This window comes from Thiomicrospira aerophila AL3, from assembly GCF_000227665.2.
GTDB lineage: Bacteria > Pseudomonadota > Gammaproteobacteria > Thiomicrospirales > Thiomicrospiraceae > Thiomicrospira > Thiomicrospira aerophila.
Map to the genome: position 1 here is coordinate 515,592 of NZ_CP007030.1, position 115,343 is coordinate 630,934.

Genomic DNA, 115,343 nt, shown 5'->3' on the forward strand with positions numbered 1-115,343 from the left:
AGTCTTTTAAGGTGGCATTCGCTACACTATGATCCCCGTGATTACACAACGAATCATGGATTAAGTGTAAGTCAGCCAAAAACTCATCTTCTGAGCTATAAGCAAAGCGTGACGAAGACTGGGGTTGTTCATTGTTTAGTCGCGCTTCGATATAGGCCAAATTTTCTCTGATCCGACCACGCATCAAGTATAAGAAACGGCGATAGGGTTCATCTTTAAAGCGTTCTGCGCGTTTGTGAAAGACCTTTTCAAGCAAATCGGCATCGACAATCGTCGCACGATTGATCACGTCCTGGTGAATGTCACATATGTGGCGTGAATGCGTCAGCATTGCGCTTAGTTCAAGCAAGCGTTTTTCATACTCATAAAGTACGGAGCGAGATTGAAGGTAAATCGCTTCACGAGTGGTTTGATGGGTAACAAACGGGTTGCCATCTCGATCGCCGCCAATCCATGAACCAAAAGATAGAAAAGGTGGAACTTGGTGGGCAATATCGGGATAGTGACGGCTAAGGGCTCGCTCAAGATAGCGGTAAACCTGAGGCACTGATTGGAATAAGGACTGACGGAAGTAGTAGATACCGTTGCGAATTTCATCACTTACCGTTGGTTTTGACTGGCGAACCTCGTCAGTTTTCCAGAGTACCTGAATTTGGTAACGCAGCTTATCAATAACGTCTTGTTTGGTATAGCTGTTATTGTGTGTTTCTGCTTCATTGAGACCGTCTAGCGTCACGAAAATACGACGCAGGTTTTCCATAACTGCGCGGCGCTTGGATTCGGTCGGGTGGGCAGTAAATACCGGAATGTATTTAATACGGCTTAATAGCTTTGATACGTCATCACTTGATAAACCGGCTTCTTTAAATTCACCGATCGTTTGCAGCATGGACCCCATCCAAAGTGGGCCATCAGATTTGAGCTGGCTTTGACGATCATGATATTGATGCTCTTCTTCGGCTAGGTTAGCCAAGCTAAAATAAATGTTGAAGGCTCGAATAATTAGAATTAAGTTTTCGGGGGTTTGTTGTTCAATAAAATTAATCAGCGATTGGCGTAATTCGGGATCGTCTTGTTTGCGAAGTTGGATATAGCCACGACGGAGTTTTTCTACTGCATCGAGGGTAGCTCTACCTACTTGGCTTTCAATAACTTCACCAAGTAGTTGACCCAGCAGTTTAACGCGCGCGCGTAACTGTTTGTCATGAGATTCAGTTTGGGCAGATACATTCATGTCAGTGCTTTTCCAAAAAAATTTGCACAATTATAGCAGAATTAGTCTAGTGGCAGGGGGTTTAGTGAAGAGATTAGCGAGCGAAACGGCTCGCTAATCGGTGGCTATTGCTGTCTAGATGGAAGACTTAGCCTTGGTAACGCGCGGCACCGGCTAGGATTTCAGCAAAAGCGCCTTCTGCATCTGTCCAGCCTTCAATTTTGACCCATTTACCGGGTTCTAGATCTTTGTAATGCTTAAAGAAATGTTCAATCTGCTCTTTTAGCAAGGGAATTTGTTCGACGGCAGTGATGTTTTTATAGATCGCGCTGAGCTTATCAACGGGAACAGCGATAACTTTGGCGTCTTCACCGCCATCATCGGTCATTTTTAACATCCCAATTGGGCGACAACGAATCACGGAGCCCACTAATAGTGGGTGAGGGGTGACGACTAAAACATCGACTGGATCGCCATCATTGGCAAGGGTTTGGTTAATGTAACCATAGTTAGCAGGGTAGGCCATCGTGGCGCCTTGCAGACGGTCAACCCAAACAAGATCCGTGTCCTTGTCAACCTCGTATTTAATCGGTGGTGCGAAAGCAGGAATTTCAATAATTACATTAATATCATTTGGCAAGCTTTTGCCTGCTGGAACGGCTGCATAACCCATGTCATGTCCTTTAAATTGTGTAGGTTTGTAAAACAACACCACCCGCTGGGCGGGTGGTAAGAATCTTGATGCTTGATATAGCTAGACAAAAAAGCTTAGTCTTTTAAATAACCCATGGCTTTTTCAACTTCATTTTTTGAACCAAGCATAACGGGGCAGCGCTGATGAATGCCCTCTGGTGTCACGTCCATAATATGCTCACGACCCGTTGTTGATAAGCCACCTGCTTGCTCAACGATCATGCTCATTGGGTTGCCTTCATACATTAGGCGTAATTTACCCGGTTTGTTTGGCTCGCGGTTATCCCATGGATACATGAAAATACCGCCACGCACTAGAATACGGTGTACCTCAGCAACCATTGAGGCTACCCAGCGCATGTTATAGCGTTTGGCTAGTGGGCCGGTTTCGCCAGCTAAGCAATCATTGATGTAGCTTTTCATGCCGTCTTCCCAGAAGCGCTGGTTAGACATGTTGATCGCAAATTCTTTGGTATCTGCTGGGATTTTAACCTGCTCGCGCGTCAATACAAATTCACCAATATGGCGGTCAAGCGTAAAGAAGTTCACGCCTTTACCTGTAGTAAGGACTAGGATTGCTGAAGGGCCATAAAGCACATAGCCTGCAGCTACTTGCTTGCGTCCATTTTGTAAGTAAATGGTCTGATCATCGCCTTGACGGCTATCATCTGGTGCTTCAAGAATAGAGAAGATGGTGCCCACTGATAGGTTAACATCAATATTTGACGAGCCATCTAATGGGTCAAACAAGACTAAGTATTTACCTGACTCTGTACCCGCTACAGTATAGTCTTCTTCTTCTGAGGCGATCCCTTTAACGCAGTTGTCTTCAACTAGGATTTTTTTGAGCAGGTCATTAGAAACGACATCCAAAAGTTTTTGCGTTTCACCTTGAACGTTTTCTGTGACGCTCGAACCTAAAATACCGGCTAGATCGCCTTGGCCCAGTTTATGGGAAATCTCTTTACAGGCAATCATAATATGGCTAATAACTTGTTTCAGTTCGCTATTGACGCCATCACGTTTCAAAATTTCATGCAATCTAATCATGGATTAACTCTCAGTTGGTTTAAAAAAATTCAGTAAATTCTAACCTTTTCGGTTAAAAAAACAAGTTTTTTGCAAGATTAGCTAGGGTTGTTCAGTGGCTTGGGTTGAAGGATCAGGTCGAGGCGTGCGAGTGATTCTTCGCTCTTCTATTAAACTGAGGGTGGTGCTGAAGGTGGTTTGATGGCGTTGCACACTGAGCACGTAGTTAACTGTTTCATGGCCTATTCGTCGGCGTGCAATTTGTTCAACGTTATAAAACCATACGTAAGGGTTTAGACCTTCGCGCTCAGCTTCTCGTTGCAGTTGTCTAATCCTAGTTTGCCCAGCGTTGTAGGCCGCAAGAGCAAAGTTTAAGCTTTCTTCTGGCGTGTAATCCGGTCCGGTAAAAACTTGATGTTTAAGATAAGCTAAATATTTCGTGCCGGCGTGAATGTTTTGCTCGAGTTCATCGATAGCTGGAATATCAATTTGTGGTGCGGCTGCGGTGCTGGGTAGAATTTGCATGATCCCTACCGCACCCCGTCCGCTAATTAAGTTGTTGCGAAAACGCGACTCTTGAAAGGCAACGGCTGCAACAAGTAACCAATCTAAATTATAAAAATCGCCATAAAGCTCAAAGTAAGGGCGTAATTGATTAAGTTGATCGAAGCTTTCTGCTGTGAGTCCGGCTTCTTGTAGCCAGCGATTTTCGTTAAAGTATTTATTAAAAAGTAAGTTGCTTAAATAGCGCCCAGGCTTGGCTTGATGTTCAATAAAGTTATTTAGGGAGGCCAGTAACTCTGGGTTGTTGTTTCTTACCGCCCAAGCCAGTTGGCCTTCGTGATGAAATCGAAAATCAGGGTAGAGTAAAAGGTTGTCGAGTACTGGCCACCAAGCTCTAGCAATATGGTCGTCGGTGATCGTAAAGTCAATAATGCCCGCATTAACTAGCTCCAATACATCTTCAGCATCGAGTGTGCTAGGTGCTTGAATAATTTCGATGGGTTGAAGGCCTAACTGGCCTAAAAATTGATTAGCTAGCATCAGGTTAACTAAATAGCTGCTGTGTGCAACTACCATAATTTTTTGCCCGGCTAAGTCCTCTAATTTTGATACGGGAGTAGCTTGTTGGTGGCTGACCAAGATTTCGTTGACGCCTGTAATGTAAGGCTGGGTAAATAGGGCAAGATTTTTGCGCGTCTCGGTAACCGTCAGCCCTGCCGCAATAATATCGCCGCGGCCGGCATTGAGTGCGTCAAATAATTGGTCAAAAGGGGTCGGGATAAACACTAGGTGGGTTTGATAGCGTTGCTGCAGTGGGCCACGATTTAAACTTTGTTCATAAGCGCGCAGGAATTCATATTCTAAGCCGAGGCTACCATGTTCAGCCATAAAGTAATGCGTGCGGTTATAGCTTATTAATACTCTAATAAGGCGTCGTTCTCGCATTTCCTCCAAGTCGCCAAAAAAAGGTTGCATCAGTCTATCGTGGTAGGATTGAAAGAGCGTTTGCTGGGGAGGTGTTGCCGCATTTAATGGTGGGCCAATTGTGACATAAAGACCGAGTATGATTATGATAAGGCTAATACGGGCGCGTGTTATGAACGCCTGGCATGCGCGATAAGTTTCTGTAAGCCCATCTCTCATAGTGGTAAAGTTACCCTTTAACATAATTTTGATTTTAGAGCCTTGATAGACCATTAGCTAGTAATTTTTTTGTGAGGCAGTGCGGATGAAAACAACTCAACAGGTAAAACGGGTCAAATTTGCAATTATTGGCGCCGGCTCGGCCGGTTTAACCGCTTGGTCTGAGATCAAAAAACAAACGGATGATTATGTGCTGATTGATTCGGGGCCACTGGGCACGACCTGTGCGCGCGTAGGCTGTATGCCTTCAAAGGCGTTGATTCATATTGCTGAGCATTACCAGGCCTGGCAAGGTGCTGCAGCGTTGGGGATAGAATTGCCTGCACAGCCTATTCTGCATGATGACCAGGTGCTCAAACGCGTGCGGCGTTTTCGCGATAGATTTACGTCTGGCTTGATAGCGAACACCACAGATAAATTATCAGAGCAGCATTTTATCAGCGGACGAGCCGTGGTCTATCCAAATGGTGAGATCCATGTTGATGATCATGTTATTGTTGCCGAGCGGATTATTGTGGCGGTGGGCTCGAAGCCGATAGTGCCAGATGGATGGTCAGCGAATTTGGGTGACCTGGCGCTGACTAGTGATACTATTTTTGAACTCGAAACCTTGCCAAAACGCTTGGCTGTGATTGGTTTAGGGGTAATTGGCTTAGAGTTGGGCCAGGCGCTAGCCTATTTAGGTGTCGAGGTAATGGGTTTTGATGCTCAAGGTCAAGTCGGCGGTTTACAAGATCCATTTTGTAATGAATTTATGCTCGAACACGTTGCAAAAACCTTTCCGGTTCAAATAAATCAACAGGTTGTGCCGCTGCGCGTGCAAAATCAGGTTAAAATAACTTACCAAGGTGGTGAATGGTTAGGTGACAAGGTGTTATTAACCCTTGGCAGACGACCTAATTCAGACTGGCGCTCTGAGGCTTTGCAAAATTTAACTGTTGATCCAGTCACCTTGCAATTGGGTGATTTGCCCATTTTTGTTGCCGGCGATGCCAGTGGTTTTCATGGAATTTTGCATGAAGCTAATAGAGAAGGCAAAACCGCCGCGCAAAATGCTATACACTACCCGGTGTTAACGGGCAGTAAGCCGTTAACCCCAACGGCCATTGTGTTTAGTGATCCTCAGCTCTGTCGAGTGGGGGTTTCGTTTAATGAGCTTGACCCGCGTGAAATAATAATTGGGTCGTTCGATTTAAATTGTAACAATGGCCGTGCTATAGTGATGGACCAAGATTATGGCCGAATTCGCTTGTATGCAGATCGAACCAGCGGGCGTTTACTGGGCGGGGAATTAGCGATGCCTAGTGCCGAACATCTTGGTCATTTATTAGCTTGGTCTGTGCAAACGGGCCTAACGCTAAATGAAATGTCAGCCATGCCTTTTTATCATCCAGTTTTGGAAGAAGCTGTGCAGAATGTCATAGACACGATGCTGGATGAATTTAATGCTGAGCAAGGTTTGACGAAAAATTAATTGGGTTTGGGATGGCAGATAAGATTAAGTCATCCCAACCCACCTACTAAGTAAGATGGAATCGAGTGACTGAACAAACTACTACACCTGTTATAGACCCCTTTGCTGATCGTGAAGCGGAAAAATACGACAACCCTATCCCGAGTCGGGAATTTATTTTAGAACACCTAGCCGAACTACAACAGCCCATGCGTTTGGGGCCGCTTGCTCAAAGCTTGGGCATAGATGAGGAAGATGAAGAACGTTTTGAAGCTTTGTCGCGCCGTCTAAAAGCGATGTTGCGGGATGGTCAATTAATTAAAAACCGTCGTGGTGCCTTTGGCTTAATCCAGAAAATGGATTTGATTAAGGGGATTGTTACAGGCCACCCGGATGGGTTTGGCTTTGTCGCCAGCGAGCAAGTTGAGCGGGATTTATTACTCTCTGCACATGAAATGCACAAGGTTTTACATGGCGATGAGGTTATCGTATCGATTGTGGGCGAAGATCGTCGCGGACGACAAGAAGCTGCTATTGTTGAAGTAACGCGTCGTGCTAACGAAGAGCTGGTTGGGCGTATTCACATTGAGCAAAACCTAGCATGGGTTCACCCCAACAATAATCGTATTACCCAAGATGTGTTTATCCCCGCCGACGGTTTATTAAATGCGCAGGAAGGGCAAATCGTGCGCGTAGCGATTGTTATGCATCCGTCACAGCGTCATGGCCCAGTGGGCAAGGTGGTGGAAGTGCTCGGTGACTACATGGCACCTGGCATGGAAATCGATACGGCGATTCAAACTTTTAATATTCCTAATAAATGGTCAGAAGAATTATTGGCGGAGTTAGCCGCCATTCCGTCAGTGTTGACCGAGCAGGATTATGCCGATCGTAAGGATTTGCGTAGTCTGCCATTGGTGACTATTGATGGTGAAGACTCCAAAGATTTTGACGATGCGGTCTTTGCCAAGCGCCGTAAAAATGGCTGGCGCCTAGTCGTAGCGATTGCCGATGTCTCTCACTATGTTAAGCCAGGTTCTGAACTGGATAAAGAAGCCTATGAGCGTGGCAATTCGGTATATTTCCCCCAACGGGTTATTCCGATGTTGCCAGAAAAGTTATCCAATGATCTTTGTTCACTTAATCCGAATGTGGACCGCGTTTGTATGGTGTGCGATATGTCCATCACTGAAGACGGTCAGTTAGAACGCAGCCAGTTCTATCAAGCGGTGATGAACTCCAAAGCGCGTTTAACCTATAACCAAGTCCATCAAATGGTCACGGATTCAAGTTCAGCTTTTAGAGCCGAATTTGCTGAGGTCGTTGATGCAGTTGATCAACTCTATGAGCTTTATCATATTTTGCATGCGGCACGAGCTGAGCGTGGTGCGCTAGAATTTGATACGGTGGAAACGCGAATAGTGTTTGATGGTGAGCGTAAAATCGATAAGATCATTCCTGTCGTTCGTAACGATGCGCATCGTTTGATTGAAGAATGTATGCTGATGGCCAACGTGGCTGCAGCACGCTATTTAAAGTGGCACAAGCTGCCGATTGTCTATCGTGTTCATGAGCCACCTAAAGAAGAAAAATTGACCAAGCTGCGTGGTTTCTTAAAGGACTTTGGTTTAAGTTTAGAAGGGGGTGATGAGCCAAGTGCACAGGACTTTGATCAGGTCTTACAAGCGGCACAAGGCATGCCATCTGAGCATTTAATTAAAACAATCATGTTGCGTAGTATGAATCAAGCAGTGTATCAGCCGGATAACAAAGGCCATTTCGGCTTGAACTTTGAACACTATGCGCATTTCACATCGCCGATCCGTCGTTATCCAGATTTGTTGATTCATCGTGCCATTCGCCAGGCCTGGTTAAAGCAAGGGGCACAAGGCTTTGCCTATAATGAAGAAGATATGACTCGAATGGGGCGTCATTGCTCTGATACCGAACGTCGTGCCGATGAAGCAACGCGTGATGCCGTGACATTCCTGAAGTGTGAGTTCTTGTCGCATCGTTTAGGTGAAGAATATGATGCCGTGATCAGTTCAGTAACTAACTTCGGCATGTTTGTTGAGCTAGACCCGCTTTATATTGAAGGTTTAGTCCATGTCACTGAATTAGGTGAGGATTACTTCCATTTTGATGCAGTACGTCATTGTCTAAAAGGCGAGCGTACGGGTAAGGTTTATCGTATTGGTGACCGTGTCAAAGTACAGGTAGCTCAGGTTGTCCTAGATACCCGTAAGATTGATTTGCGACTAATTAACAAACCTGCTGATGAAGTGCTCGTTGTTGAAAACGACAGTGATGATTTTGACAACCCAGTTTCAGAGCAAGAAGGCGAGGGCGAGGCGAAGAAAAAGCGCCGTTCACGTTCGCGCTCTCGCCCAAATAATCGCAAACGTCGTACTCGATCCAAGGCTAAGAATGACTGATCAAGTCTATGGCTTGCATGCCTTAGAGCCACTGCTGGCAAAGCATCCCGAGCAGATTTTTCAGGTAGTCTTCTGCGAAGGGCGTTTAAATGCCCGTCAACAGGCCTTACTGGATCTCGCAATGCAATTGGGCGTCAGAGTGCAGCGCGCACCTAAAAAAGTGTTTGATCAGCTGGCGGGTGTGCATCAGGGCGTCTATGCTGATGTTGCCGCGCAAGCGGCTTACACCGAAGCGGATTTACTCGACTGGGTTGCCAAAACAACCGACCCACTGCTGGTCTTTTTGGATGAAGTCCAGGATCCACACAATCTAGGCGCCATCCTCCGTACGGCTGATGCAACGGGTGTGACCGCTGTTGTGGTGCCAAAGAATAATGCAGTAGGCCTAAATGCTACGGTGCGTAAGGTGGCCTCTGGTGGCGCCGAATCAGTGCCGCTAGTAGTCGTCACTAACTTAGTGCGTACGATGGAGCAGTTACAGCAGCAGGGTGTTTGGTTTACTGGCTTGGCGGGAGAGACAGAGCAAACGCTCTATCAGGCTGATTTAACCGGTCCGGTGGCGATAGTCTTAGGCGCCGAAGGCAAGGGGTTGCGCCCTCTAACGCGTAAGGCCTGTGACTATTTGGTGGCCATTCCTATGCAAGGGCAGGTGTCCAGCTTAAACGTATCGGTTGCAGCAGGGGTTACCCTTTATGAAGCCGTAAGACAGCGCCAGCTTAAATAAGCTAGCGCGCCGATTAACACTTTTTATTGTTCCGCTACGTAGATAGCACCGGTTTCTGGATCAATCTCCAAATCAACTGGTGTTAACTCTTCTCGCCAGCAAGGTCCTTCAACACAGACCCCGTCCTCAATTCTAAAAAAAGCATCATGGACTGAACATTTCATGGTCATTTCAAAGGGATTAATATCAATTTTATAGGCTTCATCCAATGGCACATCTTGGTGCGGACAGTTATTTAAATAAGCCTTAATTTCATTGTCATGCTTAATCAATACAACCTTGTGACGCAGTCCCGGTGCAGGCACAACGGTCGCACGTGAATTGGTGATATGTTTAATATTGGCAATGGGTTTGCGGGTGACCAGAGGGGCTAATAGATTATCTAAGCCGAGTTGTTGGCATTTGCGGCGTGCAAGCTGATTGCCAGCTGCGACGGCGTCTGCTAGCGGTTTTTGAGCGATTAACGCATCAATCGTGGCGGCGATAAAGGTATCGCCGGCGCCTAGGGTATCGACAGGCTTGGCTAAGGCTTGAGTGGGTTGGTGACTGGGTTGACTTCCTGGTGCCGCATACCAGGCCCCATCACTTCCCCAGCTACAGATAATAGTCGCCTGCGGTGCTAAGGCTTGTAGGTGGGTGATCAGTTCATCAGCCTGCACCAATCCCAAGGATTTAGCATAGGCTTCACCCGTAAAGATGATATTGACCTGTTCTAATAGGGCTTCAAGCCCGTCCCGGGGTTTTTCCAGCTCAATAGAAATAGGCTGGTGGCTTAAAAAGGTTTTAGCAATATTGAGCATGCCACCCAGTGCGTCAAGGTTGCGTCCTTCAAAATGCAACCAGTCAAAGGTTTCAATTTCAATTTTGGCAAAATGCTCAAAGCTTATTTCAGGTAGATCACGATAATGAACAATGGTACGCGAGCCATTTTGTTGATTAATCTGCACATAGGATGTCGGGGTCGAGCCTTGAATAAAGCGTTGAATTAGGCTTGTATCTATGTGTCGTTCTTCTAAGGCCTTTTTAAGGCGTTTAGCGGCATCATCGGTTGCCAAGGTGGCACAAATGGCACAATCATGTCCCAGTTGCTGCAGTACGTTTAAATTATTGGCGACATTACCGCCCAGCGCAAACACTCGAGTCTGTGCACGTTGTTCGGAATTTTCTGACGGATAGTGGGGTAAAAAAAGTTGCGTATCAAGAACTAAATTGCCTATACCTAAAATGCGCGCCATGTCGTTTAAACTCGAAAGATAAAAATAAGTTTAAATTTTAACGCTTCAGGCCTTTTAGGTCACGTCTAAAACCTAATTAGCAGGTTTTTATTAAGCTTTATGCAAAAAACTGCTTGATTTTTGTTGAGATAGTTTGCTTGTGCACGAAATAGTTTAAAAATTTAATTTTAATCATGTTTTTAGGGGGTTGACATGAGTTGTATTTTATTAAATTGTTGTATTTAAAGGATTTATTGATTAAGCGACTGTTGAGGTCTGGCTGGGAATTATTCACAAAATCTGTGGATAACTCTGTTAATGAATTTTTAAAAACTGCGCCAAGTTGTTAGTATCGCAACTAAAGTTTTAGATTGCTTAAAAATTAGACAGCTTTCGAAGCTGAGAACATCTGGTGACTTTTTTAATAAAAAAAACCTGCCAATTGGCAGGTTTTTAACGATGCTTTTGGGTGATGGGGCCTAAGCCATCATCAAATTAATAGAGTAAAAAATGCCTGCCGCAAGTAAGGCTGTAGCTGGAACGGTAATGACCCAAGCCGCAACCACTTTCAAAATGATTGAGCGCTTAACCAATTCTTGGTTGTAGGCTTTTCTGAGACCTTTACGCTCTTTTTTGGTCAAGTGGGCATCATTTTCCAGGCTCTTGGTTTTTAAGTCTTGCAGCATGCGGCCTTTCTCAGCCAAGCTGGCTTTGTCAAAACGGCGAATAAAGGCTTCAACAATTTCACGTTCTTGTCCTTCGTGATGTTCTTCGATTTGTCGAATCATCCGTTGGTAATTCGCCTTTAAATATTCACGTAAAAAACCGACCCCAAAAATAGCACCGATGGTAACGTGAGTGGTACTGACTGGAAGCCCTAATTGTGAAGCTAAAATAACCGTTAGGGCTGCGGCCATCGCAATACAGTAGGCACGCATCTGGTCAATATCAGTAATTTCTGAGCCAACGGTCTTAATGAGTTTGGGGCCATAGAGCGCCAAACCTAGCGCAATCCCTATTGCACCGACCACCAGAATCCACATTGGGATGGCGGCTTTAGTGCCACCTACGTCACCAGAAGTGAGTGCTTCATGAATCGCGGCTAAAGGCCCCACCGCATTAGCGACATCGTTTGAGCCGTGTGCAAAACTTAATAGCGCGGCAGCAAAAATTAATGGGATAACAAACATTTGGTTAACGCCTTTTTTGCAGTTAGAGGCAACAACTGACGCGCGATTAACCAGTGGACGAGTAATAAAATAGACCATAGTGGCAACGGCCAAACCGACTAAGGCCGAAGTTAAGAAGCTGACCTTCATGATTTGGCTAAAGCCTTTCATCATCAAATAGGTGCCAAAAGCCCAGCCCATCAAGGCTAACAACCAAGGCACCATGCGGCGTGAGGCATCCATCATATCTTCTTGATAGGTAATCGTGCGTTTAATGGTGTAAAGCAGCAGGGCCGCAATTAACCCGCCCAGCATGGGCGAAATTACCCAACTCGCCGCGATTTGTCCTACGGTGCCCCAGTTAACAATCGCCCAGCCAGCTGCGGCAATACCCGCGCCCATAACGCCGCCTATAATAGAGTGGGTAGTCGAAACCGGTGCGCCGAGAGCAGTCGCAATATTTAACCATACTGCAGCGGCCAGCAACGCGGCCATCATTAGCCAAATAAAGGCTTCGGTATCATCTACATCAGCCGGGTTGATAATGCCACCTTTAATAGTGGTAATGACGCTACCACCCGCAATGATAGCGCCTGCCGCCTCAAATACCGCTGCAATAATGATGGCCGTGGTGAGGGTCATTGCTTTAGAGCCAACCGCAGGGCCGACGTTGTTAGCAACGTCATTAGCGCCGATATTCATCGCCATATAACCCCCAATCATCGCGGCAACGACTAGGGTAAAGCTGATATGACCGTAATTGATAAAGGTGTATAGTATGACACCAATAATGAACAATAACGCTAACCCAAAGCGCAAGAGTTCTTTGCGGCTACGTTGGCCAGCCTCTTCAAGGTGTTGAATATTTTTCAGTTCCATAAGCGGTCCATGTAAAGATATAAAAGCGAGTTGTAATAAAAATGTCAACGGATTGTAACACTTAAGAAATAAAAGTGAAGCAATTGTTTATCTTGTTGAAATACATATTGATTTTGTTGGAATTTAAAGAAGATAGGGTAGAAAAATGTTAAGTTATCAGCATGGTTTTCATGCCGGCAATGCCGCCGATTTGCTCAAACATCTTGTGCTGGTGAATGTGCTGGCTTATATGGTCAAAAAAGATAAACCTTTGGTTTATGTTGATACCCATGCTGGATCGGGAGGCTATAGTTTGGCCGATGCGCAAGCACAAAAAACCCTCGAGTTTAAACAGGGCATTGGACAGCTTTGGGCGTTGCCCGAGCAGGCCTGGTCACCGAGCATAAAGGCTTATCTTGAAGTGGTAAGTGCCTTTGAACAGCAGGCTCGTCAACTTACGCAACAGCAGGTGTCTGGACGTTTTTATCCAGGTTCTCCGGCCATTGCGCAACATTGTCTGCGTGATATTGATCGTTTGGTAGCTTACGAGTTACATCCGCAAGCCTTTTCACAACTCCAAGCGCACACGGCAACAGACCGGCGGGTTAAGATTTACCAACAAAATGGCTTTCAAGGACTGATTGCGCAAGTCCCCCCCAAAGAGCGTCGCGGGGTCATCTTAATCGATCCGCCCTATGAGCTTAAGCAAGATTATGACGAAGTCGTAACACGTTTGTTGGCCGCCTATAAACGTTTTGCGACCGGAACCTATTTAGTTTGGTATCCAGTGGTTGAACGACGTCGGATAGATAAAATATGGCGTGATTTAAAAGCCAGTGGCATCCGCAATGTTGCGGTATTTGAGCTGGGTTGGCAAGCTGATAACCCTGGTCGTGGCATGACGGCCAGTGGTATGATAGTAATCAATCCGCCATGGACATTAATGGCGACTATGCAACAAGATTTAGCGCTGCTGAAGTCGCTTGTTGCAACTGAGCAGGGTTTTTGGCAAGCGGATATGCTGGCGGCAGAATAAACTTTAATTTAGCTAAGCGCTTGTTTAACTACACTAAGGGGCTTCGAATGTGGATTGTTTTGCGTCGCATTGTTGTGTTTTGGCTATTATCTCTAATGATATGGTGGAGCTTGGCTGATGGACAACTCAGCTCGTTCGCATTGATTTGGACGCTTGCGGCTGCATTATTAATGCACAAGCTTTGGCCACCCTTAAACTACGCACTTCACTGGCGATATGTGCCCTCTCTGATCCTGCTTTTTGTTCGTGCCTCTGTATTGGGTGGTTGGGACGTCAGTCGTCGCGCCATTCAAGCCAAGCCATCACTTCACAGCTGTTATCTAGATTACTATCTGCAATTACCTGAAGGCTGGGCCCGTAGTGTTTGGGTCAGCTTAATTGGGTTATTTCCGGGGACCTTAACTGTAGCTGTATCGCAAAAATGGGTGCGTATTCATTTATTGGATGATTCATTAAACGTCCATCAAGATTTACAAGCATTAGAAGGCTTGCTCGCCAAATTTATTGGGGTAGAAATACATCCGTCGCAGCAGGTTCCTAAGGTTATTGCCCCTGCTCAAGGACCTATGGGGGTGAGCAAATGATCACATTCCTCTGGCTGGTTGCGGCTGTGTTGGCGTTGTTGCTATTACTTGGGTTATGGCGAGTGATTCAAGGTCCGAATTTGACTGATCGGATGCTTGCTGCACAGCTTGCAGGATCAACTGGTGTGGCCTTGGTTGTGGTGTTGGCTTGGGTGATGCGCAATCAAAATTTGCTAGATGTAGCCCTGTTACTAGCGCTCTTAGCTGCGATAAGCGGCATTGCATTTGCAAAGTTATTGCGGCCAGAACAACTCGATAGCCATCAAAAGGGAGCAGATGACCATGTGGATCATTCATAGTCTCGCGAGTATCAGTATCTTAATTGGTTTGCTGTTTTTTATTGCCGGAACTTTAGGTTTGTTGCGCTTTTCAGATGATCTAAGCCGTCTGCATGCGCTGACTAAAGCGGATAATTTAGGTCTCGGGTTAGTCTTGTTGGGTATGGCCATGTTGTTTTTAAGCCTTAACATCACGCTGAAATTATTTTTGATTTGGGCGTTGGTGATTATCAGTGCCGCCGCCGTTAGTCATGTTATTGGACAAAGAGCCTATCAACAGCAACGTAAAAAACAACTCAATAAGCAACCCAATAAGCAAGTTGGAGAGACAAGATGATTCTGGTCGATTTAATCCTTGCTTTGGCTATTATTATTGTAGCGGTGCGTTGTTTAGCAACACCTAATCTTGCTGAGTCGGTTGTTTTGTTTATTGTATTTGGTTTGTTGCTAGCACTGGTCTGGGTGAGATTGCAGGCACCAGATGCTGCTTTAGCCGAAGTCGCCATTGGAGCGGGTTTAGCCGGCGCGCTTTTGCTGGCAACGCTGAGTCAAATGCACCACACCCAGGATATAAAGCTGACTAAAACGAATTTACTTAGTTTGGTCCTACCGATTGGTGTGGGCGGGCTATTGGCATTTAGTTTAATGAGTTTAGTGCAGCCTGCGCCAGGATTGTCAGATTTGGTCATGGCTAATATTACGCTATCCGGTGTGGAGCATCCCGTCACTGCGGTACTGCTCAACTATCGCGCCTGGGATACGGCCTTAGAATTGGCCGTACTCATGTGGGCTTGGGCAGCACAACGGGCTTTGGGCCCAAGCTTGGCGTGGCATGGCGTTAAGTTACAAGGACGGGTGCTCATATACTTTAGCCGTTTAGTACTGCCATTATTAGTGTTGATTGCTGGGTATATATTATGGCAGGGCGCCTATTTATTAGGTGGCGCATTTCAAGCCGGTGCGCTCTTGGCTACGGCATTTATTTTGGCCTTCTTGGTTCAGCAAGCCCAATTGGGTCAAGCAAGTCCGGTATTCGTATCTTGGTTGATTCATCACTGGGCGGTTAAGCTACTCTGGCTGGGTGGTTTATTGGCTTTTTTTGGTATTGGATTAGCAGGTCTGCTTTTGGGGTATGGGTTTATGGGTTATGACCCAGCTTATGCAGGGGCTTTGATTTTGGCAATTGAAATAGCCGCAACCTTTTCTATAGCGCTTATTCTGGCCGCGCTGTTTACCGGTGAGGGACGTCGTTATGAATGAAATCGCCATCTATTTAGTCACCGGCTCAGTACTGTTTTGTATAGGTCTATGGGGCGTGGTGATGCGCCAGCATTTGTTACATAAAATACTCGGGGTCAACATTATGGGGTCTGCGGTGTTTATGCTGTTTTTAGCTTTTGCAGCACGGGCACAACCGGCCGATGCGGTACCCCACGCGCTGGTATTAACCGGCATTGTGGTTGCCATTAGTGCGATGGCCTTGGGGCTGGCGTTAATGAAACGTGTCGCCAAGGAATCTAAACAGCATCATGCTACGCTGGAGGATTCGCAATGACGGCCTTGCTACCCGGTTTAGTGTTATTGCCACTTATTGCAGGTGGGTTAGCGGCCTTGTTTCGCTCGCATGGACGTTGGATAACGCTCACCGCTGGGCTAGGAATGCTAGTGATGTTGGTGTTACTGAGTATCGATGCATGGGGCGTCGGCCAGTATCAAGGATTATGGGCGTTAGGTGGCTGGGAGCGGCCATTAGCGATAGCCTGGTATTTAGATGATTTAGCCCATTTGATGCTGTTGCTGGTAGGGCTGGTGAGCTTAGCCATTATGGCTTATGCGTGGTTTGATACTGAGACCTCAGCGCATTTTTGGGGGCTGTGGTTAGGTGGCTGGGGCGCAATGAATGCGCTGATTCTTTCAAGTGATTTATTTAATATTTACGTCACAATTGAACTCTTGGGTTTAGTGGCGGTGGCGCTGGTGGCGCTATCGACCAAAGCGGGTGCCGCTGCAGCCGCAATGCGTTATTTAATAATTAGCTTAACCGGTTCGATGTTTTTTCTACTGGGCGTCGCGTTGATCTATGGCCAATATGGGCGTTTAGATCTAATTGGTTTGGCTGAAGTGGTTGAGCATAACTGGGTGACGCATTTGGCCTGGAGCATGATGTTATTAGGCCTGCTCGCCAAAACAGCGGCTTGGCCGTTACATGGCTGGTTGCCGCTAGCACATGGTCGTGCACCGACGGCAGCGAGTGCCTTGCTGTCAGCGTTGGTCATTAAGGCGTCGTTTTATTTAATGTGGCGATTTGGCGTGGGACCTTTTGCCGCGCTCGGTAATGAACTGATCGCTCTGCTGTTGGCGCTATTGGGTACGATGGCTATTTTTTGGGGTTCTTGGCGTGCCTGGAAAACGCCGTTGCTTAAAGAGTTAATCGCTTGGTCAACGGTGGCACAAATTGGTTATCTGCTCATTGGCTTGGCCATCCTGTTGCATCCGCAATCAATATTGACTGTCACCGATCAATTTAACCCGAGTTTACTGTTATTTTGGTTAATCGCAGCGCATGCCTTAACCAAGGCGGGTTTATTTTTAGTAGCGGGCAATTTAATTTTGCTGACTCACAGTTATCAACTAAAAGATCAACTAGCCGTGTTATGTAATTCCCCTTTAACCTTGTGGACACTGGGCTTGGGTTCGGTAGCCTTAGCAGGCCTGCCTTTAACATTGGGTTTTATCGGTAAGTGGTGGTTAATTGAGTCGAGCGTGGCCTTAGGTCAGTTTTGGTTGCTCGCGCCTTTGATATTAGGTGGGGTATTTACGCTGGCCTATATGGGTCGTTTATTGCAACCAGCGCTTGAGCAGCGCTTGCTGTGTCAGTTTGCACCCAAGCAGGCCGATGGCCGTCCGGCAGAGTGTATCAGTGACCGTCAATTAGCTTGGCCATTGCTTGCTGTGCCTTTCATCCTCGTGTTAAGCGTATGGGTATTAGCCTTGTTTCCGCTTTATCCATGGGGGGCGACCTTATGATCGAACAGTTAATTAGCTGGACGACGGCTTATTCATTTTGGCCGTTGGTCATTATGGGCTTGTCATTTGGTGTGGCGTTGTTGGTGTTTTTAATTGCCGAAGAGCGTGTTTGGTTGCGCTCAAGTGTTAACATCGCGGCTGCATTGATTAAGCTAGTGTTAGTGTTGGCGTTAATGCCGAGTTTGCTACAAGGGCACACCTATGAGTTTGGCTGGACGCTCGTGCCCGGCTTGACGATTCTGCTCAAAATAGATGGCTTAGCCATGCTATTTTTGGTGTTGTCAGTGTTTTTATGGTTGCTTACCACCCTTTATGCCATAGGTTATTTAGAGGGGGGGGTAAATCGCGCGCGCTTTTTTGGGTTTTTTAACCTCTGTGTCAGTGCCACCACCGGTGTGGCCATGGCGGGTAACCTATTCACCTTCATTATTTTCTATGAATTGCTGACCTTGGCAACCTGGCCGCTGGTGGTACATCGTGGCACTGAAAAAGCCTTGCAGGCTGGTCGGGTATATTTGCTCTACACTTTGAGCGGGGGCTTGGTGTTGCTTACCGCCGCGATTGGCCTGCACCTTTTAGTGGGTACGCAGGCGTTTGTGGTGGGCGGCTATTTAAATGACTATTGGGCGGCTAATCCAGATATGGCGCCAATATTGTTTGGCTTAGGATTAGTGTTTATCGCCGGTTTAGGCGTGAAGGCCGCGTTATTTCCATTTCATGGTTGGTTACCCACAGCGATGGTGGCTCCTGCGCCAGTGAGTTCCTTGTTGCACGCTGTCGCCGTGGTTAAAGCCGGTGCCTTTGGCCTAGCCCGCTTTGTCTATGAAATCTACGGCATTTATGTGTTTAGTGACTTGTATTTGCATTGGGTGTTGTTGGGCATGGCCAGCTTTACAATTGTCTATGGGTCGGTGCGCGCATTATTTCAGCAGGATATTAAAAAGCGCTTGGCTTTCTCAACGGTTAGCCAAGTGTCCTATGTGGCGCTAGGTTTGGCGCTGGCAGGGCCAATTGGCGCTATTGGCGGGTTAATTCATATAGTGCATCAAGGGTTTATGAAAATCACCCTGTTTATGGCCGCCGGTAATTATGCTGAAACCCTAGGGGTGCACAAGATTAAGGAGCTCAATGGGGTTGGCCGAGTCATGCCACTGACCACGCTGGCCTTTACGATAGGAGCACTGGGCATGATTGGCTTGCCGCCTTTGGCCGGATTTATTACCAAATGGTATTTGGGCTTGGGCGCGTGGGAAAGTGGTTTTTACTGGGTGATTGGCGTATTAATTATTTCCAGCTTACTGAATGCCGCTTACTTTTTACCGACGATCTATCGAGCTTGGTTTTTACCACCACCTTCGCAATGGCCGCATCGTCAGGTGCTGAGTCAGCGTTTTGAAACCCACTTACTCTTGTTAGTGCCGCCATTGGTGACTACAGTAATGATTATTGTGTTGGGTGTCTGGGCCGGTCATGTAGCCACCCCATTGGGTTGGGTATCGACCCTGGTCGCGAGCGAGTTTGAGTGAGGGAAGCAATGATTAATTAATGAACCTTGCTGATATAACCAGGCTTGGTTAAACTACTTAATCGTATATTAGATTATTGAGTAACTCATGCAATCAGAAGCCGATACCCGCGCTAATTATATTGATCCCGCTTTAAAAGCAGCAAACTGGCAACCCAGCCAAATTATCCGTGAACACTATTTCACCGACGGTCGAAAAATGGCCGGTAATGTACGTGGACGGCGTTGTTTCGTTGACTATTTGCTACATAAAGACAATCGCTATTTAGCTATTATCGAAGCTAAAAAAGAATCAGAACATCCCACCAAAGGTCTTCAGCAAGCTATTGATTACGCCAATAAGCTCAAAGTACGTTTTGTCTATTCAAGCAATGGCAAGCAAACCTATGAGTTTGATTTAGAAACAGGTAAGGGTGAGTTTGTAGAATTTTACCCAGACCCGCAAACCCTTGAGCAACGCTATCAAGGCGTTAATAGTGATGTAGGGCAGCAGTTAAGAAATGTACCTTTCCATTTAGAAGGTGCCATGCAACCACGTTATTATCAAGAGCTGGCGGTGCATGCGGCAACCGATGCAATTGGGCAGGGCGCACAGCGTATTTTATTAACGCTGGCTACTGGAACGGGCAAAACCTTTATTTCATTTCAAATCGTCCACAAACTGTTTCAAGCACGTTGGAATCGTGATCAATTTGGCTCACGCCGCCCAAGAGTACTATTTCTTGCTGACCGCAATATTCTCGCTGACCAAGCGATCAACACATTTAACCCCTATGAAAAAGATGTGATAAAAATCAATGGTGATGAGGTGCGTAAACGTAATGGCGTGGTGCCCACCAATGCGCATATCTTCTTTGCGATTTACCAGGCGATAGCCGAAAAAGAAAATATTGATGGCTACTACAAAGCCTACCCGCAAGATTTTTTCGATTTAGTCATGATTGATGAATGTCACCGTGGTGCAGCTAATGAAGCTGGATCATGGCGTGCGATTTTAGATCACTTCAGCAGTGCAGTGCATCTAGGGTTAACCGCGACCCCCAAACGCACAGATAACGTCGATACCTATGAATACTTTGGAAAGCCAGTATTTGAATATTCACTCAAAGAGGGTATTAACGATGGGTTTTTAACCCCCTATCGCGTTAAACGTATTCGTACTAATTTAGATGAATTGGTACTCACCAAAGACGATCAAATCATTGTAGGCGAGTCTGAACAAGACATTTATCAAGTCGAAGACTATGACCGCAAAATTGTGGTTGATGATCGAACTGAGCTGGTAGCTAAATCAATTCTTGAAAACATCAATACAATGGATAAGACCATCGTGTTTTGTGAAAACCAATATCACGCACTCACCATGCGCGATATGATCAACAAACACAAACAGATTAAAGACCCGCACTATTGTGTACGCGTGACCAGTGACGAAGGTAAAATAGGGCGCGAATTGCTGGAGAAGTTTCAAGACAATGACAAAGACATCCCCACCATCTTAACCTCATCGCAAATGCTTACTACCGGTGTTGATGCCCGCAATGTGCGTAATGTGGTGTTAGATCGCACTGTTGGCTCAATGGTCGAATTCAAACAAATTGTCGGGCGGGGTACGCGAGTATTTGACGGTAAAGACTACTTCACCATTATTGATTTTCGTGGCGCAACCAACAAGTTTTACGATGATGATTGGGATGGTGAACCCGAACCGCCAGCCGGTGGTGTAAAAGACCCTAATCCTATTTATGGACAGCCGCCTGAAAAGCCGGAGCCGCTAACCGGTGGCCCAACCGAACCGCCGAAAACACGTTTAAAAATCAAGCTGGGTCAATACCGCGAAATCAAAGTGATTGATGTTGAAACCCGCTATATTGACGAACACGGCAAACCCCTAACCATTCAAGAGTTTGTTGAGCGTTTGATTCAACAACTACCAGGCCTGTTTAAAAGCGTTGATGAATTACGTCAAATATGGTCAGACCCGGATAAACGTGATCAATTACTGCAAAAGCTAATACACGCGGGATTTGATAAGGAACAACTCGTAACATTACGCCGCATTTTTGAGGCAGAAGACTGCGATATGTTTGATCTACTCGCATTTTTAGCGTTTGAACAACCTATGGCAACGCGTAAAGCGCGTGCTGACAAGGTGCGGAGCAACTCGGATTTCTTTGCCCAATACCAACATGAAAAAGCGCAAGACTTCCTGCGTTTTGTCCTCGACCGTTACGAGCAAACAGGGGTAACGGAACTATCGCGTGATCGCATCCCAACGCTAATCGAACTCTCGGGACTCGGCACCACCAAAGACGCCTCAATCGCGTTCGGTGGTAAAGCCACCCACCTGCTTGATGCCTTTAAACAACTCCAGCACCAGTTGTACTATTAATAGAGCACGCCATGTTGACCATCAACCCCTTAATCCATCAGCTAAAAACCCTGATTCAACACGCCAGAAATCAAGCCTATCGTGCGGTGGATACGATTCAAGTGCAAACCTATTGGCAAATAGGGCAGCATATTGTCGAGTTTGAACAGCAAGGTGAAAATCGTGCTCAATATGGCAGCAAGCTAATAGAGCAGTTGGCGGAACAACTCACCGCTGAGTTTGGTAAAGGTTTTGATGTTACAAACTTACGTAAAATGCGCCTGTTTTATCAGGCCTTTCCAATTCGAGACGCACTGCGTCCCGAATTAAGCTGGACGCATTATCGCCGACTTTTGCGAGTGGAAGATGAACGCGCTCGTCAGTGGTACATGAACGAAGCCGCTGAACAAAACTGGAGTACGCGTGCGCTGGAGCGACAAATTGGCACGCTGTATTATGAGCGTTTATTAATCAGCCAAAACAAACAAGCCGTCACCGATGAAGCCAGTCAACAACTGGCGCAGCAGGTTAAAAAACCTCAACCAAAAGGCTTTGTGCGCGACCCGATGATGCTGGAGTTTTTAGGTATCGAAGGCATTGAAAAGCTGCTCGAATCCGACCTAGAACAAGCACTCATGGACAAATTGCAGGGCTTTTTACTTGAGTTGGGTAAAGGCTTTGCATTTGTGGCGCGCCAGCAGCGTGTGAGCACCGAAAGCAAAGACTTTTATATCGACCTGGTGTTCTACAACTACCTGCTCAAATGCTTCGTATTGTTCGAGCTTAAAACCGGCGAACTCGGTCATCAAGACATAGGCCAAATGGATATGTACGTAAGAATGTACGATGACCTAAAACGCGGCCAAGACGACAACCCAACGGTTGGCATTATCCTCTGCACGAATAAGGACGAATCCATCGTGCGCTATTCCGTGCTTAAAGATAGTGAACAACTCTTCGCCAGCCGCTACCGCCTGATCCTGCCAAGTGAAGAAGAACTACGCCAAGAGCTGGAGCGTGAAAAACAGCAAATTGTACAGCTAAAACAAGAACAAACAAAAGGCGAAAAATAAATGGAATTAACACTACCGCCTAACCCGCTACACAATCAGCCTCAAGTCTTGCATATCAATAAGGTGGCAGCCTTAATTGGTGAAAATGGCAGTGGCAAATCAAGCATTTTGCAGTCAGTATTTGAGCAGCGATTGAGTAAGGCAGACCACACTGATTTAAATGTAGTCGGTTTTTCTTCAGGGCAAAATGAAAATTATTCGGCAAAGTTCAGTGAGTACCTTAGAAAAGAGCGTAAAGCAGGTAGAGGCCTAACTCTAGAATGTCTTTATTTCGATAAACCTTGGTCAAAACTATTGATATTTTTGGCTACAGCGATCAAACGAAAAGGAAAAGTTAGAACTTTTCTTGTTGAACGTAATTATGTATCACAATCTGCTGATCTGGATGATGAAAGTACTGTTCTAAAGTGCGCCTTTAAAGTTGAAAAAAATTATGTAGACCGTGTGAAAGAAGCACTTAAATGCCAAGAACAAGGTGAAACAGATACTTTACGAGATACGCCATATTTTAGAGCACTTGAAAGCTTTATTAGCAATTTGGTTTCAGGCAATTTTGAATTCGAAGAAACTTTGAAAAAACAGCAAGTCGAAATTCCAGCAAACCGTTTAATCGATGTATCGTTTGATTACAATCGCCGCGTTCACCTAAGTGATAGCCTTGTACTTTCTGGTGGAGAAGAGGATAGTGGCGATCAAAATAATATATCCCCCTTTTCACCTGAAATAAGTTTCTTTACCCAGGCGGCTAATAATGATTACTTTATTGATAAGTCGAGCTGTAAGTTAATTTTTAAAAATGGTTTAGAGCTTGATCAGTTAAGTGATGGCGAGTATCAACTGCTTTTTTTATACTCTTTAATTGATTTGTTTGATGCAGAAAATACGCTCTTTTTGTTCGACGAAGCGGATTCCCACCTCCATTATAAAAACGTCGAAAAATTATGGTCGCTGCTCCATAGCATTAAAGGTTATGCAATCACTACCACCCATTTGCTTGATTCAATTTCAGCCAAAGAAAATCGCATTGAACACCTAAAGGTTGTAGAAAATGGCCGAATCAATGAAGACAACAAAATCAAACAATTGATCAATCGTTTAAGCGTACTGTCTCGGGCTAAATCCGTAGAGTTTGAAGTGTGTGGAAAGTTACCAAATATTGCCTTGTTAGATGATTACAATGACTGGTTGATTTTCACTTTGTTGGCTAACAAAAAAGGTCACGATATTACAGTTTTGAAAACCGTTCATGCTATGAAAAAATTGTCTAGTTACACAACGGTAAATGAAACTTTTGGCAAAGGCAAAATTGACTGGATTTCACGATTAAGTAATGTTGAATCTGAAATTGAAACGTCCAATATTTTCATGATTTGTGACCGTGATGAAGCTGCTTTAGATTGGAATGACAATGGTGTTTCAGTTAATGGTCAAATTTATCGTGAGTTATTGACCTCTATTCGATGGCCAAGAGGTGTTAGGGTTAACTCATATCTTCTTGCTTGGAAACGACGCGAGATAAAAAATTATCTTCTTTCATACACAGCACTATCGCAACATAACGTGCTCAATCAAATTAACAATCGCAATATTGCAGCGAGTAACCACTTACAACCGAATACCAGTGACGATAACGATGATATACGTCGTCTGAATGCCAAGAGTGTTATTGACCCATTAATCAACACAGATGGGATTGGACTAGACATTGAGAAGCTTCAAGCTTATATCGACTTAATACCCGCTGACGAAATCAGTGAAGACATCACTAATATGTACAATTTTATTATCGGAAAACTATAAACCATGTCACTACAACAAAAAATAGACCGAATTACTGATATTTTGCGCCGCGATGACGGTATTAGCGGGGCGATGCACTATACCGAACAAACTTCATGGGTGTTGTTTCTCAAGTTTTTAGACGACTACGAAGCCGAAAAAGAAGACGAAGCCATTTTATCCGGCAAACCTTACCAACCCGTATTGGATGAAGAACACCGCTGGTCAAACTGGGCCTGTCCGAAAACGCCCGATGGCAAGCTGGATATTAACCGCGTTCGCACCGGCGACGACCTCACCGATTACGTGAATAAAGAACTGTTTCCTTACCTAAAAAACTTCGCCAATGCCACCAGCGCTGATCCCAAATCCTTCACCTATAAAATCGGCGGGATTTTTCAATATCTTGATAACAAAGTGGCATCTGGCCACACCCTGCGCGAAGTGCTGGATATTATCGACACGTTAAATTTTCAATCAAGTGATGAAATGTTTGAGCTGTCGCTGGTGTACGAAGGCCTGCTACAAAACATGGGCGATGCCGGCGGTTATGCCGGTGAATTTTATACGCCTCGCGCGGTGGTGCGGGCGATGGTTAAAGTGCTCGACCCCAGGCCTGGTCAAACCATTTACGATGCTGCCGCTGGTTCTTGTGGGTTTTTAGTCGAAGTTTTCGACCATCTCAAAGCCAATAAATCGCAACTCACTACCGAGCAATGGGATTTTATTCAACACGACACTTTTTTCGGCTTTGAAAAAACCTCGCTGGCCTATGTGATGGGTATGATGAATATGATTCTGCATGGTATCGAATCGCCGAATTTATTTCGCGGCAATACGCTGACGCAGAATATCCGCGATATTCAAGAAAAAGACCGCTACGACATCATTCTCGCCAACCCGCCATTTGGTGGCAAAGAAAAATCACAAATCCAACAGAACTTCCCGATTCAAAGCAACGCCACCGAACTGCTGTTTATGCAGCACTTTATGAAAACCCTTAAAACCGGTGGCAAAGCGGCGATTGTTATACCCGAAGGCGTGCTATTTCAAACCAATAGCGCGTTTAAACAAGTCAAACAAGAACTGCTCGAAAACTTTAACCTGCACACGATTTTAAGCCTGCCCGCCGGTGTGTTTTTGCCTTATTCTGGCGTAAAAACCAATGTACTGTTTTTTGAACGCAGCGGCGGCACCAGCGATGTGTGGTATTACGAATGCGAACCCGAACAAAAACTCACCAAAAACAAACCGATCACAGACGCGCATTTAGCCGAGTTTGTTGAGCTTTACAACAGTCGAACCACCACAGACCGCTCGTGGACGGTATCCGCTAGTAAACTCGGGGAAGACTACGATCTCTCCGCTAAAAACCCGGCCAAACAAAAAGACACGGTACACCTCGCGCCCAATGACATCCTCAAACAAATCCGCATCAAAGAACAACAAGTAGCAGGCCTGCTTGATGAGATTGAACAGCTACTGGCGGAGACGTGAGTATGGAACAGGTTTTATACGAACTGCCGGAGGGGTGGGACTGGCAGCCTTTAACTGCGGTTTGTACACCAAGCAGGAAAACTGTAACCCCTGATAATACAAGGCTTTATAACTACATCGGGTTGGAAAATATAGAGAGTAATACTGGAAAACTAACTAACTTTTTACCATCGAAAGGTTCTGAAATAAACAGTACAAAAGTTGAGTTTAAAAAAGGGATGGTGCTTTATGGAAAGCTACGGCCTTATTTAAATAAGGTTTTTGTTGCTGAATTTGATGGTGTGGCGACGACTGAAATAATACCTTTTGATTGCTATGAAAATGTTGACGCACAGTATTTAGCCTATTTCCTTAGAACGCAATACTTTGTTGAACTTGCGATGAATAATTGCTCTGGCGCGAGAATGCCAAGAGCAACAACAAATCTATTTCAAAAAATTGCACAAGTACCAATAACTAGTATTGATAATCAAAAACGCATCGTCGAAAAACTCGATGCACTGCTCACCCGCATCGACACCGCCATCGAACACTTGCAGGAAAGCATCACACTGGCTGATGCGTTGTATGCGAGTTCTCTCGATCAAGTTTTTGAAGAAGTTTACAAGAGTTATCAAACTAAGTGCTTGTCTTCGTTAACAACGAAAATTGGTAGCGGTGCGACGCCAAAAGGTGGTCAAAAAGCATATAAAGATTCAGGTATATCATTGATTCGTAGCCTTAATGTTTATGATTCAGTGTTTAAACCGGAGGGGTTAGCTTTTATTGATGATAACCAAGCGAGCAAACTTAGTAATGTAGAGGTTGAAACGGGCGATGTACTTTTAAACATTACGGGTGCATCCATCGCTAGATGTTGCATTGCACCAGATGATTTACTGCCAGCGCGAGTAAATCAACACGTTTGTATCATCCGACCGAATGAGTTACTTGATTCTCAATATCTAAATTATTTATTGGTAAGCCCAAAATTTAAGTCCGCATTATTATTTCAAGGGGCTGGTGGAGCAACACGCCAAGCCTTAACAAAAGCGATGATTTCTAATTTGGAAATACCATTACCTCCATTAAATGTTCAACTTGAATTAGTTGGAAAGGTGCAAACCCTTGGTGAAAAGCATCGCCTGTTGAAAGCGCAATTCAGCTTCAAGGTTTCAGACTTAATTGATCTAAAAGCATCAATTCTCGATTCTGCCTTTAAAGGCGAACTCTAAGGAGGCAGTATGGCTAGGTTATTGCCCGATGATTTCACTCCAGAAGAGTTAAATATTGAGATTGAAGAGGTCTTTCCTAACTGCACGGAAGTTTTTTATCTTCCTAGATCGGATGAACTAGAGGAAGCTGGATTGGATTCAGAAGATACTGGCAAATATAAACGAAAAATCGCATTCTTTAGCGGCCAGGATAGATTCATTACGATCTACCCCATATTTACATTGCCAACCCATCCAGATTATTTAAAACAAAAATACGACAAAATTAATGAGATTAATGTTGAGCTAGAATTTGGTTCCGCACCCTATTCAAAAGAAGAGGTTGTTGAAAGCTTGCAACAATTGCCAGCAGGTTTTATCAAAGATATTCGCTATGGTTTAGGTTTGACAAAAGAGTTTCAAGCGATCATTTCAGCTGTTGAGGAACATACTGAGCATCAATGCCTTGTAATTGGCGATGAGCCAACTGACGATACGGGTTATGAATGCTTTCATTTAAACTTAGATGATTATGATGAAATGCGCCGTGCTTGTAACCGTATTACGGATAGAGCAAGAAAAGTCGCCCGTATCACGAAGGCTGCTACTACCTATAACCATATTGCCTACAGGTTAGGTGTCGAGCAAAAGCCCTTGCCTACCGATAACGATGCCATTAGCAAAATGCTTAGAATCAAAATAAGTGATACTGATAAGCAGGCGGCTATGAGCATGATCACGGAAGATAAAACGGCGGTAAAACAAACTGATTCTATTACCTTAACCAAGTTAAAAAATGATATTGAGCTGGTTTCACTTGAGCGTCTGATTTCCGCCTATGAAGAGTTGCTTGGCAAAAAGACTAAAGAAGATACTTGGCAGGTACTTTTCAACCAAAATCCATTTATCTTGAGTCTTGCGTTTGGTTATCCAGCAATAAAAATTTCGGATCAAGCAAGTGTAGGCGGAAAAAAGTTATCAGGTGGTGGCGATAAAATAACCGATTACTTGATTAAGAATGGTGTCACAAACAATTTGGCACTGATAGAAATAAAAAAGCCATCTTCTGCCTTGCTTAACAAAACGCCTTATCGCGGTGAAGTTTATTGCGCATCTACCGGATTAACAGGCTCGGTGACGCAGGTGTTGGATCAAAGTTATCAACTACAACAAAACATAGCCGCAATAAAAAATAATAATCGAATTTATGATATTGAAACTTATGCAGTTCATTGCATTTTAGTGATTGGAACGATGCCAACCGATGATGACAAAAAAAATCGTTTGAAATTTACCGGCGTAACTCAAAGAATGTACAGATCATTACTTTTGATGAGCTGTTACTCAAATTACAGCAGCTACATGATTTCTTGAGCAAGAATAATAATGAGTAAAGAGGAGGCAGATTTGTGAGCTTGCAAACAAACTTAAAGGGTCGTTTACGGAATACCTCTCTTCCCAAGAGTCATGGCTTGATGCCAGTATTTGAAGCGGTGGTAAATTCTATTCATTCAATTGAAGAAAAAACTAACAGCAATAACGGGATGATTGTTTTACAAATAAACCGCAGTACGCAAAATGATCTTGAGCTAGGTGATAAATCTGTGCCTCCGATTGTTGGTTTCACTATAACTGATAATGGCTTAGGGTTTGATGAAGCTAATTTTAAATCATTTGAAACCTTAGATTCCGAACACAAAATAGATAAGGGTTGTCGTGGTGTTGGACGCCTGATGTGGCTTAAAGCCTTTGAGTTAGCCGAGATCGAGAGCCATTTTCTTGATGACAATAATGTATTGAAAAAGAGAGTATTTCGGTTTAATGACAAAAAGGGTGTACATTCTGAAAAGATTATAGAAGCAACCGATAAACAATCGGGTACACTCATCAAACTAATCAGTTTTGATGAAACCTTTCGAAAGCATGTTCCCGCAAAGGGCTCATCAATCGCTAATCAATTGCTGGAGCATGTGCTCTGGTATTTTGTTCGTCAAGGCAGCGCACCCAAGATAATGGTAAAAGATGCAGGTGAGGTGTTCGATCTTGAACATTTGTTTGAAGAACATATGCACGCTAGTGCGTTTCCCGAAACTATAAATATCCGTGATTATTCCTTTGATCTAATTCACATTAAGTTTCGTGCATCGGTAAATAAAAAGCATCAGTTAGCTCTATGTGCGGCTAACCGGCTGGTTAAAGAGGAGTCTATTCAAGGTAAGCTCCTTGGCCTGTATGGCAAAATCTCAGACGCTTCAGGCGAATTCACCTACACCTGCTATGTATCTTCTGATTACCTCAACAAACACGTGCGAAGCGAACGCACCTCTTTTGATATTACTGAAAACGTAGAGGACATGCTCAACGAAGTGAGCTTTAAAGATATTCGCAATGCTGTGTTAGAGCGCACAAAAGCGTATTTGCATGATGTCCTCGCAGAAAATGTCTCAGCAGGTCGCAAAAGAGTAGATGATTTTATTAACAATCACGCACCGCGCTACCGGCCAATTGCCAATTATGTTGCAGAAGAGTTGCTAATCGTTGATCCTGAAAAATCAGATAAAGAGCTTGAGATGCATTTGCATGCTCAGTGGTATGAAGTGGAAAGGCAATTAGTCAGTGAAGGCCACGATATTATGCAACCTCAGAATGAGGAACATATTGAAGAGTACAATAAACGGCTGAGTGAATATCTACGCAAAGCAGAAGACATTAAAAAATCAGACCTTGCTAATTATGTTTCACATCGCAAAGTTATTATTGACCTGCTACAAAAGTCTATCGAGAAACTTGATGATGGCAAGTATGCCCGTGAAGATATGATTCATGAACTAATCATGCCTATGCGTAAAGACTCAAATGAAGTCTTACAGGATTCCTGTAATCTATGGTTAATCGACGAGCGCTTGGCATTTCATAATTATTTGGCTTCTGATAAAACGCTAAACTCCATGCCTATCACTGGAAATGATTCAAATAAGGAGCCCGACCTGCTTAGTCTGAGAGTGTTTGATAATCCTTTGCTAGTTAATGACGATACTAGCTTTCCACTAGCATCTATAACTGTGGTCGAAATCAAACGCCCAATGCGCAACGATATGCGTGAAGGTGAAGATAAAGACCCAATAGATCAGGCTCTTGGTTATGTTGAGAGAATTCGCGATGGACAAGCGAAAACAAAATCAGGTCTACTCATTCCAAGAAATCATGATATCCCTGCATATTGTTATATTGTTTGTGACCTAACTCCGACAATGATAAAGCGCTGCAAAAATTTTAGTTTGACAATGACAGCTGATGGAATGGGTTACTTCGGTTACAACCCTAATTACAAAGCTTATATCGAGGTGATTAGTTTTAATCAGTTAGTAAAAGCTGCTAAAGAACGTAACCGTGCATTCTTCGATAAACTTGGATTGCCTTCTGCATAGGAAAGTTTATGACTATCTACAACGTTTATTGCGATGAAAGTCGCCATACCTCAGACCCCTCTCAACCTTATATTGTTATCGGTGCGCTACAATGCCCGCGAGAAGAAAAGCACCGCATTGTTGGCCGTTTACACGGCCTCATGACCAAACATTGTATTAAATCTGAATTTGGTTGGAAAAAACTATCGCCAAACAAGGCTGAATTCTACCGGAGTCTTATACAAATATTTTCTGAAGAAAACTCGCTTTCATTTAGGTGCATTGTGATCGATCGTAGGCAGCTAAATCATGAACAGTGGAATGATGGTGATAAAGAATTAGGGTTTTATAAGCTGTATTATCAATTGTTGGTTCACTGGCTACAACCGGGTGAAACTTATTATATTTACCTTGATTGGCAGCAGAATGCGTCTAGCACACGATTCGAAGAGTTACGCCAGATTTTGGTTCATAAATTATCTGGTCGTGCCAAGCTAGCTTGTTTGGAGCCTGTAGAGTCACATAATCAGCCATTAATTCAACTCTCAGATTTGTTGATGGGTGCGGTGGGTTATAGTTGGAATGAGATGCAAAAACGGCCTAAAGCGAGTGTATTTAAATCCGCATTTGTCGAAGAATTAGCTAGTTCGCTCGGCAAGGGAAGTTTGCGTTTCACTACAACCAGAGGTGAGCGAAACTTTAACATCTTCAATTGGCGAGGAAAATAAACCAGTGTGTGAAAGTTTGTGGCCACAGCTGCGTTTAAAAGCTGATACGGAAGAGGAGTTAATTGAAAAGTACCGTCAGGTTTACTTGGAAACTTATGTTCAAGATGAGTTGGGGCGCAAAAGAACTTTTACCGATTGGTGTGGTGTCACGTATCAATTTGGTGCGCATGCTTTTGACCATGCCTTTACAGAGTCAACCGATTATCGAACTTCTGCTGGAATCCATGATGGAGGCTTTTCTAAGAAAAGAGCAAGAAGAATTCTATGGATTAAAGAGGTGTTGGCATTAACTGCGGGAACGATTCAACGATACAGTCAAAGCCGACAAACAGATAGAGGCCGTACTGCTAAAAGACGAACATTGGTTGTTGTTGAGGAACGATATGTAGTGGTATTCAATGATCCACAAAAAAGAGATGGGCATCATCAGTTTGTAACAGCTTTTCCTGCGGACGGAAGCTATCTTACAAAAATTAAACGTGAAAGCTTTTTGGTTGAAACAAAGAAAGGATAAAAATATGCCCCAGTCTTATGGCGACTGAGGCGCGGCCACGAACCAAAACACTAGGTAAAGGTTCAATCAGCTATAAAAGCTTAGATATAGGTTATCACTAATTTTCAGTTCGCGTCAATATTTTATTTACTGGTCGGTGGGGCGGGGTGTTGATAAGATGCAGGGGAAACAATGTGTTACAGGGGAAACAAAAAAATGAAAGACGAATATGATTTTTCAACCATGAAAGCCAAGCCTAATCCTTATGCGTCGAAACTCAAAAAACCGGTCACCATTCGGCTGGGCGAAGATGTAATCGATTACTTTAAAACATTATCTGAAGAGGTAGGGATTCCTTACCAAAGCTTGATTAATTTGTATCTAAAAGATTGTGCGAATTCTCACCGAAAGCTTGATATACAGTGGCGTAGTTAAAATAAACTATTTGGAGGGTATCCATGACATTACGCCATTCGCGAGAAAACTGGTTAGCGCAATTATAAAAACGAAAAATTTATGTCCTTGTGGACAATTTGATGCCTCAAGAAAACATACCGCGCCATAAGGAACGCGGCGAGATTTGTTTGAAGTGATGAAACAGGTTGCCTTAACCGGTGTTGGGCCGTTAGAGCAGATTCCTTCGATGGGCTGTTCGATTAAATGTAAGTATACTGTTTAGCTAGGAGGCGCGATGTTAGTTTGTGGGGTTGATTTAAGTGGTAACGATGCGATTGTTAGCTTGCTAAAGTTTGAACAAGGCGTGTTTCACCTGCCGGCGTGTCGCACCACGCGGGTTTCTTGCACGAACCCAGATAGCCGTGAGGCCTTGGTTTACTTTCAAAAAACCTTTGCGAAGTTGGTTGAGGATTATAAGGTGGATCAGGTGGTGATTCGTGCGCGAATGAAAAAAGGTAAATTTGCCGGTGGCGCGAACGGTTTTATTCTTGAGGGCGTATTGCAAGTAATTCCCGATATTAAAGTGAGCCTTTTAACCGCCACCGAACAGAAAGCCGCGATTAAGCAATATGGTATGCCAATGTCGTTTGCTGAAACCGGGTTGAAGAAGTTTCAGGAGCCCGCTTTTATGACAGCTTTGGGTTATGTTGTCGGTCAGCTGGCCTGAGAGGACTTATAGGATGTCATGGACTAGAAAACTAACGTTTGGTTTATTGGCGCTAATGATGTCGTTATCTTATGCCTATGCGCAAAGCAACTTTACCCTAGAACGTTTGGCGTCTGGCTTGGGTGTGGTATGGGGGATGGACTTTGTTAGCGAACATCAGTTGGTGTTTACCCAGCGCTCGGGTGAGGCGGGGGTGTTGGATATTCAAACCGGTCAAGTGACTTGGTTAGCAGGCCTGCCTGCTGTCGCGGCCACCGGGCAGGGCGGGTTATTGGATGTCAAATTTCTGCACAATGACGGCCATAACCAGGCCTGGTTGTATTTTACCTATAGTTATCCCGATGAATTTGGTGCGCGAACCGCTTTAGCACGGGCGCAATTGCCGGATTTAGCGCGCTCGAATCAATTGCAAAATTGGCAAGATTTGTTGATTAGCGAATCCTCAACCGGTAGCGGCCAGCATTTTGGCAGTCGGATTGCGTTTGATGATCAAGGCTATGTGTTTTTTGGCGTCGGTGATCGTGGTGAACGTCAGCAAAGTCAAAACACGGCTAATCATATTGGTACGATTATGCGCTTGCATTTAGATGGTCGCGTGCCGAAGGATAATCCGTTTGTCGGTAACCCAGCGGTGTTGGATGAGATTTGGAGCTTTGGTCATCGTAATCCGCAGGGCATGGCGTTTGATTCGGCAACCGGTCGGTTGTGGTCAAACGAACATGGTCCGCGCGGGGGAGATGAGATTAATTTAATTCAGCCGGGTGAAAACTATGGCTGGCCTTTAGTGTCGCAAGGCAAAGAATATTGGGGAGATCGCGCGATTGGCGTGACGAGTAAACCCGGTATGGTGGATGCGGTGAAGGTGTTTACGCCCTCGATTGCACCGGGTAGTTTGTTGGTTTATCGGGGAAAAGCTTTTCCGCAGTGGCAAGGTTCGTTATTTTCCGGTGCCTTGGCTTTACGCCATTTAAATCGGGTGACGCTGAATGAGCAGGGTAAAGCAATCAGTGAAGAGCGATTGTTAACGGATTTAAATGAGCGCATACGTTCTTTGGCGGTTGACCAAGCAGGCCTGGTTTATTTCAGTACCGATAGTGGCTTAATTGCGCGTCTTCGTCCTGCAGACTAAAAGTTTAACCCTGCAATTAAATCTGTGAAAGCAATCGATCAATCAGCTGTTCGGCTTGGTGTTGATAGTGGCCGCCGAATAGGTTGAAGTGATTGAGAATATGGTACAGGTTATAAATCGGTTTACGATGTTGATAGCCGGCATCTAATGGCCAGGCCTGGTTGTAACCTTGATAAAAAGCCTGGCTAAAGCCACCAAATAATTCAGTCATGGCCATATCGGTTTCGCGGTCGCCATAATAGCTGGCGGGGTCGTAAATAACCGGCTCGCCTTGGGCTGAAAAGGCGCTATTTCCTGCCCATAAATCGCCATGTAATAAAGACGGTACTGGCTGGTAGTGTTCAAAAAACACCGCTAGGTTTTCGGCCAGTTGTTGTCCTTTTTCGATTAGCCGCTGGCTAGCCCCCTGTTGTTTGGCAAGGGCTAGTTGCGGTTCAAGACGTTGCTGGCGATAAAAATCCAGCCATTCTTGCGTCCAAGTATTGCGTTGTGGGGTGTGACCTATAAAGTTATCCTGCTCCCAACCAAATTGGTGATGCTGCGTTTGATGCATCGCCGCTAAGGCTTGACCTCGTTTAAAATCATCGCCCCGCCCAGACAAGGCTATATATTCCATTAACAACCAGGCCTGCTGGTCGGTTTGGCCCAGGGCGATAACCTGAGGACAACGAATAGTTTGGCTTTGCTGAATTTGCTGTAATGCCCAGGCTTCTGCGGCAAACACCGGGGCGGATTGTGCGCGATTAAGTTTTAAAAACAGTTTTGCTTGGCTTGTTTCGAGTAACCAGGCCTGGTGAATATCGCCGCCGGCGATCGGTGTGATGTTTTGGAGTTCGAGCGTTTGATTTAAGCTGTTATTCAGCGAGTGGATTAGGCTGTCAGAGAGCATGGCTGTAAGCTTGCCATTCGGGATAGCCTTCGGCCAGGCGTTTGGCTTGGATGCCGTGCTGTTGCAATTGGTCGAGCGCTTGTTGCGACCACATGCAATAGGGGCCGCGACAATAGACAATTAAGGTGCGATCGGTATCGAGTTCCGGCAGTTTTTGTGCCAGTTGTTCAATCGGGATATTAATCGCCTGCGGAATGTGACCGGCGGCATATTCGTCTTCAGGGCGCACATCCAGCAGCGTATAGGGTTGTTTGATGTCTTTTAAGGCTTTAAGCGAAATCGGTTCAAATGGCGTGTTGGGTTGCAAGTGGGTTAATAACAGGGTTTGCATCGAATCCAGTTGCGATTCGGTCACTTCACGTAAACTGACAATCAAACGAAATACACTGGGGTCACTCAGCGCATAGACAATACGTTGACCCTGGCGTTGGCTGATCACCAGGCCTGCTTGTTTTAGGGTTTGCAGGTGTTTGGAGACATTGGCAATACTCAAGCCGAGTTTTTGATGCAAGGTATCCACGTCGCACTCGGTTTGCACCAGCACATCCAAAATCATCAGCCGATTCGCATGCCCCAGCGCCTTACTGACCTGCGCCAACTGATCAAACAAATTGTATTTAAGAGAGTGTGTTGTCATAGCACTTATTATAACTCAGCTTTTAACCCACTAATCGGGGTTGGCATTAAATGCGATGATTTTGTCCATACCTTCTGGCTGGGGAAGAATGGTGCCTTTGACGTGAGTGACAAACGCATCACGACTAAGGCTTAGGGTGGGGTTGTGGCGTTTTTCAAAACCGATGGTGGAAACCGGTTTACCGCTAATCCCTGCGCCGCAGACACTGCCAGCTTGTGCGCCGGGTAGGATTTCTAGGTAATCGGCTAAAGGTAGAATTTTTTGATGTAAAGAGTCAAATAATGCGTCCGCTAAGATCTCTTCTTTGCCATGTAAATCCGGGCGGCCGACACTGCCAACAAATAAGGTATGACCACTGACTAAAAACCAAGGTTCGTCACAGCGGGATTTGTCGGTCACCAGTAAACAAATGCTGTCTTCGGTATGGCCGGGCGTATGCAAAACCTGCGCGTGAACATTACCGGCTTTAATCACTTGACCATCCGCTAACGGGGTAAAATCGCACTGCGCCGGTGAGTCCTTAAACAAACAGTATTCGCCCCCGGCACGTTGGGCGAGTTCAAGGCCGCCGGTAAAGTGATCGGCATGCACATGGGTATCGACCACATAGGCAATTATGACGCCTTTTTGTGCCGCCTTTTCTAAATAAAGATCAACTTCGTCTTGATGGACATCGACCGCAACCGCCAAACCTTGACCAACGCAGCCAAGCATATAAGACAAGGAACCGGGTTCAGAATCAGGGGTGTGTTGGAATAGAAACATAGCGCAACCTCGCGTTAATTTTACATTTGGAATTGACACTATACGATCTTGTCAGCTAATATTCAACCACTTAGTTGAATATTAAAGGCAGATTGATGCACACACCCATTGAACACGGTATAAAAGCCAATCTATCACAAATTAGTCAGCAACTGATTCAAGTCTTTTTGGTCGGTTTGGCGTTGGGGATGACGCGCACGGTGGTACCAGGCCTGGCAGAAACCGAGTTTGGTTTGGCCGCGCAAGCCTTTATGAGCTTGGTGATGTTTGTGTTGGTGTTTGGCTTGGTAAAAGCGACCATGAACCTGGTTGCCGGCCATTTAAGTGAGCAGTATGGCCGCCGCCGATTATTGGTGATGGGCTGGCTGTTGGCCTTGCCGGTGCCGTTTTTGATTTTTTACGCCCAGAGCTGGTGGTGGATTGTGTGGGCAATGGTGTTTCTCGGCTTAAACCAAGGTTTGTGTTGGTCGATGGCACTGAATAGCAAGCTTGATCTCGCTAAAACCAATCAAAAAGGTTTAATCAACGGTTTGAATGAGTTTTCCGGTTATGCCGCTGTGGGTATAGCCGGTTGGTTAACCGCGTATTTAGCGGAAGTTTATGGTGCGCGTGATGCGTTACTCGGGTTCGGTTTAGTGGTGATTTTAGTCGGCTTGTTGTTAGCGCTATGGAAAGTGTTAGATACCCGACCCTGGTCGAATTTGCATCAACAGCACCATAACGACCAGCATGGCGATGACGGTGAAAAACAAACACTTGTACAAGCATTTAAAATCGGCACCTTTCAGCACAAACAATTGATTGCGCTGAATCAAGCAGGCCTGGTGGAAAAGTTTATTGATGCGCTGGTGTGGATTTTTATGCCGGTGTATTTATTGTCGCAAACCCAAACGCTAGTGCAAGCCAGTGGCATTATTGCTGTTTATGGCGTGGTGTGGGGCGCGTCGCAACTGATTACCGGCACGGCGTCAGATAGGTTTGGTCGTCGTGCTTTGATTGTCGGCGGTTTTTGGCTGTGTGCGCTGACTAGCATAACCTTTGTGTGGGTGGATTCGGTTGCTGCCTGGTCAGTGTTAGCCGCCTTTATGGGCTTCGGTATGGCGATGCTTTACCCAACGCTCGGTGCCGCGGTGGCGGATTACAGCCAGCCGAAACAACGCGCCGGTCTGCTCGGGGTCTATCGTTTTTGGCGTGACTTTGGTTATGCGGTCGGTGCGTTGTTAATGGGCTTGCTGGCCTTCTATACCAGCTCAGTCGTTTGGCCGTTTTACTTTGTCGGCGGCATGATGTTTTTATCCGGATTATGGGTATACTTAGCCTTGCAGTCGCGTAAAACGGTTTAAATCAGTTTAACTATTAAAACAAAATAAAGCTTAACCCCATCTCTGTAGGAGGAGACTATGAAACATCGGATGAAACAGAGTTTAAAACAAACCCTTATGTCTGGCTTATTAGCGAGCAGTTTGGCATTTGCAGGCCTGGTCAATGCTGAAGAAATCAAACAAACCTGGCAGGGTAAAACCCTGAATGCCAATTTAGAAATGGCTGATGGCAAAAGCTACAGCGATGAATTTGTGCTGCTGCTACATGGCACTTTGACGCATAAAGGGCGCTCGACCTATATGGCGCTGCAGCAAAATTTGGCTGAACAAGGTATTAGCTCGCTATCGATTAATTTATCCTTGGGTTTGAATGACCGTGATGGCGAGTACGATTGCGCCGTACCGCATACCCACAAACACACTGATGCGCTCGATGAAGTAGGCGTGTGGCTGGATTGGTTAGAGCAGCAGGGCGCGCAGCAGGTTACCTTGATGGGGCATTCTCGCGGCGGCAATCAAATCGCTTGGTTTGCGACCGAGCGTGATCGTGATTCGATTGCGAATGTGGTGTTATGGGCACCGGCCACTGGCGCACAACAATCGCATGAAAGCTACGAAGCAAGTTTTGGCAAACCCATTGCACCGATTTTAAGCCAAGCGCAACAGCAGATTCGTGCCGGTAAAGGTGATGAACTCATGCAAGGTATTGATTTTATTTACTGCCAAGATGCACAGGTGACCGCGGCGGCGTTTGTCGATTATTATGACATTAAGCCGCAATTTGATACCCCAACCTTACTAAAATCGGCTAAAAAACCGATCTTGGTGATTATTGGCTCAGACGATGATGTGGTCGCTGATTTACCCAGCGCAATTGCAGCATTGGGCGATCTGGCCAAGGTGCAAACGGTGACCATTGACGGTGCCGATCATTTCTTCCTAGATTTTTACAACGAAGACTCGGCTACCGCTGTGCGTGAGTTCTTGAACAACTAATCGTTTTCAGATTTGCCTTTCTCGGTCAGATCGAAAAAGCCGCATGAGTCATAATCATGCGGCTTTTTTTCAGCCTTCTATTTTTCAGCCTTCTAATAGATTTTGCTTTCAATAAGGAGGTTGGGCTTGTCATCTAGTCACCTGAGATTATCAAGTTATAATTTTAAAAATATAGATTAGCTAAAGTTTGATTAATCAACGCCCAAAAACATTTAGGGCGCTGGTCACGAAGTAACATTGCATTATGAAACTAAATCCAGTAGATTATTCAACCATTTAGTTGAATAATTAAATCAAGCCCGAAAGGAAGCCTATGTCTGTCACGCCATCATCGAGTCAACAAGCGTTTATTGATCTTAATCGCCATTTGCAAAAAACGATTGTCGGCCAACACGCCTTGTTAGAACGCATGATGATTGCGATGCTGACCGGTGGCCATGTGTTATTAGAAGGTCCACCAGGCCTGGCGAAAACCACGGCGGTTAAAACCTTGGCAAAAGGCGTGCATGCCAGTTTTCAGCGCATTCAATTTACCCCGGATTTAATGCCGGCCGATGTCATGGGGTCGGAAATTCTTGATACCCAACAGGGTGGCTTAAGTTTTGTGCCAGGGCCAATTTTTAATGAAATCGTGTTGGCGGATGAAATCAACCGTGCGCCGCCGAAAGTCCAGTCGGCATTATTAGAAGCCATGGCCGAAAAGCAGGTGACGGCGGGGGGCAAAACCCGCGCCTTGCCGGAATTGTTTATTGTAATGGCGACCCAAAACCCATTGGAACAAAGCGGCACCTATCCGTTACCGGAAGCCCAAATGGACCGGTTTATGTTGCATGTGGTGTTGGATTATCCGACTGAAACGGAAGAGCTTGAAATTTTGCGCCGTGACCGAGCCAAACATTTTGGGGTGGACGCCGAACCCGATACCACCAGTTTAACGCCGCAGGATGTGATGCAAGCACGTCGAGATGTTGCTGATATTCATGTTGCGCCGGCCATCGAAGCCTATATTGTTGCGTTGATTGCCGCGACGCGTAACCTAAGCCGATTTGATCCGGCCTTAGCCGGGGTCCTTGATGTGGCCGCTTCACCGCGTGCGTCGATTGCATTATTGCATGCCGCCACCGCTTATGCTTGGTTGCAAGGGCGTAACTATGTCATTCCTGAAGACGTGCTGCTACTGTTACCCGATGTGCTACGCCATCGACTTGGTTTGAGTTTTGCCGGGCGCGCGCAGGGTTGGACGGTCGATAGTTTACTGGCTAAATTAGTGGGCTGGGTTGAGGTGCCCGTTGTGGCATGAATATCAGCGGCATGAGCAAACTCGGGCTGACTAAAACTGCTATCACCGCGGCACCGATTATGAGTGTCGCTGAGATCGCCGCTTGGGCGCAAGCGATTGCAGCCGATTTGGTTGATTTTAAGCCTAATCAGCGAGCCAGTAGCCAAGCCTTGTTTGGTGATCAATGGGCTAAATCGACCGGGCAGGGTATGGATTATGCCGATAGTCGGCCCTATTACGCCGGGGATGAATTACGTCATTTAAACTGGCGGGCTTGGGCGCGTTCAGGTCAAGCGATGACCAAGGTATTTCAGCAGGAGCGTCAGCAGGCCTGGTGCGTCTGTGTTGATCAAGGGCCCAGTATGCGATTTGGTTCGCACAAGCGTTTAAAAGTTACCCAAGCTATGCGTTTTACCGGTTGGTTGGCCTGGTGGGCGCAACAGCAAGGCGTGCAATGGCAACTTATTCAAGCTCATGATCAGCTGTATAGCTGGCCGACGCCCGCCGCACGTGATATTTTTATGAGTAGCATGAACCACTTGGCTAAGCCCTGTCCGCCACAAGCTGCGGTGAATCAACAGCCTTTTGCGCAACGCATTAAGCCGGCACAGCAGGCCTGGTTGCCCGGTGCCAAACTCTGGTTAATCACCGATTTTGCCGATTGGGCTGAGCAGGACTGGCAATGGCTCTATGCCCTTAATGCGCACTATGATGTCCAAGCGGTGAGTATCACTGATCCGGTTGAACAGCAGTTGCCCAAACGTGCCTTGTTAGCGTTACAGCAGGGCGCGCGTCGTTGGCTGCTTAATCGCGATAGCCTCGAAGCCTATAATGTCTGGGCGCAACAACAGCGTGAACACTTAGCCACTAGACTGAGCGGCTATGGTATTGCGCACTGGGCGCTGAGCACGCAAGATGAATTGGTCGATTTTAGACGTTTAGCGGTGGAGCGAGCCGGATGAGTATTACCCAGCGTGCTGATGGTTGGTATGATCTAGCGCAAACGCTGGATGACCCCGTGTTGCTGGTCGCTGCAGAGCAGGGGCTGACGCTATGGCCGAGTTGGCAATTATTGCTGGTTGGAGTGAGCGGGCTAGTGGTCTTAGCAGGCCTGCTGAAATGGGGCTGGCGAGCTTACCAGGCCTGGTATACCAAGCGTAGCTTGCAACGCCTTATCAAACGGGTGCAGCTGTTAGGCTCGGCCAATTTAACGGCTAGTGAGCGAAGCATTGAATTGCGCCGTGTCGCTTTGGCGATTTATCAACAGCAGGTGCCGCTTGTCTTAGCCGATTATCCTTGGCTCTATGACGCGTGTTTCAGTAATCAGCCGATTGACCCCCAAGAATTTTATCACCAACTGCAAAAGGCTGAATTTAGCCTAAAGCGAATCGCTGATGACTGAATTTTTTTCACTATGGCAAGATGTGCACTGGCAGGCCGCTTGGGTCCTGTTGTTGGTCGTGCTTTGGCCCATGGTGCGATGGCTGCGTCAGCAGGGTCAAGCGCGTTGGCCGTGGTTAGCAGAACCCGCCACCCAAGCCCAGCCGGTTTTTTATCATTCAAAAATAGCCGCATTTATGGCAACGCGCGGTGATCAACCCGTTCAGTCACCCGGGCTGATACGCTGGTTAATGCCTTTACAAACGCTATTGCGCACTTTGTTAGTAATACTGGTATTGCTTGCCTTGGCTGGCCCCTTTTATTGGCAGGCGCTGCCGCAACAGGTTCGTCAGGCTGAACCTATCCGTGATGTCACCTTGGTGGTGGAAAGTTCGGTGTCTTTGGTGCTAGAGGACTATGCAGAAAACGACCAACCTTTAAGTCGCGTGGCGGTGTTGCAGCAGGTATTAGATGAGTTTGTAGCCGCCATGCCGCAACATCGTTTTAGTATTATTTTATATGCTGACCAGGCCTTTACGCTGATGCCAATGACCGCTGATCGAAATACGGTGCGCGCTGAATTGCCGCGCTTGCTGCCCTATCTAGCGGGGCGTACCGATCAAGCTATGGGCGAGGCGATGGCCTTGGCGATACGCACTATGTTAGCTGATACTCAGCGTCCCAAGGATTATGATCCGCTGTTAGTGGTGGTCAGTGATGGCTTACAAGCACGCAGTCGATTGAGTTTGGCCGATGTCATTGAGTATGCAAGGCTGAATGATATCGCGATTCACACCATTGGATTAGGCGGGCAGCAAGACTTGTCCACCCGCTCGTCTGGGTTAATTTATCAGCCGTTAGAAACGGCGAGTTTACAAACCCTGGCGGCAGAAACCGGCGGTCAATTTGTGGCGGTGTATGATCCGAATGCGTTACGGCAAGCTTTTGCGCAATTGCAGCTGCGCGCACGCGAAGGGGTGGTCGAGCAGGGTGAACAATGGCGTGCGGTGAGTTTAGCCCATTGGCCGTTGCTGCTGGCACTCGGCGTGGCCGGGTTGTTGTTGTTAATTCATGTATTAACCCATTATCCGTTGCGGGGGTGGCGTCGTGGTCACGAATGAGGCGGATTTAATCGTAGCGGGCTTGTTTTTTCGGCAGGCAGGTTGGTTAGTTTTACTGCTGCCCTGGCTTGCAGGCCTGCTGCTGTGGTTAGTCTATCGGCATAAACAACTTAATGATTATAGTGATGCATCATTGAGTCCTTGGTCGCTCGCTGCTGGTGCGTCAGCCAGATTATGGCCCTGGCGCTGGCCGCTCGGGTTTTGGTTGGGTGTGTTGCTTATTGTGGCCGTAGCAGGGCCACGTTGGGCGTTGGATGCGCCTGCCACACCCCAACAAACCGGCGGAATCACCCATTTGGTATTGTTGGATGCCAGTCGCTCGATGACTGCACTTGACCGCCAACCGGATCGTTTTGGCCATGCGCAAAACTTGATGGCGGCTTGGGCGCAACGCTTACCCGCCGAGGATCGCGTGGGTTTAATGCTGTTTGGTACCGAGGCCTATTGGGCCTTGCCGATAACCGAAGATAAGGCGTTGTTGCAAAGCCGGTTGGGCTTATTGCAAGCACAACGCCTGCCGTTTGCGGGCACTCAGTTGGCGGTCGCGATGCAGCAGGCTTTAGGGGTCGCGCAAGCGCAAGGGGTGCAGCAGGTGGTGCTGGTAACCGATGGCGTGTTGGCAGAGCAACAGACTGGTTTACTGGCGGTGGCTGAGGCCTATGCGCAGGCGAAGATTGGTTTGCTAGTGGTCGGGGTAGGGTCGACGGATGCGGTGGGCTTGCCAGATTCAGCTTCACCAACCGGATGGCTGGTCCATGATGGCGTGAGGGTGACGGTGCCAATGGCGCGACAAAGCTTGCAACGCCTAGCGCAAGCGGCACAAGGGCGCTATGTTGATGACCGTAATCAATCTGCCGCACTACAAAGCTGGTTTGACTATGAGGCGCGTTTGTTAGTCAATGCTGGGTTGGGCTTAGATGATGAGAAGAGTGCAGACGATGCGAGCGCTATGCAACGCGCATTTTACGACCTAACGCCTTGGGTGGTGGGATTGTTATTGCTAGGATTATTGTGGCGCTATTCGACGCCCAGTCAGCAGTCGGCTCAGCGGCAAGCTATATCCTCATCACCGCTTGCTTTGTGGCTAGTAGCAGGCCTGCTAGTTAGCCTATTAAGTATGAACAATGTACAAGCTCAGCAAGCGGATTATGTGCGCTGGATGCAAGCGGGAGAAGAGTTGCACCGCGAACAGCAACATCAACAAGCTCAGGGTTATTTTCGTCAAGCGCTATTAACTGCACGAAACCATGACGAGCGGGCGCGTAGTTTATATAACCTAGGTTTAAGTTATGCCGATCAGCAGGCCTGGTCTTTAGCCGTAGAAGCCTTTGAAGGCGCGTTAATTCATCAAGCGGACTTTCCCGAAGCGGCGCATAATTTAGCTTTGGCACAACGTCAGCAAGCGCTTGAATTGGCGGCGCAAGCCCGTCAGGCTGAGCAGGGTGAGCAAGCTCGCGAACAGGGAGAAAATGGCGAGGGCGTCGGGCGTGACGGCAATGAGGATCCAACCCTAGCTGGCGCCACCGATGGCGAAAACTGGGGGCGCGATGACGATGAAGACTATTGGGGCGAGGAGTTGCCAGAGCGCGATGCTCAGCAAGCCGAGTTACCGCCCGAGCAACAATCGACGTTTGCGAGTCGTGGGGCCTGGCAAGGCCAAGCGGTCATTGAACAGCAACGTCTAGATTTAGCCCGCGAGCAGCGTCAGGCTGATTTAGCCCGTTACTTAGACACGATTGCTGATGACCAAGTGGGCATTTTGTTTCATTTGTTTGAGCGTGAGGCCGGTTTTCAAGCGCGTCAGGCCCAGCCACGTGAGCTGCCAGGGGTTAAACCATGGTAAGCAAAACGATGGTAAAACTTTACCTAAGGCGTAACCTTATGATAGCGATCATATGCTGGTGGTTTGCCATTGTCTTGCAGGGGCTGTCTGCGCACGCCATTGCAGACGCTTCAGCCACGGGTCTTACGCCAAGTTTAATCCTCGGTGAAAGTATTCAACTGACCTTACGCAGTGACAATACGCACGCCGAATTTGGCCGCATGGATTTAACCCCGCTGCAGGCCTATTTTCATATCCAAGTGCGCTATCCTGCTGTTGATCGGGTGCGACTGACTTTGACGCCTTACCAACCTGGCTTAATTACCACGCCGGCTTTGCGAAGTGGTACTTTGCGTTTACCCGCGCAACGCTTAGAGGTGTTACCTAATCCTTTAATCAAATTACATTGGTCGGACGCGCCAGCAAAAGGCTGGCTAGGTGACTGGTGGAGCCAGCACTTGGATATTGAATTAGTCGATGAAGGTTTGAGCTTAAATGTACAGATGCCGGAGCAAGCGGGTTTGGAGAGTGCGCCCCTAGAGCGCCTATCTAATCGGCAGGCGCGCTTAATTTGGGCGCAACGTTTAGATGAAGAAGGTGAGTTTGTGCGCAGTGCACCGAGTATTCGTATTGCGACGCGACAAGGCGGGGGAGTATGGCAGTTTTTTGCGCCGCCACAAAGTGTGAATGTGCGTGTGCGCCCAAGTTATGTTCCGCCCAGCTTGCCTTCTGGCCCCCTTGAGTGGCATTGGCAACGCCCCAGTATTATGGTCAGTGGTCGGGTGTATGAAATTCACACCCACTGGAGCGTGGTAGATGTGGATTATTTACCGCCTTTAGGTAACCTGTTGCAACAGCAATTAACCTCTGAGCATCAAACAGAATGGTTATTTCAGCGACGTGAATCGCGTGTGCTGTGGCAAGAGGCGGGGCGCGGCTTATCGCAAACCTGGGTACAACCTTTCCGATTGGATGGGGTGCGTTGGGGCTATTATGCTCCGGTGAGTTGGCTGTATTTTGATCGCCACACCCAGCAGTTAACTGAAAAAACCTTGCCAGCGCAGTTTTTTATCGCCTTGCCAATCTGGTTATGGTTGTTACTGGCCTTGTTGGTCTTAATAGCAGGCCTGCTCATCCTTGCTGTGTTAGTTTGGCTGATTGTGCGAGGCTATAGTCATGGGCGTTTGTGGTCTATTATGCGTCAACCGATTCATTCACCGCAACAGGCACAAGACTGCTGGCAGGCCTTATTGCAGTGGTCGCAAGCTCAAAAATTTGGCAGACCGGCGACTCAGCAGGCCTGGTTAACGGCCTATCAACAACGTTTTGGTAAACCTTGTCGTTACCAACAAGCGATTGTAGCTTTGCGCCCTTGGTTATATGCGCCACCGGCTGACGAATAAGCCCAAATCAGCTAGAATACAAAATCCATTTAATGTGTGAGTCGTGGCTAATGAATCTGATGATGGCATTGTGGCTATGGCCGCTATTATTAACGCTCACCTTGTTAATTCCAGCCGCTAAAAAATACACGGGCACGCTCATCACCCTGGCTTTAATCCCAGCTATGTTGCTATGGCTGGCGCAATTAAGTTGGCTGGCACCAAGGATAATGCCTGTCGATGCTTTATACCTGCCAAGTTTTTTACTTGGCTTTCACTTGGTGTGGCACGAACTGTCATTTATTTGGCTCAGTTTTAATATCCTTGTGTGGGCCTTAGCGGCCTGGCATAGTCACTGGGTCAAAGTTGACAACATCCGTTATCCCTTGTTTATGACACTCAGTTTAAGCGGCAGCTTAGGCTTAGTGGTAGCGGGTGATGCACTAAGCTTCTATTTGTTTTTTAGTTTAATGAGCCTGGCAGCCTGGGGTTTAGTAGTTCATGAGCGCACGCCAGTAGCGGAGCGCGCGGCTAGCTGGTATATCATGCTGGCTATTTTGGGTGAAACTCTGCTATTAAGTGGCCTGTTGCTACGCGCAGCAGAATTGGGTAGCACTGATTTAATGCTGTGGTTGAATACGCCATCAGGTGCATGGGGTATGATGCTGATTGCCCTTGGTATGGGGTTCAAGTTGGGTGCGCCATTGTTACATGTTTGGTTGCCCTTGGCTCATAGCGCCGCCCCCACGCCAGCCAGTGCTATTTTATCGGGGGTGATGATTAAAGCGGGTATTCTTGGATTATGGCTATTATTACCTAGCTTGGCGATGCCTTTAACTGACAACCTATTTATGGCTGTTGCTTGGTTAGGCGGACTTGCTATGCTTTACGGCGTGGTGATGGGCTTAACCCAAACTTATCCTAAAACCATCTTAGCCTATTCGAGTATTAGTCAAATGGGCTGGCTAGTTTGGGGGCTAAGTTGGGTATGGCAAACGCCTGATCCGCGTGTTTGGGTGTTCTGGGTAGCCTTGTTTGCTTGGCATCACGCATTGGTTAAAAGTGCTTTGTTTATTGGGTTTGGTTGGCACAAGTTTGCCACTAGCATGACGCAAGCCTATATCGTACTTGCAGGTCTTGTGGTGCTAGCTTTAGTTTTAGCGGGCGCCCCCTTAACCGCTGGCGCTTGGTTGAAATACGGCATGAAGTTATCTAGTGAAATGGAAGCCGTGGTCGCAACCTTACCACTTTGGTGGTTAAGTATTGCTTCAGGTGCGACCTTGCTATTGATGATTCATTTTATTCGGTGTTTAGTTAGCCAAAATGGGTTTAAAGCTAAGCCTGTATCAGGGGAGCTAAAATCAAATGTCTGGCATGATGACAGTGCCTTCAGTGCCTGGCTAGCTTTATTGCTCTTAATTATGCTTTGGCCCTTATTACTCTTGACTGGTTGGTTTACCCAAGCTGTTAATTTAGGTAATCCAGCCTGGCAGGCATTTGTACCGGTGAGTTTGGTTGATGGGTCGATGATCCAACAGGCCTGGTTGCCGTTGTTTATGGCGCTGTTGCTTGCGTTGGCCTGGCGCTTTTTAATTAATCGTCAATTTGAGTTACCTGCAGGGGATGTACTGGTCTTTTATGCCTGGTCAGCTAAAAAGCTGGCGCATTATTTAGTGTCAGCGAGAGGCCATATACTCAATGTTAAGTATTTGTTATTGACTAAAAAATCAGCTTATTTAAAAGCTGCGCGTTTACCGGCGATAATGCAAACGCACAAAACGATGAGTTGGTTTGGTTATTTACTTGCTTGGCTAGGCCTACTCGTTATGGTGTTGTTGATTTTGACCTTGGCAGCAAGCTGACGAGCAAGTTCAAATCAGCTACAATAAATTTACTTTTCATAGCAGACGTGGTGACAGATGAACCTGATGATGGCATTGTGGTTGTGGCCGCTGTTATTGACAATCAGCTTGTTAATCCCGGCTACCAAAAAATATACCGGCACCCTTATCACCCTTGGCCTTATCCCAGCGGTATTGTTATGGTTTGCGCAACTGGGGTTGCTGGCCCCTGTCATCTCACCGCTTGATGCGCTTTATCTTCCTAGCTTTTTGCTTGGCTTTCACTTGGTATGGCATGAGCTGTCATTTATTTGGCTGAGTTTTAGCATTATTATCTGGGCCTTAGTGGCCTGGCATAGTCATTGGGTCACCACCGATGATATTAGCTATCCGTTGTTTATGAAACTGAGTTTAGCGGGTAGCTTAGGGCTGGTCGTGGCCGGTGATGCCCTAAGTTTTTATCTGTTTTTTAGCTTAATGAGCCTAGCAGCGTGGGGGTTGGTGGTCCATGAACGCACTGTCCACGCAGAGCGGGCAGCAAACTGGTATATCATGCTGGCTATTTTGGGCGAAATTCTGTTATTCAGTGGCCTGTTGCTACGCGCGGCAGAATTGGGTACCACCGATTTAATGGTATGGATAGATACACCGTCCGGTGCCTGGGGCATGGTACTGATTGCCATGGGTATGGCGGTGAAATTAGGTGTGCCTTTGCTACATGTTTGGTTACCCTTAGCCTATACCGCCGCCCCCATTCCAGCCAGTGCCATTTTATCGGGCGTGATGATTAAGGCCGGCATTCTTGGATTGTGGATTTTATTACCCAGTTTGGCCATGCCGCTCAGTGAAACCGTGTTTATGGCACTCGCTTGGTTAGGTGGAATTGCTATGCTCTATGGGGTGGTGATGGGCTTAACTCAAACTGACCCTAAAACCGTGTTGTCTTATTCAAGCATTAGCCAAATGGGTTGGTTGATTTGGGGGCTAAGTTGGGTATGGCAAACGCCCGACCCGCGCATTTGGGTACTGTGGGTGGCTTTGTTTGTTTGGCATCATGCACTGGTGAAAAGCGCTTTATTTATTGGTTTAGGTTGGTATAAATTTGCCACGACCATGGCACTACGTTATGTCGCCTCAGCAGGCCTGGTGCTGTTAGCTTTGGTGTTAGCGGGTGCACCCTTAACCGCTGGTGCTTGGTTGAAATACGGCATGAAATTATCCAGTGAAATGGATGCGGTGGTCGCAACCTTGCCACTCTGGTGGTTAAGTATTGCCTCTGGGGCCACTTTGTTGTTAATGACTCATTTTATTAGGCGTTTGCTTAAACAGCCTTGGCCCTTAGTTATCCCCAAAGCGGCGCCTTCATGGTCGCGTATTTGGAACGATGCCGGTGCGTTTAGTGCTTGGGCGCTGGTATTGGGATTAATTTTATTTTGGCCGCTGTTGCTGTTGGCCGGCTGGTTTACCCAAGCGGTGAGTGGCGGTGCGAACGCTTGGCAAATCTTGGCACCGGTCAGCTTAGCCTATGGGCAGATGTTGCAGCAGGCCTTGCCCCCCTTAGTATTAGCTTTGATGATCGCATTGGCCTGGCGAATTCGAATCAATCGGCAATTTGAGTTGCCCGCAGGTGATGTATTAGTCGTCTATGAATGGTTGGGTGAGCAATGGCGAACCGGTCACGTAGGATTAGGTCAATTATGGCGTGCGACCAGTCAGCGTTTGAGCCGGCTGACACCTCCGCAAGCCGCACTAAATTGGTTTAAGCATCCTAATGTGCATGGGCTGATTCATGCCAGTAAAACCATTCATTGGTTAGGTTATTTGTTAACCTGGATTGGGTTGTTAGTGATTGTGTTGTTGATTATGGTTTGGCCGATAGGTTAGATGGGTTAATCGAGCGTGAGCTCTAATTCGATCACATCGACCTCGTCCGCACGGTCAGCTTGGTTGCTGGTATTATTACGATGCAGCGTCACCATAACTCGTTGATCTGGCAGGGTTTCATAAAGCGCTAACATTAAATCACTGAAGTGACGAATCGGTTGATGATTAAACGCAACAATACAGTCACCCACTTGTAAACCGGCCCAATCGGCGGCACTGTTGGCAATAATTTCACGCAAGCAAGCCTGGCCCTGTGGGGTAATATGGCTGCCAATGCGACCATGTGCCGGTAAAACTAGCTCGTCAGTGAGCAAAAAACCATCAAATCGGTCCGATTGCCATTCTTCAAATGAACCATTGGCAAGACTTAAGGTTTGTCTGGCTAAATTGGGCAGTTGGCGCAGCATATCGCCGATAATCGCCTGTTGATAATCTAAATGAAATTGTCCGGCTATAACTAACATGCGCGCGTTTGGGTTGGCTCTAAGCCAAGCGGCGGCATTCGTGGCCATGGTTTCGTCCCAAGTCCGTTGTGCATGGATAAAGTTATCGGTGTTGGCGTGTTCAGCCAAATTTTGACCAAAAAAAGCCTTAAGCCTCTGTTCATGTTCAGGATGGGGTGGATGAATCTTGGGCAATTGTATACGTTGTTCATGGCTTAAACTTTCCAGCCCCTCACGCGCAATCTGTCGGGTGAGTTCAGCGGGTGCATTCAACGCTAAGATACGAATTTGATGATCGCGCGCATAATGCATTAGTGGTTGCAGCAAGCGCCAATCATAACGCCAACGAGTAAAGTATTCGGTGCGTTGTAATAATTCGCCTTCATCTAAATGTCCAGCAATATAGCCATCTACCCAGGCTTGAAAGGGCGCTTGAAACCATTCCACACCCACCGCGAGCTCTGATGTTTGTTGATGCATCAGGTGTAATAATTCAGCTTGGATTAAATGGTCACTGAGTCGGTTGTGAATTTCGCCATGAAAAATAACCTTATAATCAGTCAAGTGAGTGATTAAACCTTGCCAGTCATCTGCCTGGCTAAAATCCACAACTTCTGGGTTAAAGGGCAGGGTGACTAGGTTTTGTTGTGCCGCTTGTTCAAGTGGACTGCTTAGTGGTGTGTCAGCCATACTGCCCCCAGAGATAGTCAATAGCAGGCCTGCTAGTATTGAGGTGACAAGTGGTTTAAGTCTGGTGGTCATTCAGGCTCAATCCAGGCCTGGTTGAGTTCAATTTTAGTGACGCGAACCCTTTGACCTTCTTGCCATTCGGCCGGTGGATTGGCAACTTGCCAATGGGTGCCGTGGTAGAACACCATCCAGGTATCATTGTGTAAGGAGAGTTTGCCTATGCCACCGGTTTGGTAGGTGACCGAAATTTCTTCTTTGGCGTTGCGCTTGGCAATCACTTTATTACGCAGGGCGAACAGCAGCACCGAGCCGATGGCAAAGGCAAAAATGAGTTGAATTTCGCCATACTCAAAATCGACCACAAAACTGAGCAAGCCAACCGCAATTAAGCCAATGCCAAACCACATCAACATAAATAAACCGAGCAGCATTTCGATGCCGATGAGCGCAAAGCCCAATGCAATTAGCGCCCAGCTTGGAATCAGGTCGAGCAGGCCTGGTGTAATCATTTAGTCGCTCCCGATGACGTGCCGCTGGCAATACCGGCTTGGGTGAGCACGCCTTGCAGTACCGATAGAGCACCGACCAGTTCAGTGGCTTCATAAGGAATCACTACCTTGTTGGCCGAATCACTGGCGGCAATGCCTTCCCAGGCTTTAATACGGTCTTTAGCCAGTAAGAATTCTGCGGCATTGGGGTTAGATTGCATCGCTTGCGCTAGCATCACAATCGCTTCTTGCTGACCTTGCGCCAATTGAATTTGTTCATAACGTTTCGCATCGGCTGTACGTTCAATAGCCTCAGCTTCTTTAAAAGCTTTTTGACGGTCACCTTCGGCTTTGGCGATGGTGGCATTTTTTAACCCCTCCGCCTCAGTCTCAGTGGCTCGGCGTTCACGTTCAGCCCGTAACTGCAGTTCCATTGCGTGTTGTACGGCTTCGGGTACGGAGATGTCAGAAATTTCTACGCGCGTGACTTTTGCGCCCCAGCCGCCAGACGCATTATCTAACGCAATCATCAGGGTGGCATTCAATGTGTCGCGCGATGACAAGGTGTCGTCTAAATCCATCTTACCTATTTCAGAACGCAAGGTTGTTTGCGCCAACTGGGCAATCGCGTGCTTGAGGTCCAGAATCTCATAGGTGGCATGTTCAGCATTATTGACGCGCAAGAAAACTAAACCATCTATGACGATACTGACGTTATCGCGAGTAATCACTTTTTGCACCGGAATATCAATCACTTGCTCTTGGGTGCCAAATTTTGAACGCACGCGATCAACAACCGGAATGATAAAGTTTAACCCACCGTGCAGAGTGCGATGGTAGCGGCCCAAACGTTCAACAACTTGTAATTCAGCTTGCGGCACAATTTTAATGCCGGAGGCCAAATAAATGACAACCACAGCGAGCAAAATGAGTGTAAAAATTGTGAAATCCATAGTTCATCCTTAGTTTTGGCAGTAAGCATTCGCGACAGATGGTGTTAGAATCAAACTGCTTTGCAATAACATTAAATTAAATATAAATCATCTTGGAGGATGTATGTTGAAACAATCATTAAAATCTTTACTTGTTGCATCAGGCCTGGTTGTGGCGATGGCGCCGATTGCTAATGCGCAATCGCTTACCGTTGATGTGCCAAGATTAACCCTAGAAGTAAACAACAAAATCGCGATGGAAACCATTAAAGCTTGTGAAGCTAAAGGCATTCCGGTATCGGTTACCGTGGTCGATCGTAACGGGATTATTATGGTGCAGATGCGTGACTCGATGGCGCCACCGGTATCCTTGCCAATTTCTCAGAAAAAAGCCTACACAGCAGTCATGTTTAATGCCAATGGGTCACAGTTAGTTAGCCAAGCTGAAGGGGCATTGCCAACCTTGGGTGAAGGCCTTGCCTTTATGGCCGGTTCAGTGACGATTTCGGCCGGTGGCCGTTTGTTTGGTGCCGTTGGGGTGAGTGGTGCGCCAGGTGGCGATATTGATGAAGAATGTGCTGTAGCGGGTGTTGAAGCGGTTCAGATGGACCTTGAAATGATGTAAATCCAGTTATTGGATTTAAACTTGGTTTTATAGGCTATTACAGCCAGGTTGAATTTATTTTGCCTGGCTGTGTTGTTTCATAGACAAGGGCGAGCTTAGCCGTTATAATTCGCGCACTTACGGAGAGCTGGCTGAGCGGTTGAAGGCGCACGCCTGGAAAGTGTGTATAGGTTAATAGCCTATCGGGGGTTCGAATCCCCCGCTCTCCGCCAAATTACCATTTAAACCCGCATCAAGCGAGTTTTTTTAAGCCCAAAAATCAATAATTTACCAAGATTTACAGCCCAAACAGGTATTTAATCGCCACAGTAACCGCAATACCAACCACCAAGCCAATACCCCATTTTAAAACCCGTAAATCTGCGTTAATTTGTGCTATGTCTTGCTTTATTAGCGTTTGTTCGGCCCTTATGGACTGCGTATCGGCTTTAATTTCTTCTTTGGCTGTGAATAAATCTGCCTTGGTTGCCAGCTGATTTTCAGCAAATTCATTAAAAACAATCTTGTTTTGTTCGGCCAAGGCCTCGGCTTGCTCCGTGGTGAAGCCCTTGGCTTTAAGGGCTTTAGCATACTGGAGCGTATCAAATGTAATGATTGACATAGCAAACCCTTACTTAGTGTTATTTTATGATCTAAACGGTACCCCAGTTAATCTATTGAGCAAATTGAAATCAGCTATCAAGCCGTTGCGATCTGGTCAAGGAGGAGGTGATGAATAAAATTGTGATTGAAACTTTCAATGAGTTTAGACGATTTGGTTCTGCAGTATCACTATTAATCAGTTTACTCTTAACTAATTACTAATATGGTGTTATTCTTGACCCAATTTATTTTTGAACTTCTAGTCAAAAAGCGCGCAATTTCAATTCTATAGCCTAAGATTTATAGTTGGAGCTAAAAAGTGCAGTCAAACAGACCTGTTACACAAAACCAAATAACCATTCCTGAAGATTACATTTTATCTACCACTACTAATTTACAGGGCACTGTTGCAACGGCCTCGGATGACTTTTTAAAAATCTCTGGCTATAGTCGTGAGGAATTTGTCGGTCAACCCCATAACATTTTGCGCCACCCAGATGTGCCAGCCCAAGTGTTTGAGGATATGTGGCAAACCATTAAAGCCGGTAAAGATTGGACTGGGATTGTAAAAAATCGTGCTAAAAATGGTGACCACTATTGGGTGCAAGCCAACGTATCGCCTATGGTTGAAGATGGCAAAAAACTCGGTTATGTTTCGGTTCGCACTCCGGCGACATCGCAACAAATAGCCATGGCTGAAAAACTTTATCGTCAAATTAATCAAGGTGAACTAAGGCTGCAAAACAGCATGGCCATCACCCCTTTGGCAGCGAAGTTAAACAAGTTTGCCATTACTGGCAGCTTGGCAAAACTTTTGGCAATTTACGCCATGATCGTGTTGTTAGCAGGCCTGGTGGCCCTGGGTGGTTTGTTTTATAAATCGCAAATTGCACCGATTATTGACCAGCAGCTCAATGAGGCGCTAGATGTTGCAGAACAACAAATCAAAGATCAGATTGCATTTAAATCGGTTTCTGTGACCGATATCGCGGCCACCGCGGCGATGATGCCTGAAATTCAGCGAGCCTTGGCAGGAGTAGTGCCTCGGACAGTTGCAGAACAGCGTCTGTCAGAAGTTCAAAATCACTTCGCTAGAATCACTGACTACCGCAATATTCGTTTTCAACTTTATGATACTGAACGCCGCTCCTTTATGCGCTCCTGGTCATTGGAGCAGTTTGGTGATGAACATCTTGACCGGATTCGTGATCGTGCACTTGAAACCCAGCGTGTAGTGGGTGACCTATCCATTGATAAAAATGGCTTTGGTATTGGTGCGACAGGTTATGCGCCCGTGTTTTATAACAATCAATTGGTTGGGGTGGTGTCCGCTTCGGGTGGCGTCGGCTCCATTGTGCGCGATCTTAAGCAACTCAACACTGACTGGGTCATGGTAATCGACCAAAGCTTTTATGGTGATCGCATGCCGCGAACTTTGGTCAATAACAATGCGTTTATGTCAGGTTATTTGTTGGCTCATAACGCTTGGTTTAATGAAGAGGTCATCAATTACCTGCGTGATAACCTGCCAAAATTTGAACAGGGTGAAAATCGTGCCGGTTACTTCATAGGTGATGCAATTATTTTAGATTTACCTGCATACAATCCGGTCGGTGAGGTCATAGGTCGTCATCTGATGATTAAACCGGCCGATCAAATTCAGCAGCAAATAGCCGCCGCCACTCAACAAGTGATTTGGTCTTTGTTAGGCGTCGTGTTGGTGGTGATTGCGATTGTGCTATTACTGTTATTAGTGATCTCAAAACGGGTGATTAAGCCGCTTAAAATGTTGTCGGCGTCGATGCGCACCATGATCAACACAGGTCGTTTTAATGGGCGAGTCATGTACCTTGATCGCGGTGACGAAATCAGTGACATTGTGCAGTCCTACAATCGTTTTGCAGCTAATGTCCAGCGTGCAATAACCAATGTTAATGACGTCATGTCTTCGGTTGCCGAAGGTAAATTTGATGTTCAGGTTACTGATATTCTCCATGGTGACCTTAATGTGATGAAAAACGCCGTTAATGCGTCGGTAGGGAGTGTTCAAAATACAATGGACGCACTTGAAATCGTGATGGATGCTCTTTATAACGGCGACTTTAGTGTTAGCTTGCCGGATACTGTTAAAGGGGAGTTCCGTACTAAGGTTGATCAGGCTGTGCAAAACTTGCAGCTAACCATCAATAGCATCAACCACGTGATGTCTAAAATGCAAGAGGGTGATTTCCATTATCGCGTTGAGGTTGACGCACGCGGTGAACTATTGAAACTTAAAAACGGTATCAATAGTTCGATGGAAGACATCTCGGATGCGATTACAAAAATCAGTCAAGTGGTGGCCGCGCAGGCGTCGGGAGATTTAACAGTCGAGTTACCTACAGGGCATTTTAAAGGTGAACTACATAGCCTGAAAAACTCGATTAACTATTCGATGGAAAAAATGAAACAGGTGGTTAACGCAGTAACCGATGCGTCGGTCAATGTGAGCAGTGCCGCTACCGAAGTGTCGCAAGCATCATTAGATTTGAGTCAACGGGTACAAGAACAAGTTACCGCATTAGAAAAAACGTCTGCCACGATGGATGAAATGAACGCGGCAGTTCAAGCGAATACCCAAAACGCACAACAAACTGCTGAGGTTACTTTGCAGGTTAGAAGCCAAGCTAACCAAGGTGCCACGGTTATGCAACAAACTATCGGTGCGATGAATTCGATTCAAGAGTCGAGTCATAAGATAGCTGATATTGTGACCTTGATTGATGGGATAGCCTTCCAAACCAACTTGCTTGCACTGAATGCGGCGGTAGAGGCCGCCCGTGCCGGGGAGCATGGTCGTGGTTTTGCGGTGGTAGCCAGTGAAGTACGAGCCTTGGCGCAAAAATCAGCTGAAGCGGCCAAAGATATTAAAGGCCTGATCGACGAAAGCGTGGGACGGATCGATGAAGGCACCAAGCTTGCTGCTGAATCAGGGGAGGTGCTGCAGGGTATTAATGATGCGATTAATAATGTGGCCGAGATGATTAAACAAATTGCCCAGGCCTCTGTTGAGCAATCTGAGGGCATCAAGCAAGTTCACAATGCGATTGCACAGATTGATGGTGTCACCCAGCAAAATGCGGCCTTGGTAGAAGAAACCAGTGCGGCATCAGAAAGCCTGAGTGAACAGGCGCAGTTGTTGCAACAAGACATGGCGTTCTTTAAAACCGGCAATGCCGCTAGCCAGCCGAAAGCTTTAGCGAAACCTGCGGCCTTAGCAAAACCTGCAGTACGTCAATTAGCGTCCAAGCCTGCGAAACCATCCAAACCGGCTGCTGACGAGTGGAGTGAGTTTTAAAAGCCAATCCAAATTGTCAAAATGCAAACGCCCCAACAACGCCCCAATCGGGGCGTTGTTTGTTTTTAAAACAAGTTATTAATAACTTGGTTAAAAGCATCCAGCCGAAGTGGTTTGGTTAAGTAGCCATTCATGCCCGCTTGTTGCGCCTGCTGGCGATCGGCAGGCGTATCGTTACCACTTAGGGCCACAATTGGTAATTTAAATCCTTCAGATCTGAGTCTTCTTGTCATCTCAAACCCGTTGATATCCGGCATGATAAGATCCATCAAAACCAAATCAAACGACTGGTTTTTTAAAGCCGTAATTGCATCTTCTGCGTGTGCTACTGCATAAGCTTGATGACCAAAGCCATTAATAAAAGCCGATTGAATACGATGTAGCAGCAGATCATCATCGACTAATAGAATATTTAAATTTCTCATTGGCAAAGCGAGCCTTTTTTTGTTTCAGTAATTATACGTTTAATCTACAGATTTGTTGGTTATGATGCCTCGCTTTAACTCTGTCTTTATGAGAAGATAAGGCAAAATGCAGTTTATTTTTTAGGGTTAAAAGTAGAAATGAGTATAAAAAATAGTATCACCCTCTTGGTCTCAACCTTACTTGGCTTTGCTTTACTGGCTGTGGTGCTTGGACTGGTGAGTATGAAGGTCAACAATGACAATCTGCATGAGTTATACGATGATCGTGTGGTGCCGCTGCAGGGCTTAAAAGAAATTGCTGATAGCTATGCAGTCAATATTGTTGATACTAACCATAAGTTACGCAATGGTAACATTAGCTGGCAAGAAGCTGAACAAAATATAGCGCAAGCTAAGCGCGATATACGTCAACTCTGGGGCGATTATATGGCTACCACCTTAACCCCGGAAGAAGCTCAGCTGGCGCAAAGGGCGCAATCCCTAATGGAACCGGCTGACCGTGCCGTTGATGAATTAGAGCGTCTGGTTAAAGCGCGTGATATGCAAGGCATTACGCAATTTAGTATAGATCGCCTCTATCCAGTGATCGACCCAATCTCTGATGCGGTTACCGATTTGGTCAATTTACAGTTGCGTGTTGCGGCAGAATTAAATGAACGTAATGAAGCAACTTATCAGCTCACCTTTAAATTGGCCATTATGGCGTCATTGATCTTTTTTGCCCTGGCGATATTCTTCTCCCGTACCACCCTGCGCGCGGTCACTTTACCGTTGAATGAGTTGGTGCGCGTTTCGCGTCATGTGCAGGAACAAGGTGATTTTTCTGCCCGAATTAAGGTGTCGCGTCAAGACGAAGTGGGTCAAGCTGCTAATGCCTTTAATGATTTGTTAGCAAATGCTGCCAAAGCCATCACCGAAGCCAATCACGTGGTTGGTGCGATTGCCCAATCCGACTTTAGTCAACGTGTGCAAGGTCAATATGTTGGCGATCTTGATAAGCTTAAACAAGGGGTTAACGCCTCGGCCGAACAGGTGGCCTTTATGATGGACGAGCTCGGCAAGGTCATGCAAGCCCTCTACAATGGCCGTTTTGATGCCAAGATGGACGAGCGTGTTCCACAAGCCTTTAGTCAACAAGTCGATAACGCCTTGCATAGTATCGATCAAGTGATTGTCGATATTAATAGCGTTATGGCCTATATGAATGAAGGCAAGTTCCAGCATCGGGTAAAAGCCGACGCCAGAGGGCAATTAAGCGAGCTTAAAGGTAATATTAATGGTTCCATGGATTCGCTTGAAAATGCAGTGAATGCGATTACCGATGTTGTGGTGGCACAGTCGAATGGCGACCTGACTAAGCGTATTGAAGGCGAATACCATGGCGAGTTACGTATTCTGACTGAGGCGGTTAATAATACCGCTGTGAAGTTAACCGGTGTGGTATCACAAGCAATTAATGCATCGAATATTGTGCATACCGCCGCTGATGAAGTGTCTAAAGGCGCGCTCGATTTAAGTGAACGCGTACAGGAGCAAGCCGCCGCGCTGGAAGAAACCTCTGCAACCATGGAAGAAATGAATTCTGCGGTGCAAAACAACACCCAAAATGCCATGGAAGCCACTCAGGTTGTAGTGGGTGTGGCTGATAAAGCATCAAAAGGTAAAGTGGTGATGCAACAAACCATTGATGCGATGGGGGCAATTCAAGAGTCCAGTCATAAGATTTCAGATATCGTAAACCTGATTGATGGTATTGCGTTCCAAACCAATCTGCTGGCACTGAATGCGGCGGTTGAGGCTGCACGCGCAGGGGATCATGGTCGAGGCTTTGCGGTGGTGGCGGGAGAGGTGCGTGCGTTGGCGCAAAAATCAGCGCAAGCCGCTAAGGAAATCTCCACACTGATCAGTGAAAGTGTTAGTCGGGTTGATCAAGGTACAAAGCTTGCATTTGAATCAGGCGATATGCTCAACCAAATGAATGATGCGGTGCAAGAAGTGACCAAGATGATTGAACAGATTGCGCAAGCGTCCAAAGAACAGGCCGATGGTGTACAGCAAGTGCACCAGGCTATTTCCAATATAGACCAAGTGACTCAGCAAAATGCGGCGTTGGTTGAACAAACGTCAGCGGCCTCTGAAAGCATGAGCGAACAGGCCGCGATTCTCAGTAATGACATGGTGTTCTTTAATACCGGTAATCATCGTCAAGCTGCACCAGCAAAGCTAGCGGCGCCTAAATCGGCCTCCGCTCCAAAAGCCTTGCCTATCAAACCCAAACCGGCTGCCGATGAGTGGAGTGAGTTTTAAAAGTCAATCCCAATTGCCAAAATGCAAACGCCCCAATCGGGGCGTTTTTCGTTTTTAAAATAAGTTATCGCAAACTTAGTTAAAGGCATCTTGCCGAACCGCAAATGCTTGGTGCCCAAAAATTGCAATAAAAGCGAGCTGCACGCTTTGTTGTAGCAAGTCATCGTCAATAAGTAAAGTGTTACGGGGTTGCAGGGATATAAAAACATCTCTTAATAAAAATTGAAGCTATCCTATACCAAATTTTATTTCAATAAATTGATCAGGCTACTAGTTTTAATAATTACGGTTAGTTGGAGTGAAGTCTTTAAACTCTAAAACTTTATTTATTAGGTGTGTTGTTAATACTTATGGCATTTGACTTCCTTCAATAATATTTACTTAAATCATGGAAAAGCCACATAGCAAGGGGTATATTTGAGCAATGAGACAACTTACGGATAATCCAATGTTATTACCTAAGCTGAGCGAGATTGCGACCCCGAATGTGATTACGATTGCCGACAGTCAATCGATTAATGATGCCGTGCATTTAATGGCTGAGCGTAAATTACGCGATATGATTGTGACCGGTGAGGCGGGGTTGCGGATTCTGACAACCCGCGAATTGATCCATTTTCGCTTACAACAGGTCAACTTTGACCAGCCTTTGCGTCAAGTAGAATTGAATGCTGTCCCCACCTTACCGCCTGAAGCACCGGTGTTACAGGCGTTGGAGGTTATTCGTTGTCACCCTGATGAATACCTGTGCCTGGTTGATCAAGCCAAGTTAGTGGGTATTGTGAGTTTTAGCGATCTTGCCGGTTATCTCGACCCGGAAAACCTTGCGCAATCCAAAACCCTGGCTGAAGTGTTAGGCATGTCGCAGTTTGTCAAGGTGGACAGCAGACACAGTGTTGAGCAGGTGTTTGCCAAGCTGAGTCAAGCACAGCAAACTGCGGCGGTGGTGTTTGCGCAACAAAAGCCGGTGGGCATGATTACCCAGAGCGATATTGTCCGTTTGTTTGATCAGGATGCGGATTTGTCAGTACTGGCTGAAACCGTAATGTCGTCCCCGTTAAAAACCTTTGCTAGTCAATTGACACTGGGCGATGCCTTGGCTCAAGCGCGCGCCCATAATATTAAACGTTTGTTAGTGATCGATACGCTATCCGGTGAAGCTTTAGGCGTATTGCATCAAAAAGAGTTGGTGACCTTGGTGTACCAGGCCTGGGGTGAGCGCTTAGCTCAAGAGCAAGAACGCTTAAAGAATGAGCGTGATTTGTTTGCCGGTGGGCCGGTGTTGGTGTTTAAGTGGCGGCCCGAGCTAGGTTGGCCGGTGAATTTTGTTTCGCCTAATGTGGTGGATATTCTGGGGTTTCCGGTTGAAAAGATTTTGGCGGCTGATTTTCAGTTTGTTTCACTCGTACATCCTGATGATATCGAGAAGATTGGGCAAGAAGTCAGCCAATATCTTGCAGAAAAACAAACTTTTTGGGAGCAAAACTATCGCCTCATCAATGCTAAAGGCCAATGCCGCTGGTTTTATGACTACACGCGCCCGGTGTATAACGAGCAGGGTGAGGTGGTAGAAATTTTGGGTTATTTGATAGACCAAACTGAAATAAAACATGCCCATCATCGTTTGCAGTCTTTATCAAGTAATATTCCCGGTATGATTTATGAGATGGTGCGCTATCCAGACGGCAGTTTTGGTTTTTCGTTTGCCAGCCCCGCGATTGCCGATTTATTTGATCTGCAGTTTGAGGATGTTCAGCATGATGCGTCTGAGCTATTTAGTCGTGTGCATCCAGATGATATTCAAGGCATAATGGATACAATCGAAGAGTCAGTGCGCGATTTTACACCTTGGTCGCAAGAATTTCGTATTAATTTGCCTAGTGGTTTAACCCGTTGGTTGAGTTCGCAGTCTACCCCTTCCAGTCGCGATGACGGTACGATTATCTGGCACGGTTTTGTGCATGATATTACCAACCAAAAACAACAGCAACTCGCGCTAGAACAGAAGAATAGACAGTATGACTTAACCATGATGGCGACAATGATCGGGTTGTGGACGTGGGATTTACTCAATAATGATCTCACTTGGTCAAATGAAGCCTTTGTGCAGTTAGGCTATGCACCTCAAGCTTTTCCACTCAGTCTTGAGGTTTTTCAAAGTTTATTGCACCCTGACGATTTGCAGCCGATGTTTGATTCAATTGAACAGCAAGTGGCGCAAGAAAAGTCGTTTGTCGTCGAGTTCCGGTTAAAAAATGGACAAGGCGGTTGGACGTGGATTCAAGGGCGCGGCAATACCACAAAAATGAATGAACAAGGGCAATCAATCCAAATGATGGGCACCCATTTGGAAATTCAAGCGCAAAAAGAACAGCAGTTGGTACTGCAGCAGGCGCGTCAGAAACTCGAAGAATCCGAGCAGCGTTTTAAGGACGTGATTAAGGCCGCCGGTGAATATATTTGGGAAGTGGATATACAGGGTCGATATATTTTTGTTTCTGAGCAAATTACCCACGTACTAGGGTTGGCGGTTGAGCAGCTTATTGGACGTTCCCCGTTTGAGTTTATGCCTGATGAAGAAAAAGCGCGCGTTGGGGCTTACTTTGCAGACAAGGTAGAACAACAAATTCCGTTTAAGGATCTAGAGCACCTGTGCATTCATCAGAATGGTCAGACTATCTGGCAACGGGTTAGTGGCGTTCCAGTGTTTTCTGACTCGAGTGAATTGATTGCTTATCGCGGTACCGGCCTCGATATTACCGAGCAAAAGGTTTATCAAGCCAGTCTAGAGCAAGCTAAGCGCGAAGCCGATGCGGCGAATAAAGCCAAGTCTGAATTTCTGGCCAATATGAGTCATGAAATCCGCACACCGATGAACGGTATTATCGGCATGTCGGAATTGGGTTTAACCGAAACCGACCCGCAAAAAATGCACCACCAGCTTGAACGCGTGAATCAATCAGGGCGGTTATTGTTGGGCATTATCAACGACATTCTCGACTTCTCAAAAATCGAAGCGGGTAAGTTAGAACTGGATCCACAGCAGTTTCAATTGTCGCAACTCAAAGACGAACTGACGGATTTATTTGAAGGTCTGGCCCATGAAAAAGGCTTGGCGTTTAGCGTGCAATGTGCCTGTAAAGACAATTGTGTGCAATGTTTATATGGCGACAATTTGCGGCTGCGTCAGGTGCTGACGAATTTAATTGGCAATGCGGTTAAGTTTACCGATCGAGGCGAAGTGCGTTTAAGCATCAAGCTTGATAGTCCAGCCAACAACCCATTCGGGGTGTTTTTAAGTTTTGAGATTCAAGACACCGGCATTGGCATGACCGCTGAACAACAGCAAAAGCTGTTTAACGCCTTCACCCAAGCCGACACCAGCATCACCCGCAAACATGGCGGAACCGGACTAGGTTTAGTGATTAGCGAAAGATTAGTCAGGTTAATGGGTGGCGATGACATCCATATCCAAAGCCAACCGAATAAAGGTTCAATCTTTAGTTTTAGTGTGCCGATGATGACCTGTAATCCACAACAACAAATCCAACTCAACCCCCAGCCTAAACACACTGAGCCAACACGGCTATCAGGTCGAGTATTATTAGTTGAGGACAATGAAATCAACCAAGAAGTCGCTGCCACTATGCTAACGCAACTCGGCCTAGCCTTGGAGTTGGCTGAAAACGGTCAAATCGCGGTGGAAAAAGCCAAGCAACCGGATTTTGATTTAATTCTAATGGACATTCAAATGCCGGTGATGGACGGCTACCAGGCCTGCCAAGCGATACGCCAGTTCAATGCAAGTATGCCGATTGTCGCCTTAACCGCAGCGGCAATGGTAGAAGATCGCGCCAAAGCGCTGAGTGTTGGCATGAATGACCATCTCGCCAAACCTCTCAATTCTGATGATTTGTATCGAGTATTAAGCGAACATTTGCCGAAAGAGTCCAAAATTTCGGTAAAACCAAAAGCCAAACCGGTGTTATTAATCGTCTGCCAAGACAAACAGCAACTCAAAACCCTGGCGCAACAAGCGCAAGCCGATTATCAAGTCAAAGTCGCGAATAATGCGACGCAAGCGATAAAGTCAATCGAAACCAGCACCATCAACCAGGCCTGGTTGGTCGATGATGCGTTGCAGGATAGAGTTTTAATCAACTATCTTACGCGTGAGAAAATTCCATTTACGCATCGCGCTTCGATTTAAATAACAAGGAAATTAATCATGCAGACACTGGCGGATTTGACGGAACAAGCCGAGGACTTGCTCTCAATTTATATTGCGGATATTTATACCAATGCAAGTAATGTGGTTGATTTTTTCTTTCGCAGGAACAGGTTTCAAATAGGTTAAAGCATACCTTGGCTGATTGGCTCAAGCTCGCTGCAATCAACGATGCGCGTCAGCAATCTGGGCAAGGGTTGCGCATTTTTAAACAGCTTGAGCTGCACAATAAACCTTAGCAAGACGCTAGAAGGCGCGAAGGTTTATATAGAAAATGGGCGCCATTTGAATTAACATTAAATCTATTTAGGTCAAATTAGAAAATATTAAATTATGTTTTTTCCTACGCTTGCCAGTATCGCTACTAAAAACGTGATCACCCTAGCTGATGACCGTAGCATTCAACACGCCGTTGATTTAATGGATCAGCACCAGTTGCGTGATGTGGTGATCACTGGCAAGTCGGGTTTAAGAATGCTCACCGCGCGTGAGTTGATTGCCTTTCGCTTGCAAGAGTTGGATTTCGATCAGCCGCTTGCGGATGTTGATTTACAGAAAGTTAATAGCTTGGCGGAAACCGCCACCGTGATTGACGGTTTAAGTGCGCTCAAGCAGGGCGCATTTGAATACCTATGTCTGCTCGATCAGCAGGGTGAATTGAGCGGTATTGTCAGTTATTCTGATCTGGCCGCTCATCTTGACCCTCACTACCTGTCCGAATACAAAAAAATCAATGATCTGGTTCATCTTTCTAATTATCTGGCCGTGGAGGCTACGGCTTCGCTAAAAACCGTGTTGTTGAATCTGCGTGAACAGCAACACACTGCCGCCATTATTGAGCGTGATGGGCAAGCCGTGGGCATTGTCACTCAACAAGATATTACCCATGCCTTAGCTCAAAAAACATCGAGTGATATTGCGATCGAGCAGATTATGGTATCGCCGCTAATTACATTAGCGGGTGATATGTCGTTACAGCAAGCCTTATCCTTTAGTCGGGAGAAAAAGATTAAACGTATAGTGGTTGCGCAAGATGATCAGATAGTCGGTATTTTGCACCAAAAAGATTTAGTCGCGTTGGTCTATGAAAACTGGCAGACTCATCTGTTGGAACAGCAGCAGCATTTCCAAGCTGAGCGTGAGCTGTTCAAAAACGGCCCTGTTTTACTGTTTAATTGGCGAGTAGAAGGCAAATGGCCGGTGCTGTTTGTTTCAGACAATGTGCAGGATGTTTTGGGTTATAGCCCTGAATATATGAAAGCCGATAGCTTTGAGTTTGGTCAAATTGTGCACCCGGATGACCTTGAGCGAACAGTCAAAGAATTGCAGCAGGCAATAGATGACCGCCAGGATTTTGTGCAACAGTCCTATCGTGTGATTGATGCCCAGGGGCAGACACGTTGGTTCTATGATTACACCCGCCCGATTTATGATGACAAAACCGGCAAAGTGGTGTCAGTGTATGGCTATTTACTTGATCAAACAGAATTAATCGAAACCAAAAATCAAGCCGAGCAGCTTCAATTGCGTTCAGATGTTGCGCTCGAAGCATCCGAAACCGGTTTGTGGACCTGGGACATGCAAACCGGCAAGGTGTATTGGAGTGACCAGGCCTATATTCAACTGGGTTATCGACCTCATGCGTTTGATATGAGTATTGATAAGTTTACCACGCTGTTACACCCTGACGATATTGAGCAGGTGTTTGCTAATATTCAAGACCAAGTGGCGAATAATCACGGATTTTTGGTCGAATATCGCATAAAAAATGCCCAGGATGGTTGGGTGTGGTTGCAGGGGCGCGGGAAAGTCACCAAACTTAATCAACAGGGCGAGCCTATCGAAATGATGGGCAGCCATCTAAATATCACCGAACAAAAAACGGCGGCCGACAAAACGCGCCATGAACGTAAGCGGCTGGAAAATATTATTTGGGGTACGGGGGTCGCCACCTGGGAGTGGAATGTGCAAACCGGCGAAACCATTTTTAATGAGCGCTGGGCAGAGATGATTGGCTATCAACTCAGTGAAATACAGCCGACCACTATAGAAACCTGGATGCAGTTTGCGCATGACGAGGATTTAGCCGAATCTGAAGCACAACTCAATGCGCATTTTAAAGGTGAGGTGGATCATTATGAAGTTGAAGCCCGCATGCGCCATAAAGATGGCCATTGGATTTGGGTGCTAGATCGCGGCAAAGTGGTAAGCTGGACAGCCGATGGTCAACCGCAATGGATGGCGGGTACCCATCAAGATATCACCGAGCGAAAACATAAAGAGTGGGTGTTGGATCAAGCACAGCAAGCCGCCCATGCCGCCAATCGCGCCAAGTCGGAGTTTTTGGCCAATATGAGTCACGAGATTCGCACCCCGATGAATGGTGTGATTGGATTAAGTGAACTGGCAATGCGAGAACGGGATGTTGATAAACTGCATGAACAGCTTCACAAAATCTATGCTTCTGGACGACTATTATTAGGCATTATCAACGATATTTTGGATTTCTCCAAAATCGAGGCGGGCAAACTTGAAATTGATCCGCATCCTTTCTATTTACCCAAGCAGTTAGACAATCTGAAAAGTATGCTGGCGCAAACAGCGCAAAATAAAGGTTTAATCTTTGAATTGAATCTTGATCAAAATCTGCCGCAAGCCTTGGTGGGTGATGATATGCGCTTGCACCAAGTATTAACTAATCTACTCGGCAACGCGATTAAGTTTACCAATAGGGGGTATGTGCGGCTTAAGGTTACCAAAGCAATGGCCCAAGAGCAGATAGCACTCCCCCCCGGTGATGTGTTGATTCGTTTTGCTATAGAGGATAGTGGTGTTGGGATTTCGCCTAGTCAACAACAGCAGTTGTTTAAGGTCTTTTCACAGGGCGATACTTCGATTACGCGTAAATATGGCGGTACAGGGTTGGGTTTGGTAATCAGTCAGCGTCTGGTTACTGCAATGGGGGGCGATAATATTCAGGTTTTGTCAGAGGTTAATCAAGGTTCTATTTTTAGCTTTAATTTGCCTTTTAAAGTCTGTGACCAACAAGAACAAGATTTAATGCAAGCCCGCTTAGTTGAGCATAGTCAGTTGCATCAATTAGTAGGCAGGGTGTTGCTCGTTGAGGATAATGAAATCAATCAAGAAGTGGCGCAAGCGCAGTTAGGGCAAATGGGCTTGCAGGTGACTTTGGCTGAAAACGGCCAGCGGGCAGTTGATCTCGTTAAACAGCAGGATTTTGACTTGGTGTTAATGGATGTGCAAATGCCGGTGATGGATGGTTATCAAGCCACTCGCGCGATTCGTCAGTTTAACGCTGACGTGCCGATTATCGCGCTCACCGCTGCTGCGATGATTGAAGATAAACATAAAGCCTTGGCGGCGGGCATGAATGGCCATTTGGGCAAACCGATAAACAGCGATGAATTGAGACGTGTGATTATGACCTACTTAGCCGAGGCATGCACACAGGCGATTCAAACATCGAATTCATATCAGGATAATAATATGCAGGCGTCTCAAGCGGCAAAACAGACCACGGCGGCTTTAATCGATAAGCAAGCCGGGTTGGCGTTATTGGCAGGCAACCAAGCCTTGTATGACAAACTGCTCTCAAAGTTTGCCGATCAGCTCGAACAAGACTATGAAGGCTTGGTTGCCGAGTTGCAAAGCCTTGCGAAAGAAGAACTGAGCCGTGTCACGGATGAGGTTTGGACAAAATTACAACAGCAAAATCATGCCCTAAAAGGTGTCGCTGGTAATTTGGCCATTACCGCTTTGTTTGATTTAAGCCGGCACTTGGACGAGCAGTTAAAACAGCGTCAGATTCCAGCGGCTGCACTAATCGATGAATTTGCTCAAGTCTTTAAGGCCACACAACAGGCTTTGCTGGATGGCGCAGTTGAATCTGCAACACCACAGTCTCAGCGACAAGCAGGTATTGCGGAACTTAGTTCAACGATGATTATGGCGCTGGAGTCGTTGCGAGAGCGGATCAAACAGAGAGAATTTATTGATGATGCGGAGTTAGATCAACTCGCCAAACAGTTACCTACCTCCTATCACCAGGCCTGGTCTGCTATCCGAACAGAATTAGATGATTTTGAATTTGATCAAGCGGCCGCAAGGCTCAGCGCGCTGATTCACCAGCAGGCTAGGGTTTAATATTGCAAGTAATGATTACGCGCATAACTTTTTTAGTACCTGTGTTGCTGGTTACGGTACTGATTGCTATCGCCACTTTTTACACCCTGTCACTTGCAAAAGAGCAGGCGTTACTCGACCAGCAGCATCAAATTGACAATGAATTGAGTCAGTTACGCGTGCAGCTTGAAAGTAAAGTTATAAGCAGTATGAGCCGTGTTGAAGGTCTCATTGCGATGATTAAACTTGATCCAACGCTCTCTCAGCAAACCTATGCCAGATTTGTTGCTACGCTTATAGATGATTTTCCGCTGATCCAAAATATTGCCGCCGCTCCTGACTTAACTGTTCAGTATATGTATCCACTTGAGGGTAATGAAGCGATTGTTGGGGTTAATTATTTGGATATTCCTGCGCAAAAGGAGGCGGCGTTGCGTGCTAAAGAGGCGCGCAGTTTGCTGCTGGCTGGGCCGGTCAATCTGTTACAGGGTGGGGTGGGGCTGATTGGTCGTTTTCCGGTTTTTATTGAGCAAGATGGTCATGAAGTGTTTTGGGGGCTTGTGTCATCTGTTGTTCGTATTGATGATCTTTACCAACAAGCAGGCCTGCTAGATACTGAACTCAATATTGCAATTCGTGGTCAAGATGCTCTAGGTGAGCAGGGCGCGGTTTTTTTCGGTGATGCGAGCCTCTTTGAGCAGGACAGCCTTTTGCAAACCGTATATTTACCTTATGGTAGTTGGCAATTAGCGGCGATGCCGCAAGAGGGCTGGGTAAACCAAGCGCCTAATGCGTTGCAAATTTATAGTTGGTTGTTACTTTTAGCCTTGTTACTGATGGCGCCAACTTCTTATATTAGTTGGTTGTTATATCAACGTAAAACCCATTTGGAAGCTCTACAGCAGGCCGTTGATAAAGCCGAGGCAGCTAATCGTGCTAAATCGGAATTTTTGGCTAACATGAGCCACGAAATTCGCACACCGATGAATGGTATTCTTGGTTTAACCGAGTTACTCATGGACGATAAAACGCATAAAAAAGATCAGTATTTGCAGCGTATTTATGAGTCGGGACAGCTATTACTTACGATATTAAATGACATTTTGGACCTTTCGAAGATTGAAGCGGGCAAGCTAGTTTTAGAAGCACGCAACTTTGAACTGAAAAGTCTGTTAAAAAACTTAACTGGTTTGCATGCGCCAATTGCAAAACAGAAGGGTTTAGCCTTTAAGCTTGATTTAAAGATTGATGCTAAGAAGGTGTATTTTGCTGATAATCAGCGTTTGCAACAAATACTAAACAATTTGTTAAACAATTCATTAAAGTTTACTGAGCAGGGTGAGGTGTGTTTGACTGTAAGTGAGGAGTTAGATGCTGCTAACCAGGCCTGGTTGTGTTTCGCAGTTGATGATTCCGGTATAGGCATGAGCGTTGAGCAGCAGGCTAAATTATTGCAACCTTTTCAGCAAGCTGATAACTCCATTACGCGTCGTTTTGGTGGCACGGGATTAGGGCTGGTGATCAGTGAAAAACTGATCTGTGCGATGGGTGGCGAGGGTTTAACTATTCAATCTGAACTTGCGAAAGGGTCATCTTTTCGTTTTTGTATTCCGGTTTCGATGCAAGCTTTGTCAGTTGATGAACATCTAGATAAGCAAGGCTCCGTTAGTCCATTAACTGGACGTGTTTTGTTGGTTGAGGATAATGAAATTAACCAGCTGGTGGCACAAGAATTTCTGCAGCGCTTGGGTTTAAGCGTTATTATTGCTCAAAACGGTTTAGACGCGGTTAATCAAGCCCAGAGCTCAAACTTTGATTTAATTTTAATGGATATTCAAATGCCGGTGATGGATGGTTATCAAGCGACCCAGCAGATTCGAGCCTTCGACGCTGCTACACCTATTATTGCCTTAACCGCGGCCGCTATGGTCGAAGATAAAAATAAAGCGTTAGCGGTTGGCATGAATGATCATTTAGCTAAGCCGCTGGATAGTGAACAACTGCGGCAATTAATCAATCACTATTTAGCCAATCGAACCCAATCTGAGGATTAGATGACTTTTTTAAACCTTTCATTTACTAAAAAACTCACTCAAGCACAAAGATTAATTCTGTTTACCCAGATTGTGTTTATCTGTTTAACGCTTATCGTGGCGTTAGCCGTGGGCTATACCGTTTATAGTGAAACTAAAACGCAACAGCTACAGCAAAAAGAGGCGCTGAATCAGCAGTTGGTGCATAGAATCGACCAAGAATTGACGGATCGAAAAAACACGCTAATGCAATTAGCTGATTTACTGGCCGATGGTGAAGCTTTGCGAAGCTTAGCCGAGATGCAGCAGACGCTCGATACCCGCATTAAGTTGCATGAATTTTTTAATGCTGGCCTGGTGGTGATGGATCCTGACGGAAGTTTAATTGTGGACTCGCCCCATGTTCCTGGTCGTACCGAACTAAACATAGCGGATAGGCCTTTCTTTGATGAGGTGATGGCAGCGAAAGGACCTGTGATTACGGGTATTTTTATTGGCCGCGCGGTAAAAGAGCCAGTATTTCATATTTATGCGCCTATTTTGAGTAATGATCAGCGTGTTTTGGGTTATGTATTTGGTGTTACTAAGCTAGCACAAGATAATTTTATTCTCAGCCTATCGCAGGATATTATCGATGTTAATCATCACTTCTATGTTATCGATTTAGCTGATCAGTTAATTGTAACGGCATCGCGACGCGAGTTGGTATTAAAGTCGTTAGATGAGCTTGCTGATAGTGAGATTCTGACTCAAATCCGCCAGGGCGTGCGTTTAGGTGTAGGTGAAAGTCAATTTTGTGGTCCGGTCATGTTTACCGCAACAAAACTTGACAACATGGATTGGTTGGTTGTGCATACCGTTGCAGCTGATGAAATTATGCAGCCCGTTATTAGCTTGTTGGCTAAGTTAGTAGGCCTGGTTGTTATCCTACTTATTATGGTTGTTTTAAGTATGGTGTGGTTTATTCGCCGGGAGCTTAAACCACTTGAGTTGGCCGCCGATCAGGTCGATAAGATGCTGGTAGACGAAACTCAAAACACTTTAGAGCCTATTGCCATAAAACGTCAGGATGAACTAGGACGATTGCTAAACGCTTTTAATGCGTTATTAGCCAAACAAAATAACATCATGTTGGAGTTGAAATTAGCTAAACAGGCCTCCGATCAAGCGAATCAAGCAAAATCAGAGTTTTTAGCGAATATGAGTCATGAAATTCGAACACCATTGAATGCGGTCATTGGTCTTACCGATATGCTGTTGGACGATAAAAACCTGCCCTTACACATTTCTCGTCGAATTCATCAGGTCCATGATTCTGGGCGTTTATTACTTGGGATTATTAATGATGTACTTGATTATTCTAAGATTGATAGTGGGCGAATGGAAGTTGAGGAGGCCGAGTTTTCGCTAAGTGACGTGCTTGACCAAATTTCAGTTTTGTTCAGTGATAAAGCGTCTGAAAAGGGCTTAGAGCTGGTGTTCCATGTGCGACCAGATGTGCCATTAGCTTTGATTGGAGATAGTTTGCGTCTGACCCAGGTATTGACTAATTTAATGGGTAATGCGATTAAGTTTACTCAACATGGTGAGATTGAGCTGTGTATTCGTACCCATCCGGCTAAGGGTCAAAATGCTAAGTTGATTTTTGCGATTCGTGATACCGGCATAGGTATGACCGAGGTTCAGCAGCAAAATTTATTTAAAGCTTTCATTCAAGCGGATACCTCGATAACTCGCAAACATGGCGGCACAGGACTGGGTTTGGTGATTAGTCAGCGTTTGGTGCATTTAATGGGCGGCTCTGATATTGAGGTTCACTCAGAATTTGGTAAGGGGTCGGTGTTTAGTTTTGAGTTGAGCTTTGTTTTGCCATTACAAAAGATTGATAAACCACACCATTTTAAATGCGATCCATTACCCTGTCGCGCGCTAATTGTTGAAGATCAACCAGTTAGTCGCATGGTGCTTCGAGAAATTTTAGAGTCTTGGGACTTTGAGGTGGATGAAGCTGTTGATGGTGAGCAAGCGGTGGCGATGGTCAATGCTCATTTAGATGACGCACGCTTTTATAAAGTGATTCTGATGGACTGGGAGTTGCCTAATCTGAATGGTTTAGAGGCGTTAAAACGGATTAAATCACTTTATTTGAACTCTGACCATGAACTAGATTTGCCAGGTTTACTCATGGTGAGCGCTTATGATCAGCGTTATATGCAAATGATGTCTGAGGATGAGTTTCCGTTGTTGAATAAGCCATTTAGTCCTTCAGGCTTATATAACGCCATTAACCAGTTGGAGCGTTTAGTTGAGCTTGGGGTCATAGATGTTGAAAGTGAAGTGCAGTTTAAAGGTCAGCGCATTCTAGTGGTTGAAGATAATGACATTAACCGTGAAGTGATTAAAGAGATGTTGTCAAAGCTGAACTTGGTCCTTCATTTTGCCGAGGACGGAGCCCTGGGTGTAGAGGCGGTTAAACAGCATGATTTTGATCTGGTGTTAATGGATATTCAAATGCCGGTGATGGATGGCTATCAGGCGACCCGAGTGATTCGTCAGTTCAATCAATCTTTACCTATTGTGGCGCTAACGGCAGCTGCGATGGTGGAGGACAAGCAAAAGGCGCTAGCTGTAGGCATGGATGCGCATTTAGCTAAGCCGATAGATAAACTTAAACTCAAGCAAACCTTAGCGCAGTTTTTAGACTGGGAACAACAGGATACAACACCAGTTGAAGAGCAGGAGCTGAGTGTTGAAAAAGCGGTTGAGGATTCTGCCGCACAATTATTGTTAGATACTCAGCAAGACAATATTAATGACACAGTGGCTGCACTGGCTAAGCGCACTAAGCCACTTATTTTGATTGTTGATGATGAGCCGACTAATGCGAAAATTCTAGCTAATGGCTTAAAGGACGATTATCGACTTAAGTTAGCCAACTCTGGTGCAAAGGCTTTAGAGTTGGTGAAAACAAGCCCTCAGCCTGATTTGATCTTATTAGATATTATGATGGCGGATATGGATGGTTATCAGGTTTGCCAAGCGTTAAAAAATGATCCAGACACACAAAATATTCCGGTGATCTTTGTGACGTCTTTGGATCAAAAACATGATGAAGAAAAGGGTTTAAATATTGGTGCGGTGGATTATATTTCTAAGCCATTCCATCTTCCAATAGTGAAATCAAGAGTGCGTAACCATTTAGCCTTAAAGTTGAAAACCGATTTGTTTGAGCAAATGTCGCAAATTGATGGTTTAACTCATTTAGCGAATCGACGCCAATTTGATCAAACGCTGCATAAGGAAAGTCATCGTTTAGCCAGAAGTTCGAAACCTTTAGCTTTATTAATGATTGATATTGATTTCTTCAAGCCTTTTAATGATCGTTATGGGCATGGTCAGGGTGATATTTGTCTTGAGCGTGTTGCCCAAGCGCTACAAGATGTTATAAAACGCCCTGCAGATTTGGTGGCACGTTATGGTGGTGAAGAGTTTTCGGTGATTTTGCCGGAAACGGATCTTAAGGGAGCACAGACCATAGCCGAAGCCTTACGAGAAGCGGTCTCTCAGTTGGCGATACCTCATGAATATTCAGCCGCAGCGGATGTGGTAACCGTGAGTGTTGGCGCGGTGTCTGCCTGTTTGGATAAAGCTGAAGATTCCATAGCATTGCTGAAACGTGCTGATGATGCACTTTACCAAGCTAAAGAAAAGGGCCGCAATCGGGTTTTTGTTGCCCCTTAGCCTTCAAGGTTGAGGGCGTTTTGCAGCTGTATGCGAATGTCAAAATTATTACGTTCAATGTTATCGTTGATCTCAGCTAGGTTATCAGGCTGAGTGGGTTCATCGGTATCATCTTGGTTAAGTTCATTCATTTCTTCGGCACGTTCTGCTTGCAGTTCAATTCGTGCTTCAGCGGCTTGTTGTGCCGCTTGAGCCGCCACTTTGATATCCTGACCAGAGGGTTCAGCTGGGGCAAGGGCTGCGCGTTGCACAACTTGCATTTTTTGGATGGTCGCTTCAGGGTCGCCCGGTATCGGAGAAACGTCGATGCCGACCGAACCCCCCACCGCATATTGCTTGCCATCTGGACCAGTTTGATAATCATATTGAATGCCACCGGTAGCATAGGGTCCGGCCGCACTAAGATGGGCTTGTTCATGCGCTCTGACTTCCCGGTCACGTGCTTGTAACTGGGCAATCACCTGCTCGTAAGCCTGGCGCTGCTGACGTTCTTTGGCATCTTCACGAAGATCGGTGGCGGTATCGCTAGCCGCTAAAGGATTTTGGCTAGTGGGGGATGATGTAGATGGATTAGCGCTTTCATCTGCTGTTGCATTGGGTGTGATAGATACAGGTTGGCTCGGTTGCGTATTCAACGCAGCTTGGGGTTTGGGCGCCCAAGCAGACGGAATATAAGCCAAGCCTCCACCTATGTCCATAATCTAATCGCTCTTGTTAAATCAAAATGTTTATACTTAACAACAGTTTAGTCTTGTTGTGTTTTGATGTAAACCTTAGTGTGCCAAGCGTGATGGCACAAAACCCTAGTGAAATAACCTTGGAGGTTGGATTTGAAAATTCGATATATGGCCGTTTTAGCAGGCCTGGTCAGTCATAACACATTCATTTATGCGGCTAATGATGATCAATCCTTGGCCTGGAAGCCCGCGATTGAATTTGAGTATGATAATTTTCAATCGTCACGATTTGACAACAGTCGCGGTGAATTGTCATTGGATGTCGCTAAATTTAAGATCTCTAATCGTTATATCAGCGTGGACTACCAACATTGGAATGTTGATACTAAAAATATAGCAGAGCTACCTTTTGGTGACCAGCAGTCCAAGCCGATAAAACAGCTTGAATCCTTTAATATTAGCACAGGTTATATGGCCAGGATTAATCCAAATTGGCGTTGGCTCAATACACTGGGTCTGGGTGTGAACTATGAAAAGCAGATTAATGATGCAACCAGTGTCAATTTGTTGAGCTTAGGTTTTTATAGTCTTAATCCGGATTTGGATATTATTGCTGGTTTTAGTTACCGCTATCATCCTGTGCAATCACGTATCTTACCGGCGGTGGGTTTGAGTTATCGCGCCAATGAGTTTGAAGGCTGGAGTGCCACGCTCGGTTTTCCGCGTAGTTTTGTTAATTATGGTTTTGCGGCTGACTGGCAAGTGAGCGCAGGCTTGGCCTATCAACGAATCTTGGCAAAATTAGCAAAGGACAGTGTCATTGAAGCCGATGGTTATGTTGAGATTAGTAATTGGCAAACCGATGTTCGATTGATTCATCGTCCTGCGCCGGCATGGGAAGTATTCGCCAGTTTGCGTTATATTCCCTTCTATGAGTTTGAAACCTATAATCAGCGCGGCAACAGACAGGATACGTATGATCTTGAGCCAACAGTGGGCGCGGGATTAGGCGTGCGTTATCAATTTTAGGGACTAAAAAACCCGCCGAAGCGGGCTATCCTGAGGAGCAGGATTTGGATGTTGTTGTGTTTAAGTTGACACAACAGTAAGTAGGCTCAAAAGCCAGATGAGGGTAATTGAGCCGAAGGTGAGGATAATGCCCCAGATAATGGCTTTGATTCCGTTCATTTGGCACCTCCTTGATAACCGAGTCCGGCGTAATAATCCGCGAGCGCTTGAATTTCAGCATCACTCAATTCATAGGCAAACTGCGCCATGCCTTCGTGAATATCATTGCTGCGTTTTTTGTCACGGTAAGCCTGCATAGTGCGCATAAAATAGTCGCTGGTTTGACCGGCAAGGGCAGGGGTAATGCCATTGCCTTCACCATGTGCGCCGTGACAAGACGCGCAAGCAATAATCATCCGACTCACCTCACCCTTGCGGATCATGTGATCTATTTTTGGTTCGGTGTCCGGTTGTGCGACCCGAATCGGCAACGCCTGCTGGGCATAATAGACTGCGAGATCCGCCATGTCTTGGTTTGACATCGGCAGGGTGGCGGCTTGCATCAGTTTGGCCTTGCCATCACCTTCATTACGCAAACCGGATTGATAATCCAGTAGGGTTTTGTAGGTGTATTCTTTGGTTTGCCCGGCTAGGCTGGGTGCATTGCGTGAGGGCGCGACACCGGCATCACCGTGACACGTCATACAAAGGCCGTCGCGGTGTAATTGGGCACCTCGTAACGCGTCACCTTGCGGCATTTCGCTGAGGGTTTGGTTCCATTCAATATGCGTCCAAGTCTTAGCCGCAGCTTTAGGTTCGGCCGCCAAGCTTGCACCGGCGGTGCTGATCAGCAAAGCGGATAATGCACCGGCCAGGGCGTTTGATAAACGGTTGGGTTTGGTCATGTTATTCTCCTTGGCCCTAGTGAAAGATTTCTTTGCGGAAAGTACGTTGCCAGTTTTTCGCCAAGTCGGCACGAATATGGCGAACATAGGGGTTATCCGTCACCTCTGAAATGCGCTGTTGCACCAAATAACGGTCACCGGCAAAACGATGGGTGTCGGCAATGGTCATGCCATAGTCATCGGAAATAATGGCCACACAGTTATTCGCAATAAACGGCGTGCCGGGTTCGCGGCCTTCCAAGTCGGCAACAATGGATTCCACCACCACCTTGGCTTGGTTGCTGGCAATCATGCCGGTTTTCGACATCGGGGCATTCACCATATCGCCAATCACATAGACATTCGGGTCAACTAGGGATTTAAAGGTTTTGGCTTCAAAATCCACCCAACGCTGGCCTTGTGCCAGGCCTGCATCCATCGCAAACTTTGATGCTTTGTGCGGCGGGATAATGTTGATGACATCCGCTTTAATTTTTTCACCACTGGCGGTGATGAGGGTTTTATTGGCGGCATCGAGTTTAACCGCGCGGCCACCTTCTTTTTCGGCCACCCAGCTAATCACTTCATTTTCGGTGCCAAAGCCATAGCGTTCTTTCCAGTAGTGTTCATAGTGCTCCTGGAAGGTATAGCGGTTTTTGGCATCGAGAATAATTAACTTCGCGGTGGGATTGGTGCGCGACAGTTGATCGGCAATCATCGAGACCCGCTCATAAGGGGCAGGGGGGCAGCGATAAGCACCATCCGGAGATGACATAACAAACACACCGCCTTGGGGCATGGCATCAATTTGCGCTTTCAGTTTGGCGGTTTGTGCGCCGGCTTTCCATGCGTGTGGCAAATCACCCGCGGCATGGGCGGCACTATAGCCCTCGACCGCGTCATAGATAAAGTCCGGCCCAGTCGAAACCACCAGCTTGTCGTAGCTGACTTTTTCGCCGGAGGCTAAACGTAATTGGCGCTTGGCATAGTCAATCGCTACCGCCTTGTCTTGAATCACATTGACGCCATAACGCTGGCGCATAGTGTCATAGTTAAAGGTCAGGTTTTCAAGGGTTTCGTGACCGTTAAATACCTCGTTACTGCCCGGGCAGAAGGTGTATTGCGGATTCGGTTCAACCAATGTGATACGGACGTCCGCATTCGCGATTCGCAGATACTTCGCGGTCGCAGCGCCACCGATGCCACCACCGACAATAACAATATGCGCTGACTTGCTTGACCAGGCCTGGTTGCTAAAACCAAATAAGCCAGTGCTGGCAACCGCGGCGGCGCCAAAGCGTTTAATTAGGTCGCGACGACTTAGGGTTGATTGTGATGAGCTCATTGCGCACCTCCGATTTGTTTAATTGTGCCGTCAGGATTTAAAAAGGCCGATTCGCGCACATTCGGCGCTGGCCATTGTTCCGCCGGTAGCGAGGCAAAATAATCCGCCATTGCCTCGATTTCAGCATCGCTGTACACATAAGCGACATCATGCATCACTATGGTCGGGAAATCGCCTTGGCGAAACGCCTTCATCAGGTCAATAAAGTGTTGGCGGTTCATACCCGCTAACGGCGGCATGCCTTCGTTAAACTCGGCGCCCAGGGTGCCATGACAGGCGGCACAGCTATCGCCAAGCATTTTGCCGCTTGGCATCGGGAACTGGGCATTGATTTCATTCACCTGTTCATCAGTGAGTTTGGCGTCGGCTGCCATCACCAGGCCTGGTAGTGTCAGGCAGGCGATCAGCGCGCTTTGTAATAATTGATTTTTAATCTTCATCATTGTCTCCTTACTGCATCCAAACCCAAAAACCGAGCACAAAGAAGTGCACCATCCATAGTGAAATAATCCAGATGGCAATCGTACCGGCACGGTCAACAGCGACGCTTGGCACATACACGCCTTTGCTTTGACCGACTTTCCAGGCAATGGTGAGGAAGTAACCCAATACCGCGCCACCGACGACCGCAAACGTACCGAAGAACAATAGGGTCGAATACCAGTCAATGATTACTTTGTAGTCAAAAAAGTTATAGCCAAAGAAACCGTTCAGAATGTCATAACGCAACACCTCGCGGCCAATGGAAGGCAATAACACCGCAATAAACGCCATTGCCAACACCATATAGTTACAAATCGATTTAGCGTCGTTTAAACGTAGGTGTGACCATACCGCTAAGCCAATAAAGCCCAACGCAGGTAAGATGCTCCAGATGGAACCGGCAAAGTTTTCAGCGGTTTCAGGCAGGGTGACCATCCAACCAAGATAGGGAATTAACACCAATAATGAACCGACTTTAAGCCATTTTTTACCTAATTCCGCTGTCCAGTTTAAATAGGCGTGATCTGCATCTTCGCGCACTGATTTAAAGCGACGATAAGCCACCATCATTGCGCCGGCAACCGGAATCGCAATCAGGATAAAGAAGGCAAAGCGCCAAGGGTTGTTGGCATGCAATTGTGAACCTGTGGTATCCATTGCACCATTGGGCATATACCACTGCTGCCAAAGTTCAGGGTGCAACATTTGCGAGGTTAGGCTGTGCATAATCCAACCGGCGAGCAAAAAGATCGCAAGGCTAGAAATAATCGACCAGCGTGCTTTGGGCTTATCCGACCCCTGACCAAATTTACCATTGCGGAAATAGTAGTAATACATCAGCCAGTAGGCCATGATCATAATCACAATAAAGCCAATTACCCAGCGTGCGGATAACACATTCGAGGTATACCACTGTGGGTCGTAGACCACCTGCACAAACAGCAGTGGCGCGACCCCAATCACAATCGCCACCGAGACCGAAACCTTGGCGATTTCCAGCATCGCACTGGCAAGACGTTGCCAGTAAGGGTTATTGCTAAACGCACCGTAGGCAGTGATTGCACCGGTGCCCAGCATGAGTTGGACAAAGAAAATGTGCATGGCGAAGGTTAACACCCCCAAAGCGATAAATACGATCGGGTAAAAAGGCACGCCCGCCGGATTGCGCAGGGCGTACATCATGTCAGTTAATTGTGCGACTTCCATTATTGTATCTCCTCTGCAGACGATTTCATGCTCACCACCAGACCGGCTTTATCGGCCAATTGCTTGGCTTGTCGGTTAGCGATTTCTTCGCTAATCGCCAGATTGGTGGCGGCTAAACCGTCATTGTTCATTTTGGTTAGGTAAGCGGCAATGGCTTGCACTTCCGATTCCAACATTGGCATTTTCGGCATATAAGCAATATTGCCGGGCACTAATGCGCCTCGGATATAGCGCGCCATCACTTCTTCATTCACCTGATCAGGGAAGTAACGATGTAACGGGCGAATACCGGAATCGCTGACCGAGTGACAGTTAGCGCAATAGGTCATGGTGATAAATTCACCGGCTTGGATTTTATTGCCGTCATTCACGGTTTGCAGATGTTCCGGTGTGAACGGATGGGCTTTAAGAATGCCCACTTTTTCAATCAAGGGCAGTTGCGATTGAATATCCATGCCCGGTACATCACGGCCGATGATTTGGTTGGAATACACATATTGGCCCGCCACCCAAGGCTTACGCATGGATTCACGCGCGGTTTCTTCCGGCCAAAGCCCGGCGACCAAAATCACAATCGCCATGGTGCCGGCAAAGCCGCTGACCAAAAACTTAGGTTGCACCATGGTCAACACGAAATAACCAATCGTTAAGCCTAATACGATGGCGATACTTGGGCCAAAGTAATCTGGCAAACGGTTTTCCATCACCAATAACGCATAGTCAGGTACCGAGTTCAGATAAAGCTGGAACATGGCTGCGCCTAACAGGGTAGCGATAATCCCCAACCAACCGAGTTTGCGGGTCATTTCTTTTTTAAACGCTTGGTCTTTGATCCCGGCGACAATAATGCCGCCGACCACGGCGGTCATGGTGAGCATAAACATCGCACGCATCGCCAACTGAATAAAGGTGTTGTCACCATAGAAGCCAAGCAGATAACCGCCGTCTTCAAACCAGGCTTCTTTGCCCGGCACCATCATAAACGACAGAATGCCGACAATAATCACCATGGTGGCGAAGGAGGCGATACCAAAAATCACCGAGATTTTCATATGTGTTTTCTTATCGACCTTGCCGACCAGATACACAATCATATAAATCCCAATCACCTCGATCACAAAGAACACCCATTCGGTCGCCCATTTCCACACAAACGAGTGGATCAATGCGCCAATACCGTTCGGGCTGGCGACCGTGGTGGAATACCAAATCCCGACCCCGGTTAACGAGCCGGCGACATAGGTAAACACCAAAAGAAACAGCCCGTACTTTTTAACAAAATCGAGATAGTCATCACGATCATCTTTCCAAGCACGGTAAGACAGATAAGCAAATAACAAGGCCGCACCCACCGAGGTGTGTGAGGCGAGAATGTGAAAAGTGGCGATAAAGCCGACCACCCAGCCCGAACCGACTGCGGGTTCGTACCAGGTGGGGAACAGTCCAATGAGTTCCATCGTAAAATCCTCATGAAAATGGATAGATAATTTCAATACCCATATTAATTTTTTTTAAGTCTTGAGACTATTACAAAAGTCTTAAGATGACATCAACTGTGGATTCTACATAAATATATTGTATATGGGTATCAGTAAATTTTATATTAAAGGTCAAGAAAAATTAATCCTTGTATTGGTCTCTTGCGACAAAGTGCTACAAACAAGATAATGAGAGATATTTTTTATTAACGGAGACCTATCGTGGCTCAACACCAAATCAAGGGTTTGATTCGCGTTTATTACGACGGCTTATGTGGTTTGTGTCGGCGTGAAATTGCCTATTATCAAAAAATTCAGCCTGCCGATGTGTTTGAATGGATTGATATTACCCAGTCTGCGGATGATTTAGCGCAGCAAGGTATAAGCCTACAAACCGCGCTGAAACATTTGCACGTGCAAGATGCGCAAGGACACTGGCATCTTGGCGTTGATGCTTTTTTAGTGATTTGGCGCGGGTTGGGTGGAGTTTGGTCGATGCTGGCACGCATTGTCGCACTACCAGGCCTGCTGCAGCTAGCACGAATAGCCTATAAATTATTTGCGGCCTGGCGCTATAAACGTCTTAGTCACTGCAAGCTTGATTAACTCAGTTACCTCATATAACAGGATGTTCCATTAGATGAAAAAAACCTTGATTAAAAATGCTATGGTCGTTAACGATGGTCATATTCAACAGCTTGATGTATTGATTGAAGGTCAGTTTATCGCAGCGGTGGGCACTATTCCCTCGATAGACGGCTTAGAGGTAGTCGATGCGACCGGCCTGTATCTAATGCCTGGCGTGATTGATGGCCAGGTGCATTTTCGTGACCCGGGTTTGACCCATAAGGGCGATATCGCAACGGAGAGTCGTGCGGCGGTAGCTGGTGGTACGACCTCCTATATTGATATGCCTAATACGCGTCCGAATGTGTTGTCGATGCCCTTGCTAGAAGAAAAATACGCTCTCGCCGCGCAGAAATCCTTGGCGAATTTTGGGTTTTTTCTGGGGGTGAATGGGGATAATTTAGATGAGGTACTGCAAACCGATACTTCGAGTTTGTTGGCGGTGTCAGATGATGGGTTGTATTTTACCAAAAAAGGTAATTTGTTGGCGGATAATCCCGAAACGCTGGAAAAGCTGTTTGCCGGTTGTCCGGCGATTATTGCCATTCACTCTGAAAAAGAACAGTTGGTTGAAGAAAATGAAGAACGCTATCGCGCACAATACGGTGACAATGTGCCGATTGAGTGTCATCCGCTGATTCGCAGTGAGCAGGCCTGCTTTGAAGCCACCGAGCGCGCGATTGCGTTGGCGAACAGACATAGCGCGCGTTTGCATATATTACATTTGACCACCGCAGCGGAAACGGCGTTGTTCCGTAATGATATTCCGCTCACCAAGAAGCGGATTACCACTGAGGTGTCAGTGCATCATCTATGGTTTAACGATCAGGATTATGCGCGTTTAGGCACGCGGATTAAATGGAACCCGGCGATTAAAACCGAGCAGGATCGCCAAGGCTTAATGCAGGCGTTGTTGGACGATCGGATTGATTTTATTACCACCGACCATGCACCCCATACTGAGGAAGAAAAAGATCAGCCTTACTTTCAGTCGATGTCGGGCGCACCGATGGTGCAGCACTCGTTGAATATCATGCTGGAGTTTTATCGCCAAGGTGTGATTTCGCTGGAAAAAATTGTTGAAAAAATGAGCCATAATCCAGCGACTTTTTATCGTATGTCAAAACGGGGCTTTATCCGTGAAGGCTATTATGCTGACATGGTGTTGTTCGATTTGAACCAGCCCTGGACGGTGTCGAAAGACAATATTTTGTATAAGTGCGGTTGGTCGCCCTTAGAAGGCACAGAGTTGCATTCGCAAGTGGTATCCACCTGGGTGAATGGGCATTTGGCCTATCATCAAGGTGTATTTGATGACACGCAGCTGGGCTTGCCGTTGGTGGTAGAGCAGGCTGCGCGTTAAACTTTAAACTGATCGATATTGGCCAGTAAGAATTGATAAAAAGTTTGTGCAATAATGGGTAAATTTTTGTTTTTGTGTTGCACCCAATACCAGCTGCGTTTAATAGGAAAACCCTCGACATCCAGAACAGCGAGTTCGTTATCTTTTTGCTCGTGAATGAGCGTACTGCTAGATAGAATCGACAAACCTAACCCACCCGCAACTGCTTGTTTAATCGCTTCGTTACTCCCCATTTCTAAGCGAATAACGGGTGTTTGATGCCGCTCCGCAAACAGCTTTTCAATTTGTAGGCGTGTGCCTGAGCCAGGTTCTCTAAAAACAAAAGGCTCTTGTGCTACTCGGGTAAAAGGAATGTTTTTTTGTTTGGTTAAGGGGTGGTTAAGTGCGGCAATCATTAACAGACTGTTCGCTAAAAAAGGCATCGCTTCAATCCTGGGGTTGTCTGGTGGTACCCCCATAATATACACATCATCTTCATTGCGTTCTAAACGCTCCATGACTCGTTCACGGTTAAGAATTTCTAAACGAATATCTACGCCGGGGTAGTGCTGACAAAACTGACCAATCAGTTTGGGTAAAAAATATTTGGTGGTGGTGACAGTCGCAATTCTGAGGCGTCCTGCGGTCATCCCTTTCATATTGGCTATCGTTTGTTCAAACTGATCCCAGCTTTTTAACCACTGGTTACAGGTTTGATAAAGCGTTTCGCCAGCTTCAGTTAAAAAAATCTTTTTACCGAATTGTTCAAGCAAAGGTAAGCCAATTTCTTCCTGTAGTGCCTTAATTTGTTTCGACACCGTGGGTTGACTGACATGCATTTCTTGGGCAGTCAGCGAGAAACTTTGGCGTCGAGCTAGCGTTTCAAAAGTTTGAAGTTGTCGAAGAGTAATGCGCATACGCCCTCTGTATAGCCAGTTGGCTATTGTTTTATTAAAAATTATTCATTTTTATATTATCACGTTTCTCTATAGGATAGCCCCGAGTGTTTCGTTTAATGGTTTTTAACATAAGGAGAGGGTTATGGATTTTTCATTAATCAATAACTTAATCGACCCGGCGATATTGTTTTTCTTTTTCGGGTTGTTTGCGGCGGCGGTCAGGTCGAATCTTGAAATTCCGCCGGCGATTGCTAAGTTTTTTTCATTGTACTTGTTGGTCGCGATTGGGTTTAAAGGCGGGGTTGCGCTATCAGCCAGTGGTTTTACATCCACTGCAATGATTGCTATAGCTGCAGCGCTATTTATGGCTTTTTTAGTACCGTCCTATACCTTTTTAATTTTACGCAAACGCACAACACCCTTTAATGCGGCGGCGATTGCGGCGACCTATGGGTCAATTAGTGCCGTGACGTTTATTGCCGCTCAACAATATCTCACTAATAATGGCGTGGATTTTGGCGGTTATATGACCGTGGCAATGGTACTCATGGAATCGCCTGCGATTATTATGGCGGTGTTACTGGCTGCGATTGTGCGCAAGCAACAAGCACAATCTGAAGCATTTGCCGGTGTGCCTGTGACCACGAACAGCCAGAAAGAACCTATTTCAGTTAAATCAGTACTGCACGAGGCGTTTACTGATGGTGCACACTTGTTATTGATTGGGAGTTTGGTGATTGGTTACATCACTGGCGACGCCGGCAAAACGATGATGGCACCTTTTACTGATGCTATTTTCAAAGGGATTCTGGCTTTTTTCTTGTTGGAAATGGGCTTGTTGGTAGCGCGTCAATTGCGCCAAACGCAGGATTTAGATGCATTTTTAGTCAGTTTTGCTGCATTGATGCCTATCTTTAATGCCAGTTTAGCGATTGGTCTTGCCTATGTATTGGGCATGGGTCAGGGTGATGCCTTGTTATTGGCGGTATTGGTCGCGAGTGGTTCTTATATTGTGGTGCCTGCCATTTGTCGCTATGCCATTCCAGAAGCCAAACCGGGTGTGTATTTTAGTATGTCGTTAGGTATTACCTTTCCGTTTAATATTGTGATTGGTATTCCGTTGTATTTTGCCGCTATTAGTTTGTTATGGAGTTAATTATGAAACCAGTTAAGCGAGTTGAGTTTATTGTGGATGCGCATGAAGTAGATAACTTATTGGCCTCTTTAGCTAAGATTAATATTCGAAGTTACACCGTTATTAAAGAGGCTTACGGCAATGGCGAGAGGGGATTAAGAGGGGGCGACATTTTTAGCAATACCTTCGATAATAGCTATGTGTTAATAGCCTGTACCGATGAAGAGGCTTTGGCTATTGTAGAGAAGGTGCGTCCCATCTTGAAGTCCCTAGGTGGCATGTGTTTAGTGTCGGATGCCATGTGGGTGATTCATTGAGCCTGTAAATAATTCTGTGTAAACGCTCGTTGGGTTAAACATATGCTTGCAAGCGTTCTTCATGCAGAATCATAAACTGGTTCATTGCTGCATTCCAGTCACGAATTGGCATCGTCCATTTCTTTGAGGCTGATTCAATCGCCAGAAAGATGATTTTAAAGGCCGAATTGTCATGACTGAATAGTTTGCGATTTTTAATCGCCTTGCGAATCACTGAGTTCAAGGATTCAATGGCATTGGTGGTGTAAATCACCTTACGAATCGCCTGCGAGTATTGGAATACCGTGGCGATATTGTCCCAATGATTGCGCCAGGAACGGCTGATACTGGGGAATTTGGCATCCCATTTCGTCTCGAACTGCTCCAGCGCCAATAGAGCCTCTTCCTCTGTAACGGATTGGTAAATCTGCTTGAGGTCAGTGGCTACCGCCTTGCGCTCTTTGTAGCCGACGTATTTGAGTGAATTGCGCACCATGTGAACAATACACAGTTGCACATCGGTTTTAGGGTACACAGCACTAATCGCTTCGGGAAAACCGGTTAAACCGTCGACCGAGGCGATAAGAATGTCTTTCACGCCACGGGCGTGAATGTCATTCAATACGCTTAACCAGAACTTGGAAGATTCGGTTTCTGACAGCCATAGCCCTAAGCATTCTTTTTGACCAGAGAGGTTGATGCCGAGTGCGACGTACATGGTTTTTCTGACGATCTGCTTGTCTTGACGGACTTTGATCACAATGCCGTCGAGATAGAGCACCGGATAAACCTCATCGAGCGGACGGGAACGCCAAAGGGTGACCTTTTCCATCACCGCTTCGGTGACTTTTGAGATGAGTGTGGGCGAAACCTCCGCGCCATACATCTCTTGAAAGGTCGCGACGATATCACGGGTGGTCATGCCTTTGGCATAGAGGGCGAGAATTTGGTCATCCATGCTGGTCAAGCGCGTCTGACCCTTTTTCACCATAACGGGCTCAAAGGTGCTTTCGCGGTCTCGCGGTACGCTAATATCAACCTCACCATGGTCGCCCTTGAGGGTTTTGGTGGAATAGCCATTACGACTGTTAGCACCCTCGGATGGCTGATGTTTGGCATAGCCTAGGTGAGCTTCCATCTCAGCGCCGAGAGCCGCTTCTACGGTCATTTTGAGCAGTGCGGCGGAAAGTTGAGATAAGTCGGCTTGGGTTTTAACGTCTTTGGCCAGCTCAGCAGCCATGGCTTTAAGTTTTTCTTGATCGAATTGGCTCATAGTATTTTTCCTTTTTGGGGGATTTTAAACTATGAGCGTTTACACAATTTAATTTACAGGCTCGATTCATTGATTACTTGCAATAAAAAGGGACCTGTTGAGGTCCCTTTTGAATTGTTGGAATGCCTTATGGGCGCAGGTAAACAAATCCTTGCTGTTGCAATGCGGCAATTTCTGCAACTCCTGCAGGGACGATATCGGCTTCACTGGCATCAAATAGTTCACTAACAGCTATGTTGTTGCCTTGAAGGGTATTCGCACAGATTTTGAAGTTTACGCCTTGTGCTTTTAGGTTGAGAATTCGAGATTGAATTAACTCATCGGTATGGGCGCTGTTGAGCAGACCTATTCCTGCACCGTGCATGACAACATGAATGGTTATTTGGTCTTCACCGACACCATTGATATGATTTTGAATGTTACCCAGCATGCCTCTGTAGCGTTGTTCATCGCCATAGTTGACGTGATAAACCACCTTTTGTTCATCGTAACTGTTTGCATAGCTTGGCATATTGCCAAGGGTTAACAGTCCTGCAAAGGAAACCAATAAAGCTTTGACAAAATTTTTCATGTGTAGACTCCCAGTTATTTTTTAATGTAAAAGGTTTTGTGACCTTCATTGTAATAACGGAGTTTGATCCTTTTTATTCCATCAAGGCTGCTGATGTCTGTATTGGTTAAATATATATCATGACATGGTTAAATTTTAATAAAGGTCCAGCCACTCTTTAAGCGTTTGACTACTTCATCGACTGCTGGCTCATCCACTCTGACCGCAGGTAGTAGGTTAAATGTCTTGCCTTCCTGTCCAATCCTTTCAAGTGTTCTTCGGCAAGCAATGAGTTCAAGGTTTTGATGTTGTTCAACCAGTGTAATAATCTCATCAGCCATGGCATTTTGGGCATTAAAAAGCTCAATCCCTTCATGGTTGGTAATAATTTGTACTTGGGTATTAGGTTGTTGATTAAGCAGTTGACTAGCCTTTTGCAGGCTCGCAACCATTTTATCTTGCTGGTTATTATCCAAATGAATGACAAATTTATTCGAGGGCTGTGCTATAGGCGTATTGTGATTTTGGTCTGGGTAGGAGAAATTGAGCATCATTCCAAGCAGCAGGCCTGCTAATCCTGCGGCAATGTATCGCCAGCTAGGGATGATGTTTGGTTTGGAATGGGTTAAATGAACAGTTTGCGTTGTGTGTGAATTTAGGGGGCTAATCTTTTTATAGTGTTGTGAAATTTGTGCTTTGATGTGTCTTTTGACACACACTTGTTCCTTGGCATTAGCGTCATTTTGGAGGTTTTTTTCAAAAGCTAATCGCTCGTTAATATCGAGTTCATCGTCAACATATTGATCAATTTCATAGGGTTTAAAGTGAGGTCTCATGATGGTTTCCTCATGGCAATTACATTATCTTTATTGGCTGGTTTATTGGTCATTAGCTGCCTTTCAAGTTCTTTGCGAGCACGAGATAGGCGTGACATAACTGTACCCATCGGGATGTCTAAGATTTCAGCCGTTTGTTGATAACTTAGTTCTTGTAAATCGATCAACGTAATAATTTGGCGTTGGCTGGCCGTCAGTTTGATCATGGCTTGCTCTAAGCTATCAATAGCTTCATCAGCAAGGTATTCATCTTCACTGGAAGGGTGATGATAATGAAAGTCTATGGCCTCCTCAGTAACCGATTGCCATTGCTGTTGGTAGCGTAGTTTATCTATATAAAGGTTATGTAATATTTTGCAGAGCCAGGGTAAGAGCTGATCAAGTTCTTTAAGTTGGTCTTTGTGTTCTATGGCTTTGAGTAACGTTTCTTGTACTAGGTCCTCGCTTAGACTTGGTTGATGTGTCCAGGCATAAGCGAGCTGATAGAGTCGTATAGTCTGCTGACTAAGCAATGAATTAAAATCGGTTTTAGCGGTTGATTGTTTTAGCCAGTGCTGAACATATTTAAGCATAATGGGACCTGTAAAAATTGAAATTCAATTTTAGCTTAGATTAATGAGGGTCGCGAATGCATTAGTAAAGGTTAATAAAAAAGCGCCTTGCGGCGCTTGAGATGAACTTGCGTTGGTAGATTAGTTACAGTGAAAAACCACCAAAGTCATCTTTGCTAACGTTGGTGTCCACTTGACCAACAAGATAAGAGCTGATTTCTGATTCTTGTGGGGCGACTTGAACATTATCACTGACTAGCCAGTTATTCATCCAGGGTAAGGGGTTGCTGCGCTGCTGGAAAATAGTGGGGTAGTTAAGTGCTTTTAAACGCACGTTGGTAATGTATTCAACATAGTCCTGCAGAATCTTGGTGTTTAAGCCAATCATTGAGCCATCTTTGAACAGATACGCGGCCCACTGCTTTTCCTGTTCAGCGGCATCTTTAAAGATGTTGATGATAGCCTCTTCTTCTTCAGCGGCAATTGCGGCCATTTCAGGGTCGTCATCGCCATTGCGTAATAGGTTGAGCATGTGCTGAGTGCCTGACAAATGCAAGGCTTCATCGCGGGCAATCAGTTTGATAATCTTGGCATTGCCTTCCATTAGCGAGCGTTCGGCAAATGAAAAACTACACGCAAAAGAAACATAGAAGCGAATCGCTTCAAGTACGTTCACAGACACCAGGGTTAAATACAGCGCACGCTTGATTTTTTTGCGAAACACCGCATCTTGTTCAATATCAATGGCTTGCGAGTAAAGGGTGTTGGTTAAAAAAATCAACTCATCATAATATTCGGTGACCGAAATCGCGCGTTTAACGATTTCTTCATTGGTGACGATATCGTCAAATACCACGCTTGGATCCGTCACGATGTTGCGAATGATATGGGTATAGGAGCGACTATGGATGGTTTCTGAAAATGACCAGGTTTCAATCCAGGTTTCGAGCTCTGGAATGGATACAATCGGCAATAGCGCGACGTTGGGTGAACGCCCCTGTACCGAATCTAATAGCGTTTGGTATTTGAGGTTGCTTAAGAAAATATGTTTTTCATTGTCGGGTAGGGCGGCAAACTCGGCGCGATCGCTCGACAAATCGACCTCTTCTGGACGCCAAAAGAAGCTCAGTTGCTTTTCAATGAGTTTTTCAAAAATCGGAAATTTTTGTTGATCGTAACGCGCCACGTTAACATTTTGACCAAAAAACATCGGCTCTTTAAGCGCGTCATTTTGACTGCGACAAAAAGTGGAATAGGTCATTTTTTCTTGGCAACTCATAGTGATTTCCTGTTGTTATTATAGTTTACACGCACCGCCAGCACAGCCATCGTCATCTTGCGAATCAGCCGCACCATCACGGGTGTTATGGTAATAGAGGGTCTTTAAACCAAGCTTGTAACAATAGAGTAAATCTTGCAGTATTTGTTTAATCGGAACTTTACCTTGTTCAAATTTGGCCGGATCATAGTTGGTGTTGGCCGAAATCGCTTGGTCAACAAACTTTTGCATAATCGCGACTAATTGAATATAGCCAGTATTGTTAGGAATCTGCCATAGTAACTCGTAGTTAGCTTTAATTTCTTTAAAGCCAGGGACCACTTGTTTCAAGATGCCATCTTTGGACGCTTTCACCGAGATATAGCCACGCGGCGGTTCAATACCGTTGGTCGAATTGGTGATTTGTGATGAGGTTTCACAAGGCATCAATGCGGTTAAGGTTGAGTTGCGCAATCCGGTAGTTTTAATCTCACTACGTAAACTTTCCCAATCGTAGTGCAATGGGCTATTGCAGACACTATCGACATCTTTTTTATAGGTATCAATCGGTAAAATACCCTGGGCATAGGTGGTCTCATTAAACTTCGGGCAGGCCCCAAATTCTTGCGCTAAACGATTCGATGCTTTTAGCAGGTAGTATTGAATGGCTTCAAAGGTGCGATGCACCAGATCATTCGCTGAGCCATCAGAGTAGCGCACACCGTGTTTTGCTAAATAATAGGCCAGGTTAGTGACACCTACCCCTAGCGTACGGCGATCTAGGCTGGCAATCTGTGCCGCTTTAATCGGGTAGTCTTGGTAATCAAGCAGACTATCTAATGCGCGCACAATCAGCTCAGACAGCTCTTCGAGCTCATCAAGGTCTTCAATCGCCCCCAAGTTGAATGCCGACAGGGTGCAGAGCGCGATTTCTCCATTTGGGTCATCCACTGAGTTGAGTGCCTTCGTAGGCAGCGCAATTTCTAAACACAGGTTAGATTGGCGCACCGGTGCTTGTTTTGAGTCAAACGGGCTGTGGGTGTTGGTATGATCGACGTTTTGAATATAAATACGACCGGTTTGTGCTCGCTCCTGCGCGAGTTGCGAGAATAAGTCTAGCGCCTTAATTTGTTTTTTACGCACGGCAGGATCGGCTTCATAGAGCTGATAGAGGCGTTCAAATTCCGCTTGATCTTCGAAGAAGGCATCATAAAGCCCAGGCACATCAGATGGGCTGAACAGCGTGATCATGCCACCTTCAAGTAAACGTTGATACATCACCTTGTTGAGTTGCACGCCGTAATCTAAATGACGGGCGCGGTTTTCTTCAACACCGCGGTTATTTTTTAGCACTAACAGGGATTCAACTTCTAAGTGCCATAAGGGATAAAACAAGGTCGCTGCCCCCCCACGCACGCCACCTTGCGAACAGGATTTAACCGCAGTTTGAAAGTGTTTGATAAACGGAATCAGGCCGGTATGGAACGCCTCACCGCCACGAATGGCGCTGCCAAGGGCGCGCACGCGGCCAATATTGACCCCAATGCCTGCGCGTTGTGATACATATTTGACAATAGATGAGGAGGTGGCGTTAATCGAATCGAGAGAGTCACCGCATTCAATGAGTACACAGGAACTAAACTGGCGAGTTGGCGTGCGCACACCAGACATAATGGGCGTGGGTAGTGACAGTTTAAAGTTTGATGCGGCATCATAAAAGCGTTTAATTAGGTTGAGACGGGTGTTGCCCTCATAGTGACTAAATAGGCACATAGGGATGAGCATATAGATAAACTGTGGGCTTTCGTAAATCTCACCGGTAACCCGGTTTTGGACCAGGTATTTGCCTTCTAACTGTTTCACTGCTGCATAACTAAAGGTTAAATCGCGATCATGCTGAATATAACCATCAAGCTCATCAATTTCGGTTTTGCTGTAATCTTCTAGCAACTGGGCATCATAGCGACCGGCACGCACCATTTTGTTGATCTGTTCAAATAACGACGGTGGCGTAAAACGCCCAAAGGCTTTTTTGCGTAAATGGAAAATCGCCAGGCGCGCGGCCAAATGTTGATAGTCAGGTGAATGTTCTGAAATCAAATCAGCGGCTGATTTAATAATGGTTTCGTGGATGTCGGCGGTTTTAATGCCATCATAGAATTGGATATGCGAGCGCAATTCCACCTCAGAAACGGATACCTCATCCAAGCCTTCGGCCGCCCAGGTAATGACGCGGTGAATTTTTTCGAGATCAATGGATTCTTTTCGACCGTCGCGTTTGACGACTAAAATTTCTGAAGAGCTTGTGTTAGACATAATCAATTCCTGCGCCAAATAAATGTTTTGTGGGTAGCAACATTGCAATTGTTAGGGTTGTGAATAAAAAAATATTTTTATTCGGATATTACCCTAGGTAATGGTGTTGTAAATCAGTGAGTTAGCGTTCAAAGATTAAATAATATTTAAACTTTGTGATTTAACTATTGTTACCGCATGGTAAATAAAGCACTACATATTGTTGTTTTCGTTTATATAGATGCAAAATATAGTAAATTTGTCGATGAAGTGCAAGCTAAAAATCTGTCAGGTTATGCACAGGTATTTTGGGTGAGATTTGTTGATGAAGGGGCGTAAAACTTGGTAAATAAAGGACTGCCCCTGTGGATAACCCTGTGGAAAGGATATAAATTTTATTTAAATTTAGTTTGTTTTAAGACGAGTGGTCAGCGTTAGAGCTGATGTTCGCCTCTTACCGTGTTACGTTTGGCTTTTGCCGCATAGAGTGCTTTGTCAGCACGCTGAAATAATTGGTCCTGGGTTTCGCCAATTTGATACATAGCGACACCTATTGATACGGTCATGTGCAATGGATCTTTGTGACCACGAATATGTAGGGACTTTCGTGCAATACTGTTGCGGATGTTTTCAGCAAACCTTAGCGCATTGTCATAGGTGATTTTGTTTAATAGGATAATGAACTCTTCACCACCATAGCGGGCGATGCGGTCATGTCCCTTGGTTTCAGCATCCAGTAATTTTGCAATGTAGCGTAATGTCGTGTCGCCCACTAAGTGACCGTATTTATCATTCACGTTTTTAAAATGATCAAGATCGATAACCAGCATGCAAAATGTTTCAGCCTTGGTTTTTGCCAGCTCGATGTGTTCGGCAATCATTTCATCTAAACTGTGGCGGTTTGGAATACCGGTTAATGAATCTGTTTTAGCAAGTTTATGCGCATTTTTTAAGTCTTCGCGGAGTTTATCAATCAGAACTGACCATTCATCCAGTTTATTTTGGAGTTGAACGGTTGCTTGGCAAATATGTTTAATCGGCGGAATAATGTGGCTATTAACATAGTCAGTTACCGCTTCTTTGGTTTCACAGGCGGCAATGCCGGCAAGGTTTTGGCTAAGTTGGGCTTGCTGTTCGCCAGATGTGCGATTCCATGACTGGGTGTCGCCAATCGCTTGATGAATAAGTTGGTGGACTTCAGCGGTGGGTAGGTTAATCGCTAGTGCCGATTTAATCAGGTCTTGATAAATCGGCATGGCTAGATCGTCTTGGTATTGCTTGGCTTCAATTAGCTCTTTTAATTGCTTAGTTAACTCGGGATCAATATCACTTAATAGTTCAAAGATAAGCGTAAAGTGAATCGGGTTGGGCGCTAATCCAAGTTTGTCGATTTCTTTGAGTGTTTCCTGTGCAATTTTTTTGGTTTGTGAGACTGTGCCCTGGTAACGAAGTTTATTTTTAGCCATAGTTAAACCTAAACACCCAATTTGGTTAGCATAGTTATATTATTAATTAATTATCGCAGTTTTTAAGAGTTTGTGTATGTGAAAATACGGTTATTTAATTCTAGATTGGTTTTGAGGTCGGTTTAATGAACTTACAACAAAAATTACCCGGTGAGGTTTTGAGCGATTCGATTCGTGGACGGGTGTGGTTGATGGCTCCGAATGGCGAGAGCTATTTTGGTAAGGGGCGTATTTTATTACTTGAACGTATTGCCGAATGCGGGTCAATCAGTCAGGCGGCCAAGTCAATGAATATGTCTTATAAAAAGGCGTGGCGTTTGGTTGATGAAATGAATCAAGCGGCAGCCGAGCCCTTGGTGGTGAGTGAAGCCGGTGGACGTCAGGGTGGTGGCACGCGGATTACACCGGCTGCCGAACGGGTGATTGCGCAGTACCATCAATTGCATGCCGCTTTGCTGGCCTTTTGTGCTGAGCAGGAGCGAATTTTAGCTAGGCAAGATACGGCTGATGGGTCGAGTGAATAATAGTTTTATTTTGGTGCAGTGTTGCACCTTTTTTGGTTTTTAGTGCTGGTTAAAAATTTACTTATAGGTTGTATTTTTATTTAAGTGATTGTTTTTTATAGTTTTGTTATTTATTTGGCACGATAAAAGCTAATATTTTTTCGAGTTTAGCTCTTGTTAGTCATAAAAAGGAAAACAAACATGAAAAATGCATTCAAACTTAAATCTTTAGCGTTATCTGTTGCAGTGGCTTCATCGTCAATGGCGGTCATGGCGCCTAATGTTGCTCAAGCGGAATTGACCGGTAATATTGGTTTAATGTCAGAGTATTATTTCCGCGGTATACAACAATCTGATGGGGTTTCACCAGAATTTGGTATTGATTATGAGCATGAGTCTGGTTTTTATATTGGTGCTTGGTCGGCAAAGGTAGATGAACAAGATATTGAATACGACATCTATGGTGGTTATGAAACTGAAATCAGTGGTTTTACACTTGGTGCGGGTTTTACCCTGTATCGTTATTTAGAGCGTGATTGGGATACAGCTTATGACGAGCTTAATCTCTGGGCAGGTTATGGTCCGTTTACGTTAATGGTTGATCGCGGTTTGCACCGTGACCAAGAAGATGCTGACGGCAAGAAAGGTGATCGTGATTACACTGTTGTAAGTGTAGCCGCAGAGTATGCTGGCTTCTATGGTGTGTATGGTCGTGGTATGGGCTTTCTGCCAGATGAAGACAATGCTCAGAAAGGCGAAGATCACACTTGGGTTCAGTTAGGCTATAGCACTGAAATCTACACGGATACCACAATTGACTTCTCTATTCTTCGTTCAAGTAAAGAAGCAACTGGTGATAAAGAGCGCACCACTCTGTTGCTAGGTATCAACAAGTCATTTAGCTTTATGTAATGCAAGTTAGGCTCACTGCGAAGTGAGCCGTGTTTTCCGATTTATGCTGTCGGATTCCTTGGTTAGTATCCTCGTAGGCCTTGTGCAAGCAAGGTTTTTTCAGGCCCCTCGCGGGCCTGCTTTTTATATATGATTTTTTATTTTGGCTAGCTTCCCTGCCAACATCCACCCAAAATACACGCCTTGCTACTGCCGGTGACCCCAGTTAAATCGACTGGTTTACCTAACCAGGCCTGCTGCGCCAGCCATGCACACAGCATCCCCTCAATAGCTAAAGGATCGGTCTGGTAATCTGCCGTGGTCATTACCTGTTGGGTGCCAATTTTATGCTGCAAGCGCGTTAATAGCGTGCGATTTAAACTGCCGCCGCCGCAGATTATCACCGGTGCGAACGCTTGGTTTATATTATTGGCTAGGGTGATGGCCGTGAGTTCATTAAGGGTGCTGAGTAGTTCTATAGGCGCTTGCCAGGCGCTAGCGGGTAAGCGTGCTTGTAACCAGGCCTGGTTAAAATAGTCGCGCCCCGCGCTTTTGGGCGGTGGTTTGGCAAAGTATGGATCGCTCAATAAGGCTTGTAACCAGGCCTGGTTGGGGGTCGCCTGTGCGGCCAGCTCACCCTGGGCATCGTAGCGGCAGTTTAAATAGGCTTGGCAAATTTCATCCATCAAACCGTTGCCTGGGCCGGTATCCCAGCCCTGCAATGGCGTATTAGGGCTAATGAGGCTGACATTGGCAATGCCACCAATATTCACCATCCAGGCTTGCTGCAGCGCTTTGCTGTGTAACCAGGCCTGGTGAAACAGCGGGGCGAGGGGCGCGCCTTGGCCTCCGAGTGCCATATCATCGACGCGAAAATCCGCGTAGGTGGTAATGCCGGTGCGTTTAGCAATCACCGCTGGGTGACCTATTTGTAAGCTCATGCCGAGTTGGGGTGCATGAAACAGGGTATGGCCATGACTGCCTAAGGCGGTAATCTGCTCGGGTAGCATGTCATGTTGGTCAATAAGGTTGAGCGTCGCTTGGGCGAAGGCGTCGCCAAGATCGCGCTCTAGCTGAGCCAACTCTAGCAGGCTAATGTGTGTTTGCTTGTTGAGGTTTTTTAGCGCAGCCGCGTGCGGCAGTGGATGGGTGTAGCGCCCGATCAGTTGCATGTCTTGCTGTTCGAAGGCGACCAGACAGGCTTCAATGCCATCGGCACTGGTGCCGGACATCAAGCCAATAAAATACTGTCTGTTCATTGGGTTAAGCTATTCAAATAGCTTGGCGAGTTGGGTAATGCTTGGGTCGGTGCGGCGCAATTGAGCGTTCAGCAGGCCTGCCCATTGGGCAAAAACCGGTTGTAGTTCTTTAGCCACCGGGTCGCCGCCTGGAAATTCAACGGTAAGTGGGTCGTGATGCACGCCATTAATACGGAATTCATAATGCAGATGAGGCCCGGTTGCAAGACCGGTCATGCCAACATAACCAATGACGTCGCCCTGTTTAACGCGTTGTCCTTGTTTGAATTTGCCAAAGCGTGACATATGGCCATAAACGGTTTCATAACGCCCGGCGTGTTGCAAGATGATGTAGTTGCCATAGCCGCGACCCCAGCCACGGAATTTAACCGTACCATCGCCAGCAGCATAAATGGGGGTGCCGGTTGGAGCGGCATAATCAACGCCCTTGTGGTCACGAATTTCTTGTAATACCGGGTGGTAGCGACCACGCTGAAAACGTGAGCTAATCCGCGTATAGTTAATCGGGTTGCGCATAAAGGCTTTGCGGAGGTTGTCGCCATTTTCATTGAAATAGCCTAGCAGCTCACCTTCGTGTTCAAAGCGAAAGGCGTTAATCGTTCGATTACGATGCTTGAGGTGCAGTTGTGCAGCTAAAATGGCGCCGTCACCTATGTATTGGCCATCAATATAGCGGCGTTCATAAACAATAGTAAATTCGTCGCCTTCGCGTAATTCACGGACAAAATCGACTTCCCAGGAGTAGATGTCAGCTAAGTTCATAATGGTGCGTGGACTGGCACCTACGGCTTGCACGCCTAAATAAAAGGAGTCATTAATTTCACCTGATGCCATCACAATACGAGTTTTAACTTCCTTATGTTCGGCGTAGATGGTCATACCCTTATCAAGCTCTTCATTCATTTCCAGAATGTAGGTGAGAGTGGGGCTACGATTAAGTTCCATGCGGGCTAATTCGTCATCCGCGGTCAGCCACATAATGATCTCGTCACCTGAGCGTAATCGGGTGAAGTAATGGGCATTTTCATGGCGGCCAATGCGCCAAAGCAGGTTGCCATTGTCGGCAACGATTTGAAGAGCATGACCTAAACCTTGGTTGCGCTGCAGGGTGTAGCGTACTTCCCGCAGTTCAGGGCTGAAATTTTCGGTTTGTTGTTGGCTTTGGGTGTTGTTAATTTGGCGTTCTGGCAGTTCAAGGTTTAGGCGTTGGTAATCTTGCGCCATAATGGGTTGGCTTAGCCAAGCTAGGCCTAATAGCATTACAACAAAAAAGAGGGTAAGTAAGCGAATTCGTGGTGCTTGAGTCATAAGCGGATCCTAACTGGATGAAATATTTTTGTGTAATTTTAGCTGAATTTTCCAATTTGGGGGCGCAAGTTGTTGTTCAGGGGCATTAAAAATAGTCACACTCATCAGTTGGTGCTTGTTAATTCGGCACCAGCTAGCGAGGTCTTTTTCAGCGGCCGGGTCGGTTACCCAAACTTCAATTAGGCAGCCATCTGGCAGTTGGCGAGCCGCTTGTTGGGTTTTTATGACCGGCATCGGGCATTTTAGTCCCCGCAAGTCGAGGGTGTGAGGTTGATCTGACGGCATAAATCATCCTTTTTAGGGTATAATCGCGCTAATTTTTTTATTTTTGAGCTTGAACGCACGCGGCTTTAGCCAAAGTCTGGTCGTATGGGTTCGATTCGTCATTTTAACCGAGGATGGAAGCGTGTCAAATAAGCAACTCGTCGCTGATGTATCCAGTTTTCAAGGCCTAATTCAAACTTTACAAGCCTATTGGGCGGCACAAGGCTGTGTCGTATTGCAACCCTATGATAATGAAATGGGCGCGGGTACCTTTCACCCGGCGACTTTTTTGCGCGCGATCGGTCCCGAGCCATGGCGTGCAGCCTATGTGCAACCGAGTCGTCGTCCAACCGATGGCCGTTATGGCGAAAACCCGAATCGACTGCAGCATTATTATCAATTTCAAGTCATGCTGAAGCCGTCGCCCGCTAATATTCAAGAATTGTATTTAGATTCATTGCGCCATCTAGGTATTGACCCGCTAGAGCATGATATTCGTTTTGTAGAGGATAATTGGGAGTCGCCGACCTTGGGGGCTTGGGGCTTAGGTTGGGAAGTGTGGCTTAATGGCATGGAAGTGACTCAGTTTACTTATTTCCAGCAGGTGGGTGGTTTGGAGTGTCGTCCAGTCACCGGTGAAATCACCTATGGTCTTGAGCGGATTGCCATGTATCTGCAAGGCGTGGATAGTGTGTATGATTTAACCTGGGTGGATGGACCGCAAGGCAAAGTGACCTATGGTGATGTCTTTCATCAAAACGAAGTGGAAATGTCGGCCTACAATTTTGAACATGCTGATGTGCCGCATTTATTTAATCAATTTGATGCCTGTGAAAAAGCCTTTGCCGGATTAATTGCCGCCGGCCTGCCCTTGCCCGCTTATGAGCAAGTATTAAAAGCCTCGCATACTTTCAACCTGTTAGATGCGCGTCATGCAATTAGTGTGACTGAGCGTGCGCGCTTTATTGGCCGAGTTCGTGCCATGGCGCGTGATGTGGCGCAGGCTTATTTTAATGGTCGTGAGGCATTAGGATTTCCATTGGTTAAAACAGATACTGCAGGGCAAGAGGGAGCGAAATAATGCTGGCGCAACAAGATATTTTGGTCGAAATTGGTACAGAAGAGCTGCCACCTAAGTCGTTACAAACCTTGGCAAAATCTTTGGCAAGCGGTTTAGAAACGGGCTTGCAACAAGCTAATCTCAGTTATGGTCTGGTGCATGTCTATGCGGCACCACGTCGTTTAGCAGTGTGGGTTGAAGCGGCGCAAACTCAGCAAGCCGATCAAACGCTTGAGCGTAAAGGGCCTGCCTTGCAAGCAGCCTATGATCAAGACGGTCAGCCGACCAAGGCGTTGTTAGGTTTTGCGCGGTCGTGTGGCTTAGAGTTGAGCGAACTATTTACTGAAGAAACTGACAAGGGCGCCTGGTTAATGGCGCGTCAAGTTAAGCCGGGTGCCGCCTTAACAAGTCTATTACCAGGCTTGGTTGAGCAGGCATTAAAACACTTGCCGATTCCAAAGCCGATGCGTTGGGGCGATTCAGCGATTGAATTTGTGCGCCCAGTCCATTGGGTAGTATTAATGTTGGGTGATCAAGTGGTGCCCGCGACGATTCTAGGTTTGCCAACGGGGAATACTACCCGAGGTCATCGTTTCCATGCGCCGGAAGAAATCGAGATTTCATTACCGAGTGAATATGCGTCTATTCTTGCAGAACAAGGTTTTGTGTTGGCCGACTTTGATCAGCGTCGTGAGCGTATTCGCGAGCAGGTCGCACGCGTGGCGGATAGCTTTGATGCGCGTCCAGTGATTGATGAGGCCTTGCTTGATGAGGTGACGGCGTTGAATGAATGGCCGAATGCCTTGGCGGGTTGTTTTGATGAACAATTTTTGCAGGTGCCGGCTGAATGCTTAGTGTCGGCGATGAAAGGCCATCAAAAGTTTTTCCATTGCCTGGCACCAAATGGTGAGTTGATGGCACGTTTTATTACCGTCAGTAACATTGCCAGTCAAAATCCGGCGGCGGTGGTATCGGGCAATGAGCGCGTCATCCGTCCTCGTTTATCTGATGCGCAATTCTTTTGGAATCAAGATCGCAAACAATCCCTAGAAGCTTTTCTACCGGCACTTGAAAAAGTCGTATTCCAGCAACAACTTGGTACAGTCGCTAACAAAATTGGGCGTTTAGAACAGCTTGCTAGTGAGTTAGCGACCGAGTTGAATGCAGAGCCGGCGGCGGCAATGCGTGCCGCGCGTTTGGCTAAATGTGATTTGATGAGTTTGATGGTCGGTGAATTTCCTGAATTACAGGGCACGATGGGACGTTATTATGCTTTGCAACAGGGTGAAGCTGATGCGGTCGCGCAAGCCATAGAGCAACATTATTGGCCTCGTTTTGCCGGTGATGCTCTGCCGCAAGACACCTTGGCGCAGATTGTCGCTTTGGCTGATCGTCTTGATACCATTGTGGGTATTTATGCTATAGGTCAAGGACCGACCGGTGATAAGGATCCGTTTGCCTTACGTCGTGCGGCCTTAGGCTTGGCGCGTATTGTGATTGAAGCAGGCCTGCCTATTGATATTACGCACTGGGTGGCGCGTGCCGCTGCAGCCTATCCGCAGTTGCAAATTAGTGCTGAACAGCAGGCTGAGATTGTGGCGTTTATTGTGTCGCGCTTGAAGTCCTACTATCAAGATGAAGGTGTTTCTGCACAGGTATTTGATGCGGTGCGGGATACGGGCGTGACGCGTTTGTTAGAGTTGAATCAACGCATTCAAGCGGTGCGTCATTTTGCCAGTTTAGAACAAGCTGAAAGTCTATCAGCGGCAAATAAACGGATTGCGAACATCTTGAAAAAAGTCGCGCAACCCTGGCCAGATGCGGTGGTGGAAACGCGTTTTGAGCAGGATGCTGAGCGTGCGCTCTGGGCGGCGTTTTGTCAGGTGCGTGCCGAGAGTTTAGCGGCGATGGCGCAGGGTGACTATCAGCAGGCACTGGTGGTGTTAGCGGTGTTGCGTGAACCGGTGGATGCGTTTTTTGATCAGGTGCACGTGATGGCTGATGACGCGGAACTACAAGCGAATCGCATCGCGATGTTGAATCATATTCGTCAAGCTTTTTTAGCGGTCGCGGATATTTCTCGGTTGGCAAATTAATGGGTGATACCATGCCACCTTTGCTTATTCTTGATCGTGATGGGGTGATCAATTTTGACTCAGATGACTTTATTAAATCGGCTGATGAGTGGCAACCTATACCGTTTAGCTTAGCTGCGATAGCGCAGTTTAAACGCGCCGGCTGGCTAGTGGCGGTTGCGACCAATCAATCTGGCATTGCGCGCGGCTATTATGACCGTTTGGCCTTGCGTGCGATGCACCGTAAGTTAAATCAGCTTTTAGTCAGCGAGTTTAATGTCCAGTTGGATTGGCTGTGTTATGCCCCTTATTTGAGTGATCAGCCGAATGTGGCACGCAAGCCGCTCACCGGTATGTTGCGCCAAATTAGCCTTACTCTAAACCGGCCTTTGCAGCAGCAAATTATGGTGGGTGATACCTTGGCCGATATTCAAGCTGCGCAGGCGGTTGGCATGCGTCCCTATTTGGTGCGCAGCGGTAAGGGTGAGCGAACACTGGCTGCGCATCCAGAGTTAGCAAAACATTTGCCGGTTTATGATGATTTAGCCGCAGTGGCAGCAGGCCTGCTCACTCAGTCCAAGGAGTAGTAGATGAATAGAGCGCTGGTGTTTATTCGATCCTTGGTGTTTGAAATCGGGCGGGTATGTTTAACGCTAGTGTTTGCGGTATTCGGGCAGGTGTTGTGGCTGACGCCCTATCGGGTGCGTTATTATGTTTTAGGTTACTGGGCACGTTTAACCCTGGCGTGGTTGCGGATCACCTGTGGGGTGAAGGTGAGCGTAACCGGTCTAGAACACTTGGATAGGAACCAGCCGAGTATTGTGATGGCGCATCATGAATCAGCATGGGAAACGCTGGCGTTAAATAGTCTGTTACCGCGACATACTTATGTGCTGAAACGAGAATTGATGTGGATTCCCTTTTTTGGTTGGACCTTGGCGATGCTTAAACCCATCGCAATCAATCGCTCGGCGGGTGGTAAAGCGCTTAAACAGCTGTTGCAACAAGCCAAGCAACACATGAATGAACGAGGTGATTGGGTAGTGATTTTTCCGGAAGGAACACGCGTGCCAACCGGTACCGTAGGTAAATTAGGAAGCGGTGCGGCAAGGTTAGCACAACAGATGCAGGTACCGGTTTATTTTCTAACTCATAACGCGGGCGCGGTTTGGCCAAAAAAAAGCTTTTTAAAATACCCGGGTGAGATTAAAGTAGCGATAAGTCCTGTGATCTATCCAGCGGACCAGGCGATAGAAGCATTAAATCAACAAGCGGCAGAGTGGTTCGCACAGGGCATAGATGTCAGTCAAGACCATTAAGTGGAGTAACGCATGAATCGAGCATCGACAATATTAGGCTTGTTGCTTGGCAGTATCATTATTCTATTATCTATGGTTGATTACTCAACTTTTCAAATTATCTCAGCCTTTTTTAACCTGCAAGGGATATTGGTGGTTTTGGGTGGCACACTTGCGGCGGTTCTAATCAATTATCCTCTCAATCAATTAGGTTGTGCTTATCATGGCTTTAGAAAAACCCTGGTAGCAGACCAACAAGATATGTTGATTATTATTAATAAGTTGGCTGAACTGAGTCACATGGCTCACAAGCAGGGCTTATTGTCACTGGAGAAGGTAATTCCACAAATCAAAGATGATTTTTTACGCTATGCCGTTACTCAGCTGATGGTTCATCATGAGGAAACCATGCTAGAGCAAGCGCTTGAAGTTCAACAGTTACAAACACAACAGCGCCATTTTAATTGCCAAGAAATGTTTCAGAATATGGCCTCTTATGCGCCGGCTTTTGGGATGATTGGTACGGTTATGGGTCTAATTATTATGATGACTAGCCAAATGAGTGCCGACCCCTTAGCGATGGAATCTGATGATATGTTAGCCGGTCTGCTTACCGGTATGGGTTTGGCATTGGTGACAACTTTTTACGGCGTGCTGTTAGCCAACTTAATTTTCGTGCCTATTGCAGGCAAGTTAAAAACCTTATCAGAACAAGAAATGGTCACTCAAGCGCTTATTCATGAAGCGATTATGGCCATCAAACGCAGTCATTCACCTATCTTAGTGCGTGAAATGATGATGAGCTATCTCACTAAACAACGCCAACAAAAATTAGCCAGTGCGAAGAATATGAAACGAGTCTAAGCCATGTCTAAATTAAGTGAAGAGCAAGCCGCCATTCAGGAGCGAGTTAGTTTAGAAAACTATAAAAAATCCCGCGGCTGGCTATTTACTTTTGTGGGTTTGTTCACCGTTTTATTGGCTTTTTTTGTGTTGATTATCGCTTTGCTCGAATTTGAAGGTATTAGTGAACAACGGGCTTTCCAAAAAATTAACCATAATATCTTTTTGCGCTTAGAACATGCACGGGTAGAGCAAGGTTGGGAGCATATTGAAATTGAAAACACCTTGGCAATGGGGGTTCGAATTCGGTTTCTATCTGACGTATTTGAACAAACTCCATTGTTTTTATCTGCACGAGCAGAGTTTCAACAAGAGCATATTGCTACCATGAATCAGTTGGTGTATTTGGTGAATTCTTTAGATCTGACTAATGCGCGTAATCGATATGCGAGCTGGGTGGTGGCTATTGAAAGGGCTGGGTTTAGCTTTAATATGCAGGTCAGGGTCGAAGGTCATACCGATGCGGTGCCACTCGTGCCGGGTTTCTTATATCGCAACAATCTAGAGCTCAGTACTGATCGTGCCTTTCAGGTTAAGGACTATATTAGACGTGGTACGGGATTACCTCCAGAGTTATTTGCTATTGCCGGCTATGGTGATTTTAGACCCGATACGGCTAACCCTTTTGACTCTGAAAATAGACGGATTGAAGTCTATATCACCCCTATCATGAGTGCTAATTCGTTAAGAGCATCACAATGAGTAAGGTATCCGATTTAAAAGCGCGCGGCAGCTGGCTCATGAGTTATGCCGACTTAGTAACGCTATTGATTACCTTTTTTATCATGATGCTTGCACTCTATCATACTGAAATTAGTCGTATGCAAAACTGGGCTAATTTTAAGATGGACCAGTCCTTCAGCTATTTAACTAACCTGGTTGAAACAAAAGATTATCGTTATATCGGCGTGTTTCGATCTGGCCAGGGTGTGCATATTTATATTCAACATCCAGAAGCTTTTGTGCAAGGTGGCTATCAGCTGGCCAGTGATTTAGAGGACGAGTTAGTTGATTTAGCCGGCTATTTTTCGACACTCCCTATGTTTGAAGCCTTTATCAATCAATTCGATGAAAATGCGCCCAAAGAACCTATATTGCGTCGTGCTAGCTTAGCGGGTTTAAATTTACAGGCTGATGTGCGTGTTGAAGGCCATACTGATGATATTCCAATTGCGGCCGGTTCGCGAATGCGAAATAATTGGGTATTAAGCACTTTGCGTGCGCAACAAGTGATGCAATCTATGTATGGTGTGAGTAACTTGCCCGCTGATACCTTTGCAATTGCTGGGCGTGCGGAGTTTGACCCGCTGGTACCGCATGACACGCCAGAAAATCGTGCCATTAATCGCCGCATTGAAGTGGTGTTAACCTTGTATTTTGTGCGCGGCTAGTAAAATCATGGGCTATTTTTAAGCCCAGTTAATGGCGGTTAAACCTTGCGATGCTAACCAGTCATTCGCTTGGCTAAATGGCTTGCTACCCCAAAAACCACGGTAGGCGGACAGAGGCGAGGGATGGGCGCTGCATAAGCATAGGTGACGCGGTTCGATGAGGCGTTGCAGTTGTTGTGCTGGTTTTCCCCATAGAATAAACACTAGCTTATGGTGATGATCGTTGAGTTGATCAATAATCTGTTCGGTCAGTGTCTCCCAACCTTGACCTTGATGGCTGTTGCTTTGGTTGGCTCGTAAGGTGAGCACGCGATTAAGCAATAGAACGCCTTGGCTTGCCCAGCCTGATAAATCACCGTTTATTGGACATTGCCCGATATCATCATTAAGTTCCTGAAAAATATTTTTGAGTGATTTGGGTAGCGGTGACACACTGGCATCAACCGAAAAACTCAGACCATGGGCATGACCTGGCGTGGGATAAGGGTCTTGGCCGACAATCACCACCTTGACTTGTTCGTAAGGGGTCAGATTAAGCGCTCGAAACCAATCCGCTTGTGCCGGCAAAATCGTCTGTTTTTGCGCTATTTCTTGGGCCAAAAACGCCGCCAAACGCTGCGCTTCAGCGCTGGGCCAATAGTGTTCTAGGCGTGATTGCCAGCTCGGATCAGTAATAAAATCTTTAAGCTCCACGTGCGTGACTCAACTTAAGGCGATAGCCGCTGTCCATGCCAGCTGCCATCCGTATGACGTGTAAAGTTGATGCGGTCATGTAAACGATTTGGACGGCCTTGCCAAAATTCGATACGTTCCGGCGCTAAACAATAACCGCCCCAATGAGCAGGCCTGGTCGGTGCTTGATTGGCATAGCGATGTTTGAGTTCAGCCATTTTTTGTTCAATAGCTTCTCGGTTCGCCAGCACTTGACTTTGTTCCGACACCAGCGCGCCAAGCTGACTATCAAGTGGCCGACTTTGGAAGTAGCGGTCTGACGCTTCAGCACTTATTTTAGTGACCTTGCCTTCAATGCGAATTTGGCGCTCAAGCTGTGGCCAAAAGAAGTTCAGTGCTGCAAAGGGGTTATGAGCAAGCTCTTCACCTTTATCGCTGGCATAGTTGGTGTAAAACACCAGGCCTGCTTGATCAAGCTGTTTTAGTAATACGATGCGGCTGTGGGGACGTCCCTGTGCATCGACAGTGGCTAGGTTCATCGCTGTGGGCTCATCAATCTTGTGATTAAACGCATCGTCAAACCAGGTTTGTAACAATAGCAAGGGTGATTGCGCGATAAAACTATCGTCTAGCGCGCCCATTTCATAGCTTTTACGTTCGGCATGATAATCACGATTTGGCATGGTTCACCTCAGTTAGAACAGTTAGGTTTTGGATGATCATCATACTGAGCGAAATCACAAAATGCTAGAGGCCCGCGCAAGCGCAGGCGTTTTTAGTCTATAATTTGGATATATAAACACCTTGGGAGACGTGCTATGGCGCAGGGCTACAATGCAGCGGAAATTGAAGTGTTAACCGGTTTAGATCCGGTGCGCAAGCGTCCCGGTATGTATACCGATACGACACGCCCCAATCATCTTGCGCAAGAAGTCATCGACAATAGTGTCGATGAAGCCTTAGCGGGTTTTGCCAATCGTATTGAAGTGATTCACTATCCAGATGGTTCAATGAGTGTTGAAGATAATGGTCGTGGGATGCCTGTTGATTTACATCCTGAAGAGGGCGTACCGGGTGTTGAGGTGATCTTGACCCGACTCCATGCCGGTGGCAAGTTTTCTAATAAAGCTTACCAGTTTTCAGGTGGTTTGCATGGTGTCGGGGTATCGGTAGTGAATGCCCTTTCGAAGCGAGTTGAGGTAGAAATTAAGCGCGATGGGCTGATTCATCATATTGCCTTTGAACAAGGGCTTCGAGTCAGTCCACTGACGGTGACTGGTAAAGTCGCTAAAAAACAAACCGGTACACGGGTCACTTTTTGGCCAGAAGCGCAGTTTTTTGATAGCCCTAAATATGCCTTGTCACGATTAAAGCATTTATTGCGTGCGAAGGCGGTGTTATGTCCAGGCCTGCTGATTCGTTTTGAGGACCAGCAAAGTCAAGACGTGCAAGAGTGGTGTTATGAATCCGGTTTGCAAGACTATTTAGTGCAGTCAATGGCTGATCAAGAGGTCTATCCAGCGGAGGGATTTGTCGGTGAGCACCGTGGTGAGCAAGAGGCGGTTGCTTGGGCGCTGGCTTGGCAGGTAGGCGGGGAAGCCCTGGCTGAAAGCTATGTCAATTTGATTCCGACCCCGCAAGGTGGCACCCATGTGAATGGTTTGCGCCAAGGGGCAACGGATGCGGTGCGGGAGTTTTGTGAGTTTCGTAATATGTTACCGCGTGGTTTAAAACTCTCTCCTGAGGATGTTTGGCAAAACGTCGCCTACGTACTGTCGGCCAAAATGCGTGATCCGCAGTTTGCCGGTCAAACTAAAGAGCGCTTGTCATCACGTGAAGCAGCAGTTTACATAGGTGGCGTGGTAAAAGATGCCTTGAGTCTCTGGTTGAATCAGCATACCGATGTTGCTGAAAAAATTGCTGAACTTGCGATTCAGAATGCGCAGTCGCGGCAACGTAAATCTAAGCAAGTGACCCGCAAAAAAATCACCATGGGACCGGCTTTGCCTGGCAAGTTGGCCGATTGTACTGAATCGGATTTAACCCTTACCGAGTTGTTTTTGGTTGAGGGGGATTCCGCTGGCGGTTCGGCCAAGCAAGCTCGTGATAAACGTTTTCAGGCGATTATGCCGTTACGCGGTAAAATTCTTAATACTTGGGAGGTCGCTTCTGACCAGGTGTTGGCATCACAAGAAGTGCATGACATTAGCGTGGCGATTGGGGTGGATCCTGGTAGCGATGATTTATCCGGTTTGCGCTATGGCAAAATTTGTATTTTGGCCGATGCCGATTCGGATGGCGCGCATATTGCAACGTTGATCTGTGCGTTATTTGTTAAGCATTTTCCAAAGCTCGTTGAACAAGGCCATGTCTATGTGGCTATGCCGCCGCTGTATCGTATTGATTGGGGCAAAAATGTGTCTTATGCGTTGGATGAAGCGGAGCGGCAAGGAATCTTTGATAAGATAGCAAATCAAAAATCTGCAGGGAAAGTTCAAGTTACGCGCTTTAAAGGTTTGGGTGAAATGAATCCATTGCAATTGCGGGAAACCACCATGGCGCCAGCAACACGCCGCTTAGTTCAGTTGCAATTAGACCCAAGTCATGCCTTTGCCAAAATGGATATGATGTTGGCCAAAAAACGGTCGGCTGATCGTAAAGCTTGGTTGGAAGAAAAAGGCGATCTCGCTGAGGTCGTATAGGACGTTAAGATGCAAAAATTATCAACCCGGGTAATCTTGTCTTTGCTGATGGGCGGAGGCTTAACTTTATCTGGTCTTACCGGTTGTCAGGGTCAAAGCGTTGGTGTAAAAAACGCTGAAGCTGCCGCTAGCACGGCTAGTCCAACCGAAGTATCGGCGACAACGCGTATTAATCCAGCTTGGATGTATGACATCTTAGTCGCTGAAATGTTGGCTACGCGCGGTGATTTTGTGAACGCTTATCATGTCATGATGCGTGTGGCGACGCAAAGTCAGGATGTCGCCTTGGCAGAGCGGGCATTTCATTTTGCGATGAGTGGTTATGAGCCTCGCGGTATAGAGCAAAGCGCGGCTTTATGGCGTTCTTTGGAACCGGCGAATGCCACGCCATGGCGTATAGGTTATATCATGGCCTTGCGTGAGGGTCAGCTTGAACAAGCGCTTGATAATTGGCAAGCTTATCGTCAGCGTTCCCCCGATTCGCTAGAAGCCGATTTAAAAAATGCCGCTAGTCAGATTGGGCAGGGTATGGAGCCAGAGATTTCACTGGCATTTTTTGAACGACTTTATCAGCGATACCCAGATGAATGGAGTGCTGGCTATGTCTATGGTTTTGTGGCTGATCATTATCAACAACCTGAAATAGCGGCTGACGTATTAGAGCGAGTCATCTTACATCGTCAAGCAGAACGGGATGTGTTTTTTGCGCTGATAAATATTTATCTTGAACAAGATTGGTATGAGCGTGGGATTGAGGTATTAGCGGATTACATGGTAGCGCATCCTGATGACTGGACCATGCAAGAGCGCTATGCCAGACTTGAAGTACGTGCACAACGCTATGATGAGGCTGAAGCGCGCTACAAACGAATTGTGAGTAACAACCCGCAGGCGCGTGCTTCACAATTATCTTTGGCCTTGTTGTTATTAGATCGAGGCGATTTTGAAACGGCGATTGGCCATTTTCATGCCTTGCTGCGCCAACAGGCCTACCAGGATATTGCCAATTACTATTTAGGTCTGATTTATCACGGGCAACAGGATGCGTCTCTAGCGCGTCAGCATTTAAGTCGTGTGGTGGATCCAGCTTACTATGTCGATGCCCAATTAGTACTTGCTCAACTTGATTTTGATAGTTTGGGGCTTGAAGCCGCTTTAGCGCGTTTAGCGCCCTTGTCATCACCCGATGAAACAACGCAGTTAAAACTTTGGCGTGCGCAAGGTTCGTTTTATTCACAAGCCCAGCGGTGGGACGATGCTGTGCGCGTATATCGTCAAGCCTATTCTCAAAACGCTGAATTGTTAACCTTAATTTATGCTTATGCGCTTAGTCTCTATAACGCGGGTTTGGATGATGAGTATGAGTTTGTTATCAAGCGCGCATTACAATTTTATCCTGATGAAGCAGATTTATTAAATGCGTTGGGTTATTTTTATGCTGAAAAAGGCATTAATCTAGCCGAAGCGAAAGTGTTGCTTGATCGTGCATTGGAAATCGCGCCTGATGCATTTCATATTATTGATAGTCGCGGTTGGTTAGCTTACCAGCAGGGTGAGTTTGAATTAGCCGAGAAGCTGATTACCCAGGCCTGGTCAATGCAGCAGGATGAAGAAGTTTTGTTGCATTTGATTAAGGTGAAGTGGGCTTTGCGTAAGTTTGAGGAGGCAGAAGCCTTATGGCAGCGTTATCACCATCAATATGCTGATAACGAAGCGGTGCAAAATCTGCTGATTAAGTTGCGGGCTGATTCAAAAAAATCAGCCACACAGTAGTCACCTCAAGTTGGGCAAACCATTTGACCGAGACGCTCAGTGAGTTTCAGGTTTTCAGAATAGTCAACCGGGCAGTCAATAATCACCACCCCAGGGATGTTTAGCGCGCGCTCAAGCGCGTGTTGCAAAGAGTAGTCGGCGGAAACACGTAAACCGGTTGCGCCAAACGCATCTGCGAGTTTGACGAAGTCTGGGTTATTGAAAGCGATATTACTTTCGCGGCCAAATTCATTGAGTTGCTTCCACTTGATCAAGCCATAGCCACTGTCATTCCAAATTAAAATGACCATATCCAGCTTGAGCCTAACGGCTGTTTCTATCTCCTGCACATTCATTAAAAAGCCCGCATCACCGGTCAAGGCAACGACTTTGCGCTCGGGATAAGCTAGTTTAGCGGCCATGGCGCCAGGTAATGCAATGCCCATCGAGGCAAAACCGTTCGATATAATGCAGGTATTCGGTGCTTGAGCAGGATAGAGTCGCGCCATCCACATTTTATGGGCGCCGACATCACATATCACAATGTCTTGATCATCAAGTGCTTCACGCAGGTCATAAATCGCTTTTTGAGGTTTGACTGGAAAACTGGCATCGTCAGCATATTGGCTTAACTCGTTATCTATCAGGCGTTTGATCGGACTCACATCGGTGATATGGGTGCGATTAACCTGTTGGCACAGTTGGTTGAGGCTTTCGTTTAAGTCGGCCACCACACCGACCGCCAGACTATAGAACTCATCCACTTCAGCGGGTTGCGAGTCAAGGTGGATAATGTGACAATCTGGACAGTGGTTCCAAAGATGTGGGTGGTATTCAACAATATCATAGCCAATACAAATAATGACATCGGCCCGATCAATACCGCAGGCGATGTAATCACGAGCTTGCAATCCAATTGTACCTAGTGCCAAAGGATGGCGACAAGGTAGAATACCTTTCGCCATAAAGGTATTAGCTACCGGTATTTGATGCGTTTCAGCAAAGCTGGCCAGTGCATCGGAGGCATGATTGCGTACAATGCCATTGCCAGCGAGGATAATGGGATAGCGGGCTTGGTTAATCAGCTCAGCCGCTTGGGCTATTTTATCCGGATGCGGAAAAGGCGCTTTAGGGGCCTGTGGCTTTAAGGGCAGTTTGTTAACAGGCATGGGGGCTATATTTTCGGGAAAGTCTATAAATGAGCAGCCAGGCTTTTCCATTTGTGCCACTTTAAACGCTTTACGAACGACTTCAGGCACAATTTCGGGACTTAAGATTTGTGTACTGTATTTAGTAATGGGTTGAAATAAATTTACTAGATCAAGCACTTGGTGGCTTTCTTTGTGCAAACGTGTTGTCGAGGCCTGACCCGCAATTGCAACGACTGGCGCGTGATCCATATTAGCATCGGCCACACCAGTGACTAGATTAGTCGCCCCTGGCCCTAGGGTAGATAAACAGACACCTGCTTTACCGGTTAAACGACCATAGACATCGGCCATAAACGCGCCGCCTTGCTCGTGACGAGTTAAGATAAATTGAATCGGACTATCCAGTAATGCATCCATAATATCGAGATTTTCTTCTCCGGGGATGCCAAAAATATACTCGACCCCTTCATTTTCAAGGCACTTTACAAAGAGTTCTGCTGCGTTCATGGTTCCCACCCTTGTGTTTGAATGGTGATAAATCTAACAATATAATTCCACATTTAATAATAGCAATTTTTCGGTGTTTTCGTGTTTAAAGTCTAATATTTTCCATCATTAGCCTTCATGAAAATTTTTAAGTGGGCAAGCTGTTTAATTGCAGATCTAAGCCTTTATACTGCGTTAATTAATTAAAAAAAACAGGATCGGATGTTTGGCCAATATTGTTAAAGCGACGTTGAGTGTAGGGGGCATGACTTTCATATCACGCATTTTGGGGTTTGTGCGCGATATGGTGATTGCTCGATTGTTTGGCGCATCGGCAGGCGCTGATGCGTTCTTTGTCGCCTTTAAAATCCCTAACTTTTTTCGACGCTTATTTGCTGAGGGTGCGTTTTCACAAGCCTTTGTGCCGGTGTTGGCAGAAACCAAAGAGCATCGTGGCCATGAGGCGGTGCGCCATCTCGTTGCGGCTATTGGCCTGCGACTGGGTTTTATTTTATTGATCTTAACCCTGTTTGGGGTGTTTGGTGCATCCTTGTGGATGACCGTCTTTGCACCAGGCTTTCGCAGTGATCCGGAAAAATTTGCGCTTGCGACTGCTATGTTACAACTCACTTTCCCCTATTTGTTATTAATCTCCTTAGTGGCCTTGTCTTCGGCGCTGATGAATACCTACAACAAATTTGCTGTACCGGCGTTTACACCGGTTTGGTTAAATCTGGTGTTAATTGGCTGTGCGATATGGTTGGCGCCACAACTTGAAGAACCGGTGATGGCCTTGGCTTGGGGGGTATTATTAGCAGGCCTGGTGCAGTTGTTGTTTCATTTGCCATTTTTGTGGCAGATGAACTTATTACCGAAACCTACTTTGGCCTCGGATCCAGGTGTTGGTGAAGTCAAACGTTTAATGTTGCCAGCCTTGTTTGGCGTGTCAGTGGCACAGATTAATCTATTGGTCGATACGATTTTAGCCTCGTTTTTGGTGACCGGTAGCGTGTCTTGGCTCTATTACTCCGACCGGTTAATGGAGTTTCCGCTGGGGGTGTTTGGTGTGGCATTAGCTACCGTGGTATTGCCGGGTTTATCAAAAAAAGCGGCCCGGGCTGATTGGGCGGGTTTTAAACGCGATCTTGATTTTGCGCTCAAGCTCGTGGTGTTGATTGCACTACCCGCTATGTTAGGTTTGTTATTGCTTGCGCACCCATTACTGGTTACTTTATTTTTTTACGGTGAATTTACGGCCTTTGATGCGCTGATGTCGAGTCAAAGTTTAATGGCCTATTCACTCGGTTTACTGGGGTTCATTTTGGTAAAGGTACTCGCGCCCGCGTTTTATGCCCGCAAAGAGATGAAAACCCCGGTCAAAATCGCGGTGGTAGCCCTGGTCAGTAATATCATGTTGAATTTAATCTTGATTGGTCCTTTGGCCCATGTTGGTTTGGCCTTGGCGACGTCAATCTCGGCGATGCTAAATGCTGGGTTGCTCTATTATTTTTTGCTTAAACAAGGCGTGTTTAGTTTGCAAACCCCTTGGCGAGCTTTTTTGCTGCAAGTGAGTTTCGGCTTAATTGCGATGATTGCGGTGATTCTACTGATCAATCCAGAGCAGCAGGCCTGGTTAGCTTTTAATGCTTGGCAGCGGGTCAGTTGGTTATTAGGTATGATTGTACTGGCGATGCTGGCGTATTTAGCGACCATGATGGTGGTCGGTTTTCGGCCAAGAGCGTTTTTGCGCCAGCTTAAAGCTGGCAAAGATAAGCCAGAAAACCTTGACCTGACGTGAATGCGAAAGGGTTACAGCCTGAGCTGAATCCGTTATAATCGCGGTTTATTTTTAAAGCGACTTGCCGTTTGCTATGCGTTTAATTCGTGGCCTTCATAATATAAGCCAGTTTACTGCCGATTTTGCACAGGGCAGCGTGGTCACCATTGGCAATTTCGATGGCGTTCACCTCGGTCATCAATGTGTGTTGGCGCAGGTAAAACAGCAAGCACAAGCGCTGAATTTACCGAGTGTGGCGATGGTGTTTGAACCGTTTCCGATTGAGTATTTTCGACCGGAACAGGCGCCGGTTCGGTTGATGAATTTGCGCGAAAAAGTACGTGCGCTGGCAGACGTGGGCATTGATTATTTGCTGTGTGTCAGCTTTAATCGCCAATTTGCCGCCCAAAGCGCGGTCGATTTTGTCACGCAGATTTTGCACCAGCAGTTACAGGTGCGCCATTTGGTGATAGGCGATGACTTTAAGTTTGGTTATCAGCGTCAGGGCGATTTTGCTTTTTTGCGCCAATGCGGTGAGCAAATGGGATTCAGTGTCAGCGCCATGCCGACCTTTAATCTTGACGGCGCGCGCGTGAGCAGTACGCGGGTACGCCAGGTGCTGGCCAAGCCGGATTTGGCCGAGGCCGCAAGGCTGATGGGGCAGGGCTTTCGGTTTGAAGGGCGTGTCATTCACGGTCAAAAACTGGGGCGCACCATTGGTTTTCCGACCTTAAACCTGAACCCTAAGCGCTTGCAAATGCCCGTCAGCGGCGTGTTTACCGTCAGGGTTGCAGGCCTGAGTGAGCAACCTTGGCCGGGCGTAGCCAATATAGGGGTGCGCCCCACGGTACATGGTCAGCGGCCTTCAATTGAAGTACATTTATTTGACTGGCATAAAATGGTATACGGCGCCCACGTTGAAGTGCGCCTTGAGGCGTTTATCCGCCCAGAAATGAAATTCAGTGGTTTGCCCGCGCTGCAAGCGCAAATTGCGCAAGATGCCGAGCAGGCCAAATTGTTATTAATCAATTCAAATCATTCAATTTTGAGTAGCGAACATGACCGATTACAAAGCAACGCTTAACCTTCCTGAAACCGACTTCCCGATGCGTGGCGGGTTGCCACAGCGCGAGCCTAAGCAGGTGCAGGCCTGGTTGGATGACGATCTGTATCAAACCGTGCGTCAGGCGATGGCGGGGCGGCCAAAATTTATTCTGCACGATGGGCCACCCTATGCCAATGGTGATATTCATATCGGTCACGCGGTCAATAAAGTGTTGAAAGACATGATTGTTAAATCTAAAGGTTTGAGTGGCTTTGATGCGCCGTTTGTGCCGGGCTGGGATTGTCATGGTTTGCCGATTGAATTGAATGTTGAGAAAAAACACGGCAAGGTCGGCGTCAAGCTTAATGAGCGTGAATTCCGCCAGGCCTGCCGCGATTATGCGCAAAGCCAGGTTGAAGGTCAGATGAAGGATTTTCAACGCTTAGGGATTATGGCGGATTGGAACAATCCTTATTTAACCAAGGCGTTTGATTTTGAAGCCAATGAAGTGCGTGCGCTGGCTAAAATCATTGAAAAAGGTCATCTGGTCAAAGGCACCAAGCCGGTTTATTGGTCGATTGGTGGCCGTTCGGCACTCGCGGAAGCGGAAGTGGAATACGATGAAAAACGCTCCAATGCAATTGATGTCCGCTTTAAGGTGATGGACGAAGCCGCGTTTTTTGAGCGCTGTCACCATATTGAGGACCATACAGGCGAAGGCCCGATTTCGGTGGTGATTTGGACGACCACGCCCTGGACACTGCCTGCTAACCAGGCGGTGGCGATTCACCCTGAACTTGAATATGCGTTGGTACAGGTCGAAACCGAGCAGGGCAAAGAGCGCCTGTTTATGGCGGAAGCCTTGATTAAAGATGTGATGGCGAAATGCGATATCGAGCATTATCGTGTGGTGGCCTATGGTCGCGGCGATCAGTTTGATTTAATCCGTTTGCAGCATCCGTTTTATGAGCGCATTGTGCCGATGATTTTGGGTGAGCATGTCACCACCGATGCCGGTACCGGCTGTGTGCATACCGCGCCGGGTCATGGTCAAGACGACTTTATTGTTGGCTTAAAATACGATTTAGAGGTGGATTGCCCGGTCGATGGTTCGGGCAATTTCGTCGCCGGCACCCCCTTGTTTGAAGGCTTGAATGTACTTAAAGCCGATGAGGCGGTGTTGGACGTTTTGCGTGAGCGCGGTGCGTTATTGCATCATGAAGCGATTCGTCATAGCTATCCGCATTGCTGGCGTACCAAAACGCCATTGATTTTCCGCGCCACGCCGCAATGGTTTATTAGCATGGATCAACAAGGTCTGCGTGCCAGTGCGATGGAGGCGATTAAAACCGTGGAATGGGTGCCGGATTGGGGTCAAAACCGGATTGAAGGCATGATTGACGGCCGTCCGGATTGGTGTATTTCGCGCCAGCGTTTATGGGGTGTGCCGATTTGTATTTTTGTACATAAAGTCAGCGGCGAAATGCACCCACGCACCACCGAACTGATGGAGTTGGTCGCGCAACGGATCGAACAGCAGTCGATTGATGCCTGGTATGACTTGGATGCCCGCGAGTTGCTGGGTGATGAAGCCAACGACTATGAAAAAGTACAGGATATTTTGGATGTCTGGTTTGATTCTGGCGTGACCCATTATGCGGTTTGTCAGCAGCGTGATGAACTCCATGCGCCAGCGGATTTGTATTTAGAAGGGTCGGATCAGCATCGTGGTTGGTTCCAGTCGTCACTCTTGACCGGCATGGCGATGAACAATGCCGCACCTTACAAACAAGTGCTAACCCACGGCTTTACGGTGGATAAAGACGGCAAAAAAATGTCCAAGTCGAAAGGTAATGTGGTCGCGCCGCAAAAAATCGCCGACACCTTGGGCGCAGATATTTTACGTCTGTGGATTTCGGCCGCCGATTACCGTTATGAAATGACGGTGTCGGACGAAATTATCAGCCGCACCGCTGATGCCTATCGCCGTATTCGCAATACTGCACGTTTCTTATTGGCGAACTTGAACGGCTTTAATCCGGCTACCGATTTGGTGGCCTATGAGGATTTATTGCCACTCGATAAATGGGCGGTCGGGCATGCGCATCAATTGCAGCAGCAGATTGTTGAATCTTATGAACAGTATCATTTCCATCAGATTTATCAGGCGGTGTCACATTTCTGCTCGATAGAAATGGGGGCGTTTTATTTAGACGTGATTAAAGAC

94 protein-coding genes, 1 tRNA gene and 1 pseudogene (2 of these 96 cut by a window edge) are annotated in these 115,343 nt (G+C 46.3%); 62 read left to right on the forward strand and 34 right to left on the reverse strand.

The genetic code is table 11. From position 1 onward, the window contains the following. From ppc to THIAE_RS02470, 4 genes are all read right to left on the reverse strand, one after another. Window positions 1-1,234 carry the 5' portion of a phosphoenolpyruvate carboxylase gene (gene ppc / locus THIAE_RS02455; protein WP_006459920.1) on the reverse strand. 1,571 nt of this gene lie to the left of the window's left edge, so the window shows 1,234 of its 2,805 coding nt (coding positions 1-1,234); its start codon is at window positions 1,232-1,234; its stop codon lies beyond the left edge, outside the window. Window positions 1,235-1,361: 127 nt separating this feature from the next. After that, the gene (gene ppa, locus THIAE_RS02460; protein ID WP_006459921.1) at window positions 1,362-1,886 is read right to left on the reverse strand and encodes an inorganic diphosphatase; all 525 of its coding nucleotides are present in this window, start codon (window positions 1,884-1,886) and stop codon (window positions 1,362-1,364) included. A gap of 95 nt (window positions 1,887-1,981) precedes the next feature. After that, a complete protein-coding gene (locus THIAE_RS02465; protein ID WP_006459922.1) occupies window positions 1,982-2,956 on the reverse strand; it encodes a class 1 fructose-bisphosphatase in 975 nt (324 codons plus the stop codon). A gap of 81 nt (window positions 2,957-3,037) precedes the next feature. After that, the gene (locus tag THIAE_RS02470) at window positions 3,038-4,414 is read right to left on the reverse strand and encodes an MltF family protein (RefSeq protein WP_239232389.1); all 1,377 of its coding nucleotides are present in this window, start codon (window positions 4,412-4,414) and stop codon (window positions 3,038-3,040) included. Window positions 4,415-4,667: 253 nt separating this feature from the next. Here THIAE_RS02470 and THIAE_RS02475 point away from each other — a divergent pair, with 253 nt between their 5' ends. The 3 genes from THIAE_RS02475 to rlmB all read left to right on the forward strand — a co-directional run bounded on the left by THIAE_RS02475 (window position 4,668) and on the right by rlmB (window position 9,194). Continuing rightward, on the forward strand, window positions 4,668-6,056 hold the full coding sequence (locus THIAE_RS02475) for a dihydrolipoyl dehydrogenase (protein WP_006459924.1): 1,389 nt from the start codon (window positions 4,668-4,670) through the stop codon (window positions 6,054-6,056). Between the two features lie 65 nt (window positions 6,057-6,121). Next, a complete protein-coding gene (rnr, locus tag THIAE_RS02480; protein ID WP_006459925.1) occupies window positions 6,122-8,470 on the forward strand; it encodes a ribonuclease R in 2,349 nt (782 codons plus the stop codon). Next, window positions 8,463-9,194 (forward strand): 23S rRNA (guanosine(2251)-2'-O)-methyltransferase RlmB, encoded by a 732-nt coding sequence (rlmB, locus tag THIAE_RS02485; RefSeq protein ID WP_006459926.1) that lies wholly within the window; start codon window positions 8,463-8,465, stop codon window positions 9,192-9,194. Before rnr ends, rlmB begins: the two co-directional genes overlap by 8 nt. A 23-nt stretch (window positions 9,195-9,217) precedes the next feature. Here the strand turns inward: rlmB and THIAE_RS02490 are convergent, their stop codons facing one another. Next, window positions 9,218-10,429 carry a PfkB family carbohydrate kinase gene (locus THIAE_RS02490; protein ID WP_006459927.1) on the reverse strand — a complete coding sequence of 404 codons (1,212 nt, stop codon included), beginning with the start codon at window positions 10,427-10,429 and terminating at the stop codon, window positions 9,218-9,220. A 458-nt stretch (window positions 10,430-10,887) separates the two neighbouring features. After that, a complete protein-coding gene (locus tag THIAE_RS02495; RefSeq protein ID WP_006459928.1) occupies window positions 10,888-12,456 on the reverse strand; it encodes an inorganic phosphate transporter in 1,569 nt (522 codons plus the stop codon). Between the two features lie 145 nt (window positions 12,457-12,601). On the opposite strand from THIAE_RS02495, the gene THIAE_RS02500 reads away from it, so the two are divergent. The 21 genes and pseudogenes from THIAE_RS02500 to THIAE_RS02595 all read left to right on the forward strand — a co-directional run bounded on the left by THIAE_RS02500 (window position 12,602) and on the right by THIAE_RS02595 (window position 33,678). Continuing rightward, window positions 12,602-13,471, forward strand: a complete 870-nt coding sequence (locus tag THIAE_RS02500) for a 23S rRNA (adenine(2030)-N(6))-methyltransferase RlmJ (RefSeq protein WP_006459929.1) — start codon at window positions 12,602-12,604, stop codon at window positions 13,469-13,471. 47 nt (window positions 13,472-13,518) lie between these two features. Then, window positions 13,519-14,055 (forward strand): Na+/H+ antiporter subunit E, encoded by a 537-nt coding sequence (locus tag THIAE_RS02505; protein ID WP_006459930.1) that lies wholly within the window; start codon window positions 13,519-13,521, stop codon window positions 14,053-14,055. Then, complete coding sequence (locus THIAE_RS02510) at window positions 14,052-14,354, forward strand: monovalent cation/H+ antiporter complex subunit F (protein ID WP_006459931.1); 303 nt, start codon at window positions 14,052-14,054, stop codon at window positions 14,352-14,354. Before THIAE_RS02505 ends, THIAE_RS02510 begins: the two co-directional genes overlap by 4 nt. Next, a complete protein-coding gene (gene mnhG, locus THIAE_RS02515) occupies window positions 14,332-14,670 on the forward strand; it encodes a monovalent cation/H(+) antiporter subunit G (RefSeq protein ID WP_239232390.1) in 339 nt (112 codons plus the stop codon). Before THIAE_RS02510 ends, mnhG begins: the two co-directional genes overlap by 23 nt. After that, complete coding sequence (locus tag THIAE_RS02520) at window positions 14,667-15,593, forward strand: hydrogenase subunit MbhD domain-containing protein (protein WP_006459933.1); 927 nt, start codon at window positions 14,667-14,669, stop codon at window positions 15,591-15,593. Before mnhG ends, THIAE_RS02520 begins: the two co-directional genes overlap by 4 nt. Then, window positions 15,586-15,888, forward strand: coding sequence for a cation:proton antiporter subunit C (locus THIAE_RS02525; RefSeq protein ID WP_006459934.1), 303 nt, complete (start codon window positions 15,586-15,588; stop codon window positions 15,886-15,888). The genes THIAE_RS02520 and THIAE_RS02525 overlap by 8 nt, the downstream gene beginning before the upstream one ends. Then, window positions 15,885-17,360, forward strand: a complete 1,476-nt coding sequence (locus THIAE_RS02530; RefSeq protein WP_006459935.1) for a complex I subunit 5 family protein — start codon at window positions 15,885-15,887, stop codon at window positions 17,358-17,360. Before THIAE_RS02525 ends, THIAE_RS02530 begins: the two co-directional genes overlap by 4 nt. Then, a complete protein-coding gene (locus THIAE_RS02535; protein WP_006459936.1) occupies window positions 17,357-18,886 on the forward strand; it encodes a complex I subunit 5 family protein in 1,530 nt (509 codons plus the stop codon). The genes THIAE_RS02530 and THIAE_RS02535 overlap by 4 nt, the downstream gene beginning before the upstream one ends. Window positions 18,887-18,973: 87 nt before the next feature. Further along, complete coding sequence (gene hsdR / locus THIAE_RS02540; RefSeq protein WP_006459937.1) at window positions 18,974-21,277, forward strand: EcoAI/FtnUII family type I restriction enzme subunit R; 2,304 nt, start codon at window positions 18,974-18,976, stop codon at window positions 21,275-21,277. A gap of 11 nt (window positions 21,278-21,288) precedes the next feature. Further along, window positions 21,289-22,329 (forward strand): PDDEXK nuclease domain-containing protein, encoded by a 1,041-nt coding sequence (locus THIAE_RS02545; protein WP_006459938.1) that lies wholly within the window; start codon window positions 21,289-21,291, stop codon window positions 22,327-22,329. After that, complete coding sequence (locus THIAE_RS02550) at window positions 22,330-24,129, forward strand: ATP-binding protein (RefSeq protein WP_006459939.1); 1,800 nt, start codon at window positions 22,330-22,332, stop codon at window positions 24,127-24,129. A gap of 3 nt (window positions 24,130-24,132) precedes the next feature. Then, a complete protein-coding gene (locus tag THIAE_RS02555) occupies window positions 24,133-25,605 on the forward strand; it encodes a type I restriction-modification system subunit M (protein WP_006459940.1) in 1,473 nt (490 codons plus the stop codon). Between the two features lie 2 nt (window positions 25,606-25,607). After that, window positions 25,608-26,819: a restriction endonuclease subunit S gene (locus tag THIAE_RS10480; protein WP_006459941.1), complete on the forward strand. Its 1,212-nt coding sequence runs from the start codon at window positions 25,608-25,610 to the stop codon at window positions 26,817-26,819. A 9-nt stretch (window positions 26,820-26,828) separates the two neighbouring features. After that, window positions 26,829-28,172, forward strand: coding sequence for a Shedu immune nuclease family protein (locus THIAE_RS02565; RefSeq protein ID WP_006459942.1), 1,344 nt, complete (start codon window positions 26,829-26,831; stop codon window positions 28,170-28,172). A gap of 35 nt (window positions 28,173-28,207) precedes the next feature. Further along, window positions 28,208-30,226, forward strand: coding sequence for a hypothetical protein (locus THIAE_RS02570; protein ID WP_006459943.1), 2,019 nt, complete (start codon window positions 28,208-28,210; stop codon window positions 30,224-30,226). Between the two features lie 8 nt (window positions 30,227-30,234). After that, entirely contained in the window at window positions 30,235-30,933 is a 699-nt protein-coding gene (locus THIAE_RS02575) for a DUF3800 domain-containing protein (protein WP_006459944.1), read from the forward strand. Further along, a complete protein-coding gene (locus THIAE_RS02580; RefSeq protein ID WP_204205742.1) occupies window positions 30,893-31,447 on the forward strand; it encodes a hypothetical protein in 555 nt (184 codons plus the stop codon). Before THIAE_RS02575 ends, THIAE_RS02580 begins: the two co-directional genes overlap by 41 nt. A 195-nt stretch (window positions 31,448-31,642) precedes the next feature. After that, window positions 31,643-31,861, forward strand: coding sequence for a BrnA antitoxin family protein (locus tag THIAE_RS02585; protein ID WP_006459946.1), 219 nt, complete (start codon window positions 31,643-31,645; stop codon window positions 31,859-31,861). A gap of 91 nt (window positions 31,862-31,952) precedes the next feature. Beyond that, window positions 31,953-32,105: pseudogene (locus THIAE_RS10890) on the forward strand (thioredoxin family protein); the annotation flags it as partial. Window positions 32,106-32,117: 12 nt separating this feature from the next. After that, the gene (locus THIAE_RS02590) at window positions 32,118-32,549 is read left to right on the forward strand and encodes a DUF3010 family protein (protein WP_006459947.1); all 432 of its coding nucleotides are present in this window, start codon (window positions 32,118-32,120) and stop codon (window positions 32,547-32,549) included. A 13-nt stretch (window positions 32,550-32,562) separates the two neighbouring features. Next, window positions 32,563-33,678, forward strand: coding sequence for a PQQ-dependent sugar dehydrogenase (locus tag THIAE_RS02595; RefSeq protein WP_006459948.1), 1,116 nt, complete (start codon window positions 32,563-32,565; stop codon window positions 33,676-33,678). Window positions 33,679-33,694: 16 nt separating this feature from the next. On the opposite strand, the gene THIAE_RS02600 is transcribed toward THIAE_RS02595, so the two are convergent. Genes THIAE_RS02600 through THIAE_RS02610 form a run of 3 tightly spaced genes read right to left on the reverse strand, consistent with a single transcriptional unit; the run spans window position 33,695 to window position 35,969 of the window. Continuing rightward, a complete protein-coding gene (locus THIAE_RS02600) occupies window positions 33,695-34,567 on the reverse strand; it encodes a fructosamine kinase family protein (RefSeq protein ID WP_006459949.1) in 873 nt (290 codons plus the stop codon). Further along, window positions 34,557-35,204 carry an ArsR/SmtB family transcription factor gene (locus THIAE_RS02605; RefSeq protein ID WP_006459950.1) on the reverse strand — a complete coding sequence of 216 codons (648 nt, stop codon included), beginning with the start codon at window positions 35,202-35,204 and terminating at the stop codon, window positions 34,557-34,559. The genes THIAE_RS02600 and THIAE_RS02605 overlap by 11 nt, the downstream gene beginning before the upstream one ends. 30 nt (window positions 35,205-35,234) lie before the next feature. Further along, entirely contained in the window at window positions 35,235-35,969 is a 735-nt protein-coding gene (locus THIAE_RS02610) for an MBL fold metallo-hydrolase (RefSeq protein WP_006459951.1), read from the reverse strand. Window positions 35,970-36,064: 95 nt separating this feature from the next. On the opposite strand from THIAE_RS02610, the gene THIAE_RS02615 reads away from it, so the two are divergent. The 10 genes from THIAE_RS02615 to THIAE_RS02660 all read left to right on the forward strand — a co-directional run bounded on the left by THIAE_RS02615 (window position 36,065) and on the right by THIAE_RS02660 (window position 48,996). Beyond that, the gene (locus THIAE_RS02615) at window positions 36,065-37,312 is read left to right on the forward strand and encodes an MFS transporter (protein ID WP_006459952.1); all 1,248 of its coding nucleotides are present in this window, start codon (window positions 36,065-36,067) and stop codon (window positions 37,310-37,312) included. A gap of 57 nt (window positions 37,313-37,369) precedes the next feature. Next, window positions 37,370-38,287 (forward strand): alpha/beta hydrolase, encoded by a 918-nt coding sequence (locus THIAE_RS02620; protein ID WP_006459953.1) that lies wholly within the window; start codon window positions 37,370-37,372, stop codon window positions 38,285-38,287. Window positions 38,288-38,600: 313 nt separating this feature from the next. Then, a complete protein-coding gene (locus tag THIAE_RS02625) occupies window positions 38,601-39,587 on the forward strand; it encodes an AAA family ATPase (protein WP_006459954.1) in 987 nt (328 codons plus the stop codon). After that, entirely contained in the window at window positions 39,584-40,528 is a 945-nt protein-coding gene (locus tag THIAE_RS02630; protein ID WP_006459955.1) for a DUF58 domain-containing protein, read from the forward strand. The genes THIAE_RS02625 and THIAE_RS02630 overlap by 4 nt, the downstream gene beginning before the upstream one ends. After that, the gene (locus THIAE_RS02635) at window positions 40,525-40,968 is read left to right on the forward strand and encodes a hypothetical protein (RefSeq protein WP_006459956.1); all 444 of its coding nucleotides are present in this window, start codon (window positions 40,525-40,527) and stop codon (window positions 40,966-40,968) included. The genes THIAE_RS02630 and THIAE_RS02635 overlap by 4 nt, the downstream gene beginning before the upstream one ends. Further along, a complete protein-coding gene (locus THIAE_RS02640; protein ID WP_006459957.1) occupies window positions 40,961-42,067 on the forward strand; it encodes a vWA domain-containing protein in 1,107 nt (368 codons plus the stop codon). The genes THIAE_RS02635 and THIAE_RS02640 overlap by 8 nt, the downstream gene beginning before the upstream one ends. Further along, complete coding sequence (locus THIAE_RS02645) at window positions 42,054-43,910, forward strand: vWA domain-containing protein (RefSeq protein ID WP_006459958.1); 1,857 nt, start codon at window positions 42,054-42,056, stop codon at window positions 43,908-43,910. The genes THIAE_RS02640 and THIAE_RS02645 overlap by 14 nt, the downstream gene beginning before the upstream one ends. A 38-nt stretch (window positions 43,911-43,948) precedes the next feature. Continuing rightward, window positions 43,949-45,292, forward strand: a complete 1,344-nt coding sequence (locus THIAE_RS02650) for a hypothetical protein (RefSeq protein WP_006459959.1) — start codon at window positions 43,949-43,951, stop codon at window positions 45,290-45,292. A 50-nt stretch (window positions 45,293-45,342) separates the two neighbouring features. Next, the gene (locus THIAE_RS02655; RefSeq protein WP_006459960.1) at window positions 45,343-47,133 is read left to right on the forward strand and encodes a complex I subunit 5 family protein; all 1,791 of its coding nucleotides are present in this window, start codon (window positions 45,343-45,345) and stop codon (window positions 47,131-47,133) included. A gap of 57 nt (window positions 47,134-47,190) precedes the next feature. Continuing rightward, on the forward strand, window positions 47,191-48,996 hold the full coding sequence (locus THIAE_RS02660; RefSeq protein ID WP_006459961.1) for a complex I subunit 5 family protein: 1,806 nt from the start codon (window positions 47,191-47,193) through the stop codon (window positions 48,994-48,996). Window positions 48,997-49,001: 5 nt separating this feature from the next. Here the strand turns inward: THIAE_RS02660 and THIAE_RS02665 are convergent, their stop codons facing one another. Genes THIAE_RS02665 through THIAE_RS02675 form a run of 3 tightly spaced genes read right to left on the reverse strand, consistent with a single transcriptional unit; the run spans window position 49,002 to window position 51,570 of the window. Further along, the gene (locus THIAE_RS02665; RefSeq protein WP_006459962.1) at window positions 49,002-50,201 is read right to left on the reverse strand and encodes a ChaN family lipoprotein; all 1,200 of its coding nucleotides are present in this window, start codon (window positions 50,199-50,201) and stop codon (window positions 49,002-49,004) included. Continuing rightward, the gene (locus THIAE_RS02670) at window positions 50,198-50,638 is read right to left on the reverse strand and encodes an NfeD family protein (RefSeq protein WP_006459963.1); all 441 of its coding nucleotides are present in this window, start codon (window positions 50,636-50,638) and stop codon (window positions 50,198-50,200) included. Before THIAE_RS02670 ends, THIAE_RS02665 begins: the two co-directional genes overlap by 4 nt. Continuing rightward, window positions 50,635-51,570, reverse strand: coding sequence for an SPFH domain-containing protein (locus THIAE_RS02675; RefSeq protein WP_006459964.1), 936 nt, complete (start codon window positions 51,568-51,570; stop codon window positions 50,635-50,637). The genes THIAE_RS02670 and THIAE_RS02675 overlap by 4 nt, the downstream gene beginning before the upstream one ends. Before the next feature lie 103 nt (window positions 51,571-51,673). Here THIAE_RS02675 and THIAE_RS02680 point away from each other — a divergent pair, with 103 nt between their 5' ends. Continuing rightward, entirely contained in the window at window positions 51,674-52,174 is a 501-nt protein-coding gene (locus tag THIAE_RS02680; protein ID WP_006459965.1) for a GlcG/HbpS family heme-binding protein, read from the forward strand. Window positions 52,175-52,295: 121 nt separating this feature from the next. Further along, a tRNA-Ser gene (locus THIAE_RS02685) sits at window positions 52,296-52,386 on the forward strand. A gap of 65 nt (window positions 52,387-52,451) precedes the next feature. Here the strand turns inward: THIAE_RS02685 and THIAE_RS02690 are convergent. Next, window positions 52,452-52,775, reverse strand: a complete 324-nt coding sequence (locus tag THIAE_RS02690; protein WP_006459966.1) for a CCDC90 family protein — start codon at window positions 52,773-52,775, stop codon at window positions 52,452-52,454. Window positions 52,776-53,075: 300 nt separating this feature from the next. On the opposite strand from THIAE_RS02690, the gene THIAE_RS10485 reads away from it, so the two are divergent. After that, window positions 53,076-56,093 (forward strand): methyl-accepting chemotaxis protein, encoded by a 3,018-nt coding sequence (locus THIAE_RS10485; RefSeq protein ID WP_006459967.1) that lies wholly within the window; start codon window positions 53,076-53,078, stop codon window positions 56,091-56,093. Between the two features lie 65 nt (window positions 56,094-56,158). On the opposite strand, the gene THIAE_RS02700 is transcribed toward THIAE_RS10485, so the two are convergent. Continuing rightward, complete coding sequence (locus tag THIAE_RS02700) at window positions 56,159-56,518, reverse strand: response regulator (RefSeq protein WP_006459968.1); 360 nt, start codon at window positions 56,516-56,518, stop codon at window positions 56,159-56,161. Between the two features lie 138 nt (window positions 56,519-56,656). Between THIAE_RS02700 and THIAE_RS02705 the strand changes: the two genes are divergently transcribed. The 6 genes from THIAE_RS02705 to THIAE_RS02730 all read left to right on the forward strand — a co-directional run bounded on the left by THIAE_RS02705 (window position 56,657) and on the right by THIAE_RS02730 (window position 72,970). Next, window positions 56,657-58,825 (forward strand): HAMP domain-containing methyl-accepting chemotaxis protein, encoded by a 2,169-nt coding sequence (locus THIAE_RS02705; protein ID WP_006459969.1) that lies wholly within the window; start codon window positions 56,657-56,659, stop codon window positions 58,823-58,825. Window positions 58,826-59,249: 424 nt separating this feature from the next. Beyond that, on the forward strand, window positions 59,250-63,035 hold the full coding sequence (locus THIAE_RS10490; protein ID WP_084332756.1) for a PAS domain-containing protein: 3,786 nt from the start codon (window positions 59,250-59,252) through the stop codon (window positions 63,033-63,035). 18 nt (window positions 63,036-63,053) lie between these two features. Continuing rightward, complete coding sequence (locus THIAE_RS10950; RefSeq protein ID WP_006459971.1) at window positions 63,054-63,182, forward strand: hypothetical protein; 129 nt, start codon at window positions 63,054-63,056, stop codon at window positions 63,180-63,182. A gap of 204 nt (window positions 63,183-63,386) precedes the next feature. Continuing rightward, on the forward strand, window positions 63,387-67,217 hold the full coding sequence (locus THIAE_RS10495) for a PAS domain-containing protein (RefSeq protein WP_006459972.1): 3,831 nt from the start codon (window positions 63,387-63,389) through the stop codon (window positions 67,215-67,217). An 11-nt stretch (window positions 67,218-67,228) separates the two neighbouring features. Further along, on the forward strand, window positions 67,229-69,250 hold the full coding sequence (locus tag THIAE_RS02725; protein WP_006459973.1) for a response regulator: 2,022 nt from the start codon (window positions 67,229-67,231) through the stop codon (window positions 69,248-69,250). Next, entirely contained in the window at window positions 69,251-72,970 is a 3,720-nt protein-coding gene (locus THIAE_RS02730; RefSeq protein WP_006459974.1) for a response regulator, read from the forward strand. Here THIAE_RS02730 and THIAE_RS02735 read toward each other — a convergent pair. Further along, window positions 72,967-73,668: a putative metalloprotease CJM1_0395 family protein gene (locus THIAE_RS02735; protein WP_006459975.1), complete on the reverse strand. Its 702-nt coding sequence runs from the start codon at window positions 73,666-73,668 to the stop codon at window positions 72,967-72,969. The two genes, THIAE_RS02730 and THIAE_RS02735, sit on opposite strands and share 4 nt — an antisense overlap. A 132-nt stretch (window positions 73,669-73,800) precedes the next feature. Here THIAE_RS02735 and THIAE_RS02740 point away from each other — a divergent pair, with 132 nt between their 5' ends. Then, window positions 73,801-74,676, forward strand: coding sequence for a hypothetical protein (locus THIAE_RS02740; protein ID WP_006459976.1), 876 nt, complete (start codon window positions 73,801-73,803; stop codon window positions 74,674-74,676). A 155-nt stretch (window positions 74,677-74,831) separates the two neighbouring features. On the opposite strand, the gene THIAE_RS02745 is transcribed toward THIAE_RS02740, so the two are convergent. The 5 genes from THIAE_RS02745 to THIAE_RS02765 are packed head-to-tail and all read right to left on the reverse strand — an operon-like array spanning window position 74,832 to window position 80,030. Beyond that, window positions 74,832-75,560, reverse strand: a complete 729-nt coding sequence (locus tag THIAE_RS02745) for a c-type cytochrome (RefSeq protein ID WP_006459977.1) — start codon at window positions 75,558-75,560, stop codon at window positions 74,832-74,834. 16 nt (window positions 75,561-75,576) lie between these two features. Continuing rightward, window positions 75,577-76,884 carry an NAD(P)/FAD-dependent oxidoreductase gene (locus THIAE_RS02750; protein ID WP_006459978.1) on the reverse strand — a complete coding sequence of 436 codons (1,308 nt, stop codon included), beginning with the start codon at window positions 76,882-76,884 and terminating at the stop codon, window positions 75,577-75,579. After that, a complete protein-coding gene (locus THIAE_RS10500; RefSeq protein WP_157868694.1) occupies window positions 76,881-77,327 on the reverse strand; it encodes a c-type cytochrome in 447 nt (148 codons plus the stop codon). The genes THIAE_RS02750 and THIAE_RS10500 overlap by 4 nt, the downstream gene beginning before the upstream one ends. A gap of 7 nt (window positions 77,328-77,334) precedes the next feature. Beyond that, window positions 77,335-78,573 carry a hypothetical protein gene (locus THIAE_RS02760; protein ID WP_006459980.1) on the reverse strand — a complete coding sequence of 413 codons (1,239 nt, stop codon included), beginning with the start codon at window positions 78,571-78,573 and terminating at the stop codon, window positions 77,335-77,337. Continuing rightward, window positions 78,573-80,030: a c-type cytochrome gene (locus tag THIAE_RS02765; RefSeq protein ID WP_006459981.1), complete on the reverse strand. Its 1,458-nt coding sequence runs from the start codon at window positions 80,028-80,030 to the stop codon at window positions 78,573-78,575. The genes THIAE_RS02760 and THIAE_RS02765 overlap by 1 nt, the downstream gene beginning before the upstream one ends. 243 nt (window positions 80,031-80,273) lie before the next feature. On the opposite strand from THIAE_RS02765, the gene THIAE_RS02770 reads away from it, so the two are divergent. Continuing rightward, a complete protein-coding gene (locus THIAE_RS02770) occupies window positions 80,274-80,657 on the forward strand; it encodes a thiol-disulfide oxidoreductase DCC family protein (protein WP_006459982.1) in 384 nt (127 codons plus the stop codon). 34 nt (window positions 80,658-80,691) lie between these two features. Further along, window positions 80,692-82,041: a dihydroorotase gene (locus THIAE_RS02775; protein WP_006459983.1), complete on the forward strand. Its 1,350-nt coding sequence runs from the start codon at window positions 80,692-80,694 to the stop codon at window positions 82,039-82,041. Here THIAE_RS02775 and THIAE_RS02780 read toward each other — a convergent pair. Then, a complete protein-coding gene (locus tag THIAE_RS02780; protein WP_006459984.1) occupies window positions 82,038-82,937 on the reverse strand; it encodes a LysR family transcriptional regulator in 900 nt (299 codons plus the stop codon). The genes THIAE_RS02775 and THIAE_RS02780 overlap by 4 nt on opposite strands. A gap of 124 nt (window positions 82,938-83,061) precedes the next feature. Between THIAE_RS02780 and THIAE_RS02785 the strand changes: the two genes are divergently transcribed. Beyond that, window positions 83,062-84,075 (forward strand): sodium-dependent bicarbonate transport family permease, encoded by a 1,014-nt coding sequence (locus THIAE_RS02785; RefSeq protein ID WP_006459985.1) that lies wholly within the window; start codon window positions 83,062-83,064, stop codon window positions 84,073-84,075. A 2-nt stretch (window positions 84,076-84,077) separates the two neighbouring features. Beyond that, on the forward strand, window positions 84,078-84,371 hold the full coding sequence (locus THIAE_RS02790; RefSeq protein ID WP_006459986.1) for a P-II family nitrogen regulator: 294 nt from the start codon (window positions 84,078-84,080) through the stop codon (window positions 84,369-84,371). Window positions 84,372-84,405: 34 nt separating this feature from the next. Here THIAE_RS02790 and THIAE_RS02795 read toward each other — a convergent pair whose 3' ends face one another. The 7 genes from THIAE_RS02795 to THIAE_RS10505 form a co-directional block, all read right to left on the reverse strand. Continuing rightward, window positions 84,406-85,623, reverse strand: a complete 1,218-nt coding sequence (locus THIAE_RS02795) for an IS256 family transposase (protein WP_006461071.1) — start codon at window positions 85,621-85,623, stop codon at window positions 84,406-84,408. A gap of 127 nt (window positions 85,624-85,750) precedes the next feature. Next, complete coding sequence (locus THIAE_RS02800) at window positions 85,751-86,194, reverse strand: DsrE family protein (protein ID WP_006459388.1); 444 nt, start codon at window positions 86,192-86,194, stop codon at window positions 85,751-85,753. A 128-nt stretch (window positions 86,195-86,322) separates the two neighbouring features. Then, window positions 86,323-87,009: a DsrE family protein gene (locus tag THIAE_RS02805; protein WP_006459387.1), complete on the reverse strand. Its 687-nt coding sequence runs from the start codon at window positions 87,007-87,009 to the stop codon at window positions 86,323-86,325. Next, entirely contained in the window at window positions 87,006-87,581 is a 576-nt protein-coding gene (locus THIAE_RS02810; protein WP_006459386.1) for an RNA polymerase sigma factor, read from the reverse strand. Before THIAE_RS02810 ends, THIAE_RS02805 begins: the two co-directional genes overlap by 4 nt. Window positions 87,582-87,705: 124 nt before the next feature. Next, window positions 87,706-88,839, reverse strand: a complete 1,134-nt coding sequence (gene nrdB / locus THIAE_RS02815) for a class Ia ribonucleoside-diphosphate reductase subunit beta (RefSeq protein WP_006459385.1) — start codon at window positions 88,837-88,839, stop codon at window positions 87,706-87,708. 18 nt (window positions 88,840-88,857) lie between these two features. Further along, window positions 88,858-91,134, reverse strand: a complete 2,277-nt coding sequence (gene nrdA, locus THIAE_RS02820; protein ID WP_006459384.1) for a class 1a ribonucleoside-diphosphate reductase subunit alpha — start codon at window positions 91,132-91,134, stop codon at window positions 88,858-88,860. 413 nt (window positions 91,135-91,547) lie between these two features. Further along, complete coding sequence (locus tag THIAE_RS10505; protein WP_006459383.1) at window positions 91,548-92,579, reverse strand: GGDEF domain-containing protein; 1,032 nt, start codon at window positions 92,577-92,579, stop codon at window positions 91,548-91,550. Window positions 92,580-92,704: 125 nt separating this feature from the next. Between THIAE_RS10505 and THIAE_RS02830 the strand changes: the two genes are divergently transcribed. Both THIAE_RS02830 and THIAE_RS02835 read left to right on the forward strand, forming a co-directional pair. After that, window positions 92,705-93,103, forward strand: a complete 399-nt coding sequence (locus THIAE_RS02830) for a winged helix-turn-helix domain-containing protein (RefSeq protein WP_006459382.1) — start codon at window positions 92,705-92,707, stop codon at window positions 93,101-93,103. Window positions 93,104-93,283: 180 nt separating this feature from the next. Continuing rightward, window positions 93,284-93,994 (forward strand): TorF family putative porin, encoded by a 711-nt coding sequence (locus THIAE_RS02835; RefSeq protein WP_006459381.1) that lies wholly within the window; start codon window positions 93,284-93,286, stop codon window positions 93,992-93,994. Window positions 93,995-94,140: 146 nt separating this feature from the next. Here the strand turns inward: THIAE_RS02835 and THIAE_RS02840 are convergent, their stop codons facing one another. Genes THIAE_RS02840 through THIAE_RS02850 form a run of 3 tightly spaced genes read right to left on the reverse strand, consistent with a single transcriptional unit; the run spans window position 94,141 to window position 96,825 of the window. Continuing rightward, on the reverse strand, window positions 94,141-95,232 hold the full coding sequence (locus THIAE_RS02840; RefSeq protein WP_006459380.1) for an anhydro-N-acetylmuramic acid kinase: 1,092 nt from the start codon (window positions 95,230-95,232) through the stop codon (window positions 94,141-94,143). A 9-nt stretch (window positions 95,233-95,241) separates the two neighbouring features. Then, window positions 95,242-96,540 carry a M23 family metallopeptidase gene (locus tag THIAE_RS02845; protein ID WP_006459379.1) on the reverse strand — a complete coding sequence of 433 codons (1,299 nt, stop codon included), beginning with the start codon at window positions 96,538-96,540 and terminating at the stop codon, window positions 95,242-95,244. 9 nt (window positions 96,541-96,549) lie between these two features. Next, window positions 96,550-96,825 (reverse strand): sulfurtransferase TusA family protein, encoded by a 276-nt coding sequence (locus tag THIAE_RS02850; protein ID WP_006459378.1) that lies wholly within the window; start codon window positions 96,823-96,825, stop codon window positions 96,550-96,552. A gap of 121 nt (window positions 96,826-96,946) precedes the next feature. Between THIAE_RS02850 and glyQ the strand changes: the two genes are divergently transcribed. From glyQ to THIAE_RS10515, 7 genes are read left to right on the forward strand one after another with little or no spacing between them, the layout of a single operon-like run. After that, window positions 96,947-97,885: a glycine--tRNA ligase subunit alpha gene (gene glyQ / locus THIAE_RS02855; RefSeq protein ID WP_006459377.1), complete on the forward strand. Its 939-nt coding sequence runs from the start codon at window positions 96,947-96,949 to the stop codon at window positions 97,883-97,885. Further along, window positions 97,885-99,960 carry a glycine--tRNA ligase subunit beta gene (gene glyS, locus THIAE_RS02860; protein ID WP_006459376.1) on the forward strand — a complete coding sequence of 692 codons (2,076 nt, stop codon included), beginning with the start codon at window positions 97,885-97,887 and terminating at the stop codon, window positions 99,958-99,960. Before glyQ ends, glyS begins: the two co-directional genes overlap by 1 nt. An 11-nt stretch (window positions 99,961-99,971) precedes the next feature. Continuing rightward, window positions 99,972-100,526: a D-glycero-beta-D-manno-heptose 1,7-bisphosphate 7-phosphatase gene (gene gmhB, locus THIAE_RS02865; RefSeq protein ID WP_025299281.1), complete on the forward strand. Its 555-nt coding sequence runs from the start codon at window positions 99,972-99,974 to the stop codon at window positions 100,524-100,526. Between the two features lie 3 nt (window positions 100,527-100,529). Beyond that, window positions 100,530-101,258, forward strand: coding sequence for a lysophospholipid acyltransferase family protein (locus tag THIAE_RS02870; protein WP_006459374.1), 729 nt, complete (start codon window positions 100,530-100,532; stop codon window positions 101,256-101,258). A gap of 12 nt (window positions 101,259-101,270) precedes the next feature. Further along, on the forward strand, window positions 101,271-102,101 hold the full coding sequence (locus THIAE_RS02875) for a motility protein A (protein ID WP_006459373.1): 831 nt from the start codon (window positions 101,271-101,273) through the stop codon (window positions 102,099-102,101). A 3-nt stretch (window positions 102,102-102,104) separates the two neighbouring features. Next, complete coding sequence (locus tag THIAE_RS10510) at window positions 102,105-102,842, forward strand: OmpA/MotB family protein (RefSeq protein WP_006459372.1); 738 nt, start codon at window positions 102,105-102,107, stop codon at window positions 102,840-102,842. Further along, on the forward strand, window positions 102,839-103,531 hold the full coding sequence (locus tag THIAE_RS10515; RefSeq protein WP_006459371.1) for an OmpA/MotB family protein: 693 nt from the start codon (window positions 102,839-102,841) through the stop codon (window positions 103,529-103,531). The genes THIAE_RS10510 and THIAE_RS10515 overlap by 4 nt, the downstream gene beginning before the upstream one ends. Window positions 103,532-103,549: 18 nt before the next feature. Here the strand turns inward: THIAE_RS10515 and THIAE_RS02890 are convergent, their stop codons facing one another. Continuing rightward, window positions 103,550-104,224 (reverse strand): uracil-DNA glycosylase, encoded by a 675-nt coding sequence (locus THIAE_RS02890; protein ID WP_006459370.1) that lies wholly within the window; start codon window positions 104,222-104,224, stop codon window positions 103,550-103,552. Between the two features lie 14 nt (window positions 104,225-104,238). Beyond that, window positions 104,239-104,886, reverse strand: a complete 648-nt coding sequence (pdxH, locus tag THIAE_RS02895; RefSeq protein ID WP_006459368.1) for a pyridoxamine 5'-phosphate oxidase — start codon at window positions 104,884-104,886, stop codon at window positions 104,239-104,241. Between the two features lie 135 nt (window positions 104,887-105,021). Between pdxH and parE the strand changes: the two genes are divergently transcribed. Both parE and THIAE_RS02905 read left to right on the forward strand, forming a co-directional pair. Further along, window positions 105,022-106,905 (forward strand): DNA topoisomerase IV subunit B, encoded by a 1,884-nt coding sequence (gene parE / locus THIAE_RS02900; RefSeq protein ID WP_006459365.1) that lies wholly within the window; start codon window positions 105,022-105,024, stop codon window positions 106,903-106,905. A gap of 9 nt (window positions 106,906-106,914) precedes the next feature. Beyond that, a complete protein-coding gene (locus THIAE_RS02905) occupies window positions 106,915-108,678 on the forward strand; it encodes a tetratricopeptide repeat protein (RefSeq protein WP_006459364.1) in 1,764 nt (587 codons plus the stop codon). 5 nt (window positions 108,679-108,683) lie between these two features. Here the strand turns inward: THIAE_RS02905 and THIAE_RS02910 are convergent, their stop codons facing one another. Beyond that, entirely contained in the window at window positions 108,684-110,315 is a 1,632-nt protein-coding gene (locus tag THIAE_RS02910; RefSeq protein ID WP_006459363.1) for an acetolactate synthase large subunit, read from the reverse strand. 244 nt (window positions 110,316-110,559) lie between these two features. Here THIAE_RS02910 and murJ point away from each other — a divergent pair, with 244 nt between their 5' ends. The 3 genes from murJ to ileS form a co-directional block, all read left to right on the forward strand. After that, window positions 110,560-112,092 carry a murein biosynthesis integral membrane protein MurJ gene (gene murJ / locus THIAE_RS02915; protein ID WP_051418508.1) on the forward strand — a complete coding sequence of 511 codons (1,533 nt, stop codon included), beginning with the start codon at window positions 110,560-110,562 and terminating at the stop codon, window positions 112,090-112,092. A 73-nt stretch (window positions 112,093-112,165) separates the two neighbouring features. Then, the gene (gene ribF / locus THIAE_RS02920; RefSeq protein WP_006459361.1) at window positions 112,166-113,155 is read left to right on the forward strand and encodes a bifunctional riboflavin kinase/FAD synthetase; all 990 of its coding nucleotides are present in this window, start codon (window positions 112,166-112,168) and stop codon (window positions 113,153-113,155) included. Next, window positions 113,130-115,343, forward strand: the 5' portion of a protein-coding gene (gene ileS / locus THIAE_RS02925) for an isoleucine--tRNA ligase (RefSeq protein ID WP_006459360.1). Its footprint extends 615 nt past the window's final position; only the first 2,214 of its 2,829 coding nucleotides appear in the window; it begins with the start codon at window positions 113,130-113,132; the stop codon falls past the right edge of the window. Before ribF ends, ileS begins: the two co-directional genes overlap by 26 nt.

Coding starts and splice junctions, on each gene's coding strand:
- ppa (WP_006459921.1), bottom strand. CDS start 1,886: ATGGGTTATGCAGCCGTTCCAGCAGGCAAAAGCTTGCCAAATGATATT.
- THIAE_RS02465 (WP_006459922.1), bottom strand. CDS start 2,956: ATGATTAGATTGCATGAAATTTTGAAACGTGATGGCGTCAATAGCGAA.
- THIAE_RS02470 (WP_239232389.1), bottom strand. CDS start 4,414: ATGCAACCTTTTTTTGGCGACTTGGAGGAAATGCGAGAACGACGCCTT.
- THIAE_RS02475 (WP_006459924.1), top strand. CDS start 4,668: ATGAAAACAACTCAACAGGTAAAACGGGTCAAATTTGCAATTATTGGC.
- rlmB (WP_006459926.1), top strand. CDS start 8,463: ATGACTGATCAAGTCTATGGCTTGCATGCCTTAGAGCCACTGCTGGCA.
- THIAE_RS02490 (WP_006459927.1), bottom strand. CDS start 10,429: ATGGCGCGCATTTTAGGTATAGGCAATTTAGTTCTTGATACGCAACTT.
- THIAE_RS02495 (WP_006459928.1), bottom strand. CDS start 12,456: ATGGAACTGAAAAATATTCAACACCTTGAAGAGGCTGGCCAACGTAGC.
- THIAE_RS02500 (WP_006459929.1), top strand. CDS start 12,602: ATGTTAAGTTATCAGCATGGTTTTCATGCCGGCAATGCCGCCGATTTG.
- THIAE_RS02505 (WP_006459930.1), top strand. CDS start 13,519: ATGTGGATTGTTTTGCGTCGCATTGTTGTGTTTTGGCTATTATCTCTA.
- THIAE_RS02510 (WP_006459931.1), top strand. CDS start 14,052: ATGATCACATTCCTCTGGCTGGTTGCGGCTGTGTTGGCGTTGTTGCTA.
- mnhG (WP_239232390.1), top strand. CDS start 14,332: ATGACCATGTGGATCATTCATAGTCTCGCGAGTATCAGTATCTTAATT.
- THIAE_RS02520 (WP_006459933.1), top strand. CDS start 14,667: ATGATTCTGGTCGATTTAATCCTTGCTTTGGCTATTATTATTGTAGCG.
- THIAE_RS02525 (WP_006459934.1), top strand. CDS start 15,586: ATGAATGAAATCGCCATCTATTTAGTCACCGGCTCAGTACTGTTTTGT.
- THIAE_RS02530 (WP_006459935.1), top strand. CDS start 15,885: ATGACGGCCTTGCTACCCGGTTTAGTGTTATTGCCACTTATTGCAGGT.
- THIAE_RS02535 (WP_006459936.1), top strand. CDS start 17,357: ATGATCGAACAGTTAATTAGCTGGACGACGGCTTATTCATTTTGGCCG.
- hsdR (WP_006459937.1), top strand. CDS start 18,974: ATGCAATCAGAAGCCGATACCCGCGCTAATTATATTGATCCCGCTTTA.
- THIAE_RS02545 (WP_006459938.1), top strand. CDS start 21,289: ATGTTGACCATCAACCCCTTAATCCATCAGCTAAAAACCCTGATTCAA.
- THIAE_RS02550 (WP_006459939.1), top strand. CDS start 22,330: ATGGAATTAACACTACCGCCTAACCCGCTACACAATCAGCCTCAAGTC.
- THIAE_RS02555 (WP_006459940.1), top strand. CDS start 24,133: ATGTCACTACAACAAAAAATAGACCGAATTACTGATATTTTGCGCCGC.
- THIAE_RS10480 (WP_006459941.1), top strand. CDS start 25,608: ATGGAACAGGTTTTATACGAACTGCCGGAGGGGTGGGACTGGCAGCCT.
- THIAE_RS02565 (WP_006459942.1), top strand. CDS start 26,829: ATGGCTAGGTTATTGCCCGATGATTTCACTCCAGAAGAGTTAAATATT.
- THIAE_RS02575 (WP_006459944.1), top strand. CDS start 30,235: ATGACTATCTACAACGTTTATTGCGATGAAAGTCGCCATACCTCAGAC.
- THIAE_RS02585 (WP_006459946.1), top strand. CDS start 31,643: ATGAAAGACGAATATGATTTTTCAACCATGAAAGCCAAGCCTAATCCT.
- THIAE_RS02590 (WP_006459947.1), top strand. CDS start 32,118: ATGTTAGTTTGTGGGGTTGATTTAAGTGGTAACGATGCGATTGTTAGC.
- THIAE_RS02595 (WP_006459948.1), top strand. CDS start 32,563: ATGTCATGGACTAGAAAACTAACGTTTGGTTTATTGGCGCTAATGATG.
- THIAE_RS02600 (WP_006459949.1), bottom strand. CDS start 34,567: ATGCTCTCTGACAGCCTAATCCACTCGCTGAATAACAGCTTAAATCAA.
- THIAE_RS02605 (WP_006459950.1), bottom strand. CDS start 35,204: ATGACAACACACTCTCTTAAATACAATTTGTTTGATCAGTTGGCGCAG.
- THIAE_RS02610 (WP_006459951.1), bottom strand. CDS start 35,969: ATGTTTCTATTCCAACACACCCCTGATTCTGAACCCGGTTCCTTGTCT.
- THIAE_RS02615 (WP_006459952.1), top strand. CDS start 36,065: ATGCACACACCCATTGAACACGGTATAAAAGCCAATCTATCACAAATT.
- THIAE_RS02620 (WP_006459953.1), top strand. CDS start 37,370: ATGAAACATCGGATGAAACAGAGTTTAAAACAAACCCTTATGTCTGGC.
- THIAE_RS02625 (WP_006459954.1), top strand. CDS start 38,601: ATGTCTGTCACGCCATCATCGAGTCAACAAGCGTTTATTGATCTTAAT.
- THIAE_RS02630 (WP_006459955.1), top strand. CDS start 39,584: ATGAATATCAGCGGCATGAGCAAACTCGGGCTGACTAAAACTGCTATC.
- THIAE_RS02635 (WP_006459956.1), top strand. CDS start 40,525: ATGAGTATTACCCAGCGTGCTGATGGTTGGTATGATCTAGCGCAAACG.
- THIAE_RS02640 (WP_006459957.1), top strand. CDS start 40,961: ATGACTGAATTTTTTTCACTATGGCAAGATGTGCACTGGCAGGCCGCT.
- THIAE_RS02650 (WP_006459959.1), top strand. CDS start 43,949: ATGATAGCGATCATATGCTGGTGGTTTGCCATTGTCTTGCAGGGGCTG.
- THIAE_RS02655 (WP_006459960.1), top strand. CDS start 45,343: ATGAATCTGATGATGGCATTGTGGCTATGGCCGCTATTATTAACGCTC.
- THIAE_RS02660 (WP_006459961.1), top strand. CDS start 47,191: ATGAACCTGATGATGGCATTGTGGTTGTGGCCGCTGTTATTGACAATC.
- THIAE_RS02665 (WP_006459962.1), bottom strand. CDS start 50,201: ATGACCACCAGACTTAAACCACTTGTCACCTCAATACTAGCAGGCCTG.
- THIAE_RS02670 (WP_006459963.1), bottom strand. CDS start 50,638: ATGATTACACCAGGCCTGCTCGACCTGATTCCAAGCTGGGCGCTAATT.
- THIAE_RS02675 (WP_006459964.1), bottom strand. CDS start 51,570: ATGGATTTCACAATTTTTACACTCATTTTGCTCGCTGTGGTTGTCATT.
- THIAE_RS02680 (WP_006459965.1), top strand. CDS start 51,674: ATGTTGAAACAATCATTAAAATCTTTACTTGTTGCATCAGGCCTGGTT.
- THIAE_RS02690 (WP_006459966.1), bottom strand. CDS start 52,775: ATGTCAATCATTACATTTGATACGCTCCAGTATGCTAAAGCCCTTAAA.
- THIAE_RS02700 (WP_006459968.1), bottom strand. CDS start 56,518: ATGAGAAATTTAAATATTCTATTAGTCGATGATGATCTGCTGCTACAT.
- THIAE_RS02705 (WP_006459969.1), top strand. CDS start 56,657: ATGAGTATAAAAAATAGTATCACCCTCTTGGTCTCAACCTTACTTGGC.
- THIAE_RS10490 (WP_084332756.1), top strand. CDS start 59,250: ATGAGACAACTTACGGATAATCCAATGTTATTACCTAAGCTGAGCGAG.
- THIAE_RS10950 (WP_006459971.1), top strand. CDS start 63,054: ATGCAGACACTGGCGGATTTGACGGAACAAGCCGAGGACTTGCTCTCA.
- THIAE_RS10495 (WP_006459972.1), top strand. CDS start 63,387: ATGTTTTTTCCTACGCTTGCCAGTATCGCTACTAAAAACGTGATCACC.
- THIAE_RS02725 (WP_006459973.1), top strand. CDS start 67,229: ATGATTACGCGCATAACTTTTTTAGTACCTGTGTTGCTGGTTACGGTA.
- THIAE_RS02730 (WP_006459974.1), top strand. CDS start 69,251: ATGACTTTTTTAAACCTTTCATTTACTAAAAAACTCACTCAAGCACAA.
- THIAE_RS02735 (WP_006459975.1), bottom strand. CDS start 73,668: ATGGACATAGGTGGAGGCTTGGCTTATATTCCGTCTGCTTGGGCGCCC.
- THIAE_RS02745 (WP_006459977.1), bottom strand. CDS start 75,560: ATGACCAAACCCAACCGTTTATCAAACGCCCTGGCCGGTGCATTATCC.
- THIAE_RS02750 (WP_006459978.1), bottom strand. CDS start 76,884: ATGAGCTCATCACAATCAACCCTAAGTCGTCGCGACCTAATTAAACGC.
- THIAE_RS10500 (WP_157868694.1), bottom strand. CDS start 77,327: ATGATGAAGATTAAAAATCAATTATTACAAAGCGCGCTGATCGCCTGC.
- THIAE_RS02760 (WP_006459980.1), bottom strand. CDS start 78,573: ATGGAAGTCGCACAATTAACTGACATGATGTACGCCCTGCGCAATCCG.
- THIAE_RS02765 (WP_006459981.1), bottom strand. CDS start 80,030: ATGGAACTCATTGGACTGTTCCCCACCTGGTACGAACCCGCAGTCGGT.
- THIAE_RS02775 (WP_006459983.1), top strand. CDS start 80,692: ATGAAAAAAACCTTGATTAAAAATGCTATGGTCGTTAACGATGGTCAT.
- THIAE_RS02780 (WP_006459984.1), bottom strand. CDS start 82,937: ATGCGCATTACTCTTCGACAACTTCAAACTTTTGAAACGCTAGCTCGA.
- THIAE_RS02785 (WP_006459985.1), top strand. CDS start 83,062: ATGGATTTTTCATTAATCAATAACTTAATCGACCCGGCGATATTGTTT.
- THIAE_RS02790 (WP_006459986.1), top strand. CDS start 84,078: ATGAAACCAGTTAAGCGAGTTGAGTTTATTGTGGATGCGCATGAAGTA.
- THIAE_RS02795 (WP_006461071.1), bottom strand. CDS start 85,623: ATGAGCCAATTCGATCAAGAAAAACTTAAAGCCATGGCTGCTGAGCTG.
- THIAE_RS02800 (WP_006459388.1), bottom strand. CDS start 86,194: ATGAAAAATTTTGTCAAAGCTTTATTGGTTTCCTTTGCAGGACTGTTA.
- THIAE_RS02805 (WP_006459387.1), bottom strand. CDS start 87,009: ATGAGACCTCACTTTAAACCCTATGAAATTGATCAATATGTTGACGAT.
- THIAE_RS02810 (WP_006459386.1), bottom strand. CDS start 87,581: ATGCTTAAATATGTTCAGCACTGGCTAAAACAATCAACCGCTAAAACC.
- nrdB (WP_006459385.1), bottom strand. CDS start 88,839: ATGAGTTGCCAAGAAAAAATGACCTATTCCACTTTTTGTCGCAGTCAA.
- nrdA (WP_006459384.1), bottom strand. CDS start 91,134: ATGTCTAACACAAGCTCTTCAGAAATTTTAGTCGTCAAACGCGACGGT.
- THIAE_RS10505 (WP_006459383.1), bottom strand. CDS start 92,579: ATGGCTAAAAATAAACTTCGTTACCAGGGCACAGTCTCACAAACCAAA.
- THIAE_RS02830 (WP_006459382.1), top strand. CDS start 92,705: ATGAACTTACAACAAAAATTACCCGGTGAGGTTTTGAGCGATTCGATT.
- THIAE_RS02835 (WP_006459381.1), top strand. CDS start 93,284: ATGAAAAATGCATTCAAACTTAAATCTTTAGCGTTATCTGTTGCAGTG.
- THIAE_RS02840 (WP_006459380.1), bottom strand. CDS start 95,232: ATGAACAGACAGTATTTTATTGGCTTGATGTCCGGCACCAGTGCCGAT.
- THIAE_RS02845 (WP_006459379.1), bottom strand. CDS start 96,540: ATGACTCAAGCACCACGAATTCGCTTACTTACCCTCTTTTTTGTTGTA.
- THIAE_RS02850 (WP_006459378.1), bottom strand. CDS start 96,825: ATGCCGTCAGATCAACCTCACACCCTCGACTTGCGGGGACTAAAATGC.
- glyS (WP_006459376.1), top strand. CDS start 97,885: ATGCTGGCGCAACAAGATATTTTGGTCGAAATTGGTACAGAAGAGCTG.
- gmhB (WP_025299281.1), top strand. CDS start 99,972: ATGCCACCTTTGCTTATTCTTGATCGTGATGGGGTGATCAATTTTGAC.
- THIAE_RS02870 (WP_006459374.1), top strand. CDS start 100,530: ATGAATAGAGCGCTGGTGTTTATTCGATCCTTGGTGTTTGAAATCGGG.
- THIAE_RS02875 (WP_006459373.1), top strand. CDS start 101,271: ATGAATCGAGCATCGACAATATTAGGCTTGTTGCTTGGCAGTATCATT.
- THIAE_RS10510 (WP_006459372.1), top strand. CDS start 102,105: ATGTCTAAATTAAGTGAAGAGCAAGCCGCCATTCAGGAGCGAGTTAGT.
- THIAE_RS10515 (WP_006459371.1), top strand. CDS start 102,839: ATGAGTAAGGTATCCGATTTAAAAGCGCGCGGCAGCTGGCTCATGAGT.
- pdxH (WP_006459368.1), bottom strand. CDS start 104,886: ATGCCAAATCGTGATTATCATGCCGAACGTAAAAGCTATGAAATGGGC.
- parE (WP_006459365.1), top strand. CDS start 105,022: ATGGCGCAGGGCTACAATGCAGCGGAAATTGAAGTGTTAACCGGTTTA.
- THIAE_RS02905 (WP_006459364.1), top strand. CDS start 106,915: ATGCAAAAATTATCAACCCGGGTAATCTTGTCTTTGCTGATGGGCGGA.
- THIAE_RS02910 (WP_006459363.1), bottom strand. CDS start 110,315: ATGAACGCAGCAGAACTCTTTGTAAAGTGCCTTGAAAATGAAGGGGTC.
- murJ (WP_051418508.1), top strand. CDS start 110,560: ATGACTTTCATATCACGCATTTTGGGGTTTGTGCGCGATATGGTGATT.
- ribF (WP_006459361.1), top strand. CDS start 112,166: ATGCGTTTAATTCGTGGCCTTCATAATATAAGCCAGTTTACTGCCGAT.